This window comes from Methylobacterium oryzae (genome assembly GCF_021398735.1).
Lineage (GTDB): Bacteria > Pseudomonadota > Alphaproteobacteria > Rhizobiales > Beijerinckiaceae > Methylobacterium.
The window spans coordinates 3,142,174-3,257,516 of sequence record NZ_CP090349.1; the positions used below are offsets into that span (position 1 = coordinate 3,142,174).

Here is a 115,343-nt window from a genome sequence, read left to right on the forward strand (position 1 = left end):
CCGCCACGAAGTCCGGCCCCATGGCGGGGGTGATGACGAACAGGGCGTCGGGCTTGCGGTGGTCGGACGCCACCTTGGCGAGGAACTTGTTGTACGAGACCCCGGCCGAGGCGATGAGTCCGGTCCGTTCCAGGATCTCGGCCCGGATCGCCTTCGCCACGGCCGTCGCCGTCGGGAGGCCCAGGAGGTTCTCGGTGACGTCGAGATAGGCCTCGTCGAGGGCCACCGGCTCGATGATGGCCGTGTGCCGGGCGAAGACCGCCCGGATCTCCTCGGAGACCGCCCGGTAGACCTCGAAGCGCGGCTTCACGAACAGCAGGTCCGGGCACAGCCGCCGCGCGGTGGCCGACGGCATGGCGGAGCGGACACCGAATTTTCGGGCCTCGTAGCTCGCAGCGGCCACCACCCCGCGCTCCCGGGAGCCGCCGACCGCCAGCGGCCGGCCGCGCAGCGACGGGTCGTCGCGCTGCTCCACGGAGGCGTAGAACGCGTCCATGTCGATGTGGATGATCTTTCGGAGCGCGACCTCCGGATCCATCGCCGCCTCGGGTCCCGACCAAGTTCCTGATCTGTTCCGAAAGACCGCGCGGGGCGGGCGGGGTCAAGCCGCGCCGGACGCGGCGTCAACAGGAGTCCGCCCGGCGCCCGTCGCGAGCGCAGCGAAGCGAAGCGACGAGAGGGCAGCGCGACGTCCCCGAGCGCAGCGCATCCCTGGATTGCTTCGCTGCGCTCGCAAAGACGGGGTCTGCCGTCAGGCGACGCTGCCGTAGAGGTCGTAGGCCTCGGCCCGGTCGATCTTCACCGTGACGATGTCGCCGACCCGCACCGGGCGCCGGAACGCGGCGTGGACATTGCCGTCGATCTCCGGCGCGTCGGCCTTGGACCGGCCCCGTGCGACCCCGCCCTCGACGGAATCGACGATGATGGGCAGCCGCTTGCCGACCTTGGCCCGCTGCAGCCGGAGCGCGATGCCGTTCTGGGTCTCCATGAACCGGCGCTTGCGCTCGGCCTTCACCGCCGGGGGCACGAGGTCGCCCAGCGCGTTGGCGGTGGCGCCCGCCACCGGCTCGTACTCGAAGCAGCCGACCCGATCGAGCTTGGCCTCCTGCAGCCAGGCCAGCAGCTCCTCGAACTCGGCCTCGGTCTCGCCCGGGAAGCCGACGATGAAGGTCGAGCGGATCGCCAGCTCCGGGCAGATCTGCCGCCAGCTGCGGATCCGGTCGAGCTGGCGCTCCTGGTTGCCGGGGCGGCGCATGCGCTTGAGCACCGAGGGGCTCGCGTGCTGGAGCGGCATGTCGAGGTAGGGGAGCACCTTGCCCTCGGCCATCAGCGGGATGACCTCGTCCACGTGCGGGTAGGGGTAGACGTAGTGCAACCGCACCCAAGCGCCGAGCTCGCCGAGTTCCCGGGTCAGGTCGTAGAACTTCGCCCGGACCTGCCGGTCGCGCCACGGGCTCTCACTGTAGCGGATGTCGACGCCGTAGGCGCTGGTGTCCTGGCTGACGACCAGCAGCTCCTTCACGCCGGCCTTCACCAGCTTCTCGGCCTCGCGCAGCACGTCGGCGGCGGGGCGGCTGACGAGGTTCCCGCGCAAGCTCGGGATGATGCAGAAGCTGCAGCGGTTGCTGCACCCCTCCGAGATCTTCAGGTAGGCGTAGTGGCGCGGGGTGAGCTTGATCCCCTGCGGCGGCACGAGGTCGAGGAACGGGTCGTGGGCCGGCGGCACCGCCTCGTGGACGGCCGCCACCACCGACTCGTAGGCCTGGGGCCCGGTCACCGCCAGGAGGTCGGGGTACTTCTCGCGGATCTCCTCCGGCTGCGCGCCCATGCAGCCGGTGACGATGACGCGGCCGTTCTCCGCCATGGCCTCGCCGATGGCCGAGAGCGACTCCGCCTTGGCGGAATCGAGGAAGCCGCAGGTGTTGACGATCACCACGTCGGCGCCGTCGTGCCGCCGGGCCAGCTCGTAGCCCTCGGCGCGCAGATGGGTGAGGATCCGCTCGGAATCGACCAGCGCCTTCGGGCAGCCCAGCGAGACGAACGAGATTTTCGGGGCGGCGCCGGGAGCGGGGCCGCGGGGAGCGGGCGTGGCGGTCATGGCATTCGGGTCGGACAGTCCGGCGGGGCGATCGGCCGCCCGGCGCGCGGGACCAGGAATTCGGGGTCGCGCTCCTATACAGGCTCCCGCGCCTCCGCGCGAGGCCGGCCGCCGCAGGGGTGCCCGGCCCTGCGCGCGAGCCTGAGCCCGGGCGCGGATCCTATCGCTACGGCAGAGCTTTGCGGCCGGCTCCTCAGACCCCACATCAGGATTGGGCGGCGCGGCCCTGCGCCCCGGACACGGCCCGCCCGCGCGCGGCGGCGGGGCCTGCGTGGAACTGCCGCTTCCCCCGCGGCATCGCCTGTGCGACGGCAGCGGATGACGCACAGCCCGAGGATAACGGCCCCGAACCCGGTCATGTGGACCCGAGAGATCCCCTTCATCGATCCCGTCGCGGCGGCGGCCCGGCTGCGCGCCCTGCCCGGGCTCGCCTTCCTCGACAGCGCCATGCGGCACGACCCGCTGGGGCGGCACTCGATCGTGGCCGCCGACCCGTTCGCGCGGTTCCGCTACCGCGACGGGCGCGCGACCCTCGACGGGAGGCCGGTGGCGGGCGGCCCGATGGCCGCGCTCCGGGCCTGCCTCGAACCCTACCGGCTCGAGGCAGGCCCGGAGCCGTTCCCCGGCGGGGCGATCGGGTACCTCGCCTACGACCTCGGCGCGGCGCTGGAGCGGGTGGCGCCGCCCGCCCGGCGGGCGGGGCTCACCCACGACATCGCGCTGAACCTCTACGACACCGCGCTGGTCGTCGACCACGCCGCCGGCACGGGCCGGCTCGTCGCCACGGGTTTCCCCGAGACCGCGCCGGACGCGCGGCGGGCCCGCGCGGAGGCGCGGCTCGCCCGCTTCGCCGACCTGCTCGGCGGCGCGGAGCCGCCGGTCCCGGCCCCCGCCCGGACGGCCCAGCCGCTCGCGTGGCGCTCGAACTTCGACCGACAAAGCTATGAAGAAGCAGTCGAAAAGGTCCGCACCTACATCCGGGCCGGCGACATCTACCAGGCCAACATCGCCCAGCGCTTCGTCGCCGACCTGCCGGCCGGCTTCGACCCGTTCGCCCTCTACCGGCGGCTGCGCGAGACCAACCCGGCGACCTTCGGGGCCTACCTGGAACAGGAGGGCCTGACCGTCGCCTCGTCCTCGCCGGAGCGGTTCATCCGCCTCGACGGACGGCACGTGGAGACGCGCCCGATCAAGGGCACCGCCCGCCGCCTCGACGACCCGGCGGCCGACCGGGCGGCGGCCGAGGCGCTCCAGGCCAGCGTCAAGGAGCGGGCCGAGAACGTCATGATCGTCGACCTACTGCGCAACGACCTGTCGCGGGTCTGCCGGCCGGGCACCGTCGCCGTGCCGACCCTGTGCGGCCTGGAGACCTACGCCAACGTCCACCATCTGGTGTCGGTGGTGACCGGCGACCTCCGCGACGGGCTCGACGCCCTCGACCTCCTGGAAGGGACCTTCCCGGGCGGCTCGATCACGGGCGCGCCGAAGATCCGCGCCATGGACATCATCACCGAGATCGAGGGCGACGCGCGGGAACTCTACTGCGGCGCCATCGGCCGGATCGGCTTCGACGGGGCGCTCGACACGTCGATCGCGATCCGCACCGTGTTCATGGACGACCGGCAGGCGGTCCTGCAGGCCGGGGGCGGGGTGACGCTGCTGTCGGAGCCCGGCCCGGAATACGACGAGACCCTGGCCAAGGCCGCCCGCGTGTTCGAGGCCTTCGCATGATCCTCGTCCTCGACAATTACGACTCGTTCGTCTTCAACGTCGTCCGTTACCTGGAGGAGCTCGGCGAGACGGTCCGGGTCGTGCGCAACGACGCGCTGGACGTCCCCGGCATCCGGGCGCTGGAGCCGGAGGCCCTGGTGGTCTCGCCCGGGCCCTGCACCCCCGCGGAGGCCGGGATCTCCCTGCCGGCGATCCGCGACCTGTCGGGCGCGGTGCCGATCCTCGGCGTCTGCCTCGGCCATCAGGCGATCGGCGCGGCCTTCGGCGGCACGGTCGCGCGGGCACAGCGCCCCCTCCACGGGCAGATGACGCCGATCGCCCATACCGGCGAGCGCCTGTTTTCCGGAATCCCGGCGCCGATGCCGGTCGGGCGCTACCACTCGCTGGTCGTGAATCCCGGCCCCGACATGGAAAGATACCTCTCGGTCGACGCGGTCTCGCAGGAGGGGGAGGTGATGGCGCTGTCGCACCGGACCCACCCGACCTACGGCATCCAGTTCCACCCGGAATCGGTCCTGACCGAGGGCGGCCACGCCCTGTTCGCCAATTTCCTGGATCTCGCCCGCGCGTGGCGGGAGAGGCCGGAGGGGCGCCGCGATGCTGTGGCGTGACGGGGCGCTTCTGCCCGGAACCACGGCTCCGCTCGACCACACCGACCGCGGCCTGACGCTCGGCGACGGCCTGTTCGACACCGCACTGGCGCTCGGCGGCCGCGTCGCCTTCGAAGACGCCCATATCGCCCGGCTCGTGGCCTCCGCGGAGACGCTGGGGATCCCCGCCGAACCCGAGCGGATCCGTGCGGCCATGCGGGACCTCGCGGGTCAGGGGGAGCGGCTCGCGATCCGGACCACGCTGACGCGCGGCTCCGGCCCGCGCGGCCTGAGACCGCCGGACGCGCCGAACCCGACCCTGTTCGCCACCGCGGCCGCGAGCGCCAGGGCCGCGTCCTTCGCGCCCCTGCGCCTGTGGCCGACGGCCATCGCCCGCAACGACACCTCCCCCGCCGCCCGCCTGAAGACGCTGGGCTATCTCGACGCGGTGCTGGCCGCCCGCGAGGCCGCCGCCGCGGGGTTCGACGAGGCGCTGTTCCGCAACACCCGGGGCCGCGTCGCCTGCGCGGGCACCGGCAATCTCTTCGCCCTGTTCGGCGCCAATCTGGTGACGCCCCCGCTCGGGGACGGCGTGCTCGCCGGCATCGTGCGGGCGGAGGTGCTGGGTCTCGCCGCCGGATGCGGGCTGCGGGCCGAGGAACGGTCGCTCGGCCTGCCCGATCTCCTCGGCGCGGAGGCCGTGTTCCTGACCAACTCCCTGCGGCTCCTGGCCCCCGTGACGGCCATCGGCGACACGGCCTTCCCGAGCGCCGGCCCAGGCGCCGGCCATCCGGCGGTGACCCGCCTCGTGGCGGCCCTGCGCGCCCGCGTGGCGCAGGCCTGCGGCGTCACGGAGGACGCGGTCGCGTGACCGAGGCGTCAATCGAGACTTGGCGGCGCCGGCTGCGCTACGCGCTCGCGGCGATCTACGGGTTCATCGGCGTGGTCCACCTCGTGGCGACCGACGCGATGCTGCCGCTCATGCCCGACTGGGTGCCGCAGCCGCGGCTCGTCATCCTGGCGACCGGCCTGTGCGAGATCGCGGGCGCGGTCGGCCTCCTCACCGGGCGGTTCCGCCGGGCGGCCGCGCTCGGCCTCGCCCTCTACGCGGTCTGCGTCTACCCGGCGAACCTCAAGCACGCGTTCGAGCACGTCCACGTCGAGGGCATCCCGGATTCCTGGTGGTACCACGGGCCGCGGCTCGCGTTTCAGCCGGTCTTCGTCTGGGCGGCGCTCTGGGCCGGCGGCCTGATCGACTGGCCGTTCGGCGGCCGCTGCGGGTCCGGACAGGGCGCGACCGAGATCTCCGGTGATCCGGCACGGCCGCCGAAAGATCCGGATCCCGACGCGCCGGCAACCATCCGCGAACCTTGATCACAGGATCCCGGGATCCCCGGATCCCGGCAGGCTTTGATCCCAGGATCCTGGCCGATCGACCGGCCGGAAGCCGCCGCGCGGGCCGGAAGACCGGTCGGCCCGGCGGCGATACGGGCGGACGACATGCCGAAGCGCCGCGACCCGGGCCGATCGCCCCCGCCTCCGCCGGACGCGGTGCCGGAGACCGTGCCGGACCGCGACGCGGTGGAGCGCGCCCTGGAAACGGTCCTCGACCGCCTGCGCCCGAAGCCGGGCGGCGCGCCGCGGGGCAGCCGGAAGCCGCGCCCGGACGGGGCGGGCGGCTGAGCCCCGAAAGGTTCCTCCACAGGGCGAAGATATCGCCCGGATACGGCCGGCCGGACCGGAGTTCCCCGGAGGACGCCGCCGAACACGGCGCGTGGACCCCAGCGGAGACAGACCGAATGGCCAAGCAGAAGACGCTGCAGGACGCCTTCTACGAGACCTTGAAGGACGTCTACTACGCCGAGAAGCAGTCGGTGAAAGCCCTCAAGAAATCCGCCAAGGCGGCGGAGCACGACGAGCTGCGCCAAGCCTTCGAGACCCACGCCGAGGAGAGCGCCCAGCAGGTGGAGCGCCTGACGCAGGTCTTCGAGATCATCGGCAAGCCGACCCGGGCCAAGACCTGCGAGGCGATGCAGGGCATCGTCTCGGAGATGGAGGAGGACCTCGACGACTTCGCCGACAGCCCGGCCGCCGACGCGGTGCTGGCCGCCTGCGCCCAGGCGGTGGAGCACTACGAGATCGCCCGCTACGGCACCCTGAAGACCTGGGCGGCCCAGCTCGGCTACGCGGACGCCGCCCAGCTCCTGGACGAGACCCTGCAGGAGGAGAAGCGGACCGACGCGCTGCTCTCGAAGATCGCCGAGTCGATCAACGCCGCGGGCGAGCCCGGCGGGGCGGAGCCGGACGCGGAGCCGTCGAAGGGCCGGGGGAAGAAGGCCGCCTGACCGCGCACCGGCCGCGCGGGCGGGCCGGCGCCCCCGGGCGCCGGTTCGCCGCCGCCCCGCGGGGGCGTCAGTTCGCCGTCAGTTCGTCTTCTCGATGGCGCTCAGCGGCGTCCAGTAGCAGCGATCCTGCGTGTCCTTCAGGGCGAGGCAGCCGTAGCTCATCGTCCGGGACTCGAGCCGGACCTCCTCGCCGGGCTTGAACGACCGGCACTCGCCGCTGGCGAGGCTGCCCTGCAGCAGCTGGCCGAACCCGGACTCGTCGCCCGCCATGACCAGCTTGAACAGGCGGTCCGTGACCTCCTGGGTGTGGCACCCGAACCGCTCCTGGAGGATGGTCTCGGCCGCGGCCGGCCGGGACAGGGCGGCGGTGACGGCGAGGACGGCGAGGGCGGGCAGGGCGAAGCGCATGCGCGGAACATATCCGCGCGCCGCGACGTGTCGAGCCCTCGCCGCGCGGGGGCGCCGCGGAGGATCGCCGCGGGGATCGCCGCGGCGATCGCCGCGAAGGCAGCCGCGAAGGCAGCCGGCCCGGTCGGGCGGCGCGTCCGGGCGAGGGCCGATCCGCGCTACCCGGCGACGGGCCTGACCACGACGTCCTCGGCGTAGACGAGGGTTGCCATGACACCGGACCGGATCCGATCGAAGACCGCGTCGAGATCCCCCACGCTCTGCATCAGCACGGCGCACGAGAGGGCGACGATCTGCGGGGTGCACTCCGTCCCTTCGGCGAGGAACTCGCGGATCGCGTCGACGAGGGACGCGGTGGCGTCCGCCTCCGCGGAGACGTCGAGGACGTGCAGGCAATCCTGCCGCAGGGACACGAGATCGCCGTCCACGACCGAGACCCATTGCCGGTCGTGATCGTAGATGAGCCAGCGCACCGACCCCGCCGCCACGGGGGCCAGTCCCGCGAGGTAGCGCCGAGCGGCCGCGTCGTCGAACATGGCACGGGTTTAACGCCCGCCCGCCGGAACGCCAACGCGTCGGATCACCGTTTCGGAGCCCGACGGATCCGCCGCGACGAGCCGGCATCTCGGGCCGCGAGCGGGCAGGGCGGGGCGGCCTGACAGCGCCGCTACGCCTGTCCCGCCGCCTCGTCGCGCTTGGCCGCCTGCCACGCCGCCTCCATGGCGGCGAGGTCGGAGCGGCCGAGGGCGCCCCCGGACGCCGCGAGATGCCGCGCCATGGCGGCGAAGCGCCGCTCGAACTTGGCGGTGCCGTCGCGCAGGGCGGTCTCCGGGTCGATCCCGGCGTGCCGCGCGAGGTTCGCCACCGAGAACAGGAGGTCGCCGATCTCCTCGGACAGGGCCTCCGGGTCGCCCGCCGCCAGGGCCTCGGCGACCTCGTCGGTCTCCTCGCGGACCTTGTCGACGACCTGGGCGGCGTCGTCCCAGTCGAAGCCGTAGGCGGCCGCCCGCCGGGAGATCTTCTCCGCCCGGGCGAGGGCCGGCAGCGCCCGCGCGACGCCGCCGAGGGGGTCGGGCGCCGGGTCCGGCGCGAGCCCCGCGTCCCGCCGCTCCGCCTGCCGGGCCGCCCGCTCCTGCGCCTTGATCGCCGCCCACTGGGCCTCGACCGCCGCGGGGTCGCGCAGGGGCGAGCCGGCGGGCAGGGGCGCGCCGTCCGGGGTGAAGACGTGGGGGTGGCGCCGGACCAGCTTGTCGCCGATGGCGCGGGCCACGTCGTCGAACGCGAAGGCGCTCCGCTCCTCGGCCATGCGGGCGTGGAACACCACCTGGAGCAGCAGGTCGCCGAGCTCGTCGCGCAGGTCGCCGAGGTCCCCCCGCGCCACCGCGTCGGCGACCTCGTAGGCCTCCTCGATCGTGTAGGGCACGATGGTGGCGAAGCTCTGCGCCACGTCCCAGGGGCAGCCGGCGACGGGATCGCGCAGGGTCGCCATCAGGCGCAGGAGCCGGCCCAGGGGCGCCTCCGCGGCGGGATCGGCGTCCCGCCCCCCGCTCGCCCCGGACCGGCCCGCGTCGCGTGTCTCGCTCATGCGGACGGGGTTAGAGCATGGCGCGGCGCAGGGAAATGCGTCTCACGGATCGCCGGTCCTCAGCGTCGGTCCTCAGCGCCGGGCCTCAGCGCCGGGCCTCAGACCCGGCTCGGGTCGCGCTCGCGCACCTGCTCGGCCTGCAGGCCGTTCAGGTAGCCGGTGAGGCGGCCGCTGACCGCCGGGTCGGCGCACTGCACCCAGAGCGGCGCCGGGAGGGCGCGGACGGGCAGGCGCAGCAGGAAGGCCTCGGCCGAGAGGGCCGCCTCCCGCTCGGAGGCGGCGGCCAGGAGGCGCGCCCCCGCCTGCGTGCCGATCAGGATCGCGATCGTGCTCATGGCAGCTCTCCCGGCAGCTCGCTCGGCCGCGCTCTCGGCCTCTCCGGGCCGCGCCCGTGCGGGACAACGGCGCGCGGGCCGCGGGCGTTGCGCGGCGCGCCGATCCGCGCGGGTTCCGTCGGGGCCCTCAGCTCGTCGGCCGGACGCAGAGCGGCTCCCGGGCCAGCGCCAGGGTGAACGACCACAGGATCCGGCCGAAGGGAATCGGTCAGCACCGCCCCGGTCAGGAGCATGTTGGCGGCGGTCCGGCACAGGTCGCGGGCGCGGCGGATCGCCGCCTCCGCGTCGTCCGCCTCCAGGCGGTCGCTGGCGAAGGCGAGGCCGCAGCGGCCGTCCGCGTGCTCGAGGGTGCGTCGGAGGTGATAGGCCGGCATCGCTTGGACCACCGCGAGGCGAATCACCGGCCGCCCGCGGCGCGGGCGGGAGCCGGCTGGCCAAGCTAGCGGCCCGGCGCGGGCCCGCGACTGATCCAGATCAAGCCGACGCGCATCCGCTGCCGCCCGGTCACGTCCCGGTGTCGCAGGCTGTCGCAGGGTACGCCCGCCGCCGGCGGCCGCTGCGGGAGGTCCGCGCGAGGCCGTGCCGGGTCTTGTTCCAGCGCAGCGGCGCCCGGACCAGCTCGATCAGCGCCAGCCACGCGGCGAGGCTGACCAGCAGGAAGTAGACCGGCATCCACGGGACCGACCGGGCGAGGTCCCCCCAGCCGCGCCGGGCGCAGCCGACGAGGGCGGGCAGGACCAGGGCGGCGAGCCCCGTCCCGAACAGCGTGATGGCGAGCCCCGTGGAGAGGTTGTCCAGGAAGACGGGGGCGGCCGGGATGTCCCGGACCAGGAAGGACCACGCCGCCGCGGCGAGGCAGGCCGGGTAGGCGAGCGCCGAGACCACCGTCCCGGGGACCAGGGCGGCGGCGCAGAGCGTCTCCAGGCCGCCGAGCCTGCGGGCGTTGGCCAGCGGGTGCCGCCCGTGGGTGAGGCTCGTCTGGACCAGGCCCTTCAGCCAGCGGGTGCGCTGGCCGAGCCAGGGCCCGAGGCGGGCCGGCGCCTCCTCGAAGGTGGGGCTGGGAAGGTCGCCGACGGTGTAGCCCGCCAGCGCGAGGCGCAGGCCGAGATCCGCGTCTTCGGTGACGTTGTGGGCGTCCCAGCCGTGCAGAGCCCGCACCACGTCGGTGCGCAGGTGCATCGAGGTGCCGCCCAGCGGGACCGGCAGGCCGCAGCGGGCGAAGGCCGGGTTCAGCACGTCGAACAGCCCGGCATATTCGAGGGCGAAGGCACGGGCGAGGCGCGAATCGCCGGCATTGTCGATCACGAGCCGCCCCTGGAGGCAGGCGGTCCGCGCGGGCAGGCGCGCGAACAGGGCGGCCGCCAGCCGCAGTTGCCCGGGATCGGGCACGTCCTCGGCGTCGTAGACCGTGATCAGGGTGCCGCGAGCCAGCGGCAGCGCGGCGTTGAGCGCCCGCGGCTTGGTGCGCGGGCCGCCCGGCGGCACCGTGATCACCTCGAACCGGGCCGGGAGGGTGTCGCGGGGGAGGGCCGCGGCGGTCTCCGCGTCGTCCGCCTCGAGCAGCAGCTTGATGTCGAGCTTGGCGGCCGGATAGTCGAGGGCGGAGAGCGCCCTGAGCAGGTCCGGCACCACCGCCGCCTCGCGGTGGAGGGGGACGAGGATCGTGTAGACCGGCAGGTCGGCCTCGGCGAGGGGCACCACCGCCTCCGCGGCGACCGGAGCCGCGATGGCGAGGGCCGCGATCCGCAGGGTCGCCATGGCCAGGAACAGGACCTGCCCGGCCGTCATCACCGCGCGCGCCAGCGGGGCCGGCAGCGCCGCGCACAGGCAGAGCGCGGCGGTCCCGCCGAGGGCGAGGACCAGCAGCCAGCGGAAGGCCGGCTCGGGGGCGGCCGCCCACTCGGGGCCGTGCCGCCGCAGGTCGTGCGCCGCGTGATCCGCCACCTGCCCGGGCACGGACGCGAACACGGCCTCGCGCAGGCGGGTAGGGCTGGTGATCGCCGGCACGGCGGCGTGGCCAGCGGCGCGGCCGGCGGCGTCGAGGAGGTCCGCGATCGCCCGCCCGCGGGGCGCCAGGACCCAGGGCGCCACCGCGCCGGGCGCCAGCGGCGCGAGGCCGGCCACGAGGCTGTCGGGGAAGCGCAGGCCCAGGCCGAACGGGATCGGGCCGTCGAGGTAGGGGGCGCCGAGCGCCCGGGCCAGGGCCGCGTAGTAGGCCGATTCCGCGATCAGGCCGGCATTCATCAGCGCGGTCGCCGCGTCGGTCCCGGCCGCGGTCGCCGCGGCGGCGGCCCGGACCAGCAGCCGCGCGTCGACGCCCTCGTCCAGCAGGAAGGCGATCTCCGGCGGCAGGCCCTCCGGCCCCACGGGCGGGCGCTGGAACGACACGCCGCGCGCTCCCCCGGCGGCCCGAGGACGTGGTAGAGGAGGGGGGTGAGCCAGTCCCCGCCCCCGCGCTCCGACAGGAGCACCGCCCCGTCCCCGTCGTCAAGAGGCGATAGGACAACCATCCCATCCCGGATCGCGGCGGCCGCGGTCGCGGCGCTCCTCGCGGGGCCGGCCGCCGCCGCGGCGCCCCCGGCCGCGCCGGCCACGGGCGTCACCGCCACCCCCGCCGTCACGATCCCGGATTTCTGGAACCCGCGCAGCCGGGGCGAGCGCGTGGAGGCGCCGCAGACCGGCCGGGCGGTCCGCTTCCTCACGGACGACGAGTTCCCGCCGCTGCACTTCGCCGGCCCCGACGGCAACCCGACGGGCTTCGTGGTCGAGCTCGCCCGGGCGGTCTGCGAGAAGCTGACGATCACCTGCACGGTGCAGGCGCGCCGCTTCGACACCCTGCTCGACGCCCTCGACGGCAAGCAGGGCGACGTGGTCGCGGCCGCCATCCCGCTGACCGCGTCCCTGCGGTCGCGATTCCTGGCGACGCGGCCGTATTTCCGCTGGCCGGCGCGCTTCGCGGCCCGGGCCGACAAGGGCCTGCCGGTCCCCTCCGCGGCGGCGCTCGCCGGCCGCAGCGTCGGGGTCATCGCCGGCAGCGCCCACGCGGCCTACCTCAAGGCGTTCTTCCCGAAGGCCGTACCGAAGGACTTCACCGATCTCACGGCGGCCGAGAGCGCGCTCAAGCGCGGCGAGATCGACTACCTGTTCGCCGACGGCCTCAACCTCGCCCTGTTCGTCGGCGGCCAGGACGCGGAGAGTTGCTGCGCGCTCACCGGCGGCGACTACCTCGAGAACCGCTATTTCGGGGAGGGGATCGGCCTGATCACGCGCCAGGAGGACGCTGCCCTCTCCCGGGCGCTGGACGACGCGCTCCAGCGGGTCTGGGACGACGGCAAGTACACCGAGCTGTACCTGCGGTTCTTCCCCGTTAGCCCGTTCTGAGGGCTTTCGTCGCCACCAGGAATGGGGATCCTGCTGCCGGGCTTCGGTTGTCGGACGGCACGCGGACGGCACCGTGGCGGATCTGCTCGAGCAGGCGGTGGCGAAGGCGCGACCCGTCCCCGGACCTTCAGGACGAGAGCGCCCGGCTCATGCTGGCCTTCGCGGGGGACGAGGCCCCGGTTTACCGGTTCACCCCGGAGGAAGAGGCGGAGCTCGACGAATCCGGGGCCGCCGAGGCGCGCGGCGATCGCGCCACCGATGCGGAGATCCGCGCCATCTGGGCCAAGGTTCGGCGCCGAGAGCCTGTTCGACTCGGGACTTCCCCTCCTCGCCCTCATCCTGAGGTGCCGCGCAGCGGCCTCGAAGGAGAGCTCCAGCCAGCGCAGCGGTCACTGGAGGGCTCCTTCGAGGCCTCCGCTGCGCTGCGGCACCTCAGGATGAGGGCGAGATTCGGAGATCCGGGATTCGCGATTCGGCCTGGCACGCGCAGGAAGCCGAGCGGATCGGGCGTGCGTCTGCCAAGCCGAAACCGGCCCACGCTGTCATAGGCCGCACGCACAGGCCTCACGCGCGAGCCCGCGATGGAACCCCGCATTGCACCTCCGGGCGTTCCGCTCCGATGCGAACCGCTCTAGGGTGCGCGCTCCCCAACGCGTTCAGCCCTGAAGATCGTCTCCAACGACATGCCCGCCGCTCCCCCAGCCCTGACCCTCGACGCCGACGTGATCGAGGCCGCCGCCAACGCCGCCGCCTGGCCCTTCGAGGAGGCGCGCAAGCTCGTGGCGCGGCTGGAGAAATCCGGCAAGACCGAGGTGCTGTTCGAGACCGGCTACGGCCCGTCGGGCCTGCCGCATATCGGCACGTTCGGCGAGGTCGCCCGCACCTCCATGGTGCGCCACGCCTTCCGGGTGCTCACCCGCGACGCGGTGCCGACCCGGCTGATCGCCTTCTCGGACGACATGGACGGGCTGCGCAAGGTTCCCGACAACGTCCCGAACCGGGAGATGCTGGCCGCGCACCTCAACCAGCCGCTCACCCGCGTGCCGGACCCGTTCGGCACCCACGACAGCTTCGGCGCGCACAACAACGCCGAGTTGCGCCGCTTCCTCGACGCCTTCGGCTTCAGTTACGAGTTCCGCTCGGCGACCGAGTGCTACCGCGCGGGCGTGTTCGACGCGACGCTGCTGCGCGTGCTGGAGCGCTACGATTCCGTGATGGAGATCATGCTGCCGTCGCTGCGGGCCGAGCGCTCGGCGAGCTACTCGCCGTTCCTGCCGCTCCACCCGGTCACCGGCCACGTGATGCAGGTGCCGATCGACGAGGTGAGGGCGGAGAGCGGCACGATCGTGTGGCGCGATCCCGCCACGGGCGAGCGCTACGAGACTCCGGTGACCGGCGGCCACGCCAAGCTGCAATGGAAGCCCGACTGGGCGATGCGCTGGGTGGCGCTCGGCGTCGATTACGAGATGGCCGGCAAGGACCTGATCGATTCGGTCAAGCTCTCGGCCAAGATCGCCCGGGCGCTCGGCGGCGAGCCGCCGGAGGGCTTCAACTACGAGCTGTTCCTCGACGAGAAGGGCCAGAAGATCTCCAAGTCGAAGGGCAACGGCCTGACGATCGACGCGTGGCTCACCTACGGCACGCCGGAATCGCTCGCCCTGTTCATGTACAACAAGCCGCGCGAGGCCAAGCGCCTGTTCTTCGACGTGATCCCCCGGCACGTCGACGAGTATATCGGTTTCCTCGACCGCTACGCCGGCCAGGACGCGAAGCTGCGGCTGGGCAACCCGGTCTGGCACCTCCACGCCGGCAACCCGCCGGAGCCCGAGAAGGTCGAAGGCGCGAGCCTGACCCTCGCGATGCTGCTCAACCTCGCCGCGGTGGCCAACACCGAGGACCCGGCGGTGCTGTGGGGCTTCATCCGCCGCTACGCGCCGCAGACCGGGCCGGAGACCCATCCGGGCCTCGACCGGCTGGTGAAGCACGCCCTGAAGTTCTTCTCGGACTTCGTGCGGCCGGCCAAGACCTACCGGGCGCCGACGCCCGAGGAGCGGGCCGCCCTGGAGGACCTGTCGGAGACGCTCGGGGACCATGCCGGCTCGACCGACCCGGAGGCCCTGCAGGCGGCGGTCTACGAGGTCGGCCGGCGCCACTTCCCCGACACGTCCGGCAAGGCCAAGAGCCCGGACGGGCGGCCCGGCGTGTCGCAGGCGTGGTTCACGAGCCTCTACAACGTGCTGTTCGGCGAGGCGCGCGGACCCCGGTTCGGCTCCTTCGTGGCCCTCTACGGCGTCGACGAGACCCGGGGCCTGATCGCCTCGGCGCTGTCGGGGGCGCTGGTCGCCGAGCACGAAGCCTTCGCGGCCGGCAAGGCCGCCCCGGTCGCGTGAGGGCGCAATGATCGTCGACGATCTCGCCGCGCTGGAGGCGCTCTACAGCGCGCCCCTGGCACCCGCCTCGACGGTGAAGGTGGCGGCCGCGATCACGCCGGACTACGCGGCGCTGATCGCGGCCTCGCCCTTCGCGGTGCTGGCGACCGCCGGTCCCGAGGGGCTCGATTGCAGCCCGCGCGGGGACCGGCCGGGCTTCGTGCGGGTCGCCGACCCGCGCACGCTGATCCTGCCCGACCGGCGGGGCAACAACCGGATCGACTCGCTCCGCAACGTCGTGCGCGACCCGCGGGTAGCGCTGCTGTTCCTGATCCCGGGATCCGGCACGACGCTGCGGGTGAACGGCCGGGCGGTGATCTCGGCCGACCCGGACCTGCTCGCCTCGTTCCGGGTCGACGGCCACGCGCCGCGCACCGCCCTCGTGATCACCGTCGCGGAGGTGTACTTCCAGTGCGCCCGGGCGATCATCCGGGCCGGGCTGTGGGATCCGGAAGCCCGCGTCGACCCGGGAAGCCTGCCGACGCCGGGGGCGATCCTGGCGGCGCTGACCGCGGGCGAGGTCGGCGGCCAGCGCTACGACGCGGAATGGCCGGAGCGGGCGGCCAAGTCGATGTGGTGAGGGTGGCGTCCGCGACATCCCCGTCCTTGCGGGCGGAGCGGAGCGATCCGGTGTCGCGCCACCTTCGGGGATGTCGCGCCGCCCTGGGTCGCTTCGCTGCGCTCGCGATGACGGAGCGTCACCTCATCCCACCAGCGCGAGATCCCGCGTCTCGGTGTCGGGGATGACGTCGACCTCGACCTTGAGGCGCTGCTTGCCCGAGCCGCTGACGATGCCGTCGACCGGCGCCACGTCGCCGTAATCGCGGCCGCGGGCCACCACGATGTGGTCGTCCCGCACCGCGACGCCGTTGGTCGGGTCGAGGCCGAGCCAGCCGGTGCCGCACCAGACCGCCACCCAGGCGTGGCTCGCATCCGCCCCGCGCAGGCGCGGGCGGCCGGGTGGCGGCACCGTGCGCAGGTAGCCGCTGACATAGGCCGCGGGCAGGCCCATGCCGCGCAGGGCCGCGATCATCACGTGGGCGAAGTCCTGGCAGACCCCGGCCCGGAGCGCGAAGGAGTCGGCGAGCGGCGTCGAGACGGTGGTGGCCTTGGAATCGAAGCGGAAATCCCGGCCGATCCGCAGCATCAGGTCGTGGGCTGCCCCGTAGGCGCTGCGGCCCACGGCGAAGCTCGGGCGCGCGTAGTCGGTGATCGCGGGCAGCAGCGGCACCCGGCTGCTCGGGAACAGGAAATGCACCGGCGCCCGGCCGCCGAGGTCGCGCCCGGCGAGAACGGCGTCGCGGACCCGCTCCCAGGGCATCCCGGATTCGGGCGGCGGCGGGGCCGGGCGCTCGACCCGTACGGTGGAGAGCGCCTCGACGCTGAAGGTGGTGTGGGGCGTCTCCAGGGTGATCGCCACCGCGTCGATCCCGAGATAGTCGCGCCGCATCACCGCGCGGGCGGGGCTCGGGTCGATCGTGACCGCGCTCGCCAGCACGCTCTGGCCCTCGCAATCCTGCGGTTTGAGCCGCAGGGTGCAGCGGGCGAAGTGCACCGGCCGGCCGTAGCGGTAGGCGGTGCGGTGGCGCAGCGTGTAGATCATCCCGGCCACCGCCCATCGCGACGTCCGTCGCCTGCGGTCGCCGGCAAGCGCGAAGGCGCGCCGCAGCCCGTGCTGCGGATCGTCCTTGAGGCGGCAGCGTCAAGGACACACAGCATCAAGCCAGCCCCGTCAGCTTCTCGGGGCGCAGCGCGTTCGGCCCGGTGGGGAAATAGCGGGCCGCGATGCCGTCGGCGAGGCGCTCGAGGTCGGTCGCGAGCGCGGTCAGGCGCACGGCGTCGAAATCCGCGGCCTCGCCGCTGCGCAACTCCGCCAGGATCCGGGTCGCGAGGCGGCAATGGGGCTCGGGGATCCCGTCCGCGGCGAGCGCCGGCAGGTCGGCGAGGTGCCGGGTGATCGCCTCCGCCTGGAAGGCGATCGAGCGCGGGTTGTAGGGGTCGAGCAGCACCATGTCGCGCACGGGGTCGAGGGCCGCCCCCTGCAGGTAGCGCCGCCCGTAGCTGATCTGCGAATCGCACAGGGACAGCATCACCCCGAGGCAGCCGGGGGTCGCCTCGTCGTTGGCGAAGGCCAGCGCGAAGGCGCCGGTGTTGATCGCCCGCTCGATCCGCCGCCCGAGCTCGATGAAGTGCCAGCCCTCGGCGCGGCTCATGTTCTCGTGGGTGAGGCCGGCGAGCGCCGCGAGCTGGCTCAGGGCCCGCTCGGCCCGGCCCGCGAGCTGCGACTCGGTGAAGGCCCGCTCGGTGTTGAGGGACAGGAACTCGTTCAGGTCGGCGAGCACCCGCCACGCCTCGCCCGACAGGCGGGCGCGGAGCGCGGCGGCGTTGCGGCGGGCCGCGATGACGTGGGACCGGGCCGAGCCCGGCCGGTCGCGCCCGGCCAGCGCCTCCTGGGCGAGGCTGGCGGTCGGCAGGTCGGCGGCCGCGATGGCGCCCCACTCGTGCAGCAGCGCCCGGAGCGCCAGGGCCGCCGGCGTGTCGAGGGCGCCCGAGATGTCGGTCCCGACGGCGTCGCCGACGCTGCGCAGGTGGGCCAGCACCAGCCGGATCACCGCCTCGCCGCGCTCCAAGTAGCGGCCGAGCCAGAACAGGCCGTCGGCGGCCCGGGCGGGGAGGTGCCCGCCGACCCGCCGCACCCGCGGCGCCGCCTGCGTGCCGATCAGGGGCGCGGCGACCGGCTCCTCGGACAGGACCCAGACGTCGGCGGAGCGGATGCCGAGCCGCAGCTCGATCGGGTCGACGTCCTCGCGCTCCGAGACCCGGCAGAAGCCGCCGGGCATGACCTGCCAGCCGAGGGGCGTCCGCGCGGCGAAGACGCGGACCACGAAGGGGCGGGGCGTCAGGAACAGGCCGTCCGGGCCGCGCTCCCAGCCCGGCATCGTCGAGAGCGGCGCCGCCTCCTGGGCGACGTAGTCGAAGGGCCGGTCGCGCAGGGCCGCCACGACCCGCTCGCGCTCGGCTGCCAGGACCGGGCCCGCCAGGATCGCGTCGCGCCCCGCCCCGCGCTGGGGCGTGGCGGCCGGGCGCAGGGTCAGGCTGTCGAGGTTGGCCCGCGCGTGCGCCAGGCCCTCGAGGTCGCCGCACCACCACGTGCGCGGGTGGCCGAGCCGCAGGGGCTCGCCGAGGACGCGCCGGGCGATGCCGTCGAGATAGGGGGCGAGGGCAGCCGACTCGACGAGCCCCGCGCCCGGCATGTTGGCCATCACCAGGGAGCCGTTGCGCAGGGCGTCGAGGATGCCGGGCACGCCGAGGCGCGAGGCCGGGTTCAGCTCCAGGGGGTCGAGGAAGTCGGCGTCGATCCGCCGCCACAGGGCGTCGGCCCGCTTCAGGCCTGAGACGGTGCGCACGTGCAGGCGCCCGTCGCGCATGACGAGGTCGTCGCCCTCCACCAGCATCAGGCCGAGGTAGCGGGCGAGCGCCGCCTGCTCGACGTAGGTGCTGCTGTAGGGGCCGGAGGTCAGCAGGCAGATGCGCGGGTCGGCGCGCTCCGCCCCCAGCGCCAGCCCGTCGCGGAACGCCTGGAAGAAGGCCGGCAGGCGCTCGACGTGGAGGTCCTGGAAGAAGTCCGGGAAGGTCCGGGCCAGGACCATGCGGTTCTCCAGCGCCCAGCCGAGGCCCGAGGGCGCCTGGGTCCGGTCGGCGAGCACCTGCCAGCGCCCGTCCGGTCCCCGGCCGAGATCGGCCGCGTAGAGCTTGAGGTAGTGGCCGCCGGGGGGCGCGACCCCGTGGAGCGGGTGCAGGAACTCGGGCGTGCCGGCCACGATCGCGGCGGGGAGGAGCCCCTCGGCGACCAGCCGGCCCTCGCCGTAGGCGTCGGCGAGGATCGCCTCCATCAGCTCCGCGCGCTGGACGATGCCGGCGCTGAGCGCCGCCCATTCCGGCCCCTCGATCACCAGGGGCAGGCAGCCCAGCGGCCAGGGGTGCTCGCGCTGGTCGCCGGCGATGCGGAACGAGATGCCCGCGTCCCGGATGTGCCGCTCCGCCGCGACGAACCGGGCCATGATCTCCGGCTCGGTGAGGCCGCCGAGACGGTCGAGCAGGCGCGGCCACGCCCCGCGGGGCGCGCCGTCGGCGCCCAGGAACTCGTCCGGCCGGCCGGGGGCGGGGCGGTAGCCCGCGCTCCAGCGGGCGACGCGCTCGCGCGCGCCCTCCGGCCGCTCGGCCCGGCCGCGGCTGCCCGCGAGCGCCGCCTCCATCACGGATCCCGGGTCATCGCGGCTCGCGGATCCACGCAGCGTGGACGACGACGCGGCCGCAGAGCGGAGCGCGGGTCCCTCTCCCGCACGGGAGCGGGGGCGGGGGCGGGGGCGCGTCGCGCTCTGTCGACCGCGCCGGTGTCCGCCCCGGATGTCCGAACATCGCGGGTCATTGCGGGGCCGGCGTCCGCAGGTCGAGGGTCAGCGGGAACTCGGCGCTCGATTCCGGGCGGGGCATCTCCAGCCGGCCGGGCGTGTGGCCGTTCGGCTGGAACCGGGCGAGGCGCCGCCCCTCCGCCTCGTAGGCGTTGACCGGGTGGGTCTCGTAGTTGCGCCCGCCCGGATGGGCGACGTGGTAGCGGCAGCCGCCGAGGGAGCGGCCGCTCCAGGCGTCGAGGATGTCGAAGGTCAGCGGCGAGTGCGCGGGGATCGTCGGATGCAGGGAGGAGGCCGGCTGCCACGCCTTGAAGCGCAGGCCTGCCACGGCCTCGCCGCCGCGGCCGGTGGAGGTCATGGGCAGGCGGCGGCCGTTGCAGGCGATGACGTGCCGCTCGGGCACGAAGCCCTCGACCCTGACCTGCAGCCGCTCGACCGAGCTGTCCACGAAGCGCACGGTGCCCCCGCTGGTCCCTTCCTCGCCCATCACGTGCCAGGGCTCCAGCGCCTGGCGGAGTTCCATCCGGACCCCGCCCTGCTCGACCGTGCCGAAGACCGGGAACCGGAACAGGGCCTGCGCCTCGAAGGCGACCGGATCGAAATCGTACCCCGCCGCCCGGAGATCCTCCAGCACCGCGAGGAAGTCGGACCAGAGGAAATGCGGCAGCATGAACCGATCGTGGAGGTTCGTGCCCCAGCGGACACAGCCGCCGGTCTGCGGCTCGCGCCACAGCCACGCCACGAGGGCGCGGAGCAGGAGCTGCTGCGCGAGGCTCATCCGCGCGTCCGGCGGCATCTCGAAGGCGCGGAACTCCAGGAGGCCGAGGCGCCCGGTCGGCCCGTCCGGCGAGTAGAGCTTGTCGATGCAGATCTCGGCCCGGTGGGTGTTGCCGGTGACGTCGACGAGGATGTTGCGGAAGATCCGGTCGACGAGCCAGCGCGGGATGTTGGGCGCGTCCGGGGCCGGCACCTGGGCCAGCGCGATCTCCAGCTCGTAGAGCCCGTCGTGGCGGGCCTCGTCCATGCGCGGCGCCTGGCTCGTGGGCCCGATATAGAGGCCCGAGAACAGGTACGAGAGCGCGGGGTGGCGCTGCCAGTAGAGCACGAGGCTCTTGAGCAGGTCGGGCCGGCGCAGGAACGGGGAATCGTCCGGCGTGACGCCGCCCATGACCACGTGGTTGCCGCCGCCGGTGCCGGTGTGGCGCCCGTCGGTCATGAACTTTTCCGCGCCGAGCCGGGTCTGGCGGGCCTCGGCGTAGAGGTCGGTGGTGATGGCGACCGCCTCCCGCCACGAGGCGGCCGGGTGGACGTTCACCTCGATCACGCCGGGATCGGGCGTCACCTTGATGACGCCGATCCGCGGGTCGTAGGGCGGCTCGTAGCCCTCGAGGTGGATCGGCAGCTTCAGCGCGGCGGCGGCCGCCTCCAGGTGGCCCGCGAGTTCCAGATACTCGTCGGCGCGCTGCACCGGCGGCATGAACACCCGCACCACCCCGTCCCGGGGCTCGAACGACAGGGCCGTGCGCACCGCCACGCCGGTGATGCCGGAGCCGTTGACCACAGCGGCGCCGGGATGGCCCTCGGGGTGCCCGTCGGGGAGGGCGGCGCGGGGCTCCAGCGGGTCCTGCGGCTGGTAATAGGGATAGTGCTCCGGCGGCACGTAGGGCAGCGACGACAGCGGCAGGCGGAAGCCCACGGGCGAGTCCCCCGGCACCAGGAAGGCGGCGCCGCGCCGGAAGTCCCACGTCTCCGAGATCCAGACGCGGTCGGCCTCGCCGCCCTTGCCGGTGGGCAGGCTCGCCAGCGGCAGGACGTAGCCGGCCGCCTCCCCGAGGCCCCGCGCGTAGACCCGCCTGATCCGGGCGTCGAACTCCACCGAGCCCGACTTGGCGTCGGCCGGCGTGACGTTGACCGGCAGCGCCGCGGTCTTCCGCTCCCAGAGCTCCCCGTCCTCGAAGGCCGGGAAGACGTAGTCGGCGAGGCCGAGGCGGCGGGCCAGCGCGTCGGCGAGCGCCTCGGCCTGCGCGATGGTGGCGTGCCCCGCCTCCCCGGCGGCCACCTCCGGCGCGATCAGGTCCGGGTCGCGCCAGATCGGCTTGCCGTCCTTGCGCCAGTAGAGCGCGAAGGCCCAGCGGGGCAGGCTCTCGCCGGGATACCACTTGCCCTGACCGTAATGGAGCAGCCCCCCCGGGCCGAACCGGTCGCGCAGGCGCCGGATCAGTTGGTCGGCGAGCCCGCGCTTGGTCGGGCCGACGGCCGCGATGTTCCACTCGGGCGATTCGAAATCGTCCACCGACACGAAGGTCGGCTCGCCGCCCATGGTCAGCCGCACGTCCTGCGCGGCGAGGTCGGCGTCGACCCGCTCGCCCAGCGCGTCCATGGCGGCCCAGACGTCCTCCGAGAACGGCTTGGTGATCCGCGGCGTCTCGGCGACGCGGGTGATCGTCATCGCGAAGTCGAAGGTGGTCTCGGCCGGCTCCATCGCCCCCGAGATCGGCGCGGCGGAGTGGTAGTGCGGCGTCGCGGCGAGCGGGATGTGGCCCTCGCCGGTGAGCAGGCCCGAAGTCGCGTCCATGCCGACCCAGCCGGCGCCCGGCAGGTAGACCTCGGCCCAGGCGTGCAGGTCGGTGAAGTCCGCCGACGCGCCGGTCGGCCCGTCGACCGCGGTCGTGTCGGGCACGAGCTGGATCAGGTAGCCGGAGACGAACCGGGCGGCGAGGCCGATCCGGCGCAGCACCTGCACGAGCAGCCACGCCGAGTCGCGGCAGGAGCCGCTCTTCAGCCGCAGGGTCTCGGCGGGGGTCTGCACGCCCGGCTCCATGCGGACGCCGTAGGCAGTCTCCCGGGCGATCAGGCCGTTCAGCGCCACCAGGAACTGGACCGTGCTGGTCTCCTCCGGGAGACGGGCCAGCAGCGCCTCCATCTCGGGACAATCCGCGTCGACGGGCGTGAGATACGGGGCCAGCTCCCCGGCGAGGGCGGGGTCGTACGCGAAGGGCCGGACCTGAGCGTAGTCCTCCACGAAGAAGTCGAACGGGTTGATCACCGCCATGTCGGCCGTGAGGTCGACCTCGATCCTCAGCTCGTCGGTCTTCTCGGGGAAGACCAAGCGGGCGAGCCAGTTGCCGCTCGGATCCTGTTGCCAGTTCAGGAAGTGGTTGGCGGGCGTCACCGTGAGCGCGTAGGCCGGGACCTTGGTACGGGCGTGGGGGGCCGGGCGCAGGCGGATCACCTGGGGCCCCAGGCTGATCGGCCGGTCGTAGCGGTAATGCGTGACGTGGTGCAGGGCGGCTCTGATCGACACGATGGCTCCGTCGAAAGGATCGAACGCGGTCGCGCTGCCGGTCCCTGGCGCCGGCGCCCACCGCACGGTTATGCGACACGGATCGCGCAACAAGCAATTTCCGTGCGTCGCCCGGCCGTCCGGGCCGCTGGCAGGAACTTTGCCGCCCGGCCCCGCTTGACCGGCAGGTGGGCCGGCCGCCGGCCCGGGACCGCGCGATGAAGATCTTCCAGTGCCAGGCCTGCGACCAGCCGGTCACCTTCGAGGCGACCGCCTGCGAGAGCTGCGCGCGGCCGCTGGGCTACGCCTGCGCGGTCCACGAGGTCTCGGCGCTGGAGCCGCAGGGGCTCTCGGCCCACCCGCTGATGGGCGGCGCGCAGATCTTCCACGCCTACGCGGATCCCGGCCGGCGCTACCGGCTGTGCAACAACGCCCTCGCGCAGGCCTGCAACTGGCTGGTGCCGGAGGACAGCCCCGACATCTACTGCACCGCCTGCCGCCACAACCGCGTGGTGCCGGACCTGTCGCAGCCCTGGAACCTCGCCCGCTGGCGCCAGATCGAGGCGGCCAAGCACCGGCTGTTCTACTCGCTGCTGCGCCTGGAACTGCCGCTCGCCACCCGCGCCCAGTACACGGACGGGCTGGCCTTCGACTTCCTGGTCGACCCGTCCGAGAGCGTCTCCGGCGGGCCGCCGGTGCTGACGGGCCACATCAACGGCCTGATCACCATGAACATCGCCGAGGCCGACGACGTCGAGCGGGAGCGCCGCCGGATCCTGTTCGGCGAGCATTACCGCACGCTGCTCGGCCATTTCCGGCACGAGATCGGGCATTACTTCTGGTACCTGCTGGTGCTGAACAGCCCCGACTGGGACGCCTTCCGGGCGCTGTTCGGCGACGAGCGCCGCGACTACGTCCAGGCGCTGCAGGACCACTACGCGAGGGGCGCCCCCGCCGACTGGGACGAGGCCTACGTCTCGGCCTACGCCACGGCCCATCCGTGGGAGGATTTCGCCGAGACCTTCGCGCACTACCTGCACATCGTCGACACGGTGGAGACCGCCTCGACCTTCGAGCTGCACGTGCGCCCGCGCCTGCGCCAGCGGGGGCCTTCCGGGCCGCAGGCGCCGACCGTGATCGACTTCGACCCGTACAACACGGCCGACCTCGACCGGCTGATCGCCGCGTGGCTGCCGCTCACCTACGCGATCAACTCGCTGTCCCACAGCATGGGCCAGCCGGCGCTCTACCCGTTCAAGCTGACGCCCGCGGTGATCGCCAAGCTCGCCTTCGTGCACGAGCGGGTCTACGCCTCCCGCACCGGCACCCTGCCGGATGCCGGCGCGGCGGGCGCCGAGATGCTCCGCGCGGTGATCCTGGGCCTGCGCCAGAAGGTGGCGGCGCCGACGGCGTGAGGGTGTCGGTCGCGGCAGACACAACGTCTCTGCGAGCGTCTCCGCGAGCGGCGCGAGGCGATGACGGTCGGAGGGGCGCCTCACGCCCCCCCGTGCCGCTCCGCGAAGGCGCGGAACGCCGCGAGCGTCTCGGCGCTGACGTGGTGCTCGATCCCCTCCGCGTCCCGCCGCGCGGTCTCGGGGCTCACCCCCAGCGCGCACAGGAAGCGCTCGACGATGCGGTGGCGCTCCCGGGCCTGGGCGGCGAGCCGGCGGCCGGCCTCGGTCAGGAACACGCCGCGATAGGGCCGCTGCTGGACGAACCCGTCCTCGCACAGGCGCTTCAGCATCTTGGCGACGGTCGGCTGCGCCACGCCGAGCCGGGCCGCGATGTCCACCTGCCGCGCCTCGCCGCCGTCGCCGATCAGGTCGTCGATCAGCTCGACGTAATCCTCCACGAGTTCCGAGCGCCGGGCCTCGCGGGCCTGGCGGAAGCTCTCCACGTGGCGCTCGGGATCGACCAGCGCGGTCTCGGGCGAGCCCGGCTCGGACGGTTCCTGCATCGGCTCTCCCCCACCGCGGTCCGCGCGGGCCGCCCCGACCCCTGTCTAGCAAACACCGCCACCTCGAGGGGAGTCCCGCGGGGCCGATACCGGCGGCCGCTGCCAGCCCCTTGAATCCTGGCCGCGAACCCTGAATATAGCCTCCGCTATATCTTTGAGGAGAGGGTTCGAGCATGGTGGCGCCGAACGCCGCGACGGCCCCCGGGCGCGCCGCGCCCGGGGCGATGAGCCGGCGGACCGAGGGCGCCATCCGCGACGTCCTCGACGGCCGTCCCGGCGGCCGGGCCCGGTTCCTGCTGTTCGCCGGCCCCGCCGTGACGGCGTCGATCGCCTACATGGACCCGGGCAATTTCGCGACCAACATCCAGGCCGGCGCCCGCTACGGCTACGGCCTGCTCTGGGTGGTGCTGCTCGCGAACCTGACGGCGATGCTGTTCCAGGCCCTGTCGGCCAAGCTCGGCATCGTCACGGGCAAGAACCTCGCCGAGCACTGCCGGGACGCGACGACGCGGCCGGTGCGCCTCGCCCTGTGGGGCATCAGCGAGGTCGCCGCCATGGCGACCGACCTCGCGGAGTTCCTCGGCGGCGCGATCGGCCTGTCGCTGCTCACCGGCATGCCGCTCATGGCTGGCATGGCGATCACCGCGGTGGTCACCTACGCGATCCTGCTCCTGGAGCACGAGGGCTTCCGGCCGCTGGAGATCGCCATCGGCGCGATGGTCGGCACGATCGGCCTCTGCTACGCGGTCGAGCTCCTGATCGCGCCCGTGGCCTGGGGCGAGGCCGCCAAGGGCCTCGTCACCCCGCGGATCCCGGACGCGCAGGCGCTCACCATCGCGGTCGGGATCATCGGCGCCACCGTGATGCCGCACGCGCTGTTCCTGCATTCGGGCCTGACCCAGGGCCGGGGCAATCCCCGCACCGAGGCCGACCGGCGCCTGCTGGTCCGCTACTCGAACCGCGAGGTGGTGGTGGCGCTGCTGCTGGCGGGCCTCGTCAACATGGCGATGGTGATCATGGCGGCGGCGGCCTTCCACGTCGGCCACAGCGAGGTGGCGGAGATCGGCGAGGCCTACCGCACCCTGACGCCGCTCCTCGGGCCCGCCGCGGGGGCGGCCTTCCTGGTGTCGCTGCTCGCCTCCGGGATCTCCTCCTCGGTGGTGGGCACGCTCGCCGGGCAATTGGTGATGCAGGGCTTCACCGGCTGGCGCATCCCGCTCCTCGTCCGCCGGCTCGTGACCATGCTGCCGGCCTTCGCGGTGGTGGCGATCGGCGTCGACCCGACGCAGGCGCTGGTCCTGTCGCAGGTGGTGCTGTCACTCGCCCTGCCGGTGCCGATGGTGGCCCTGGTGGTGTTCACCCGGCGCCGCAGCGTGATGGGGCCCTTCGCCAACGGCCCGCTCACCCAGGCCGCCGCCGTGGCGGGGGCCGCCCTGGTGCTCGCCCTCAACATGGTGCTGCTGGCGGTCGCCTTCGGGGTGCCGGTGCCGGGACTGGAGTGAGAGCCCCGCCGGCAGATCCACCGGCAGCCCTGCCGACAGCCCCGCCGACGGCCCCGCTCAGGTCGCCCGCACCACCACCTCCACGAGGTTGGCGCCCCCCGAGCGGATCCCGGCCTCGATCGCCGGGGCGATGTCGGCCGCCCGGGTCACCCGCCGGGCGGGCACGCCCATCGAGGCGGCCAGCGCCGGGAAGTCGATCCGTGGGTCGGTGAGGTCCATGGCGATGAAGCGGTTGGCGCGCACCGAGGCGTAGTGCGCCTGGCCCTTCATGAAGGTCTTGAGGATGTTGTACTCGGCGTTGTTGATCACCACGAAGGTGACCGGCAGCTTTTCGTGCGCGGCGGTCCACAGGGCCTGCGGCGAGTATAGCGCGGCGCCGTCGCCCACGACACAAACGACAGGCGCACGATCAAGTCCCAAAGAGAAACCCACCGCGGCCGGCATACCCCAGCCGAGCACGCCGCCGCGCATCGCCGCGTACTGGTGCGCGGAGGGGCTGTCGAGGAAGGTGCGCAGGTGGGTGAGCGTCGCGGGCGCCTCGTCCACGATGGTGGTCTCGGCCCCGACCGCGCGAGCGACCTCCCGGGCGGCGACCAGCGGCGCGATCACCGGATCCTCGAAGGCCGCGTCGGCGGCGGCGGCGAGCTTCGCCCGGCGCTCGGCCCGGGCGGTCACCGCCCCGGCGCGCAGGCCCGCGAAGGCGTCGGCCCGGTCGGCGAGGCGGGGCGCGAGCAGCGGCAGCAGGGCGTCGAGGGAGGCGCGGATGTCGCCCACCGTCGACAGGCAGGTGGCGTAGGTGCGCCCGAGGTCGCGCACGTCCGCCGAGAGCTGGAACACCTGCACCCCCGGCGGCACCGCCGAGACCTCCGAGTAGAGCACAGTGATCAGCGACTTGCCGCCGAGCGCGAACACCGCGTCGTAGCGCCCGAGGATGTCGGCGATGGCGTCGGCCCGGGTCGGCAGGTTCCCGGCCCAGAGCGGGTGCGCGGTGGGGAAGGGGATGTGGGCCGGCCAGGACGAGCCGTAGACCGGCGCCGCCAGCAGGTCGGCGAGCGCCACCATCTGCGCCGAGGCGTCCGAGGCGTCGATCTCGTCGCCCGCGATCAGCGCGAGGCGGCCCGGCGCGATGGCGGCGAGCTTCTCCGCGAGGCGGTCGAGGGAGCCCGCCACGGCCCGCTGGTCGATGGTCGAGGTCTCGCCGGCCGGCACCGCCGACAGCGCCTCCATCACGTCCATGGGCAGGGACAGGAAGACCGGCCCGGAGGGGGCGGCCCCCGCGTCGTGGAAGGCCCGGCGCAGCAGGATCGGGATCTGGTCCGGGCTCGTCACCTCGCGGGCCCACTTCATCACCGGGTCGGCGATGGCGACGAGGTCGCCCATCAGCAGCGGGTCGGTCAGGGCGTGGCGGAGATCCTGCTGCCCGGCGGTGACCACCAGCGGCGTGCCGGAGACCTGGGAATTCACCAGCCCGCCCATGGCGTGGCCGAGGCCGCCCGCCGTGTGCAGGTTGAGGAAGGCGGGCCGGCGGGCGCCCTGCGCGTAGCCGTCCGCCATCGCCACGGCGGTCGCCTCCTGCAGGGCGAGGATGTAGGCGATGTCCGGCGCCTCGGTGAGCGCGTCGATGAGCGGCAACTCGGTGGTGCCGGGATTGCCGAAGATGTAGCGCACACCCTCCGAGCGCAGCACCTCCACCAGGAGGTCGGCGCCCCGGCGGCGGCCGGCGGTCTCCACGGTCTCGATCGGCATGCCCTGTCCTCTCCGACGGAATCAGCCGGAGGCTACCCCATGGGCGGACCGGGGCAATGCCGGCGCCGCCCCACGCCGCCCCGCGCCGGGCGGCGACCGATCGGCAACCGATCGGCAGGCATTTCGGCGTAGCCTCCGACCGGGACGCGCCCGCGCCCCCGGGCGCAGGCCTGCCGATCCACGCCACCGACCAGGACGAACATCATGCGGATCGCGGCGTCCCTCGCGCTCCTCGCCACCCTGGTGGCTCCCCCGACAGCCCTCCTGGGCCTCGCCGCGGACGCGCGGGCGCAGGGGCTCGAGCGCGGGGCCCAGGAGGGCGCCTCGCGCGGCGAGGAGATGGCGGGTCCCCTCGGGGCGATCGTCGGCGGCGCGATCGGTGCGGCCGTGGGCACCGCCAACGGCATCCTCGGCGTCGACCGGCGGGAGCGGTTCCGCATCTACGCCCGCGGCGAGCGCCGCCCCTCCATCGCGCTCGCGGGACCCGTGCGAGTCGGTACGGTGCTCCCGGAGGACGGCATCGTGTACTACGATGTCCCGCGGGAGTTCGCCCTGCCGGATTACAGCTACACGATCGTCAACGACCACCCGGTCCTCGTCGACCCGCGGTCGCGCCGGATCGTGGAGGTGATCGACTGACGGCCCGGGCGGCCGGCCGGGGATCCGGCGCGAGGGAGAGGGCGAGCCGATGCCGAGAAGGGTGGGGATCCGGGCGGTGCTCCCATCGGCGCTCCCGGTGACGGGCCTGGTGACGGGATGAGCGCGCGCGACGCCGCGGATGCCGGACGGCGGCACTGGTTCTACGACAGCCGGATCCTGGTCTGCACCTTCTGCCTGCTCGCGGTCATGGTCATCTTCTGGCAGGTGAGCCGGTTCGAGGGTTTCCAGCCGATCTTCACCTGCGCGCGCAATCAGGACGTCGATCGCGACCTGCTCTCCGTCGGGATGCGCGCCTGCATGGGCGACGCGCCCTCGCAGGCCGCCCAGGCGCGCTGCATGCACGTCGTCTACCTGCTGGCCTGCACGGACGAGCGGTGGCGCTGACGTCGCCGCGCGCGGGCCCGTCCGCGGCGGGGCGGGTTCCGCTCAGGCGCGCAGCTCCGCCACGAAGGCCCGGATGAACGGCGGCAACCCGTCGAGGTCGCGCAGGCACAGGGTCAGGTCGCGCCGCGCCCAGGCGTCGGCGAGGGGCACCACCGCGAGGGCGAGGCCCTGCGCGGCGCGGGCGGCGGCGCTCTCGGGCAGGATCGCCAGCCCGACCCGCGCCTCGACGAGACGGCAGACGGCGTCGAAGTCCCGGAGCTGGACCCGCAGGCGCATCGGACGCCCCTCGCGCACCGCCTGGGCGACGAGGAAGCGGCTGATGGCGCTGCGCCGGTCGAGGCCGACGAGGTCGTGGCCGAGCACCTCGGCGAACGGGATCGTCCCGCGCGCGGCCAGGGGATGGTCCCGGGCCGCCACCAGCACGAACCGGTCCTCCCGGAACGGGAAGGTCTGCAGCGAGCCGGTATCCACCGTGCCGGACAGGATGCCGAGATCGGCCGCCCCCTCGGCCACCAGCCCGACGATCTCCTCGGAGGTGCGCTCGTCGATCTCGACGCCGATCCCGGGGTGATCGGCCAGGAAGGCCGAGAGCGCCTCCGGCAGGAATTCGGTGAGCGCGTTGGTGTTGGCCAGCACCCGGATCTGCCCGAAGGCGCTCCCCGAGAAGGCCGCCATCTCCTCGCGCAGGCGCTCCACCCCGGCCAGGACCTCCCGGGCATGGACGAGGAGCGCGCGCCCGGCCGGGGTCGGGCTGACGCCCTGCCGGCCCCGGGTCAGCAGGGCGGCGCCGAGGGAGTCCTCCATCAGCCGGATCCGCGTCGAGGCGGCCGCCAGGGCGAGGTTCGCCCGCGCGGCCCCGTGGGTGATCGAGCCGGCCTCGACCACGTGCCGGAACAGGCCGAGATCGACGAGATCGAACCGCATCATCGCGAAGGCGCCTCCCGCCGCGCCGTCCGGCCGGCGCGTCCCGGGCCGCCCGGGACCCGTCCTGATCCGCGTCTCCGTCGGGGGGCTTGGCGACCGCGTCAACCCCGCCATCCCGGGGCCGCGCCGGGGCCGCGCCGGGGCCGCCGCGGCGATCCCGGTTACAGACACGCCGATCCTTCAGTCGCCCCGGAGCGGGCGAAGCCAACTCTCCGCGGGTCGATCGCCGCGGCCCCACCGGTCTCCGACAAACGAAGACCCGAATTCGCACCCGCCAAGGCTCCGAGTAAAGTAAATATCCTCAATATAGCCGAGAACGACGATTTACCGCCCGTTAATGCCGCATCCTTCAATGCTGCTCGACAGTCTTGCGAGGCGTCGCGGCGATGGTTCCTGTGTCGACATACCCGGTCCGGCGGCCGCCCCGGGATCGCCTGCGCCGGCCCGGGAGCCGCTGATGGACGCGCTCCTCGTCGACGACAGCGCCACCATGCGGATGCGGCTGCGCCTGCTGCTGGAGGCCAAGCCCGACGTGTCCGTCACCGATCACGGCGACCCGGTCGCCGCCATGGTCGAGGCGCGGACGCGGGCCTTCGACCTCGTCCTGGTCGACTGCCACATGCCCGACATCGACGGGATCGCCTTCATCCGGCAGATGCGGACCATCCCGCACTACGCCCAGGTGCCCATCGTGATGGTCACCAGCGACATCTCGGACGCGGTGCGGCTCGCCGCCCTGGAGGCCGGGGCGACCGATTTCCTCGACAAGTCCATGCAGGGCGTCGAGCTCACCGTCCGCCTGCGCAACCTGATCCGGCTCGCCCGGGCGGTGCGGCGGCTGGCCGAGCAGGCCGCTTGGCTCGACGGCGAGGTGGAGGCCGCCCTGCGCCACATGCGCGAGCGCGAGGAGGAGATCATCTTCCGGCTCGCCCTGGCGGTCGAGTACCGCGACAACGACACCGGCGATCACACGTGGCGGGTGGCCCGCTACAGCCAGATCGTGGCCGAGGGGCTCGGGCTGGCGCCGGAGATCTGCCGCAACCTCTACCTCGCGGCGCCGCTGCACGATGTCGGCAAGGTCGGCATCCCGGACGGCGTCCTGCTGAAGCCCGGCCGGCTCGACCGGGACGAGTTCGACCTCGTCAAGACGCACCCCGCGATCGGCCGGCGCATCCTGGGCGGGAGCGCCTCCGAGCTGATCCGGCTGGCCGCGGAGATCGCCGAGTTCCACCACGAGAAGTGGGACGGCGGCGGCTACCCGCACGGGCTCGCCGGCGCCGCCATTCCCCTCTCGGCCCGGATCGTCGCGGTGGCGGACGTGTTCGACGCCCTGACCACGGCGCGGCCCTACAAGGACGCGATGCCCTTCGAGGCGGCCCTGGACTGCATCCGCGCCGAGAGCGGCCGCCATTTCGACCCCGACTGCGTGGCGGCGTTCTGCGCGCGCTTCCCGGACATCCGCGTCGCCGGCGGGCGGACCCGGGCGGGCATGCGGCCGAGCGCCGGGCCGGTCACGGAACCCTGGGCCCGGGTCCCGACCCTCCTGCGCGAGGTCGCCCCCGCCGCGCCCGACCCGACGGGGTGGCGCGCCGACACCCTCGACAGGATCTTGGAGCCGTCATCGGCCCTGTCGGCGAACCCGGAGACGTTTGCGCCGTTGATCCCCGACCCGCACGGATCACGGACGGAGCCGGACCATGACCCCGACCTGGAAGACGCTGCCGGAGATCGCCCTGGCGCACGGGATCTCCCTGGAGGATGCCCAGCGCCTCGTGGACGGGGCGAACTGCCCGAAGGTCTTCCGCGCGGACGGCACCGTCTACCTCATCTGAGCCCGTCCCATCCGGGCGCGTCCCATGCGGGTGCATCCCATGCGGGCGCGCCCCGCGAGGCCGTCCCGGGCGGATGACGCGCGGCCCGGCGGGCCCTAACCTGCCGGCATGCGCATCGTCCACACGCCCGATTCGAGCCGGCACGATCCCGAGCGCTACATGCGCCGCGGCGCGCCGATCCCGCATCCCGAGCAGGCGGCCCGCTACGCGATCCTGCGGGACGCGGCCGTCCGGGGCGGACACGACCTCGCCGAGCCGGCCGATCACGGCCTCGACCCGATCCGGGCGGTGCACGATCCCGACTACGTGGCGTTCCTGGCCGAGGCCTGGGCGCGCCGGGACGCGATCCCCGGCATCGGCGACGAGATCCTGACCGGGGCCTTCGCCCGGCCGCAGATGCACCGGAAGCCCGCCGGCCTCCTCGGGCGCCTGGGCCTCTACACCGCCGACACCTCGACGCCGATCCGCGCCGGCACCTGGGCGGCGGTCTACGGATCGGCGCAGTGCGCGGTCGCGGCCGCCGACGCTGCGCTGGCGGCGGGGCACGCCTACGCCCTGTGCCGCCCGCCCGGCCACCACGCCTACGCGGATTCCGCCGGCGGCTTCTGCTTCCTCAACAACAGCGCCATCGCGGCCGAGCGGATGCGCGCCGCGACCGGCGGCCCGGTGGCGATCCTCGACATCGACGTCCATCACGGCAACGGCACGCAGGGGATCTTCTACGCCCGCGCCGACGTGCTGACCGTCTCGGTCCACGCCGACCCGTCCGACTACTTCCCGTTCTTCGCCGGCTACGCCGACGAGACCGGCGCCGGGGCGGGGGCGGGGTTCAACCGCAACCTGCCGCTGCCGCCGGGCTCGGGGGACGCGCCCTGGCTCGAGGCCGTCGAGGCGGGCCTCGCGGCGATCGCCGTGCACCGGCCCCGGGCGCTCGTGGTGGCGCTCGGCCTCGACGCCGCCGCGGACGACCCGATCGGCGCCCTCGCGGTCTCCCGGGGGGGCTTCGTCGGGGCGGCGGAGCGGATCGCCCGGGCCGGGCTGCCCACGGCGCTGGTCCAGGAGGGCGGCTACCTCTGCGCGGCCCTGCCGGACAACCTCGCGGCCTTCCTCGCCGGCTTCGACGCCGCGCGCTGAGCCGCGCGGCGCGGGCGCGATGTGAAGGCGTGATGCGATCGTGATCGCCGGGGCGCCGGACCGCCCCCCCGATATGGTCGACCCGATGCCACAACCGACCTATCAGGGCGGGGCGGGCGCCGCCGACGCGTCCCGGGCGGGAGGAGCGGGCGATGGACGCGGGCGACGTGGGCATGCGCGAGGCGGCCGGCGCCCCGTGGCACGCGGGTCTCACCCGGCGCCACTGGCGGATCCTGTGGGGCAGCTACCTCGGCTGGATCTTCGACGGCTACGAGGCGGTGGCCCTGGTCTACGCCCTGCGCCCGGCGCTGGCCTCGATCCTCACCCCCGAGCAGGCCCAGGCGCCGGCCTTCTACGTGGGCCTCGCCATCGGCATCACGCTGCTCGGCTGGGGGATCGGCGGCCTGATCGGCGGGATCGCGGCCGACTACATCGGCCGCAAGCGCATGATGATGGTGTCGATCCTGGGCTACGCGCTGTTCACGGGGCTCACCGCCTTCGCGGAGAGCTTCACGCAGCTCGCCGTCCTGCGCTTCATCACCGGGCTCGCCATCGGCTCGGAATGGTCCACCGGCATCGCCCTCGTGGCCGAGACCTGGCCGAACCGGGCCCGCCCGAAGGGCTGCGGCTTCCTGCAATCGGGCTTCGGCGGCGGCGCGGTGCTCGCCGCCATCGTGTGGGCCGTGCTCGCCGCCACCGAGCCCCTGGGCGCGGAATCCTGGCGGATCCTGTTCGCGCTGGGCGCGCTGCCGGCCTTCGTGTGCCTGTACCTGCGCCGGGCGCTGGAGGAATCCGAGCAGTGGATGCGGGCGCTCAAGGCGCAGCGCTGGGCGGCCACCGCCGAGGATGCGGAGGACGCGGACCGGGCCCCGCGGCGCGCGCGGCGCCCGTTCTCCCTGACGGAGATCTTCCGCGAGCCCGAGAGCCGGCGGCGGGTCCTCCTCGCCACGCTCCTGTCCTTCGCCACCACGGTGGGCTGGTGGGCGGTCTCGTCCTGGCTGCCGGCCTACACGGAGGGGCTCGCCAAGGCCGCGGGCGCGCCGGCCAATGTCTGGGGCCCGCGCATGGGCATCGTCTACAATATCGGGGCGATCACCGCCTATGTGATCTCGGGCTTCGTGGCCGACGCGATCGGGCGCCGCGCCTTCCTGCTCGTGACCTATGCCGGCTGCATCGCCACGTCGCTCGCCTGCTATCTCTGGACCGGCGGGCTCGCGCCATTCATGGCGCTCGCCTTCCTGAACGGGTTCTTCACCCTGGGCTTCGCCTTCTCGTGGATGGCGATCTACCTCGCGGAGCTGTTCACCCCGGCGGTCCGGGCGACGGCGTCGAGCGCGGTCTTCAACGGCGCGCGGCTGATCGCCTGGATCTTCCCGATCCTGGCCGGGCAGATCGTGACCGCCTTCGGGGGCGTCGCCGCGGCGGCGCTGACCCTGTCGAGCGTCTACGTGATCGGCCTCGTGGTGCCGTGGTTCATGCCGGAGACGCGGGGCCGGCCGCTGCCGGAATAGGTCGGTCCGGCCCCCGCTCGGTCGGAGCGGGGGGCCGGTCCTAGTCCTGGTCCTAGTCCTCGTCGTCCTCGTCCTGGTGCCGGCCCTTGAGCTTGGCGAAGACCGAATCGGCGTCGAGCCGCTCCTCGCGGCCGCCGTGATCGTCCTCGTGGTCCCGCTCGTCGGCGTCGCGGGCCGTGGAGACTTCGGTCGGCAGCAGCGAGGCGCCGGACTCGGCCGCCACCGCGGCCGGGCGGTCGGCCGCCGCGCGCTGGACCTCGAAATCGAGGTTGATCTGGGTGGTCAGGCCGAGGGTGACCGGGTCCATCGGCTGGAGCGAGCCCGAGTTCCAGTGGGTACGCTCGCGGATCTGCTGGATCGTCGACTTGGTGGTGCCCACGAGCCGGATGATCTGCGAATCCTTCAGCTCGGGGTGGTTGCGCAGCAGCCACAGGATGGCGTTCGGCCGGTCCTGGCGGCGGGAGAGGGGGGTGTAGCGCGGGCCCTTGGTGGTGCGCTTCACCTCCGGCAGCTTCACCTTCGAGACGGCGGGCTTGAGCTTGTAGTGCGGCGCCTTCTGGGCCTTCTCGATCTCGTCGCGAGTGAGCTGGCCGGTGGAGACCGGGTCGAGCCCCTTGATGCCGGCCGCAACCTCGCCGTCGGCGATGCCCTTCACCTCCAGCGGGTGCAGCTTGCAGAAATCGGCGATCTGCTCGAAGGCGAGCGAGGTGTTCTCGACCAGCCAGACGGCGGTCGCCTTCGGCATCAGCGGACCCTGGGACATGCTTCTCGTGCTCCGGCCTGGCGGGACGGGGGCCGGGCATCGGGCCGCGGGCTCCGGATGACCGATCCGGATGTCCCGTCTCACGCTGTCGAATGGGGATGACGCACTATAGGCCCGGGCGGGGAGGGGCGCAATCGCGGGCTCGAGGCGCCGACGCGGATTCTCCGGGTCCCGGGAATAATGGCTAAGCTCGTGCCGTGAGCCTGACCGACCCACCCGCGAAGGCCGCGCACGGCCGGTCGCGGCCGGGAGTGCAGAGGATGGTCATCTCTCTGGCATGGTCCAGAAAAGCGAATGGCGAGTGGAGATTGACGCTCCGCCTCGCCATTCCTCTCTGGCCTCGGCAACACCTGAAACGGTGAATGCCAGGGACCGGCGGTAGCCGCCGTCGGTCCCACTCCCGAGGATAACGCAGCCCTTGCGGCGCAACAACGTTCCGGTCCGCCCCTCAGCGCGGGCGCACCCCGTCGAGGAACAGCCGCACCGCCGCCTGCCGCCGCCGCTCCTGCGCCTCCGGGTCGGTGGCGATGCCGTAGAGGGTCGCCTGGGACGACCGGCCGAGGACGAGGCTGAGGAACAGGTCGGCCGCGATCTCCGGATCCGCCACGGCGATCCGCCCGCGCCGCGCGAAGGCGTCGAGCAGCTGCGCCACCGCGCGCACGCCGCGCAGCCAGCCCTCCTCGTGGGCGAGGCGGGCGAGCTCGGGAAACTGCAGCGCCTGGGCCACGAGGTTGCGCTTGAGCATCGCCGCGCCCGGCGACTGCCCGTGGGCCAGCAGGGTGCGGCTGAGATCCTCCAGGGCGGTCTCGACGTCGTCGCTCCCGCCCTGCGCGGCCTGGGCCTCGGCTGCGGCGGAGAGCGGCGCCAGCCACGCGGCGATCCGCTCGCGCAGGACCGCCTCGAACAGGGCCCGCTTGTCGCGGTAGCGCGCGTAGACCGTCGGCTTGCTCATCCCGGCGGCCTCGGCCACCGCGTCGATGGAGGTGGCGTCGAAGCCGCGCTCCAGGAACAGGGTCGTGGCGACGGCGATCAGGTGCGCCTCGCGCCGGGCCGCCTCCGCGCGGGTCGGCCGGCCGCCGCGCCGCGGTCCCGCCTCCACCCGCTCGATCTCCGTGACCGTCACCCCGCGATCCTCCTTGCTCACCACCGCCGTTCGTCCTATTAAAACGATACCGTACCGTATTGATTCTGGCCAGACCCGATGGACGCACGTCGCAGCGACAGCTTCAAGAGCGCCGACCCGGTCGCGGGTGCGCCGGTCACCGCCCCGACCACCGCGGCTGTCACGCCCCCGGTCTCCGCGCCGGTCCCGGCCACCGTCTCCGCACCGGCGCCGCGCCGCCGCCGCGCGCGGATCGTGCTGCCCCTCCTCGGCCTGCTCGCGCTGGGCGGGGTCGGGACCTACGGCTGGCACTGGTGGAGTGTCGGGCGCTTCCTCGAGGTGACCGACGACGCCTATCTCCAGTCCGACAAGGTCACGGTGGCGCCGCGCATCGCCGGCACCGTCGCGGCGGTGCTGGTCGGCGACAACCAGCCGGTGAAGGCCGGGGACGTCATCGCCCGCCTGGACGACCGGTCCTACCGGGTCCAGCTCAGGCAGGCCGAGGCCGAGGTCGAGAAGGACCGGGCGCAGATCCTGGGCGTCGCCTCGGCGATCGTCCAGCAGCGGGCGCAGGTCGCCTCGTCGCGGGCCGACCTCGCCAACGCTGAGGCCGCCCTCACCTTCGCGCAGCAGGAATACACCCGCTACCAGAACCTGCTGCAGACCGGGTCCGGCACGGTGCAGCGCCAGCAGCAGGCGGAGTCCGACCTGCGCCAGCGCCACGCCGCCCGCGACAAGGCCGCCGCCTCCCTGGACGCCGCGCAGAAGCAGATCGACAGCCTGCAGGCGCTCGAGGCCAGCACCCGCGCGAGCCTGGAGGGCGCGCAGGCCAAGGTCGAGGGGGTGAGGCTCGACCTGAGCTACACCACCATCGTGGCGCCGATCGACGGCGTGGCCGGCGACCGGGCGCTGCGGATCGGGCAGGTCGTCTCGGCCGGCACCGGGCTCCTGACCCTCGTGCCGATGGGCCGCGACATCTACCTCGTGGCGAACTTCAAGGAGACCCAGACCGGCCGCATGGTCGAGGGCCAGCGCGTCACCTTCACGGTCGACGCCTTCGGCGACCACGCGTTCCGGGGCCGGATCGAGAGCTTCTCCCCGGGCACCGGCTCGCAATTCGCGCTGCTGCCGCCGGAGAACGCCACCGGCAACTTCACCAAGGTGGTGCAGCGCGTGCCGGTGCGCGTCGCCCTCGACCCGTCGGATCCGCTCATCGCCCGCCTGCGCCCGGGCCTGTCGGTGGAGGCCACGGTCCACACCCAGGATCCGGTCGAGCCGGTGCGGCCCGCCCGGCCGAGGCCCGCTCCGGCCCTCGTCAGCGAGGCCCTGCCCCGATGAGTCCGGCCCCGACGAGCCCCGTGCCGGCCGTGGCCGTGCCCGAGGCGAAGGCGAGCGCCCGGGACTGGCTCGCCGTGTTCGGCGCGATCCTCGGCGCCTTCACGGCGATCCTCGACATCCAGATCACCAACGCGTCGCTCGCCGACATCCAGGGGGCGCTCGGCGCCTCCACCGAGGAGGGCAGCTGGATCTCCACCGCCTACCTGATGGCCGAGATCATCGTGATCCCGCTCACCGGCTGGCTGTCCTCGGTGATCGGCCTGCGCCGCTACCTCGCGGTGAACACCATGCTGTTCACCGCCTTCTCGCTGGCCTGCGCGCTGTCGACGACCTTGGGCCAGATGATCCTGTTCCGGGCCGGCCAGGGTTTTACCGGCGGCGTGCTGATCCCCACCGCCATCGTGATCGTGCGCACCCGGCTCTCGAAGGCGCAGCAGCCCATCGGCATCGCGCTGTTCGGGCTGACCGCGACCTTCGCGCCCGCGATCGGCCCGACGGTCGGCGGCTGGCTCACCGACAACCTGTCGTGGCACTACATCTTCTACCTGAACCTGATCTTCGGACCCGTGGCGGCGGCGATCCAGCTCGGCGCCTTCGACAGCGTGCCGGCGCGCTGGGGCGAGCTGCTCAAGGGCGACTGGATCGGCATCGGCCTGATGGCGATCGGCCTGCCGGCCCTGACCTACGTGCTGGAGGAGGGCCAGCGCAAGGACTGGTTCGGCTCGCAGGTCATCGTGAACATGTCGCTGCTGGCGGCGGCCGGCATCGCCGGCTTCATCGTCCGCGAGCTCACGACCGAGCGCCCGTTCATCAACCTGCGGGTCCTGGCCAACCGCTCGGTCGGCGGCGCCTGCGTGCTGATGACCGTGCTGGGCGCGGTCTCGTTCGGGTCGATCTACATCATCCCGGTCTACTGCGCGCAGATCCAGGGCTACAACGCCCAGCAGATCGGCTACGTGGTGATGTGGTCGGGCCTGCCGCAGCTCGTCCTCTTCCCGATGATGCCGCTGCTGATGCGGACCTTCGACGCCCGGGTGCTGGTGGTCACCGGCACGCTGTTCTTCATCGCGAGCTGCTGGATCAACGTCGGCCTGACCCACGATGTCGGCGCCGACCAGCTGATCCTGCCGCAGCTGATGCGGGCCGTCGGCCAGCCGCTCTTCACCATCCCGCTGTCACAGCTCTCCACCGTCGGCCTCGCCCCGCGCGACACCGCGGACGCCTCCGCCCTGTCGAACATGATGCGCAACCTCGGCGGCTCGATCGGCATCGCCATGCTGTCGACGATGATCGACCGGCGGGAGCACTTCCACTTCTCGATGCTGGCCGAGGCGATTACCGTCAACGCCACCCGCACCCAGGACCGGCTCGCGGCGCTCGCCGCCGGGATGCACACCCGCATCGCCGACCCGCTGGCCGCCAAGGGCGTCGCGCTGGGCCAGCTCGCCGCCCAGGTCCGCCGCGAGGCCTACGTGATGGCCTACGCGGACGGGTTCTGGCTGGTGGGCGTGAGCCTCGTGGCGAGCCTCGCCGTGGTGGCCATCCTCAAGAAGCCGCAGCACGCCGCTGGGCCCGTGGAGGCGCACTGAGCGGCCGGGGTCCTACCGCCCCGGCAGGTTGTGGACGATCGGGAAGAACGTGTCCTTCCAGTCCTTGGGCTCGGTCTTGATGGTCTTCATCGCGTAGAAGTGCCGGGCCTGGAGCATGATGCCGTAGGGCGTGGTGGAGAAGTTCGTCCCGGGCTCCTTCATGATCTCGACCAGGGTCTCGGGGGGCGTCTTCTCGTTGGTGGCCGCGACGTAGTCCTTGGCGGCCTTCAGCGGATCCCGGGCGATCTCGGCATTGGCCTCGTCGATGGCGGCCACGATGGCGGCGGCGAGCTTCGGGTTGCGGTTGTACCAGCCGGTCCGGGCGTAGAAGATCGCGTTGCTCACCGGCTCGCCGACCATCTCGTAGGAGTTGAGCACCTTGTGGATCGCCGGGTCCTGCAGCTCGCGCTGCTGGAACGGCGGCAGCGAGAAGTGGCTGTTGACCTCGTTGTGCGGGCTCGCCAGCGCCGCCACGGCGTCGGGATGGCCGAGCTGGACGGTGAGCGGGTCGAGCTTGGTGGCGTTCTCGGGCCCGAACGCCTTCTTGGCGGCGATCTGCAGCAGCACAGCCTGGGACGAGACCTTCACGGAGGGCAGGGCGATCTTGTCCTTGGACGAGAAGTCCTTGAGTTCCTTCACGTCCGGATTGCGGGTGAGCAGCATCATCGGCGTGGTGCCGACCCCGCACAGGCCCTTCACGTCGCCCTTGGTGCGGTCGTTGAGCAGCAGCATGTTGGTCGAGCCGCTGTCGACGATGTCGATGTTGCCCGAGAGCAGCGCGTCGTTGCCGGCGGCGCCGCTCGTCAGGTTGACCCACTCCACCGTGACGTCCCCGAGGCCCGCGGCCTTGGCGTGCTTCTCGATCAGCTTGTGCTGCTCGGCCAGCACCGCGGGCAGGTAGACGAAGCCCGGCTGCCGGCTGATCCGGACCTTGGCATCGTCGGCCCGGGCGGGGGTGGCGAGCGCCAGCCCGGCCAGCAGGAGGACCGATCCCGCCCGCAGGAGCCGACGCCGGCCCGGCAGCAGCGAGCCCGTCCGAGACGTACGCACCATGACGCTTCTCCCTGTGGCCCGGCGCGATCCTGAGCGGCGCCGGGCTTTCGTTGGACGGGGAGTGGACAGGCTCGGGCCGGCGCGCGCAAGGCCGTCTTCACGCTCCGCTAACGCAGAAGCTGCAAAATATCGCAGGTTGAAATCATCTTCTTGCAATCATCATCGCGGGGGCGTGGGTGAAGATCGGGCTCGGAGCGAAGCTCCACACCATCACAGCCACCGCGCTGGTCGGCATCGTCGCGGTCTCGGGCATCGGGCTCGTCAGCCTGAAATCCCAGGTCGAGCAGGACCGGATGGCCAAGACGCGGAACCTCACGGACGTCGCCTACGGGGTCGCGGCCTATTTCGAGGGCGAGGAGCGGGCCGGGCGCCTGTCCCGGGCGGACGCGCAAGGCGCCGCGATCCGGGCCCTCAAGGCCCTGCGCTACGACGACAAGGAGTACTTCTGGGTCAACGACATGCAGCCCCGCATGGTCGCCCACCCGATCAAGCCCGAACTGGAGGGCAAGGATCTCGCCGCCGTGCAGGATCCCACCGGCAAGCGCCTGTTCGTCGACTTCGTCGAGACGGTGAAGCGGCAGGGGCAGGGCTTCGTCGACTATTACTGGCCGAAGCCCGGCGCCGACGCCCCCGTGCCGAAGCTCTCCTACGTGCGCGGCTTCGCCCCCTGGGGCTGGGTGATCGGCACCGGCATCTACGCCGACGACACCGCGGCGATCCTGCGGGACGCGGCCTGGAAGGCGGCGGCCGGCATGCTCGTGGTGGTGGCGCTGATCGGCCTGCTCGCGGCGCTGATCGGCCGGCGGCTGACGCGGCCGCTGCGCGCGCTGAACGGCGCCATGCACCGCCTCGCGGCCGGCGAGACCGCCGTGCCGGTGCCGGCACGGGAGCGCCGGGACGAGATCGGCGCCATGGCGGGCGCCGTGCAGGTGTTCAAGGACGCGCTGATCGCCAAGGCCGAGACCGACGCCCGCGCCGCCGCCAGCGCCGACGGGGATGCCCGGCGGGCCGCCGCCCTCGACCGGCTGACCCGGTCCTTCGAGACCCGGGCCGGGACCCTGAGCCGCGGCCTCGCGACGGCGGCCGCCGACCTCGAGGCGACGGCGCGGACGCTGACCGTCACGGCCGCCCACACCACCGAGCGCACCGGCGCGGTGGCTGCGCAGGCGGCCGGCACCTCCGCCGACGTCCAGACCGCCGCGGCGGCCACCGAGGAGATGTCGGCCTCGGTCCAGGAGATCGCCGGGCAGGTGAACCGCGCCTCGGAGATCGCCGGGCAGGCCGCGATCAGCACCCGCCAGGGCGAGGCGACCGTGCGGGCGCTCGCCGCCGGCACCGAGAAGATCGGCGACGTGGTCGGCCTGATCGCCTCGATCGCCGGCCAGACCAACCTGCTGGCGCTCAACGCCACGATCGAGGCGGCCCGCGCGGGCGCGGCCGGGCGCGGCTTCGCGGTCGTCGCCTCCGAGGTGAAGGCGCTGGCCGAGCAGACCGCCAAGGCGACCGAGGAGATCTCCGGCCAGATCGGCCGGATCCAGGGCGAGACCCGGGACGCGGTCGCGGCGATCGGCGCGGTCGGCCGGACCATCGAGGAGATGCGCGGCATCGCGGTCGGGGTCGCGGCCGCCATGGAGGAGCAGAACGCCGCCATCCAGGAGATCGTCCGCGGCGTGGCGAGCGCCGCCACCGGGGCGCAGGGCGTGTCCGAGAACGTCGTCGACCTGCGCCGCGGCGCCGACGAGACCGGCAGCGCCTCCGAGCAGGTGCTGGCGGCCGCACGCGACCTCACCCGCGGCTCGGACGAGCTCGACCACGCCGTGAAGGCCTTCCTGGCGGAGGTCCAGGCTGCCTGAGGGCGCGGCCTGAGGGTGGCCTGAGGGGCGGGGCCCCCGCGGGCGGGCAGGGCGGCGCTCAGCCCGCGGAGAAGCCCCGGACCGCGGCCCGCACCAGCGCGTCGATCATCGGCCGCACGTCGCTGACCCCGAGGGGACCCAGGCTGCCGAGATCGGCGAGATAGGTCATGCCGTGGACGCTGGACCACAGCGCCCGCGCCATCACGGGGATCGCCGCCTCGCCGAGGCGGCCACCGTCGCGCAGCACCCCCTCCAGGATCCCGAACAGGGCCGCGATGTCGGCCTGCACCGAGTCCGGCGCCGCCACCGTGCGCCGCTCGAAGATCGCCGCCCAGGCGGCGTGGTGCTCGGCCGCGAAGGCGAGATACGCGTCGGCCAGGCACAGGAGCCGCGCCTCCGTCTCCCGCGACGGACAGGCCGCCAGCGCCCCCGCGAGGGTGTCCCGGAGCCGGCGCATGGTGACGGCGTTCGCCTCCAGGCGCAGCACTTCCAGGCTGTCGAACTGCGTGTAGACCGAGCCGACCGCCGTGCCGGCCCGCTCCGCGACGCCGCGGGCGGTCAGCGCCGCCGCGCCGCCGGCGTTCAGGATCGCCACCGCGGCCGCGATCAGGGCCTGGCGATCGGCCGCCCGATCGCCGGGCTCCTTCCGCGGCCGCCCCCTCACTTTTTTATGAACCTCGTTCATTTTATCCCTTGCGGCCCGGCACGTCCCGTGTTTACTTGTTTCATGAACGACGTTCAATCAAATCCGGACGCGGTCCGGCCCGTCGTTCCCGCGAGGTGAACCGTGATGAGGACCCTCTCCTTCCTGATGCGCGGCGTGATCGCCGACAACGCCCAGGCGATCCACGACGCCCATGCCGTGACGATCCTGCGCCAGCAGATCCGGGACGCCGCCGGCGCCCTGGCGACCGCCCGGCGGGAACTCGCCGTCGCCATGGCCTACCACGCCGCCGAGGCGCGCGCCCTCGATGCCATCGGCACCCGCATCGACACCCTGTCTGACGGGGCGCGGCGGGCGCTCAGCGACGGGCGCGAGGATCTCGGGACCGAGGCGGCGATCCACATCGCCGCCCTGGAGGACGAGCGGGCCGACCGCCGGGCCGCCGCCGAGCGCTTCGCCGCGGAGGTCGAGCGGCTGAAGGGCCTGGTCGCGCAGGGCGGCGAGCGCCTGCGGGACCTCGACCGCGGGCTCCAGACCGCCCGCACCACCGAGGCGCTGCGGCGGGCCGGACTGGAGGGCCGCCGGGTCACGACCCTGTCGGCGGGGGCGCTCGGGGAGGCCGAGCGGACGCTGGCGCGCCTGCGCGAGCGGCAGGCGGCCGAGGCGGACGTCGCCGCCGCGCTGACCGCGCTCGAGGCCGAGGCCGCGGGCGGAATCGAGGCCGACCTCGAGGCGGCGGGCTACGGCCGCCCCCGCACCGACCCGCGGGCCGTGCTCGACCGCCTCAGGGCCGGCGCCTGACCGGCGCCGCACCGCTTCCCCTTCGATCCTTCCTCAGGAGACCGCACCATGACACCGCAGATGCCCCATACCGGCGCCTGGAAGACCTTCACGCTGGTCAGCTTCGCCGTCGCCGCCGCCATGCTGACATTCGGCATCTTCTTCCTGCCCGCCGACATCTGGATCAAGGGCTACCTCGCTATGGCGTCGCTGTTCCTCACGGGCACGACCTTCACCCTGGCCAAGACCCTGCGCGACGAGCACGAGGCGAAGCGGCTGATCAACAAGATCGAGGACGCCGCCACGGAGCGCGTCCTGCGCGAGGTGGTGCCGGGCCGGCTCTGAGGCCCGGCAGGCCCGCGCCCCGACCCGGGCGGCGCGCGTCCGGGGTCGGGGAGGCGGCGCGCGGCGGAGCGCGGCACCTCCCCGGATCGCTCACGCCGCGGCGTCCAGGAACCCGGCCACGACCCGGGCGAATTCCGGGGTCCGCAGGTAGCCGTAGGATTTGTGCCGGTTCTCGGCGCCGTCCGGCCTCCGGTAGGCGTTGATCACCGGTACGTCCCGCACCCGCACCCCGGCGGCGTTCGGCGTGTAGAGGGCCGCGAGGTCGTCGCCCACCGTAGCGATGTCCTGGCGGTCCATCAGGTTGGTCCAGGCAGCGAGCGCCGCAGGCACCCGGAGATCGCCGTGCTCGTCGGCGAGCTTCAGCTTCAATTCGGCGAGCCCGAGGGGCGCGCCGAGGGTGACGAGGTCGCAGCGGGGCATCGGCGTCCCGTCCGCCTCGGCGGCGCGCAGCACGTCGTAGGCGATCAGGCCGCCCATCGAGTGCGCGGCGATCAGCACGGTGTCGGATGCGGCCGCCGCCAGGGCATCGCGCAGGCGCGCCCGCGCCGCCGCCCGGAAGTCCGCGTCCTCGTAGTAGCCCCAGAGGTCGTCGAGGCGGTATTCCAGGATCAGGTCGTCCACCGGCGTCAGCCCGGCGGCCTCCTGCAGGTGCGACAGGCCGCGGTAGATCCGGTCGGTGAGGGTCGGCTCGGCGCGCTCCGGCTCCCCCGCCGGGGAGGGGAACGGCCCGAGGCCGTGATCGGGGCGGTAGGGCTCGCGGTTGCGGTCGCCCGCGAGCGGCTGCGGGTAGCGCAGGTCGGCCCAGTAGACGAAGGTGAAGGGCAGGTCGGGCTCCGCGACCCGGAGCCCGAGATTGCGGTCGAGCCCCTCGCGGATCGCGGCGCGCCACCAGGCGGCCTTCTCGTCCCGGGGCGGCTTGTTGGCGAGCCCGTGGATGCCGATGATGTGCGCCCGACCCAGTGTCCGCTCCCAGACCGACGAGAGTGCCGGTCGGGCAAGATAGGGCCGCCCCGCGCGGACGGAACTGCGGCTTAGTTTCCGCGCGGCCCGCCGTCACGCCGCTGCCCTCCGCCGTCACCTGGCCGTCACCTGGCCGTCACCTGGCCGTCACCTCGCCGTCACCTCGCCGTCACACCCGCCGATACCCCATTGCCACGCGGCCGCTCCGCCATAGCTGCGCTGCGGGAACCGGATCGGGCCCGGGGCCTTCTCCCACGACAGATGATCCTGCCGCGCTTGCGTCCCGGTCGCGCGGCCAATGACGAGGACGGTGGCCCGATGCGGCGCGCCCACAGCATGGATTTCGGGGCCGAGATGGTCGGGGGCGGCGTCCGCTTCGCCCTCTGGGCGCCCACCGCCCGGAGCGTCGACCTCGTCGTCGACGGCGTCGACCACCCGCTGCCCGAATCCGGCGGCGGCTGGCGCCGCACGGCCCTGCCGGGGGTGAAGCCCGGCGCCCGCTACGGCTTCCGCGTCGACGGCGACCTCGTCGTGCCCGATCCCGCCTCCCGCTTCCAGCCGGACGACGTCTCGGGCCTCAGCGAGGTGATCGACCCGCGGAGCTTCGAGTGGTCCGACGCGGGCTGGACCGGGCGGCCCTTCGAGGAGGCGGTGATCTACGAGTGCCATGTCGGCACCGCGACGCCGGAGGGCACCTATGCCGGCCTGCAGGCCCGGCTGGCCGACCTCAAGGCGCTCGGCGTCACCGCCCTCGAGCTGCTGCCGCTCGCCGACTTCAAGGGCTCGCGCAACTGGGGCTACGACGGCGTCCAACCCTACGCGCCGGACGGCGCCTACGGTCGACCGGACGACCTCAAGCGCCTGATCGACGCCGCCCACGGGCTCGGCCTGATGGTCTATCTCGACGCGGTCTACAACCACTTCGGGCCGGCCGGGAACTACCTCCACGCCTATGCCGGGACGTTCTTCACCGAGCGCCACCAGACCCCCTGGGGCGCGGGCATCAACTTCGACGGCAAGGAGAGCGGCGCCACGGTGCGGCAGTTCTTCATCCAGAACGCCCTGTACTGGCTGGAGGAGTACCATTTCGACGGCCTGCGCTTCGACGCCGTCCACGCCATCCTCGACGATTCGCCCCGCCACTTCCTGGCCGAGCTCGGCGAGACGGTCCGGAGGATCTTCCCGAACCGGCAGATCCACCTGATGCTGGAGAACGAGGCCAACCAGGCCCGCTGGCTGGAGCGCGACGCCGCCGGGCGCCCGAAGATGCACGACGCCCAGTGGGCCGACGACCTGCACCATTGCTGGCACGTCCTGCTCACCGGCGAGGACGCCGGCTACTATAAAAGCTTTGCCGACAAACCGGTCGCCCACCTGGCCCGCTGCCTCGCCGAGGGCTTCGCCTACCAGGGCGAGCCCTTCCCGACGCTCGACAACCACCCGCGCGGCGAACCCTCCGGGCACCTGCCGCCCTCCGCCTTCGTGACCTTCCTGCAGAACCACGATCAGGTCGGCAACCGGGCGCTCGGCGAGCGGCTCAACCACCTCGCGGATCCCAAGAAACTCGACCTCGCCCGGGCCGGGCTCCTCCTGGCGCCGCAGATCCCGATGCTCTGGATGGGCGAGGAATGGTCGGCCTCCGCGCCGTTCCTGTTCTTCGTCGACTTCGCGCCCGACGCGGACCTGAACAAGGCGGTGCGCGACGGGCGCCGCCGGGAGTTCAAGAGCTTCGCGGCCTTCGCGGACGACACCTCCAAGATCCCGGACCCGACCGAGGCCGAGACCTTCGCGGCCTCGAAGCTCGACTGGTCCGAGCGGGAGCGCTCGCCCCACCGCGAGGTGCTGGCCGAGACGACGCGGCTCCTGGGGCTGCGCCGCGACGTGGTCGTGCCCCTGGCGAAGTCCGGCTACGACGGCGCCGCCGCCGCGATGCCGCGCCCGGACGTGGTCGACTGCACGTGGCGCTTCGGCGCCGGCACCCTGCGCTTCGTCGCCAATGTCGGGACCGAACCCTTCGCGCTGGATCCGGGCGGTGCCCGGCCGGTCTGGACCAACGCCCCGGACGGGGCCGGACGCGATCTCCCGTCCTGGACGGGCGTGTTCCTGACGGAGTCCCGCGCGTGAGCCGCCTCGAGACACTCGCCGACCTCGTCGGCGTCGCCCCCGGCTACACCGACGCCTTCGGCCAGCCCGTCGAGACGTCGCTGGAGGTGCGCCGCGGACTGCTGGCGGCCCTCGGCTTCGCGGTGGAGGACGAGGCGGCGATCGCCGCGAGCCTCGCGGAGGTCGAGCGCCTGCGCCACGGCCTGATCCCGCCGCTCCTGCCGGTGGAGGCCCGCCGGGCCGCCCGGGTGCCGGTGCGCCCGCCGGACGGCGCGCCCCACACCCTGGTCTGGCGCCTCGTCGACGAGCGCGGCACGGCCCGCGAGGGCCGGGCCAACCCGCAGGGCTCGGAGCCCGGCTTCGAGCTGCCGCCGCTGACGCCCGGCTATCACCGCCTCACCGTCCAGGCCGGGCAGACCCGCGCCGAGGCCTGGGTGATCGCCGCGCCCCAGCGCTGCTGGCGCCCGCGCCCCTACACGGAGGAGGGCGCCTCCGACTGGGGCATGGCCGCTCAGCTCTACGGCCTGCGCTCGGCCACCAATATCGGCATCGGCACCTACGCGGATGCCGGCGAGGCCGCCCGCGAGGCCGCCCTGCGTGGGGCGGCGTTCTTGGGGCTCAGCCCGGTCCACGCCCTGTTCGGCTCCGACCGCACCAAGATCTCGCCCTACTCGCCGTCCTCGCGGCTGTTCCTGGAGACCCTGTTCATCGCCCCGCGCAGCCTGCCGGGGCTCGCGGGCTCCCGGGCCGAGGCGCTGCTCGCCGAGCGCGCGGACGCGATCACGGCTTTGCGCGAGGCCGCCCTCGTCGACCACCAGGGCGTCCACGACGTGCTCGACCCGGTGCTCCGGGCGCTCTGGGCCGAGTCGCCGGCCCGGGCCGGCACCGACGCGGGCTTCGAGCAGTTCCGCCAGGAGGGCGGGGAGGATCTCGAAGCGCACGCCCTGTTCGAGGCGCTGTCCGAGCATTTCCGGGGGCAGGGGGCGCACTGGCTGGGCGACTGGCCGGAGGCGTATCGCCGCGCCGGCACGGAGGCGGTCCGAGCCTTCGCGGCGGAGAACGCGGACCTCGTCGGCTACCACGCGTGGCTGCAGTACCTCGCCGACCGGCAGCTCGCCGAGGCCTCCGCGGCGGCGCTCGGGGCCGGCATGCGGGTCGGGCTCTACCGCGACCTCGCGGTCGGCGCCGACCGGGGCGGCTCCGAGATCTGGTCGCATCCCGAGCGCTTCGCCGACAAGGTGTCGATCGGCGCGCCGCCGGACCTGCTCGCACCGAAGGGCCAGAACTGGGGCCTGCCGGCCTTCGATCCGCTGGCGATGGAGCGCGACGGGCTCGCGGCCTTCCGGGCCCTGGTCCAGGCCAACATGCGCCACGCCGGCGCGATCCGGATCGACCACGCCTTCCAGCTCGCCCGCCTGTTCCTGATCCCGCTGGGGGCGGGGGCCCAGGCCGGAGCCTACGTGGCCATGCCTTTCGAGCCGATGCTGGCGGTGCTGCGGCTGGAGAGCCACCGCAACAAGTGCCTCGTCATCGCGGAGGATCTCGGCACGGCGCCGGAAGGCTTCTCCGACGCGCTGATGCGGGCCGGGGTGCTGAGCTACCGGATCCTCGCCTTCGAGCGCGAGGCCGACGGACGCTTCAAGCCGCCCTCGGCCTACCCGCGGGACGCGCTCACCGCCATCACCACCCACGACCTGCCGACCTTCGTCGGCTGGTGGCGCGGGGTCGACACCGACACCCGCCAGTCGCTCGGCCTCTACGATCAGGAGCGGGCCGAGGTCGAGCGGGGCGAGCGCGTCGTCGAGCGCCGCCGCCTCGCCGAGGCGCTGGCGGCCGAGCAGCTGCTGCCCTCCGCCGAGCCGCCGGATTCCGCGCCCTTCGAGGCCGCCGCCCGCTACCTCGCCCGCGCGCCCGCGATGCTCACCGCCGTCCAGTACGAGGACGTGGTCTCGGAACTCGCCCAGGCCAACGTGCCCGGCTCGACCGAGGGCTACCCGAACTGGCGGCGCAAACTCGACCGGGATCTCGTGGACATCGCCGCCCCCGGCGGGCCGCTGGCGAAGCTCGCGGCGTCCCTCTCGGCCGAGGCGCGGGGCCCGCGCTCGGGCGCCGCGCGGCTCGCCGCGCCGCCGCCGCGCGCGACCTACCGGCTGCAGTTCCACAAGGACTTCACCTTCGCGGATGCGGGCCGGATCGTCCCCTACCTGCACCGGCTCGGGATCAGCCACGTCTACGCCTCGCCGCTCCAGAAGGCGCGGCCCGGCTCGACCCACGGCTACGACATCGTCGATCACGGCGCGATCAACCCGGAGCTCGGCGGCGAGGCGGGCTTCATCGCGCTCTCCGAGACGCTCCACGCCCACGGGATCAAGCTCCTGCTCGACATCGTCCCGAACCACATGGGCGTCGGCGGCTCCGACAATCCGTGGTGGCTCTCGGTGCTCGAATGGGGCTCCCTGTCGCCCTTCGCCGACGCCTTCGACATCGACTGGCAGCGGCTCGGAGCCGGGCGCAACCTCGTGATCCCATTCCTCGGCGACCGCTACGGCGAGGCCCTGGAGAAGGGCACGCTGGAGCTGAAGTTCGACCCCGAGACCGGCGCCTTCAGCGTCTGGCACTACGAGCACCAGCTGCCGATCCGCCCCTTGAGCTACCCGACCATCCTCAACCGGGTGATCGCCGCGATCGGGGCGGTGGACGACGACACCACCGCGGAACTGCTCGCCATCTCCGAGCGGCTGCGGGCGATGTCGATCGATACCGACGAGACCCGCCGCAAAGGCTTCCCCGAGGAGGCCGAGGGGCTGAAGCGCCGGCTCGCCGAGATCTACGGCGTGTCGCCGCTGATCCAAGAGGCCACCGCCAGCACGCTGGCGCTGCTCAACGGCTTCAAAGGTCGCCCGGACAGTTTCGGGCCGTTGCACCGGCTGCTGGAGGCGCAGGCCTACCGGCTGGCCCACTGGCGGGTGGCGTCGAGCGACATCAACTACCGCCGCTTCTTCGACGTGAACTCGCTCGCCGGCCTGCGGGTCGAGCTGTCCGACATCTTCCACCGCTCGCACGAGACCGTGTTCCGGCACGTCCGCGAGGGCCGGATCGACGGCCTGCGCATCGACCATATCGACGGCCTCGCCGACCCGCTGGGCTACGCAAGGGCGCTCCAGGCGGCTGTCGGACCGGGCTTCTACGTCGTCGTCGAGAAGATCCTGGAGCCGGGCGAGCGGCTGCGGCCCTGGCCGGTGGCCGGGACCACGGGCTACGACGTGCTCAACCAGCTCGACGGGATCCTGGTCGACAAGTCCCGGCGCGGAAAAATCGAGCGGCTCTACACCTGGGCCACGGGGTTCGACGAGCCCTACGGCTTCCAGCTCCGCGCCGCCAAGGCCGAGATCCTCGAGATCAGCTTCGCGAGCGAGCTGGAGGTGCTGACCACCGACCTCAAGGAGGTCGCCGACGCCGACCGGCGCACCCGCGACTTCACCGTCAACGCGCTGCGCCGGGCGCTGATCGAGATCATCGCGCGCTTCCCGACCTACCGGAGCTACCTGCCGTCGGATCTGGAGGAGGGCGAGGTCGAGCCCGAGGATGTCCGCCTGATCGAGGGCGCCGTCGCCAAGGCCAAGCGCTGGTCGAGCCTGCCGGACCGCTCGGTCCACGACTTCGCCGCCGACGTCCTGCTCGGTCGGGTCGAGACGGCGGGCCCCGGCCGGCCGGACCCGCGGGTGGTGCTGCGCTTCCGCCGCCGGTTCCAGCAGCTCACCGGCCCGGTCATGGCCAAGAGCCTGGAGGACACGCTGTTCTACCGCTACGCGTGCCTCCTGGGCCTCAACGAGGTCGGCGGCGATCCGGGCGAGTACGGGATCGACGCGGAGCACTTCCACGATCTGCAGATCGCCCGCGCCCGGGACTGGCCGAGCGCCATGATCACCACCGCGACCCACGACACCAAGCGGGGCGAGGATGCCCGCACGCGGCTGCTCGCCCTCTCGGAGATCCCCGAGGAATGGGCCAAGGCCTGGGACTTGTGGCAGCGGGTCGCCGGCCCGCACCTCGCCCGGATCGACGGCGAGCCGGCCCCGGACGCCAACGACCAGTGGATGTTCTTCCAGGCGATCCTGGGCGCCTGGCCGCTGGAGCTTCTGGAGCGGGACGAGGCCGGGGCGATCGCGGAGTTCCGCGACCGGCTGATCGCCTACGGCGAGAAGGCCATGCGGGAGGGCAAGCGCCGGTCGAGCTGGGTCAACGTCGACGAGGTCTACGAGGGCGCGGTCAAGCGGCTGTTCACGGCGCTGATCGCCCCCGGCTCGGAGTTCCTGAGCGCGCTCCGGCCATTCGCCCGGCGTCTCGCCCATCTCGGCATGCTGGCGAGCCTCGGCCGGACGGTCCTGAAATGCACCCTGCCGGGCCTGCCCGACACCTACCAGGGCACCGAGATCTGGGACTTCTCCTTCGTCGACCCCGACAACCGCCGCCCGGTGGACTACCCGGCGCTGGAACGGATGCTGGAGGAGGGCGGGGCGCCCGCCGACCTGCTGGGCCACTGGCTGGACGGGCGGGTCAAGCAGGCGACGCTCACGCGGCTCCTCGCCGAGCGGGCCGAGCGCCCGGACTTCTACGCCAGCGCCGCCTACGAGCCCGTCGCGGCCACCGGCGCCCGGGCCGACCACGTCATCGCCTACCGGCGGACCGACCCCGTCCAAGAGGGCGGCGACCTGTTCGTGGCGGTGCCGCGGCTGGTGGCGGGCTTCGTCGGGGAAGCCGTCTGGTCGGGCGAGGCCTTTGCCGGCACCCGGGTCGATCTCGGGGCGGGGACGCGCTGGCGGGACCTCGCCTCGGGGCGGGTGGTGGAGGGGGAGGGGGCCGATCTCGGCGCTCTCCTGCGCGACCTCCCCTACGCGGTGCTGCGGCGGGAACCGTGACCGCGCCGTCATCGCGAGCGGAGCGAGGCGACCCAGGGCAGCGCGACCTGGATCAGCGTGGCGCCGCTCGCAGAGACGGCGGCGGTCCGGGCGCGTCTTCCGGTGGCCCCTCCGCAGCCCTGTCACGCGACTCTGCTGAGACACGTCGGACCGGATCGCGCGGCACAGCCCGGGGGTTCGGGCGTTACGACACTGGGAACGGGAGCCGAGAGGCAGCATGAACGCACCGACCAAAGCCGCTGCGACGTCCGGGGCCGCGGCCGTCCTGCCGGCCGCGCTGGCCCCCCGGGCCGAGGGGCCACGGATCTACAACCTGTTCCCGCTCCTGGTCGGGCGCGTCTCGGACTGGACCGCCGAGCTGCCGCGGATCGCCGCCCTCGGCTTCGACTGGGTCTACCTCAACCCGTTCCACCAGACCGGCGGCTCGCGGAGCCTCTACGCGGTCGCCGATCCCGAGCGCCTGGACGAGCGGTTCCGCGACGCCGACGGCACGCCCGACGACGAGCAGATCCGCCGCTTCTGCACCGCCGCGCAGGCGCTGGGCCTGTCGGTCATGACCGACCTCGTGATCAACCACACCGCCGACAACGCCCGGCTCGCCACCGAGCGGCCCGACCTGTTCATGAAGGAGCCGGACGGCTCGATCATGCACCCGGCCGCCGTCGATCCGGACGACCCGTCGATCCGCACCGTCTGGGGCGATCTGGCCGAGCTCGACTACCACACGCCCTCCGCCCGGGACGAGCTGACCCGGATCTGGGGCGCCTACGTGGCCCATCTCCAGGGCCTCGGCGTGAAGGGCTTCCGGTGCGATGCCGCCTACAAGGTGCCGCCGGAGACCTGGCGCGCCCTGATCGGGCAGGCCAAGAGCCAAGACCCCGCCTGCCTGTTCGCCGCCGAGACCCTCGGCTGCACCTTCGAGGAGGCCCGGGCCACGGCCGGCGCCGGCTTCGACTACCTGTTCAACTCCTTCGCGTGGTGGGACCTGAAGAAGCCCTGGGCGCTCGAGCAGTACGAGCGCCTGCGGGTGCTGGCCCCCTCCATCGCCTTCCCCGAGAACCACGACATGAAGCGGCTCGCCGCCGAGATCGGCGGCGGCCCGGAGGCGGTGGCGGCGCATCTGCGCACCCGCTACGCCCTCGCGGCCTTCTTCTCGGCCGGCGTGCTCATGCCGATCGGCTACGAATGGGGCTACCGGCGGGCGCTGCACGTGGTCGAGACCACCCCGCGCGACCGCGAGAACGACACCGGCCTCGACATCTCCGCCTCGATCCGGGCGATCAACGCCCTGCGGGCGGAGCTGCCGGCCGCCAATGTCGAGGGCGCGCAGATCCGGATCTCGGCCCCCGACAGCGATCTGGTGGCGCTCGCCCGCTTCGACACCGGCCACCCGGCCTCGGCGCGGCACGGGTTGATCGTGCTCTACAACCCGACCGACCGGCCGGTGCCGGTCGAGGCCGGTGCGCTCGTCGCCCGCACCGGCGGGATGCTCGGCGCCTTCGTCGACCGGACCCCGGAGGCCGAGCCGATCGCGTTCCATCCCGGCAGCGCCATCGACCTGATGCCGGGCGAGTTGCGCATCCTCGCGGCCAGCGCCCAGGAGGTCGCCCGCCAGCCGGCGCGCGGCACCCCGGACGGGGAGGGAAGGGTGGTGATCGAGGCGGTCAGCCCCGAGATCGACGGCGGTCGCTCGGCGGTGAAGCGGATCGTCGGCGAGTCCCTGCGGGTCGAGGCCGACATCTTCTCCGACGGCCACGAGATCATCGACGCCGCGATCCTGTCGCGGGTCGCCGGCACCGAGGCGTCTGGAGGCGAGACTTGGCGCGAGGACCCGATGGTCTTCGTCGACAACGACCGCTGGGCCGGGCACTTCCCCCTGGAGCGGAACGCCCGCTACGAGTTCACCCTGATCGCGTGGCGCGACGCGTTCTCGTCCTGGGTGCGCGACACCCTGAAGAAGCGCGCCGCCGGCGTCGACGTGCGGCTCGAGACGATCGAGGGCGTGGCGCTCGTCGGGACCGCGGCCTCGCTCGCCCGGACCCGCGGCGGCCGCGACGCCGAGCGCCTCGCCGCGCTCGTGGCCGCGCTCGCCGCCGAGGAGACCGGCTCGGCCGCCCAGCTCGACCGGATCCTTCAGCCCGAGGCATCGAGCCTCGTGCGCCGCAACGCCGAGCGGGTGAACCTGACCCAATACCCCGTGACCCTGCCGGTGATCGCCGACCGCCTCGCGGCCCGGTTCTCCGCTTGGTACGAGATCTTCCCGCGCTCCCAGTCGATGGACGTGAACCGCCACGGCACCTTCGACGACGTCATCCGGCGCCTGCCCGAGATCCGCGAGCTCGGCTTCGACGTTCTCTACTTCACGCCGATCCATCCCGTGGGTCGGACCAACCGCAAGGGGAAGAACAACACCCTCAAGGCCGAGCCCGGCGATGTCGGCTCGGTCTACGCGGTCGGCGCGGAGGAGGGCGGCCACGAGGCCGTGCATCCCGACCTCGGCACGCTCGCGGATTTCGAGCGGCTGGTCGCGGCGAGCCACGCCTACGGCATGGAGATCGCCCTCGACTTCGCGATCCAGTGCTCGCCGGACCATCCCTGGATCAAGAACCACCCGGAATGGTTCGAGTGGCGCCCCGACGGCACCCTGAAATTCGCCGAGAACCCGCCGAAGAAGTACGAGGACATCTCGAACGTCCACTTCTACGGGGGCGCCCTGCCCTCGCTCTGGATCGAGCTGCGCGACATCCTGCTCGGCTGGTGCGCGCGCGGCGTGCGCATCTTCCGGGTCGACAACCCGCACACCAAGCCGATCCCGTTCTGGGAATGGGTGATCGGCGAGGTCAACGGCCGCTACCCGGACGCGATCTTCCTCGCAGAGGCCTTCACCCGGCCGAAGATGATGAAGAAGCTCGCCAAGGCCGGCTACCAGCAGAGCTACACCTACTTCACGTGGCGCAACACCAAGCAGGAGCTCACCGACTACGCCCTGGAGCTGGCCGGCGAGATGGGCGAGTACTACCGCCCCAACTTCTTCGCCAACACGCCCGACATCAATCCCCACTTCCTCCAGACCAGCGGGCGCGCGGGCTTCGTGATCCGCGGCACGCTCGCCGCGACCCTGTCGTCGGTCTACGGCATCTACAACGGCTTCGAGCTGTGCGAGGCCGCGCCGTACCCGGGCAAGGAGGAGTATCTCAACTCCGAGAAATACGAGCTCAAGGCCTGGGACTACGACCGGCCGGGCAACATCCGCGAGCACATCGTCAAGCTCAACAGGATCCGACGCGAGAACCCCGCCCTCTGGGACTTCCGCAACGTGACCTTCACGGGTGCCTGGAACGACAACATCATCGCCTACGCCAAGTCGACGCCGGAGCGCGACAACTGCGTCTTCACCATGGTCAACCTCGACCCGAAGAATCGCCAGGAATGCACCTACGAGGTGCCGCTCTGGCTGTTCGGCCTGCCCGACGACGGCGCCGTCGAGGTCGAGGACCTGCTCCAGGGCTACACGTTCGAGTTGCGCGGCAAGACCCACCGCATCGCCCTCGATCCGGCCGAGCGATCCTGCGTGATCTGGCGCCTCCGGGCGCCGCGGCGGGTTGCGGGCTGAGGCCGCGCGTGGCACTCGGCCATGGCCCTTGAATGCGGCGGCGGGAATTCCCGTCGCCGACCCTCGCACCCGCGCGGCGGCCCGCCGCCCGCGCCCCGGCCGGGTCCCCCGCCGGTCCCGTCAGACTCGACCGATGAGGCAGCGACGCGATGATCGATCGCAGCGACCCGCAATGGTACCGTGACGCCATCATCTACCAGATCCACGTCAAGTCGTTCTTCGACTCGAACAACGACGGGATCGGGGATTTCGAGGGCCTGACCCAGCGCCTCGACTACGTGCGCGATCTCGGCGTGACGGCGATCTGGCTGATGCCGTTCTATCCCTCGCCGCTGCGCGACGACGGCTACGACATCGCCGATTACCGGGACATCAACCCGTCCTACGGGACCATGGAGGACTTCAAGGCCTTCGTGGAGGCGGCGCACGAGCGCGGTCTGCGGGTCATCACCGAGCTCGTCATCAACCACACCTCGGACCAGCACCCTTGGTTCCAGGCCGCCCGCGAGGCCCCTCCCGGCTCGCCCGAGCGCGACTTCTACGTCTGGTCGGACACCGACGAGCCGTATAAGGACACGCGGATCATCTTCCTCGACACCGAGGCGTCGAACTGGACCTGGGACCCGGTCGCCAAGCAGTATTTCTGGCACCGGTTCTACAGTCACCAGCCGGATCTCAACTTCGACAACCCGAAGGTGCTGGAAGCGGTCATCGACGTGATGCGCTACTGGCTCGACATGGGCGTCGACGGCCTGCGGCTCGACGCGATCCCCTACCTGATCGAGCGCGACGGCACGAACTGCGAGAACCTCGCCGAGACCCACGACGTCATCAAGGCGATCCGCGCCGCGCTGGACGCGAGCTACCCCGACCGGATGCTGCTCGCCGAGGCCAACCAGTGGCCCGAGGAGACCGCGCAGTATTTCGGCGACGGCGACGAGTGCCACATGGCCTTCCACTTCCCGCTGATGCCGCGGATGTACATGGCGATCGCCCGGGAGGACCGGCACCCGATCACCGACATCATGCGCCAGACCCCGGAGATCCCGGAGGGCTGCCAGTGGGCGATCTTCCTGCGCAACCACGACGAGCTGACGCTCGAGATGGTCACGGCCGAGGAGCGTGACTATCTCTGGTCGTTCTACGCCGCCGAGCGGCGCGCCCGGATCAACCTCGGCATCCGCCGACGCCTCGCGCCGCTCCTCGAGAACGACCGGCGCAAGATCGAGCTGATGAAGTCCCTCGTCCTGTCGATGCCCGGCACGCCGGTGCTCTACTACGGCGACGAGGTCGGCATGGGCGACAACATCTACCTCGGCGACCGCGACGGCGTGCGCACGCCGATGCAGTGGTCGCCCGACCGGAACGGCGGCTTCTCGCGGGCGAACCCGCAGAAGCTGTTCCTGCCGGCGATCCAGGACCCGATCTACGGGTTCGACGCGATCAACGTCGAGGCGCAGACCCAGGCCCAGACGAGCCTGCTGAACTGGACGCGGCGCATGATCGCGATCCGCAACAACAGCGTCGCGTTGGGGCGCGGCACCATCCAGTTCCTGTACCCGTCGAACCGGAAGGTGCTCGCCTGGATCCGCGAGCACGAGGACGAGCGGATCCTGTGCGTGGCGAACCTGTCGCGCGCGCCGCAGGCGGTGCAGCTCGACCTGTCGGAGCTGCGCACCGCGGTGCCGATCGAGCTGACCGGCGGCACCGAGTTCCCGCCGATCGGCGACCTGCCCTACCTGCTGACCCTGCCGTCCTACGGCTTCTACTGGTTCTCCTTGAGCGCCGCCCGGTCGGGGGTGATCGGCCCGCAGCAGGAGCCGCCCGAGCTGTTCACCCTGGTGCTCACCGGCGGGATCGAGACCCTGATGAGCGGGCGCGAGCGCGTCGCCTTCGAGCGCACCGTGGTGCCGCCGTTCCTGACGAGCCGGCGCTGGTTCGGCGCCAAGGGCTCGCGGATCAAGGCCACGAAGGTCGTCGACTGCGCCGCCCTGAAGGACGTCGACGGCAGCGCGCGCTTCCTGCTGCCGCGGCTGCAGGTGCAGCTCGCCAGCGGCGAGACCCAGGAATACTTCGTGCCCGTGGGCGTCGAGGAGGGCCGCGAGGACGAGACCCTCATGCCCTTCGCGGTGGCGCGGGTGCGCCGGGGGCCGCGCACCGGCCTGCTCTACGGGGCGGCCGGCTCCAACGACTTCGCCGCCTGCCTGATCGACGACATGCGGCAGGCCCGCGAGATCCCCACGGAGACCGGGCGGCTCGTCTTCGCCGTCACCTCGGCCTTCGACCCGGACGTCACGGTCGACGTGGCCGACATCCGCCGGCTCTCGGGCGAGCAGAGCAACACCTCGATCGCCATCGGCTCGAAGATGATGCTCAAGCTGCTGCGCCGCCTGCAGCCGGGCCTGCATCCCGAGATCGAGGTCGGGCGCTTCCTCACCGAGAAGGCGGGTTTCTCGAATACACCCGCCCTGCTCGGCACCCTGGAGCATGTCGCCGAGGACGGCACCCGGACCGCCCTGGCGGTCCTGCAGAAGTTCGTGATGAACCAGGGCGACGCCTGGACCCTGATGCTGGAGGGCCTGCGCCGGGACTTCGAGACCGTGGTGCTCACGCCCGAGAGCGAGGCCGCGACCCCCGAGGAGGCGTTCCAGGCCCACCGGCCCTGGGCCGACCTGCTCGGCCGGCGCACCGCCGAGCTGCACGCGGCACTCGCCATCGAGACCGACGACCCGGCCTTCGCGGCCGAGCCGTTCACCGGGGACGACCTCGCCGTGCTGGCGCGCGACGCCCGCCACCAGGCCGAGCGCGCCTTCCGGGCGCTCAAGGGCCTCGCCGACCGCGGCCTCGACGCCGGCAAGCCGGCCTGCGCGGAGCTCGGCCAGCGCCGGGGCGAGGTCGAGGCGCTGATCGCCGCGCTCACCGAAGCGCCGGTCCGGGGCGCCCACAAGACCCGCATCCACGGCGACTACCATCTGGGCCAGGTGCTGGTCGCCGAGAACGACCTGATCATCGTCGACTTCGAGGGCGAGCCCTCGCGCCCGGCCGACGAGCGCCGGGCCAAGTCGATGCCCCTGCGGGACGTCGCCGGGCTGATGCGCTCCTTCGCGTACGGCGCCGAGACGGTGATCCGGGAGATCACCGCGCGGTTCGCCGATTCGGAGGAGCGGGCGCGGGACGCGGCGACCGCGTGGCGCGGCATGATCGAGGCGGCGTTCCTCGCCGGCTACGAGACCGCGGTCGAGGGCTCCCGGGCGGCGGTGACCGATTCGGAGAGCCGGACCCGGCTGCTGCGCCTCTGCCTGCTGACCAAGGCGCTCTACGAGGTCGACTACGAGGCCAACAACCGGCCGGACTGGATCGAAATCCCCGCCCGTGGGGTTCTCACCATTCTGGACACGGACGGACACGAGCCCGGAGCAACTGTATGACGGCGATCGACGAGACCTTCGCAACGCGGGTCGACCCGGAGGGGGCGACGGCGCGGTCCGCGGATGTCCCGGGCGCCGGCGCCACGCAGCCGCCGAGCGTCCACCCGGACGCGGTCGCCGCGCTGATGGCCGCCAACCACGGCGACCCCTTCGCGGTGCTCGGCCCCCACCGGGTCGGGCCGAAGGCCTGGGAGGTGCGCGCCGTGCTGCCCGAGGCGCGGGCCGCCACCCTGGTGATGGACGGCCGCACCGCGCCCTTCGAGAAGCGCCATCCGGACGGGTTCTGGGTCGCGAAGGCCGAGGGCGAGCACCGGCCCCTCTACGAGATCGAGGTCGAGTCCTGGGACGGGACGAAGCGCCGCCGCTACGACCCCTACGGCTTCGGCTCCTCGATCGAGCAGTACGACGTGGCGGCGCTCCGCGAGGTCGGCACCAACCTCGTCTACCGGATGCTCGGCGCCCAGTCGGGGCAGCTCGACGGCATCGACGGCTTCCGCTTCGCCGTCTGGGCGCCCAACGCCCGCAAGGTCAGCGTCGTCGGCGACTTCAACGACTGGGACGGGCGGCGCCACCCGATGCGCCTCTGGCAGGACGGCGGCATCTGGGAGCTGTTCGTGCCGGGCCTCAAGGCCGGCGTGCGCTACAAGTTCGAGATCCGCGGCCCCGACGGATCCCTGGTCCCGCTCAAGGCCGACCCAGTCGCCTTCGCGGCCCAGCACCCGCCGGAGACCGCCTCGGTCACCCACGGGTCGAGCGACTTCGACTGGCGCGATTCCGGCTGGATGAGCACCCGCGGCGCCAAGGACCCGCGCCACGCGGCGATCTCGGTCTACGAGGTCCATCTCGGCTCCTGGGCGCGGGTGCCCGAGGAGGGCAACCGCTACCTCACCTACAAGGAACTCGGCGACCGGCTGATCCCCTACGTCAAGGATCTGGGCTTCACCCATATCGAGATGCTGCCGATCACCGAGTTCCCGTTCGACGGGTCCTGGGGCTACCAGCCGGTCTCGCTGTTCGCGCCGACGAGCCGCTTCGGAAGCCCTGAGGACTTCGCCGCCTTCGTGGACGCGGCCCACGAGGCCGGCATCGGCGTGCTGCTCGACTGGGTGCCGGGCCACTTCCCGCTCGACGCCCACGGGCTCGGCCTGTTCGACGGCACCCACCTCTACGAGCACGCCGACCCGCGCCAGGGCTTCCACCAGGACTGGGGCACCTACATCTACAATTTCGGGCGGACCGAGGTCGCGACCTTCCTCGCCGCCAACGCCCGGTTCTGGCTGGAGCACTACCACCTCGACGGCCTGCGCGTGGATGCCGTCGCGTCGATGCTCTACCTCGACTACTCGCGCCGCCAGGGCGAGTGGATCCCGAACCGCTACGGCGGCAACGAGAACCTCGACGCCATCGACTTCCTGCGCAAGACCAACGAGGCGACCTACAGCCACGCCCCGGGGACGATCACGGTGGCGGAGGAATCCACCTCCTGGCCGGGCGTCTCGCACCCGACCTACACGGGCGGCCTGGGCTTCGGCTTCAAGTGGAACATGGGCTGGATGCACGACACCCTGCATTTCATGCAGGAGGATCCGATCCATCGCCGCTACCACCACCACAACCTGACCTTCGGGCTGCTCTACGCCTTCTCGGAGAATTTCATCCTGCCGCTCTCCCACGACGAGGTCGTGCACGGGAAGGGCTCGCTGCTCGGCAAGATGCCGGGCGACCGCTGGCAGAAATTCGCGAATCTCCGGGCCTATTACGGCTTCATGTGGGGGCATCCCGGCAAGAAGCTGCTGTTCATGGGCGGCGAGTTCGGCCAGGAGCGGGAGTGGAACCACGACAACAGCCTGGACTGGCACCTCCTGGACGATCCCCTGCACAAGGGCGTCCAGAGCGTGATCCGCGACCTGAACCGGCTCTACGTCTCGACCCCGGCCCTCTACGGCCGCGACGTCGAGCATACCGGCTTCCAGTGGCTGGTGGCGGACGACCAGGACAACAGCGTCATCGCCTGGGCCCGCAAGGGTGCCAAGCCCGGCGAGGTGGCGATCGTGGTGTCGAACTTCACGCCGGTGCCGCGCGAGGGCTACCGGATCGGCGTGCCGCAGGCAGGTTTCTATCGCGAGGCGTTCAACTCGGATGCCGGGGTCTACGGTGGGTCCAACCTGGGCAACCAGGGCGGCCGCCACACCGACGATCAGGCGAGCCACGGCCAGGGTCAGAGCCTGTCGCTGACCCTGCCGCCGCTCGCCACGATGATCTTCCTGCTGGAGGGGTGAGGGGCCGCGCGGCGGAACCCGGGATCCGGACCCGCCGGCGCGCCGCGTTCCGCGCCGACAGCGGGTCCGGATCCCGCCTCCGATGACCGCTCCGGGTCCGGGCTCGCCTGCGGAGCCCAGCGAGGCGGCGCGCCGGGAAGCGCCCGCCCCGCTGGCAGGGATGATCTGACCCGAACGGGCTCACCCGCCTCGCGGAGCGGAAGAGAAGAGAAGAGAGGGGCCGCGAGAAGTCCCTACGCCGCCCGCCAGCGCAGCCCGACGCTGTTGCCGATGGCCCGGCCGTAGAGCCCGGCGTAGTTGTCGGCGGCCTGGTCCCAGCCGAAGCGGGCCGCCATGGCCCGCCGCCGCATGGCGTTGAGCCGCTTCTTCTGGCCGAAGGCCTCCAGCGCCCGCCGCACCGCCGCCCCGAAGGACGCGGCCGAGGCCTCCCCGAAGGTGAAGCCCGTCACGCCGTCCTCGACCGTGTCGGCGAGGCCCCCGGTCCGCCGCACGATCGGCAGGGAGCCGAAGCGCTGCGCGTACATCTGGGCAAGGCCGCAGGGCTCGAAGCGCGAGGGCATCAGCAGGAAGTCGCTGCCGGCGAACATCCGCCGGGCCTGCGCCTCCTCGAAGCCGACATGCACGCCGACCGCGTCGGGATGGCGCTTGGCCAACCCCTGCAGCGCCTGCTCGAACCGGCCCTCGCCCTGGCCGATCACCACGAGCTGGCCGCCCCCGGCCACGATGGTCTCGGCCGCCTGCAGGCTCAGGTCGATGCCCTTCTGGTGCACGAGGCGCGACACGATGGCGAAGAGCGGCCCGCGGGAGACCGCGAGGCCGAATTGCTGGCGCACCGCCTCCGTGTTGGCGCGCTTGCCCTTCCAGTCGTCGATCTCGAACCGCGTGGCGAGGTGCGGGTCGGTTGTCGGGTCCCAGGTCTCGTCGATGCCGTTGAGGATGCCGGCGAGCCGGCCCTGGCCGGCGCGGGTGCGCAGCAGCCCGTCGAGGCCGCAGCCCAGCTCGGGCGTCTGGATCTCCCGGGCGTAGGTCTCGCTCACCGTGGTGACCTGCGAGGCGTAGAAGATGCCGGCCTTTAGGAAGGAGAGCTGTCCGTAGAACTCGGCGCCGTCGACCTGGAAGGCCGAGTCCGGCACGCCGAGCCGGGGCAGGGCGTCCCGGGGAAACAGGCCCTGGTAGGCGAGGTTGTGGATGGTCAGCACGCTCGGGACCCGCCGGCCGCGCCACGCGAGATAGGCCGGCGCCAGGGCCGCCTGCCAGTCGTTGAGGTGCAGGATGTCGGCCGCCCAGTCGGGATCGGCGCCGGTGGCGAGGTCCGCCGCCGCGAGGCTGAGGCGGGCGAAGCGCAGGTCGTTGTCGCCGAAATCGCCGTGCTGGTCGCCGTAGGGCGTGCCGTCGCGCTCGTAGAGGTCGGGGCTGAGCAGGACGTAGATCCGCAGGCCGTCGGCCGCCTCGACCAGGCCGAGGTCGCAGGCGGGAATGCCCGCGAAGCCCTCGAGGCGGGCGACGACCGGGATCTCCGGGAAGGCGGCCCGGACCTGCCGGTAGCCCGGGATCAGGACGCGGATGTCGTAGTGCGGGACCAGGGCCCGGGGCAGGGCGGCCGAGACCTCGCCGAGGCCGCCGGTCTTCACGAAATCCGCCATCTCGGGCGTCGCGTAGAGGATGCGGCGGCGCAGCGAGGCCGGCCGGGCCGGAACCGGTACGGGACCGACGCCGTTCCCCTCGCCGGACGACCACTCGGCGAAGGGACTACCACGGCGCGCATCGAGCATCAGCATTGATCCTGGCCGGGCGGAATGCCCCGGTCTGGCAGTCGACCGGGCAGGCACGGCTGTCACGATCTCAACCACGGCCAATGCTCCTTCGCCGCGACGGTTCCGTTGCGACGCACAAAATAGGCCACCGTGGTGATTAAGCGTCACTTACCTATGTGGCATCGCAGCGAGAAATCGCGCCGCCGCGGCGGATTTCGGCTTCTGGATACAGATCTTCGGCCCGGAACGACGGCGCCCGGCGTAACCGGACGGGTCCCGCACGTCCGTCTTCGCCCGATCGGCGGTGCCCGCTGAGCCCCTGATTCGGTCCCCGGTCTGACGGGTGCCGGAGCCGGGGCGGCCTCGCGTCACCCGGCGCGGCGCAGAATCACCCCCTCGGCGGGCTCCAGCGCGAGGGTGAGGCCGGCCGGCTCGCCCGCGCGCCCCGGACGGGTCGAGAGCAGCACGGTCCAGGCCCCCTCGGGGAGCGGCAGGTCCTGCGACGCCGCGCCGAAATTCAGGAGCACGCGCAGGACGTCCCCGTCGGCGAAGCGCTCGTAGGCGAACACCTCGGCGATCCCGAGCGGCACCTCGCGGTAGCCGCCCACGGCGAGCGCCGCGTGGTCGCGGCGCAGGGCGAGCAGCCGCCGGTGCAGGGTGAGCATCGAGCCCGGATCCGAGCGCTGGCTCTCGACGTTGCAGGCGGCCCAATCCGCCGCCAGCGGCAGCCAGGGTTCGGCCGTGGAGAAGCCGGCCTGGGGACTGTCGTCCCACTGCATCGGCGTGCGCTCCGGGTCGCGGCCGTGCCCGGGCTCGTTGTGCTCCCAGGGATCCCGGGCGCGGTCGGGCGGGATCGGCACGTGGCCGAGGCCGATCTCGTCGCCGTAGTAGAGGGTCGGCGTGCCCCGAAGGGTCAGCAGCAGCATCGCGGCGATGCGGGCCTGCGCCGGCCCGACCCGCGCGGCGATGCGCGGCTGGTCGTGGTTGCCCAGCACCCAGTTCGGCCAGCCGCCCTCGGGCAGGGCCGCCTCGTACTGCGCCACGAGGTCGGCCACCGCGTCGGCCCGCCACGGGGTCTGGATCAGCTGGAAATTGAACGGCAGGTCGGCCCCGGTCAGGTCCGGGCCGTAATAGGCGACCAGCCGCTCCACCGGCAGGTAGATCTCGCCGATCAGCACGCGCTCGCCGTACTGGCGCAGCACCGCCCGCATCCCGGCGATCACGTCGAAGATCTCGGGCCGGTCGGCGGAGTAGACCTGGGTGAAGCGGTTGATCTCGGGCGAGCCCGGCGCGTAGTCGGGATTGGCCGGGTTGTCGCGGAATCCCGCATCCTTCATCAGGTGCCAGATCACGTCGACCCGGAACCCGTCGACCCCGCGCTCCAGCCAGAAGCGGAGCACGTCGTGCATGGCCGCCCGCACCGCGGGGTTGCGCCAGTTCAGGTCCGGCTGCTCCGCCAGGAAGGCGTGGTAGTAGTACTGGCCGGTGGTCTCATCCAGCGTCCAGGCCGGGCCGCCGAAATTCGACAGCCAGTTGTTGGGCGGGCCGCCGCCAGGCGCCGGGTCGCGCCAGATGTACCAGTCCCGCTTCGGGCTCGCGCGCGACGACCGGCTCTCGGAGAACCAGGGATGCGCGATCGAGGAGTGGTTCGGCACGAAGTCGAGGATCACCTTCAGCCGGCGCCGATGGGCCTCGGCCACGAGGGCGTCGAAATCGGCCAGCGTGCCGAACAGCGGGTCGATCCCGCAGTAATCCGCCACGTCGTAGCCGAAATCGGCCATGGGCGAGGGGTAGACCGGCGAGATCCACACGGCGTCGACCCCTAGCCATGCGAGGTAGTCCAGCCGCGCCGTGATGCCGGGCAGGTCGCCGACTCCGTCGCCGTTCGTGTCCTGAAAGGAGCGCGGATAGACTTGGTAGACGGTCCCGCGCTTCCACCAGACGGTGTCGGTCATGCTGCGCCCCTCGCATCGGCGGCCCACGCTTAACCGCTGACCCGCGCGCTGGCGACCGGCGATGGATGCGCCGAGAGCGCGCGCCGCGCGCGAAACGCCCCGACGCGGCGTCGCCCAGGGAATGGCTGCGGCCCCCAAAACCTGTGCGCATGCCCCTTGTGCAGGGCGACGCCGCGCGGCTGTGCCTGGAATGTCACGCCGCCCTGCCATATCTCCTCCGGCGTGCCCGTGCGCTCCGCCGGAGCGGCGCTGCCACGACTTCGCCGGAAGCCGACCGCATCGTCGGACGCTTCGGGGCACGGATCGCCCGTCCGTTCATGCGGCGGCAATCCATCAAAAGAGATAATCCGCCCACGATACCCCCGGCGCTAGAATCCGGGGCGACGACTTTGGGGGACCCGCACGTGTTGAACGATGTTCTGACCCGGCCTGTGCCACAAGATGTCTCGCGCGACGAGCGCGCAACCGAGGCGCCCGCCCCGGCCGCCTGGACCGCCCCGGTGCTGTCCGGCAGCGGCGACGCGGTGGTGGACCTGCGCGAGGCGATCCGCGCCAAGCTCACCTTCACGCTCGGCCGCACGCCCGAGACCGCCCGCCCGCGCGACTGGTTCGCCGCGACGGCGCTGGCCCTGCGCGAGCGGATCGTGGCCGCCGCGCTGGCCTCCGAGCGGAGCGTGCCGAACAAGCGCGTCTACTACCTGTCGCTGGAATTCCTGATCGGCCGGCTGATGTCGGACGCGCTGAACAATCTCGGCCTCACCGAGACGACCCGCGGCGCGCTCCGGGAGCTCGGGATCGATCTCGACGCCGTGCAGGACGCTGAGCCCGACGCGGCGCTGGGCAATGGCGGCCTCGGGCGGCTCGCCGCCTGCTTCATGGAGAGCATGGCCAGCATCGGCATCCCGGCCATGGGCTACGGCATCCGCTACGACCACGGCCTGTTCCGCCAGTCCTTCGAGGACGGCTGGCAGCGCGAGGCGCCGGAGACCTGGCTGGCCGAGGGCAACCCCTGGGAATTCGCCCGGCCCGAGGCGACCTACGCGATCGGCTTCGGCGGCACCGTCACGCTGTCCTCGCCGGAGGAGGGCGTGATCCGGCGCCACTGGCAGCCGGCCGAGACCGTGCGGGCGGTGGCCCACGACGTGCCGGTGGTCGGCTGGCGCGGCCGCCACGTCAACGGCCTGCGCCTCTGGAAGGCCGAGGCCGGCGAGCCCGTCGACCTCGCCCGCTTCAACGGCGGCGACCATGTCGGCGCGGTCGCGGCGCGGATGCGCGCCGAGGCGATCTCGCGGGTGCTCTACCCGAGCGATTCCTCGGCCGAGGGCCAGGAGCTGCGCCTCCGCCAGGAATACTTCTTCACCGCGGCCTCGATCCAGGATCTCGTGGCCCGCCACGTGGCCGAGCGCGGCGACGTCCGGTCCCTGCCGGACCACGCGGCGATCCAGCTCAACGACACGCACCCGGCCATCGCGGTGCCGGAGCTGATGCGCGTCCTCCTCGACGTCTACGGCCTCTCCTGGGAGGACGCGTGGCACGTCACCACGCACACGCTGCACTACACGAACCACACCCTCCTGCCCGAGGCCCTGGAGACCTGGCCGGTGGAGCTGATGGAGCGGCTGCTGCCGCGCCACATGCAGATCATCTACCTGATCAACTGGATGCACTTGGAGGAGCAGGCCAAGCACGGCCGCCAGGGATCGGCGGATGCCGCCGCCTACCTCGCGTCGATCTCGCTGATCGACGAGTCGCACGGGCGGCGGGTCCGGATGGGGCACCTCGCCTTCCACGGCGCGCGCCGGGTCAACGGCGTCTCGGCCCTGCACACCGACCTGATGCGCTCGACGGTCTTCTCCGACCTGCACGCGCTGGATCCGGACAAAATCGTCAACAAGACCAACGGCATCACCTTCCGCCGCTGGTTCCACAACGCCAATCCCGGCCTCACCCGGCTCGCCGTGGAGACGGTGGGCGCCGGCGTGCTGGACAATCCCGAGTTGCTCCGGGGCCTCGAGGCCCATGCCGAGGACCCGGCCTTCGTGGCGCGCTACGCGGCCGTGCGCCGGGAGCGCAAGGAGGCCCTGGCGGCGATCATCGCCGAGCGCACCGGCATCGACGTCGATCCGGCCGCTTTGTTCGACATCCAGGTCAAGCGTATCCACGAGTACAAGCGCCAGCTCCTCAACGTGGTCGAGACCGTGGCGCTCTACCAGGCGATCAAGGCCGAGCCGCACCGGGACTGGACGCCCCGGGTGAAGATCTTCGCCGGCAAGGCGGCGCCGAGCTACGTCCAGGCCAAGCTGATCATCAAGCTCGCCTGCGACGTCGCCAAGGCGGTGAACGACGATCCCGAGGTCGCGGACCGGCTGAAGGTGGTGTTCCTGCCGAACTACTCGGTGAGCCTCGCAGAATCGATCATCCCGGCCGCCGACCTGTCCGAGCAGATCTCCACCGCCGGCATGGAGGCCTCGGGCACCGGCAACATGAAGTTCGCCCTCAACGGCGCGCTCACGGTGGGGACCCTCGACGGCGCCAACATCGAGATCCGCGACCATGTCGGGGCGGACAACATCTTCATCTTCGGCCTGGAGGCCGACGGCGTCCGCGCCCGGCAGGCCGAGCCGGACTACGCGGCCCGGGCGATCCAGGCCTCGCCGCGGCTGGCCGCCGCCCTCGACATGATCGCCTCGGGACGGTTCTCGCCGGAGGAGCCGGGCCGGTTCCGGCCGCTCACCGACGACCTGCGCCGGCGCGACCAGTACCTGCTCACCGCCGATTTCGACGATTACTGGCGGGTGCAGCGGTCGATCGACGCCGCGTGGCGCGATCCCCGCGGCTGGTGGGCGAAGGCGATCCGCAACACCGCCCGCATGGCGTGGTTCTCCTCCGATCGCGCCATGCGCGAGTACGCCGAGGAGATCTGGCGGGTCCGCCTGGGCTGAGTCGCCACCGGCCCGCTCCCGCGCGGGAGCGGGCCTGCCCCGCCCTCAGGCCGCGCGCACGCCGTCCAGGAACCGCTCCACCTCCGCCGCGAGCCCCTCGGACTGACGGGACAGGGCGGTGGCGGCCGTGAGCACGTGGTCGGCCGCGACCCCCGTCCGATCGGAGGCCTCGGCCACCCCGGCGATGGTGCCGGTGACCTCCGCGGCGCCCCGCGTCGCCTCGGCGACGGTGCGCACGATCTCCCGGGTCGCGGCGCCCTGCTCCTCCACGGCCGCGGCGATCGCGATCGCCACCCCGTTGATCTCGCGGATCCGGTCGATGATCGCGCCGATGGCGCCGACCGCGGATCCGGTCACGCCCTGGATCCGGCCGATCTGCGCGGCGATCCCGTCGGTCGCCCGCGCGGTCTTCTCGGCCAGGGCCTTCACCTCGCCCGCCACGACCGCGAAGCCGCGGCCGGCCTCGCCGGCCCGCGCCGCCTCGATGGTGGCGTTGAGGGCCAGCAGGTTGGTCTGCTCGGCGATGGACGCGATCAGCCGCACCACCTCGCCGATCTCGGAGGCCGCCTGCCGCAGCTCGGCCACGAGCCCGGCGGTCTGGTCGGCCTCGCCGACCGCCTGCTGGGCGAGCGCGGACGAGCCGCCCGCCTGACGGCCGATCGCCTGGATGGCGCTGCCGAGCCGCTCGGTCGCGGCCGCCACCGTGCCGATGTTGACCGCCGCCGCCTCGGCCGCCAGCGCCACCGCGCCGGACTGGCTGGCCGTCTCCTGGGCGGTCGCGGTCATCTGGTGGGCGGTGCCCTCGAGTTCGCCCGCGGCGGTCGAGACCCGGTCCACGATCCTGGCCACAGCCGCCTCGAAGGTCCGGGCGAGGCCCATCGTGGCCTCCTTGCGGGCCGCGGCCGCGGCGGCGTCCGCGCGCCGCCGGCCCTCGGCTTCCGCCTCGGCGTTGCGGATGATCAAGCTCCGGATCGCCTCGACCGCCCGGCCGACCGCTCCGATCTCGTCGCCGCGCCGCGCCTCCGGGATCGTGGCCGCGCCGTCGCCCTGCGCCACGCGCCGCAGCGCGGCGACAAGGCGGTGGAGCGGCCGCGTGACACCGACCACGACGATGGCCGCGGAGAGTCCCAGGGCGACGAGCAGGCCCGCCACCGTGGCGCCGATCAGGACCGACCGGGCCTGGTCGGCCCCCTGCTGCGTGGCGATCTTCGCCTCGCCGAGGCGGGCCGCCGCCGCCGCCTCGTACGCCTGGGCCGCCCGGTCGAACTGCGCCCGGACCTCCCGGCTGGCGACCACGCCGACCTGGATCGCCGCCGGCCGGTCATTCCGGAGCGCGAGGTAGTTGGAGCGGTCGAGCAGGTCGAAATAGTCCCGGGCGACGGTGCCGATCTGGCGCTGCAGCGCCGCGATCTCCGCGCGCCGCGAGCCCTGTTCCAGCGTCTCGATGCCGTCGGCCACGGCCTTGACGGAGGCGTCGTAGCGCTTGCGGAAGAGGGGGATGTCGCCTTTCGGCTCGCCGATGATGAGGTTGCGGTTCATGAGGGCCGCATCGACGAATTTTTCGCGGACACGTGAGAAGATCTCGAGCCTCGCGAAATAGTAATCCACCAAAAATCTATCTCTCTCCTCGATCGCCCTGAGTTCTCTGAGCGAGTACGCGGCAGAGGCGGCGCACACGATCACCATGAACAAGAGCGGCGCGGACATTTTTACATGCAGGTTCGCATCGCGCAGGATCCGCATTCCGTTCGATCTCCGCCGGCGTCACCGGCACAGCTTATCACACGCCACGAACAGGAAGCCACGATCGATCAGATCACTCTTCGCCCGCACGAGGACACGAACCGATACGGAGACTAAATTTATAAGTATAGAGATCGAGAAATTGAATGCCATAAAGGTGCGTTATTCAAACGCTCGTGCCTGCATGACTATGCCCGAACGGGGCCGGGGTCAGGCGCCTCGGACGAGCCCGAGCCGCAATCCGACGCGGCGCAGGCCGCGCCGCAGCCGGTGAAGCTGGCGCGCGGCGCGCGGGGCGAGGCCGAGTCTGCGCCGGCAGACGACGTGCGACACGCGCCCGATCCGCGGGCCCGGATCCGGCGCGCCCTTGCGCAAGGCGATGTCCGGGCGCTCCGCCGACTGCGCGATCGTCAGCGCGCGCGCCGCCGGGAGGGTCACGCTGCGGAACATCGCGCGCGTGTAGTAGGAGAACGCGTCGTAGGCGACGAGGGTCCGCGCCCGCCCGGTCGCCGGGTCCTCGACCGTCAGCGTGCCCGCCCGCGGCCCGTAGGTCACGAGGAGCCCGATCACGTCGCGGGGGCGCCCCAGGGGAACGGCGACGCGCGTGCCCTCCGGGATCTCCAGGAAGTCCAGCGGGATGCCGTTGCGGCGCAGGGCGAACCCGCAGGTCAGGCCGGGGAGGGCGCGCAGCGGCAGGGCCTCGAACCGGCCCGGCAGGGTCCGGAACCGGTCGATATAGGCCCGCCCCGGCGGCGGCGCGCGCAGGAAGCTGTAGACCAGGGTGCCGTAGAGGTCGGCGCCCGCCGGCGTGACGTGGGTCGCGTCCTTCAGCAGGTAGGTGATGTCGCCCGCGCCCGCGGCCGCCACCGGGGCGGCGATGTCGAGATAGGGGATCCCGTAGAGGGCGCGGTACTCCGCCAGCAGGCCGGCGACGGGCTCGGCCGCGTAGTCGACGCCGCCCTGGTGGAGGTTGAGGAAGGCGACAGGCAGGTCCCGCCGGGCGGTCGCCGCGAGGATGTCGTCGAGATAGGCCCGCATCGTCGCGCCGTCGAAGTAGCGGACGTTGCCGGTGAACAGCTCGAGGAGGACGCGGTCGCAGGGGAGCGCGTCGAGGATCTCGTCGATCAGGGCGGCGATGGAGGGCAGGGAATGGCCGCCCCAGCCGCTGCGGAGGAAGGTGACCGGGCGCCCCTCGGCCTCGGCCAGGGCGTTGGCCCGCTCGACGTAGCCCGGCAGCTCCGTGACGCTGTAGCCGAGGCAGAGGACGCGGATCATCGGGGCTCGGATCGGACTCAGGATCGGCCCCGTGCGGCCGCTCCGGCGCCGGTAGCAGCCGGGCGCCGCCGCGTCGAGGCGACGCCGGTCAGTCGATCACGATCGGGTAGCAGCGGGCGCCCACCGCGGCGGCGAGCACCTGCACGGCGCCGACCGTCGAGTGGTCGCCCGCCACGTGGACCACGTCGGTGGCGCGCAGGCTCGGCAGGTGGGCGCTGAGCGGGCCGGAGCGCACGTCCGGCGGCCGCTGGCGGCCGCGATCGGCGCAGAGCACGATCCGGCCGACGCCGGTGCGGCGCAGCCAGTCCAGGCTCTCGCGCATGTAGAGGTCCAGGGCGTCGCGGGCGCCGACGGCCAGGGCCATCTCGCGGGCGGGCTCGACGTAGCGGGCCGCCCGGGCGATCGCCCAGATCGCGCCGAAGCCGGCGCCGGCCGCCACCAGCACGAGCCGGCCGCCCCCGGGGCGGTACTGCCCCCGGCCGACGGGGCCCTTGAGACGCACCGGCTGGTCGAGGCGGAGCCCGTCGAGGGGATCGCCCTCGGGGTCGCGGGCGACGTGGAACACCACGTCGTTGATCTCGGTCGTGCCGTCGAGCCGCAGGGTCGGGGACAGCGTCCGCGTCGGCAGCCCCGCGAAGGTCACCAGTGCCTGGTGGCCGGGCTCGCCGGTCGGGCGCCGGGTCAGGGTCGCGACGATCTCGAGGATGCCGGGACTGAGCCGGCGGATCTCCGTGACCGTGCCCTTGCGAACGGCGACGGGCGGCGGCGGCGCCTCCTCCTGGCCCTGGATCGGGGCGCCGGGGAGGGCCGGGCGCAGGGCCTCGGCCCGGGCCCGGCGGGCCGGATGGCGGCGGCCGGACGGCGCCGCGCTGCCCTGTGCGATCCCCTGAGCGATCCCCTGGCCGGCGAGCAGGTTGCCGGACTGCGCCTGCAGCGGCGCGATCATGCCCTCGGCCAGCGCCGCCTCCAGCGGCGTGTCGCCGGTCGAGACGCGGACCGACCGACCGTTGACGACGAGCGAGCAGCGCGCCCCCATGGCTCTCCCCCGCATGCCCTGGTGACGGATCAGCGGGCGCGGATCAGGAGCGAGTCGACCAGGGCCGCCCAGCGCTCGCGGGTCGCGCGGACATCGTCGGTCGGGGCCGATTCGGTCAGGAGCTGGCGCTGCGCCCGCAGCGACTCGACCTCCTGCCGCTGGGCCCGGAGCACCGCCTTCATCACCTGCAACTCGGTCTCGAGGCGGACGATCGCGTCGGCCTCGGCCAGCGCCTCCGCGTCGTCCGCGGCCTCGTCGGCATAGGCGTCGGCGAACGCGTCGACGCGGCGCGGGTCGCGGAGGGGCATCCGGGTCCGGACCTGCTGCTCCAGCCGGACCGGCCGGGCCATCAGGCGACGCACGAGGTCCGAGCCGCCCGCCTGCTGGTAACGCCGTGCCGCCTCGGCCATCCGACCCATCCCCATCGCGGGCGCTGGAAGGCCCGCCTATCAACAGGAGCTTGATCGGACATGGTTAAGGCGGACTTAAACCGATCCGCAACTTTCGCCGGATCGGGTCCTGGGAGCAGCCCTCAGGCCGCTTCCGGGGCGGCCCCGACGATCTGGCGGGCCTGCAGCATGGTCATCGGCTCGCCGAAGGCCGGGCCGAGGGCGTACTCGCAGCCGAGACCGGCGAGCGCCTGGGCGTCGGCCTCGGACTCGCAGCCCTCCGCCACGATGGCGAGGTTCAGCTCGCTCGCCATGCGCACGATGGAGCGCAGGATCGCGGTCTGCCCGGTGCCGATCTGGCGCACGAAGGTCGCGTCGACCTTGATCGTGTCGAACGGGAAGCGCTGGAGATAGGAGAGGGCCGAGTAGCCGGTGCCGAAATCCGACAGGCACAGGCCGGCGCCGAGGTCGTGGATCCGCGCCAGCATCTGGGCGGCGTATTCCGGGTTCTCCATCACGAGGCTCTCGCTGAATTCCAGCTTGAGCGAGCCGGGCAGGGCCCCGGAGCGGGCCAGCACGGTCTTCACGTCGTGCAGGAGGTCGTGGCGCAGGAGCTGGCGTGAGGACAGGTTGCAGGCCGCGAAGATCGGCGGCTCGACCTCCAGGGAGCGCTGCCACGCCGCGAGCTCCAGGGCGGTGCGCTCCAGGGCGAAGATGCCCAGGTTGACCACGAAGCCGCTCTCCTCGGCGAGCGGCAGGAAGGTCGAGGCGGGGATGCGCCCGAGCTTCGGGTGGTCCCAGCGCAGCACGGTCTCGAACCCCGCCACGGTGCGGTCCTCGAGCCGCACCACCGGCAGGAACAGCACCCGCAGCTCGTTGCGCTCGATCGCCTTGCGCAGGTCGCTCTCCAGCATCAGCCGGTCCGAGCGGTCGGTGCGCATATGGGCGCGGAACACCTCGATCCGGTCGCCGCCGTTGCGCTTGGCCTGGATCATGGCGATCTCGGCGCTCTTGAACACCTCGTCGCGCTTCAGGTTGGCGCCGGCCTCGTAGAGGGCGAGGCCGATCGAGACGGTCAGGAAGATCTCGCGGTCGGCGTAGGTGATCGGCGTGGCGATCGCCCGGCGGATCATCTCGGCGAAGGCCAGGATCCGGTCCGGGTCGCGCTCGGAGAGGAGGATCACCGCGAACTCGTCGCCGGCCACCCGGGCCAGCGTGTCCTGCGGGCGCAGCAGGCGGCCGAGGCGGCGCGACAGGGTCAGCAGGATCGAGTCGCCCGCCGACAGGCCGATCGCGTCGTTGATGCCCTTGAACCGGTCGACGTCGAGGACGATCACGGTGGGCTTGAGGCGCTGGTCCTGGCCGGCGAAGGCCAGAGCCGCGTCGAGGCGGTCGCCGAACAATTCGCGGTTCGGCAGGCCGGTCAGGCTGTCGTGCACGGCGTCGTGGAGCAGGCGCTCCTCGGCGGTCTTGATCTCGGTGACGTCCGCGATGGTGCCGACCACCCGGATCACCTCGCCGTCGGCGCCGATCACCGGCCGCGCCTTCAACCGGTACCAGAAGAACGTGCCGGCCTCCGAGCGCAGGCGGAAATCGTGGACGATGCGGCCGCGCCGCTCCTCGATCACCGTGTCGAGGGCGGCCGAGTAGCGCTCCACGTCGAAGGGGTGGAGCGCGCCCAGCCAGTTGGTGGCCGGCCCCTCCAGGGTGCCGCGGGCGAGGCCGAGCTGGCCCTCGATCTCAGGGCCGACGAAGACCCGGTCGGCGGGCACGTCCCAATCGAACACCACGTCGCCGGCGCCGGTCAGCGCCAGCGCCCGCCGCTCCGTGTCGGAGACCAGGGTGTGGCTGAGGCCGCCGCCCGCGAAGGCGTGCTGGAGCACCGTGAAGCCGATCAGCATCACGATCAGCACGAGGCCGCCGATCAGGGCCGGCTGCACGAGGTCGCTGCCGATCTGGCCGGTGACCGCGAAGCCCGCCGCCGTCACCCAGACGACGAGCAGGAGCCAGGTCGGCACCAGCAGGATCGCCCGGTCGTAGCCGTTATGGGCGGCGAGGTAGACGATCAGCAGCAGGCCGATCCCGGCCACCGCGGCGATCGAGATTCGCGCCACGCCCGCCGCCACCGGCGGGTCGAACACCGCGAGCCCGACGAGGCCCGCCAGGAAGGCGAGCCAGAAGAACGCCACGTGGCTGTAGCGCACGTGCCAGCGGGCGAGGTTGAGATAGGCGAACAGGAAGACCAGCAGCGTCGCCCCGAGCACCGCCTCCGCGGAGGCTCGGTAGACCCGCTCGGCGAGCTCGGTGACCGGGAACACCCGCTGCAGGAAGCCGAAATCGATGCAGGCATAGGCCAGCACCGACCACGCGAGCGCGGCGGCGGCCGGGAAGATGATCGCGCCCTTGACCACGAACACGATGGTCAGGAACAGGGCCAGCAGGCCGCTGATCCCGATGATGATGCCCTTGTAAAGGGTCAGGCCGGCGGTCTTGCGGCGGTAGGCGTCCTGGTCCCAGAGGCGCAGCTGGGGGACGTTGGAGCCGCGCAGCTCGGCCACGTAAGTGACGGTGGCGCCGGGATCGAGCGTGATGGTGAACTGGTCGGCCTCCGGGTTCTCGTCCCGCTCGGGCCGGATGCCCTGGCTCGCCGTGATGGCGGCGATGCGCGAGCCGCCGAGATCGGGCCAGATCACCCCGGAATCGACCAGCCGGAAATGCGGGGCGACCAGGATGCGGTCGATCTGCTCGTCGGTGTCGTTGGTGAGCGCGAACACGATCCAGTCGGGCCGGGCGCCGGCGTCGCGCGCCTTCACGACGATGCGCCGGACGATGCCGTCCTTGCCGGGCGCCGTGGAGATCTGGATCAGGTCGCCGTCGGAGCGGTAGCGCTCGATCGCGGTGGTCAGGTCGATCACCGGCGCGTCGAGGGTGACGCGGACCGCCTCCACCGCCTGGGCGGGCGCGCTCGCGGCGAGCGTGAGCGCGAGGGCACCGACGAGACCGCCGACCAGGGTCAGGAGGAGGGCGAGGATGCGCAAGGGTGTCTTGACTTCCGGCCGTGCGAGCTTCGGCATCGGCCGCCCGGGCGGCCTCGATCGATAGGCGCGGACCTGACCTGGGGCAAGGTCGCCCCGGGGCCGGTCCACCGCCCGCGGATCGCGCCCCTTTGCGGCCAAATCAAGTTGGGCGGGGCGGGGTCCGGCCGTTGCGGGGGGTCTCCGCTCGCAAAGACGGTGGCGCGGCGACCGACCGAAGCTGCCCTACGCCCCCCGGAGCGCGCCCGCGATCCTGTCGAGGGCGGGCAGCTTGCGGATCGGGCCGATCGCCGCCAGCGTCGGCGTGCCCCGCAGCATCGCGGCCGCCGCGGCGCGGACGTCCTCGACCGTGACGGCATCGACCTTGTCGATCACCTCCCCGGCGGGAATCACCCGGCCCCAGGCCAGGATCTGGCGGGCGTTGCGCTCGATGCGCCCGCCCGGCGTCTCCAAGGCCGAGAGCAGCGAGACCTTCAGCTGCGCCTTGGCGCGGGCGATCTCGGTGGCGTCGAGGTCGCGGGCCGCCCGAGCGGTGGCCGCCAGGGTCACGTCGACGAGCTCGGGCAGGTCCGCCCCGGCGGTGCCGGCGCCGATTCCGAACAGGCCGCAATCGGAGAAGGGCCAGTGGAAGGCCTGGATCTCGTAGGCGAGGCCGCGGGTCTCGCGCACCTCCTGCCAGAGCCGCGAGGTCAGGCCGCCGCCCAGCACCTGCGCGAACATGTGGAGCGCGTAGTAGCGGTCGTCCCGGAAGGAGAGGCCCGGCAGGCCGATCACCACGTTGGCCTGCTCGAGCTTGCGCGGCATCCGCCGCTCGCCGCCGCCGTAGATTCCCGGCACCGAGGCGGGGGCGGTCTTGGCCGGCAGGGTCCCGAAATGGCGCTCGGCCGCCGCCACGATCGCCTCGTGGGTCACGGCCCCGGCGCCGGCCACGACGATGCGGTCCGGCGTGTATTCCCGGTCGAGATAGGCGCGGATCCCGGCCTCGTCGAAGCTCCGGATCGTCTCGGGCCGCCCGAGGATCGGCCGGCCGACCGGCTGGTCCGGGAAGGCCGCCTCCGTGAAGGCGTCGTAGACCACGTCGTCCGGCGTGTCTTCGACGGCGGCGTATTCCTGCAGGATGACGCCCTTCTCCCGGGCGAGCTCGCCCGCGTCGAACACCGAGTCGGTGAGGATGTCGCCGATCACGTCGAGGGCGAGGCCGGCATCCTCGCCGAGCACCCGGGCGGTGTAGCTGGTGCCCTCCGTGGAGGTGGCGGCGTTGATCTCGCCGCCGACATTCTCGATCTCTTCCGCGATCTTCTGCGCCGACCGGGTGCGGGTGCCCTTGAAGGCCATGTGCTCGATGAGGTGGGACAGGCCCGCCTCGTCGGCGCGCTCGTTGCGCGAGCCGGCGCCGACCCAGACGCCGAGGCTCGCGGTGGCGACCCCGGGCATCGGCTCGGTCACCACCGTGACGCCGTTCGGAAGCCGCGTGGTGCGCAGGGACGGCGAGGCGGCGTGGGTGGAGAAATGCTGGTTCATCGACGGCTCGTCGCGGAGGGGGCCGGATGCGGCGCGGGTCCCCGCTCCCGCACTGGAGAGGGGGCGCGTCGCGTGACGCGCGCCGGGCTCACGCACCCCTCGTGATGCGGGCGCGCTCGCGGATGAGCGCCTCCAGGGCGGCCTGGTCGTTGGCGACCCGGGTCAGGCGCTCGGGCCGGTCCATCAGGTCGGCGAGGTGCGGGGGCAGGGCGGGGCGCAGGCCGCCGGTCGCCCGGGCGACCGCGTCCGGGAACTTCGCGGGATGCGCGGTGGCGAGCGCCACCACGGGGGTCGCCGGGTCCCGCTCCAGGAGCCGCCGCCCGGCCCGGACGCCGATGGCGCTGTGGGGATCGAGCACCACGCCGGTGGCGGCCTGGGTCAGGGCGATCTCCGCCATGACGTCGGGCTCCGGCACCGCCACGGCGTCGAACTCCGCCCGCACCGTCGCCAGCACCTCGGGGCTCAGCGAGAACCCGCCGGACTGCTTCAGACCGGCCATCAGCCGCGACAGGGACGCGGCGTCGCGCCCCAGCGCCTCGAACAGCAGCCGCTCGAAGTTCGACGAGATCTGGATGTCCATGGAGGGCGAGGTGGTGGGGACCACGCCGCGCAGCTCGTAGGCGCCGTGCTCCAGGGTCCGCACCAGGATGTCGTTGGCGTTGGTGCCGATCATCAGCCGCTCGACCGGCAGGCCCATCTGCTTGGCGACCCAGCCGGCGAGCACGTCGCCGAAATTGCCGGTCGGCACCGCGAAGGAGACCGGGCGGTGGGGGGAGCCCAGCGCCACGGCGCTGGTGAAGTAGTAGACCGCCTGCGCCGCGACCCGGGCCCAGTTGATCGAGTTGACGCCGGACAGCCGCACCGCGTCGGCGAAATCGGCGTGCTGGAACAGGGCTTTGACGAGGTTCTGGCAATCGTCGAACGTGCCGTCGACGGCCAGCGCGTGGACGTTCTGCGCCGGCACCGAGGTCATCTGCCGCCGCTGCACCTCCGAGACCCGCCCGTGCGGGTAGAGGATGAACACGTCGACCCGGTCGAGGCCGCCGAAGGCCTCCACGGCGGCGGAGCCCGTGTCGCCCGAGGTCGCGCCCACGATGGTGGCGCGGGCGCCGCGCTCGGCCAGGACGTGGTCCATCAGCCGCCCGAGCAGCTGCATCGCCACGTCCTTGAAGGCGAGCGTCGGCCCGTGGAAGAGCTCCAGCAGGAACAGGTTGTCGTCGAGCTGGGTCAGCGGGCAGACCGCCGGGTGGCGGAACGTCGCGTAGGCCGCGTCGATCATCCGGTCGAGGTCCGGCCCGGCGACGTCGCCGTCGATCAGCGGGCGCAGCACCCTTTTGGCGGCCTCCGCGTAGGGCCGGCCCGCCAGGGCGGCGATCTCCGAACGGCCGATCTGCGGCCAGGTCTGCGGCACGTAGAGCCCACCGTCGCGGGCGAGGCCCGCCAGGAGCGCGTCCGAGAACGAGAGCGGCGCGGCCGCGCCGCGAGTCGAGACGTGGAGCACGGGGTCCTCCGAGGGAAGGCGCCCCCTCTACACGATGCCGGCGGACCTGTCGAAAGCCGAGCGCCGCCGCTCTGGCTGCCGGGCGCGCACGGGGCGGGGCCGGCGGTTTAACCGGGGCTGAACGGGCCGGTTCAGGGCCGGTTGCCCGGCCGCGTCCTAGAGCCGGACCGCCCCGCGGCCCCCGAGCCGCCGGGGCGGATCCCGTCTCGGAGAGAGCCGACATGACCCGAATCATCGCCCTCGCGGGCGTCGCGGCACTGCTGTCCGGCACCGTCGCCTTCGCGCAGGCCCCGCCGCCGCCGCCCGGCGGCCCGAGGCCCGGCCCCCAGGGCGGCGCGCCACCCCCGCCCCCCGGCGACCCGCGCCGCGGTCCCGGCCCGGACGGCCCCCCGCCGCCTCCGCCTCCGCCTCCGCCGTCGCGGGCCGCCCACATCGTGCTGGAGCGCGGCGACGCGCGGGTCGACGTGAAGTGCGCCGACGACGACACGACCAAGGCCTGCGCCGACGTCACCCTGCAGATGCTCGAGAAGCTCGGGACGTTCCGGCCCTGAGCTCGGCCTCCGCGCCCGCCGTGCCGGCGCCGGGCGCCCCTCGGGGGCGCGCTCTCCTGCGCGCTCTCCTGCGCGCGTCCTCAGGCGCGCGTGCCGGGCGCCTTGGTGAGGCGGCAGCCGGTGATGCGCCACTGCCCGTCCGCGTCGCGGGCGAGGCTGTACTCGGCCGTCCAGTCGACGCCGTACTCGTCCTGGATCGCCACAGACTGGACCACGCCCGCCGGGTCCGTGTCCCGCGCCTCGCCGAAGACGAAGCTGCGGTGGCGGTAGACCGGACGGTACTGGTTCCGGACCATGCCGATGAACAGGTCGGCATTCGGGAACAGGTCCCGGATCCCCGGCGCGGCCTGCTCATAGGCGGTCTGCGCGTCGTCGCGGCCGAGCGCCTGCTCCTGCTTGGCGATGACCGCCCGGGCCGCCGCGCGCCCCGCCTCGTCGGCTGCCACCGGCCCCGCGAGGCCGAGGACGAGGAGCAGGGCGGGCCACGCGCGCATCGCTGTCACTCCGGCAAGGTCCGGCAGGGTCGGACCGAGATCCGTCATCGTCACGGGAAGATGGTCTTCGCCACGCCCACGACAATGTTTGTGACCCTGCCGACAGTGATCGCCGCACCGTCACCGCACCGTGACCGATCATCGCGCCGCGCGGAAGCGCGGGCCGGCGGGAAGGCGCGGCCGGACGGGAAGCGCGCATGGGTTGGGCAGGCATCGCGCCCTGGTTGTGCAAGTCGCTGGAAAGATGGGCATTTTCGCGCCCGACGGGCGCCGCGGGTTTGACCCTCCGCCGCGGTTTTGCGAGCCTCCGGGCGCCGACTCGGTTCCGGGGGGAACCGACCGGGCGGAGCGCGGGACGACGATGCAGAGCCACGCGGACGACAGCGCCGATGCCCGTCCGGCACAGGCCATGAGCGTCGGGGTGTTCATCCCCATCGGCAACAACGGCTGGCTGTTGTCGGAGAATGCCCCGCAGTACCGCCCGAGCTTCGCGCTCAACAAGGCGATCACCCTGAAGGCGGAGGGCTACGGGCTCGACTTCGCCCTGTCGATGATCAAGCTCCGCGGCTTCGGCGGCAAGACCGAGTTCTGGGACCACAACCTCGAATCCTTCACCCTGATGGCGGGGCTCGCCGCCGTCACCACCCGGATCCGGCTGTTCGCCACCGCGGCGACCCTGTGCCTGCCGCCCGCCATCGTGGCCCGCATGGCCGCGACCATCGACTCGATCTCCGACGGGCGCTTCGGCCTGAACCTCGTCACCGGCTGGCAGAAGCCGGAATACGACCAGATGGGCCTGTGGCCGGGCGACGATTATTTTGCCAGGCGCTACGACTACCTGGCCGAGTACGCCCAGATCCTGCGCGACCTGTGGGAGACGGGCGCCAGCGACCGCAAGGGCACGTACTTCCAGATGAACGATTGCCGGCTGAGCCCCCGGCCGCAGGCGCCGGTGAAGATCATCTGCGCCGGTCAGAGCGGCGCCGGACTGGCCTTCACGGCCCAGTACGCCGACTACAATTTCTGTCTGGGCAAGGGGCTCAACACGCCGACCGCCTTCGCGCCCGTGGTGGAGACGCTCGCCGAGGCCAGCGCGCGGACCGGGCGGCGGGTGACCGCCTTCGCCCTGTTCATGATCATCGCCGACGAGACCGACGACGCCGCGATGGCGACCTGGGCGCACTACAGGGCGGGCGCGGATGCCGAGGCGATCGCGTGGCTCGGCGTCCAGGGCGCGGCCGACACCAAGTCCGGCAGCGACACCAACGTGCGCCAGCTCGCCGACCCGACCTCGGCGGTGAACCTCAACATGGGCACCCTGGTGGGCAGCTACGCCAGCGTGGCCGCAATGCTCGACGCCGTCATGACCATCGACGGCGTCGAGGGCGTGCTGCTCGTCTTCGACGATTTCCTCAAGGGCCTCGACGATTTCGGGACCCGGATCCAGCCCCTGATGCGGTCGCGCCGGCACGTGACGGCGGCGGCACTGCCCGAGGTCGCCTGATGGACCGCCCGATGGACCGCCCGATGGATTGCCAGATGGATCGCCCCGCCGGATTCCGCGACGCCCAGGGCCGGCACGGCGGCGTCGTCCTGCCGGCCCGCCCGGAGCCGATCGCCCTCGATCCCGCGACCACGGTCCTCATCGTGGTGGACGTCCAGAACGCCTACGCGAGCCCGGGCGGCTACCTCGACCGGGCCGGCTTCGACGTCTCGGGCACCGGCCCGGTGATCGCCCGGATCGCCCGGGCGGTGGCGGCGGCGCGATCCGCCGGCATCCCGGTCCTGTGGTTCCAGAACGGCTGGGACCCGGCCTATGTCGAGGCCGGCGGCCCGGGCTCGCCGAACTGGCACAAATCCAACGCCCTCAAGACGATGCGGCGGAATCCTGAAGCGAACGCGCAGCTGCTCGCCAAGGGATCCTGGGACTACGCGCTGGTGGACGCCCTGAGGCCGGAGCCCGGCGACATCGTGATGGGCAAGCCGCGCTACAGCGGCTTCTACAACACGCCCCTCGACAGCACCCTACGGGCCCGGGGCGTGACCACGCTGGTCTTCACCGGCATCGCCACCAACGTCTGCGTCGAGTCGACGCTGCGGGACGGGTTCCACCGGGAGTATTTCGGGATCGTGCTGGCCGACGCCACGCACCAGGCCGGGCCGGAGAGCCTGCAGCGCGCGGCGCTCGCCAACATCGAGACCTTCTTCGGCTGGGTCTCGGACGTCGCCGCCTTCGAGGCCGCCCTCGGGGCGTCCTCACACGCCGGGATCGATACATCCGGCGGTACATCCGGCGGCGATCTGGCCGGATAAGTGCATCGCGCGCCCGGCCGGTGACCGGCAGGGTGCGCGAAGACCGCCGCGACGCGGCCTCCCGCGCGGCCTGCCCGGCCCGGCCGACAGGTCGCGCGCGGGAGGCGCAGGGGAATGCCCAAGCAGGTCGTGATACCGCCGGGGACCGGCAAGCCGCTGGCCCCCTACGTGCCGGGCACCCTGGCCGACGGGATCCTGTACGTCTCGGGCACGCTGCCGCTCGATGCGGAGGCCAACGTGGTCCATGCCGGCGACGCGGCGGCCCAGACCCGCCACGTGCTGGAGACCGTCCGGGGCGTGGTCGAGGCCGCGGGCGGCACCATGGACGACGTCACCTTCAACCACGTCTTCCTGGCGGACTGGGCCGACTACGCGGCGATCAACGCCGTCTACGCCGAGTATTTCTCGGGCGAGAAGCCCGCGCGCTACTGCATCCAGTGCGGCCTCGTGAAGCCCGAGGCCCGCGTGGAGATCGCCGCGATCGCCCATATCGGCCGCTGATGAGCCCGCTCCCCCACGCGGTGGCCGGCCCGGCGGGCGGGCGGCCGGTGCTGCTCTCGCCGGGCCTCGGCGGCGCGGCGGGCTACTTCGCGCCGCAGATGGCGGCCCTGACCGCGCGGTTCCGGGTCGTCACCTACGACCACCGCGGCACCGGGCGCTCGCCCGGCCGGCTCGCGCCGGACCACGACGTCCCCGCCATGGCGCGGGACGCGCTCGGGGTGCTGGACGCGGCCGGGATCGACCGGGCCGACGTGGTCGGCCACGCGCTCGGCGGCCTGATCGCCCTCCAGATGGCGCTGGACGCCCCCGGGCGGGTCGGGCGCCTCGTCGTGATCAACGGCTGGGACGCGATGGACCCGGCCACGCGCCGCTGCTTCGCGGCCCGCCGGGCGATCCTGGCCGGGGGCGGGCCGGAGGCCTACGTGCGGGCCCAGGCGATCTTCCTGTACCCGGCCCCCTGGCTCTCCGCGGAGGCCGAGCGGGTCGAAGCCGACGCGGCGCAGGCCCTGGCGCATTTCCCCGGCGCCGAGACCGTGCTGACCCGCATCGCCGCCCTGGAGCGCTTCATCATCGCGGACCATCTCGGGGCGATCGGGCACGAGACCCTGGTCATGGCCGCCCGGGACGACGTGCTGGTGCCCTACACCCGGTCCGAGCGGCTGGCGGCGGCGCTGCCCAAGGCCCGGCTCGCCCTCGCCCCGGAGGGCGGCCACGCCCACAGCGTCACCCGGCCCGAGGCCTTCAACCGGGCGCTCCTGGAGTTCCTGGACCGGGACTGAGCGCCCGCTACGCCCGCAGCGCGATCATCGGCAGCACCACCGCGTCGAGGGCGGCGGCCAGCACCGGGAGCAGGGCCGGCCAGCGCAGGGCCGCCGCGGTGCCGATCCGCCCCCGGGCGAAGGCCAGGATCAGCATCGGCGCCAGCGGCAGCAGGTCCCGGGCCTGCATCCCCCCGAGGCCGCCCGCCGGGGCGAGGGCCTGCGGCAGCACCGCCAGCCAGAGGCCGAGCAGCGCGCAGCCCGAGAGCCACAGCCGCTCCGCGCGCGGGGGCAGGGGGCCGCGCCGCAGCGCGACGGGCGGCACCAGCAGCGCGGCGGCCCAGACCCCGGTGAGGAACCCGGGCAGCGGGACGGGCAGGGACACCAATCCGCCCCCCGCCGCGCCGGGGGGCGGAAGCCCGGGGCTCGCGGCCGGCAGCAGGGCCGGCAGGAAGGCCGGCAGGAGCGCCGGCAGCAGGGCGAGCGCGGCGAGCGGCAGCCGCTCCCGCCAGGCGCGGACGCGTCGCCCCGGGGGCGGGAACGGCACCAGCAGCATCCCCACGAGGGGCGCGCAGGCCGGCCGCGCCAGCACCACCAGGGCGATCGCCAGCGCCGCGCCGGCGCGGCGCGCCGATCCGTGCCGGCCCGTCATCGGCCGGGGGCTGAGCAGCGCGGCCGCGAGCGCCGCCAGCGCCAGGACGGGCCCGTCCGGTCCGGAGGCGGCCGCGAGCGAGGCCGGGAAGCACAGCAGCGCGAACAGCGCGGCCCGGCCCCGGGTCGCCAGGGCCAGGGCGGCGAGCCCCAGGCCCAGGAACGCCGCGATGCCGGCGAGCCGGCCGCAGACGGCGAGGGCGGACGGGGTCTCGCCGGGCAGGCCGATCCAGGCCAGCGCGAGGCAGGCCGGGAAGCCGAGGCCCAGGAAGGCAAGGGCCCAGAACCGGCCGCCCCCGGTGATCGGCAGGCTCACGGCCCCGTCCGGGTCGCGCGGGCGGCCGGCCCCTGCGCGGCGGGCGCGCGGACAGGGCGCGGCATCGCCGGCCCGCTCAAGCGGCGGGCCGCGCGCGCGCGGCCCGCAGGAGGTCCGGCACGAGCCCCGGCAGCGCCGCGGCCAGGAGGCCCGCCGCCCGCAGGACCTCCGCGGCCTCCCGGGGGGAGCGGCGGGCGAGGGCCAGGGCGAGACGCAGGGGCACCTGCGCGCCGAAGCTCGCCGCCGCCAGGCCGAGGGCCGTCGCGGCGCCGTGGTGCTTGCCGGCGTAGAGGATCTGGCTGCGCAGGAAGTAGAACAGCCGCCGCGCCCGCACCTGCCGGGTCGTGCCCTGGCCGACATGGCGGGCGACCGCCCCGGCCACGTGCCGCACCGCGAAGCCCGCCGCCCGGGCCCGTTCGCAGAGGTCGGCATCTTCCCAGTAGACGAAGAAGCGCGGGTCGAACCCGCCGAGGCTCCGGAACAGGTCGCGGCGGATCATCAGGAAGGCGCCCATCACCTGGTCGACGGCGCGGTCCTCCGCGTGGTCCCACTCCAGCAGGAAGTGCGGCCGCACGAGGCCGAGGCGGTCCAGCGCCAGGGCGCGGCCGAGGAGGCCCAGCGCCGAGGGCGCCCGGGCGCAGGAGCGCGCGGTCCGCCCGTCCGGGTCGACGAGCCGCGCGCCCACGATCCCGGTCCGCGGGTCGGCCGCCAGGGCGGCCAGGGCCACGCCGAGCGCGTCGGGCGCGACCTGCGTGTCAGGGTTCAGGAACAGGATCGCGGGGGCGTCGCCGGCGGCGGCGCCCTGGTCGCAGGCCCGGCCGAAGCCGAGATTCGCGGTGTTCTGGATCAGCCGGAGCGGGCGGGGCAGGGCGGGCAGGGTCTCGGTGGAGCCGTCCGTCGAGGCGTTGTCCACCACGGTGACCTGCACGGCCGCGGCGTCCCGCGCGGCCGCGAGGCTCGCGAGGCAGGCGCGCAGCAGGCCGCCGCCGTTCCAGTTGACGATCACGACGTCGAGGGCAGGGCGGTCGGTCACGGCATGTCCCGGGGCAGGTCCCGGGGCGGCCCGAGGCGCCCGAGGGCGCCGTCGCGCGCGGCCGCGAGGAGCCTGAGCAGCACGGCGGGCCGGAAGCCCGAATCCGCCCAGTACAGCCCGGCCTGGAGCGGCAGGTAGGCGGCCTGGGCGAGTTTCCAGCGCGGCGGCACGTGCGGCAGCCGCCACGCGTAGATCGCGTTGCGCAGGTAGGTCGCCATGCGGAACAGGGGCTGGCGCGGCATCGTGATCCCGAAGGCCCGGATCGTCCCGCCGCCCACGCGGTGCGGGATCGCGACGGCGTCGGCTCGGTAGCAGCCGTAGCCGAGGCTCCAGGCACGGAAGCACCATTCGAGCTCGACCCCGTCGATGAAGAAGTCGCCGCGGAACGGCCCGACCCGCGCGAAGGCGTCGAGGTCGACGAGCGAGCCCGAGGTCGCCAGGAACTGCACGGGAGCGAGGCCGTCGCGTGCCGGCGCGCCGGGACGGGGCGGGTAGGCCGGCGCCTTGTGGCCCGGTGCCGGCGCGGGCGCCGGGCCCACCACCGCCGCCGGGATCCCGGCCTCCCGCAGCCGGTCCCGCGCCGCCAGCAGCGCGACGGCGAGATCCGCGGGCGGCTCCGCGTCCTGGTCGAGGAGGAGGAGGGTCCCGCCCCCCGCGGCACGGGCGGCCGCCGCGATCCGGTTGAGCGCCTCGGCGATGCCGAGATTCGTGCCCGCCGACAGCAGGGTCACGCCGGCCCGGGCGAGCTGGTCGGCCGTCCCGGCCGGGAGGCCGCCATTGTCGAAGGCGATCACCGCGGCGTCGCCGGCCGAGGCCAGGGCCCGGACGCGCGCCACTTGGTCCGGCCGCGGCCGGAACAGGGTGATCCCGAGGACGAGGCTGCCGAGCCGCGGGTCGGGCACCGGCCGCGTCCCGGTGACGGGTCCGGTGATGGGTCCGGTGACGGGCGCGGGACGGCCCGTCACGCCCGCTCCACCGCGGCGGTCGCCGCCTCCAGGGCCGCCGTGATGGCGGCGGCCTGCTCGGCGCTGAGCGGGCCGCGGGCGAGCCGCATCTGCAGGGCGAGCTTCAGCCCCTCCTTGGCGCGCACGACCGAGGGCGGGGGACCGTCGCCCCGGGCGGCCTCGGCCTCCGCCATCCGGGCGAGGATCGCCTCGAGGGTCGAGCGGTTGCCGTCCAGGAAGGCCTGCCCCTCGGGCGTTATCGCGTGCAGCCGCTTGGTGCCCTCCCCGGGGGTCACCGTGACGTGGCCGAGTTCCTCCAGGAGGGTCAGCGTCGGGTAGACGGTCCCGGGGCTCGGGCTGTAGGCGCCGCCGACCCGCTCCTCGATCGCCTTGATGATCTCGTAGCCGTGGCGCGGCTTCTCGGCGATCAGGTGGAGGATGACGAGGCGCAGGTCGCCGTGGGCGAAGAAGCGCGCGAGGTCGCCGCGGCCGCCGCGGCCGAACATCCGGCGGTCGCCGGGACCGCGACCCGGGTGGCCGTGGGGCCCGTGCCGTCCGCGGGGGTCGGCGCCCATCGGCCCGCGATGGGCGCGGACGCGGAAGGCGTCGAAGGGATCGGCGTGCAGGCCGTCCGAGACATAGGGATGCATGGAGACGACTCGATTTCGATATGACGAATTTTCAGATATATCGAAATACGGTCGGCAGCAAGGCCCCTCCGCCGGTCCGCGGCATGACCCGCGGCATGGCCCGCGGCATGGCCCGCGGCGCGGACGCCGGCGGCGCCCCGCGGTTTACGGATTCGGCCGGTTCCGCTAGTGCGACTTGTGTCCGACAGGACGATCGCTCCCGCGCCGCCTCGCGCCTCCGACGCTGCCCGCCAGCTGCCGCCCATGACCCGATCAGAGCCCCGCGCCTCGACGGCGCCCGCCCGGCGGGCGGCCGATGGATCCCGCGCCCCGTGACGGCCCGCGGCGAACGCCCCTCCGCAGAGTCCTGAGATGCGCCGCGACTCCGACGGGACCGGCCGGATCTCGGCCCTGACGCGGATGCGACGCCGCCTCGGCCGGCTGCGCGACCCGCTGGCCACGCCGGCGGCGCTGCACCGACGCTGGGCGGGCGCGGCGACCGGCGCGGATCTCGAGGCGCGCCTGATCGCCGCCCTGGCCCCGCACTTTGACACGGCGTTCTACGCGAGTTGGTACGGGATCGCGGCCGACCCGGTGCGCGACTACCTCGTCCACGGCTGGCGCGCGGGCCGCGACCCGCGCCCCGACTTCGACTCCGCCGCCTACCTCGCCGCCCATCCCCACCTCGCCCGCGCCGGCATCAACCCGCTTCTGCACGCCCTGGCGCGCCGCCGCGCCGGGCGTGGCGGGGCCGGCGGGGAGGGGGAGGCGGCCGCCCTGCCGAAGCCCGACACGGCCGAGGCCCACCGCCTCGCCCGCCGCCTCGTCGACGGCGCCTTCTACCTCGCCGGCAACCCCGACCTCGCCGCCGCCGGCGTCGACCCGGTCGACCACTACATGGCCTCCGGCTGGCGCGAGGGCCGCGAGCCGGCGCCGCACTTCGACACCCTGGCCTACTGCCTCAGCCGCGGGATCACCTTCGCCACCCGGAACCCGCTGGTCCACTACGTCCTCCACGGCGGCCCCGCCCGGCCCGACCCGGAGGCCGCGCTCGCCCTGCGGGTCGAGACGCTCGCCCCCTACTTCGACGCCGCCCATTACCGGCAGCGCCTGCCCGGACCGCAGGCCGAGGCGCTGGCCGATGCCTCGGACGCGGCGCTGCTGCGCCACTACGTGGCGGAGGGCTGGCGGGCGCGGATCGGCCCGCGGCCGGACTTCGACCCGGCCGGCTACGTGCAGGCGCGGGCCGGCAGCCGGGCGGTCGCGGACGACCCGTTCTTCCGCTACGTGGCCGAGACCCGGCTGACGGGGGCCGAGCCGTTCGCGGGGCCGCACCGGCTGAACCTGCCGGCGGTGGACGCGGACTGGTACCGGGCGACCTACCCGGACGTGGGCGGGCGCGAGCCGTTCCTGCACTTCGCCGAGGCGGGCTGGCGGGAGCTGCGCGATCCCGGCCCGGGGCGCTCGACGCTGGCGGCGCTGCTGCGGGTCTGCGGGCTGCGGCCGGCGCGGGCGCCGGTCGAGGACACGGGCTGGCTCGGGGCGATCGGGCAGGAGACCCTCGAGCGGGACGCGTTCCTGGACCTGCAGGCGCGGCTGGTGGCGGGGCATTTCGACCACGGCTTCTACCGGGCGCGCTACGGGCTGTCGGAGGCGGAGGACGCGGTGCGCGACTACTGCGACACCGGCTGGCGCGCGGGCCGCAACCCCAGGCCCGACTTCGACGGGCAGGCCTACGCCGACGCGCATCCCGGGATGCGCGAGACGGGCCTCGCGCCCCTCGTCCACCGCCTCGCCACGGCGCTGATGCACGGCACCGACATCGCGGCCGGTGCCTTCCACCCCCGCTACGGCACGCCGGATTCGCGGGAGGCGGCGCTGGCCGACGAGGCCCGGACGGTCGCACCGTTCTTCGACGCCGCCTTCTACGCCAAGCGCAACCCCGACGCCGCCGACGCCCCGCTCGCCCACTTCGTCGCCTACGGGCAGCACGAGGGCCGGGACCCGAGCAAGGCCTTCTCGATCGCGTTCTACCGGGAGACCTACGGGCACCTGCTGGGTCCCGGGGAGTCGCCGTTCCTGCACTACGTGCGCACCGGCCGGGCCGCCGGGCTGATGGGCTGCCCCGAGGATCTCGGCACCTACCCGCCCATGGAGGCTCCGGCGGCCGACGAATGGGACCGCCTGCCCCGGGCCCTGCCCATCGCGCAGGCCCGCGTCGTCGTCATCGTCCCCGTCTACAAGGGCCGCGGCGAGACCCTGCGCGCCCTCCACGCCTGCCTGTCGGCGCCCCAGGCCACCCCCTTCACCCTGCTCGCCGTCAACGACCGCTCCCCCGACCCGCAGCTCACCGCGGACCTCGCCGCCCTCGCCGGCCGCGGCCTGTTCCACCTCGTCGAGAACGAGCGCAACCTCGGCTTCGTCCGCTCGGTCAACCGCGCCCTCGGCCTGCGCCAGGGCCGCGCCGTCGTCCTGCTCAACTCCGACGCTGAAGTCTTCGGCGACTGGCTCGACCGCCTCGTCGCCCACGCTGAGCCTGAGACAGGCCCCTCCGCCGAGCCGCGCCCGCCCGTGGGCAGCGTCACGCCCCTGTCCAACAACGCCACGATCTGCTCCTACCCGCGCTTCAACGCCAACAACACCATGCCGCTGGAGATCGCCCGGCCCGACCTCGACCGCGTGGCCGCGCAGGTCAATCGCGGCCGCGCCGTGCCCGTGCCCACCGGCGTCGGCTTCTGCATGTACATGACCGCCGCCGCCCTCGACGCCGTCGGCGACCTCGACGCCGAGGCCTTCGGCAAGGGCTACGGCGAGGAGAACGACTGGTGCCTGCGCGCCATCAAGGCCGGCTTCGTCAACCTGCTCGCCGAGGACGTGTTCGTCCACCACGCCGGCCAGATCTCGTTCGGGCTCGACGCGGGCGGCGAGTACGACCAGGGCCAGGCAGCGCTGCTCGCCAAGCACCCCGACTATCCGGCCCGGGTCGGGCAGTTCGTCCAGGCCGATCCCGGCCGGCGCGGGCGGGCGCGGCTCGACCGGGCGCGGCTGGCCCGGCACTTCGCCGGCCGGGCGCTGCTGTACGTGACGCACAGCTGGGGCGGGGGCATCCAGCGGCACATCGACGACATGGTCGCGCAGGCCCGGGCCGAGGGCCTGAGCGTGGTGCTGCTGCAGATCGACCGGACCCGCAACCTCGAGGTCCACGTCTCGTATCGCGGCCCCGAGTTCCTGTACCTGCCCAACCTCGACAGCCTGTACCTGCCGCGCGACGCGGCCGAGCTCGCGGAGTTCGTCGGGCAGCTGGCGCCGGTCCTGATCCACGTGCACTCGCTGGCGGGCTTGCGCTGGGCGGCGGCGCGGGCGCTGATGGCGGTGGTGGCGGGCGCGGGGCGGCCCTACGCGTGGACGCTGCACGACTACTCGCCGGTGTGCCACCGCAACCACCTGGTGCAGCCGGACGGGCGCTACTGCGGCCTGGCGCCGGTGGCGGAGTGCCGGTCGTGCCTGGCGGTGGACGCGGACGGGTTCGAGGAGCCGGATCCGGGCGAGCGGCGGGCGGCGTTCGGGGCGTTCCTGGCGGGCGCCGCGCGGGTGTTCGCGCCGTCCTCCGACACGGCGAGCCGGATCCGGACGGTGTACCCGGACCTCGCGGTCACGGTGCGGCCGCACGTCGAGCCGGAGCGGTCGGTGCGCTCGACCGCCCTCCAGCGGCCTGGCCGAATCCGCCGCGTCGCCGTGCTCGGCGCGATCAGCGCCACGAAGGGCGGCCTGTTCCTGCAGGCGCTCGCCACCGACGCGCGGGACCGCGACCTGCCGCTGCACTTCGCGATCGTGGGCTACTCGGACCCGGCCCTGGCGATCGGCCTGGAGCGCGTCGGGGTCGCCCAGACCGGGCGCTATTCCGGGGACCACGAGGCCCTGGACCTGGTCTGGCGGCTCTCGGCCGACCTCGTGCTGCTGCCGGCGATCTGGCCCGAGACCTACTCGTACGCGCTGACCCTGGCGCTGCGCACCGGCCTGCCGGTGGCGGCCTTCGACCTCGGCGCGCCGGCCGAGCGGCTGCGCGCCTACCCGAACGGGCACCTGCTCCCCGGCGCGCTGGCCACCGATCCGGCCGCCTTCAACGACCGCCTGCTCGCCATCGACGTCTCGGCCGCGGGCCGGCTCACCGTGCCGATCCGGGCCGCCACCTACGGCGACCTGATGGGCGACTATTACGGCTTGGACCCGGCGCCGGCCGGGACCGGGCACCCCAGCGACGAGGACGCCGCATGATCTCCGTCAACGAGGACATGAAGCAGGAGATGCTGCGCCGCGGCATCTCGGTGCTGCACCCGGCCCCGTTCGGCCTGCCGGAGGATTGCGTCTTCGAGCCGCCGTGCAGCATCAAGTGGATGGGCGTCGATTACTGCCTCACCATGGGGGCGTTCTCGTACGCGGTCAGCGGCTACTATTTCGGGGCCGACATCGCCCGCTACTGCTCGATCGGCGAGAGCGTCCAGGTCGGGCGCGGCAGCCACCCGGTCCAGTGCGGCTCGACCTCGCCGCTGTTCTACACGCACCACTCGGCCGTGTTCGACCGCATCGACCCGCGGGCGGAGGATTACGAGATCTCCGGCCCGTATCTCTGGCCCAAGCGCGTGCGCATCGGCAACGACGTCTATATCGGCCACGGCGCCTTCCTGATGCCCGACATCACGATCGGCGACGGGGCGGTGATCGGCGCCATGGCGGTGGTGACCAAGGACGTGCCGCCCTACGCGATCGTGGCCGGCAGCCCCGCCCGGATCGTGAAGATGCGCTTCCCGGACGCGCTGATCGAGCGCTACCTGAAGGTGCAATGGTGGCGCTACGCCTTCTGGGACCTGCGCCAGTGCTCGATCACCGACCCGGAGACGTTCATCGACGCCGTCGAGGAGCGGATCGCCGGGGGCATGCAGGAATACCGGCCGGAGCTGATCCCGATCCGGTCGCTGGTGCCGGGCGCCTGAGCCCAGGCACCTGAGGCCGGGCGCCCGCCGGGACGCGCCCCGCGCCGGGGCGTCCGGGGCGGCACGCTCAGCCCGCCAGCACCCGCGCCGCCGCGTCGCCGAGAGCCCGCACGCCGAGGGCGAGGTCGGCGTCGCTGGTATCCTCCGCCCAGTGGTGGCTGATGCCGCCGATCGAGGGCACGAACAGCATCGCGGCCGGCAGGATCCGGGCGACGTTCTGGGCGTCGTGCCCGGCCCCCGACGGCATCACCTGCCACCCGCCGGGGCAGACGCTCTCGGCCGCCTCCGAGAGGGCGCGCATCAGGGCCGGGTCGCAGGGGGCGGGGATCGCCTTGGCCAGGGCCGTCAGCGTGGCCGGGCAGCGCTCGCGCCGGTTCGAGTCCCGCACCAGCGCCTCCAGGCAGGCCTCCATCCGCTCCAGCACGGGCATCGCCACGTCGCGGAACTGGAAATACACCTCGGCCCGCCCCGGGATGATGCTGAAGCCGCCGGGATCCAGGGTGATCCGTCCCGTGGTCCAGGTGCTGCGCGGCCCGCAGACCTTCGGGAATTCCCGGTCGATCGCCGCGAGCAGCCGCACCGCCGAGAGACCCGCGTCCCGGCGCTCCGCCATGGTGGTGCCGCCCGCGTGGTCCTGGTTGCCGGCGAAGTCGATCCGGAACTGCCAGATCGCCACGATGCCGCTCACCACGCCGAGATGCAGGCCGGCGGATTCGAGCTGCGTGCCCTGCTCGATGTGCATCTCGAGGAAGCCGCGGTAGCGGTCCGGGTCGAGCCGCGTCCGGGGCAGGCCGGCGAGGCCGGCGCTCGCGAGCGCCGCGCGGAGCGGCGTGCCGTCGGTGCGGTTGCGGGCCTCGTCGATCTCGGCCTCGGTCAGGTCGCCGATCGCCGAGCGGCTGCCCAGGAAGCCCCCCGAGAAGTGCCCCTCCTCGTCCGCGAAGGCGACGACGTCGACGGGCAGCCCGGCGCGGGCCAGAGCGACCCCGGCCACGACGCCCAGCGCCCCGTCGAGCCAGCCGGCCTCGTTCTGCGTCTCGATGTGGCTGCCGACCAGCAGGTGCGGGCCCGGCCCGCGGTGGCGCCCGAGCACGTTGCCGATCCCGTCGATGGAGGCCTCCAGGCCGCAGGCCTCGAGCCGGGCCATCAGCCAGCGCCGGGATTCCATGTCGTCGGCCGAGAAGGTCGGCCGGTGGACGCCGGTGCGGAACCGGCCGATCTCGCGCAGTTCGTACAGGTCGGCCAGGAAGGCCCGGGTGTCGATCGCGGTCATGGTGAGCCCAGGCGATGAGGCCGAGTGTTGAGGCCAAGTGTTGAGGCCGAGTGAGGCGGCCACGTGGAGAGGCCTCCGGCGGTGCAAGCCCCGTGCGGCCCGCTATTCCGCCGCCGCAGGTCTCGAGGCCGCGCCCTGCGCGCCACCCCCCGCGCCCTCCAGCCAGGCGGCGAGATCGGCCCGGGCCCGGTCGGTGAGCGCGCGCTTCTTCAGCGCCGCCTTCTCGGGCCCGCGCAGGCGCCGGCCGGTCTCGTTGCGGGGGGCCCGCTCGAGCGGCGGGAACAGGCCGAAATTCACGTTCATCGGCTGGAACGAGCGCGGGGCGTTGGCCTCCCCGTCCGCCATCAGGTGGCCGCCGGTGATGTGGGCGATGAGCGCGCCGAGGGCCGTGCTCTGGGGCAGGGGGGCGAGGGGGGCGCCGGCCGCCTCCGCGACGGCGAAGCGGCCGGCCATCAGCCCGACCGCGGCGCTCTCGACGTAGCCCTCGCAGCCGGTGATCTGCCCGGCGAAGCGCAAGGTCGGACGGGCCCGCAGCCGGAGGGTGGCGTCGAGGAGGCGCGGGCTGTCGAGGTAGGTGTTGCGGTGCAGGCCGCCGAGGCGGGCGAACTCGGCCCGCTCCAGGCCGGGGATCATGCGGAAGACCCGCACCTGCTCGGCGTAGGTCAGCTTCGTCTGGAAGCCGACCATGTTGTACAGGGTGCCCAGCGCGTTGTCCTGGCGCAGCTGCACGATCGCGCAGGGCTTGACCAGCGGGTCGCGGGGATTGGTGAGCCCCACGGGCTTCATCGGCCCGTGGCGCAGCGTCTCGGGGCCGCGCTCGGCCATGACCTCGACGGGCAGGCAGCCGTCGAAATAGGGCGTGCCCTCCCACTGCTTGAACCCGATCTTCTCGCCCGCCACGAGGGCGGCCACGAAGGCGTCGTACTGCTCCCGGGTCATCGGGCAGTTGAGGTAGTCCGCGCCCGTGCCGCCGGGTCCCGGCTTGTCGTAGCGGGACTGGAACCACGCCACGTCCATGTCGATCGAGTCGCGGTGGACGATCGGCGCGATCGCGTCGAAGAAGGCCAGCGACTCGGCGCCGGTGAGCCCGCGGATGCCCTCGGCCAGCGCCGGCGCGGTGAGCGGGCCGGTGGCGACGATGCAGGGGCCCCATTCCTCCGGCGGCAGGCCCTCGACCTCCCCGCGGACGAGGGTGACGTTCGGGTGCTGCTCCAGGGCCCGGGTCACCGCGGCGGAGAAGCCCTCGCGGTCGACCGCCAGCGCCCCGCCCGCCGGCACCTGGTTGGCGTCGGCCGCCCGCATGATCAGCGAGCTCAAGGAGCGCATCTCCTGGTGCAGCAGCCCGACGGCGTTGCCCTCGGGGTCGTCCGACCGGAACGAGTTGGAGCAGACGAGCTCGGCCAGCCCGTCGGTGCGGTGCGCCTCGGTGCCGCGCACCGGGCGCATCTCGTGGATCACGGCGCGGTGCCCGGCTTCGGCCACCTGCCAGGCGGCCTCGGATCCGGCGAGGCCGCCGCCGACGATGTGGATGGTCTGTGTCATGTCCGAGAATAGCGAAGGACCGCCGTCCGGATCAACGGGCGGCGGTCCTTCGAGGCATTCGTCTCGGGCGCTGTGGCGCGGACGCGGGGATCAGACGCGGGCGACGCCGCGGATCTCGCTGCGGTTGATGCCGAGATCGGCAAGATCGCGGTCCGACAGGCGGGACAGCTGGGTGACGGTGTCGCGGTACCGGAGATAGGCGCGGACGCGGCTCAGGACGCTACGGGCGGCGGACATGGTGTGCTGTGACCTCTGCTCGGGCAGACGATGGCGCCCCATTGCGCATCGCTGCCTCTTGTTGGTGCAACGCACATATAATCGCGCCGCAGCGCAGCAGGAGTCGTAAGGTCAAGCACCAGACCTGCGAAAATCGCATAACCGGCTTAAGAAACCGGCAAGGTTTCTGGATGGTCATTCTTTGTGCGCATGCAGAGCGAAGAAGGGCCTTCCGCACGCGCGAAGGGCGCCCCGCCGGTCGGCGGGACGCCCTGCATGCCGTCTGACGAACTCGGACGGGGGCTCAGTAGAACGGGCGCGGCCCGTAGAAGCCGTAGGGCCGGTAGAAGGGCCGCGGCCGGTAGTAACCGCCGTACCCGCCGTAATAGACCGGGCGCCGCCAGTAGCCGTAGGGCCGGGGGCCCCAGTTCGGCCGGCAGATGCCCCACGGATTGGGATGGAAGCCGGGGCCGCAGCCCCCGGCCGCCTCGGCAGACCCCGCGAGCCCGAGGCCGCCGGCGATCGCGGCGGCCATCACGAGTGCCTTCGCGCGCGGTGCGCTCAGAATCGTCATGACTGGATCTCCTCAACGTTTCCGGCGGATCGGGAGCCGGTCGTTCGAGATTCGGTCCCGCCACCTGAACCGTCGCTGAGCCGTAGGTTGTGTCCGGTACAGGCCCGCGACGGCGCCGCGGCAACGCCGCTCGGAGCGCGAAGGTTGCACGCTCCGGGTCGCGGCCTCAGTGCAGCGAGGGCGTGCGCAGGAACCGCTCCCGATCCCCGGAGATGAGGGCGAGCTTCACGCCGCGCCCCTCCCGGCGGATCGTGAGGGGGACCCGCACCCCGGCCTCACCCAGGGCCCAGACGCTCCGGAACAGGGCGGCGAGGTCGGCCACCGGCTCGCCGGCCACCGCCTCGATCACGTCGCCGGCCTGGAGGCCGCCGGTCTCGGCCGGGCCGTTATCGGCGAGGCCCATCACGACGATGCCCTCCTCGCTCTCGGTGGCGTAGAGGCCGAGCCAGGGGCGGGGCGGCCGGTCGGCCCGCCCGCGCGTGGCGAGGTCCTCGAGGATCGGCGTCAGCAGATCGATGGGCACGACCATGTTGATCGGCCGCGCCGCGCCGCCGCCGCCCTGCTGCAGCTGCAGCGAGCCGATGCCCAGCAGGTCGCCCTGGGGGCCGATCAGCGCGGTCCCGCCCCAGTGCGGGTGCGCGGGGGCGGTGAACAGGGCCTCGTCGAGGACGTACTCCCAGTAGCCGGCGAATTCCTGCCGGGCCACGACCTCGACGGCAACGCAGCGCTGGCGCCCGCCCGCCCCGGCCAGCACGGCCCGGTCGCCGGTCTTCAGCCCGGCCGAGTGGCCGAGCGGGAGGGCCGGCACGCCGAGATCGCCGAGCGCCTGGACCAGGCCGAAGCCCGTGGCGGCGTCGAAGCCGAGGACGTGGCCGGGCACCGAGCGGCCGTCCCGGGTGGTGAGCCAGACGCTCTCGGCCTCGGTGACGAGGTAGCCGATGGTGAGCACCAGCCCGTCCTCGCGGATCACCACGCCGTTGCCGGCGCGCTCGGTGCCGAGCGTCTCGGCCGTGAACGCGCTGTCCGGGATCCGCGCCGACAGGGCCAGGACCGCGGAGAGCGCCCGGTCGAGGTCGTAGCCGTAATCCGCGGGCCTGGGCTGGGCCTGCGCGGGGATCTTCCACTCGCCCTGCGTCGCCATGACAATCCTTCGGCTCGTCCGCCTGCGCTCCGGTCGGCCCCGGAGCCGCGCCATCGGCACACCATAGGATGTCCGCGCCGCCCGCGTCACCCGCGGCCGGCTGCGACCCGTGGCACGGGCCCGCCCGGGGCGGCCGGGTGCGGCCCGCGGCGGCACCGGCACAAAGAAAAACCGCCCGGCGGAGCCGGGCGGCGCGCCGTCCCGGAGGACGGCCTGTCGGAGATCCGGGAGCCCCCGCCGCGCGGCGGCGGGGAGCCCGGTGTCTCGGAAGGATCTCAGTACTTGCGGACCAGCGGTGCCGGGACCGGCGCGGCGGCCGGGGTCGGCGAGTAGAGCGGCACGATGAACCGGATCCAGCCGTCGGTGGAGTAATCGCTGCGGCTGCGGCCGAACGCGTTGGTGGTCTGCAGGCCGGTCACGACGTCGCGGGCGACGTAGGCCTGGACGGTGAAGATCTTGAAGTCGTAGCCGATGAGGCCGCCGATGGCGAAGCGGCCGCGGTTGCCGGCCGCCGCGCTGGCCTGGCTGATGTCGAAGTTGTAGGTGCCGTAGGCGATCGGACCGATCTCGAAGTTGCCGAACTTCTTGGTCGCCGTGAGGTCGAAGTTCAGCGAGTCCGACAGGCGGATCGGGCCGATGGCGGCGCCGACCTGGCCGGGGAAGCGGCCGGGCGAGTCGTAGATGTTGGCGGTCAGGTTGGCAGTCAGGTTCCAGCCGTCACCCGTGTAGCTGCCGGCGACGCCGAAGCGGTAGGTGTTGGAGGAGAGCTGCGGCAGGACCGGGGTGGCCGTCGTGCCGTTCGCGGTGATGATCGAGCCGCGATCGCCGTTCAGGTCGTTCAGGTAGGCGCCGCCGAGCAAGCTGACGCCGAAGTTGTTGCCGAGGTCGAAGGCCCAGATGCCGCCGACGAAGGTGCCGACGTTGATCGAGATGTCCTTGTTTCGCACGCCCGCCGGGTTGCGGGTGAAGGCGAACACGGTCGGGGGCGCCACGAGCAGCTCGACGCGGCCGCCGAACGGCACGAACGGGGTCGACCAGACCAGGACCGGGATGTTGACGGCCGTGTCGGGATCGTTCCGGCCATCGGTGCGGCGATAGGTGAACGTGTTGATCGCGTAGAGACCCTCCGGCAGCGGCGCGCCGACGGCGAGGCCGACCTGCTCGCCCGGAACCGTCGTGGTCTGCGCCTGCGCGATCGTCGAGGTCATGCCGACCGTGAGCGCGACCGTGCCGGCCGCGAGCCAGTTCTTCATCATTTTCTCATTCCTTCCCAAGGTCATACGGCGTCCGTCCCGCATTCGGCACTTCCCTGCCGGTCTGCTCGCCTATCGCGGCTGCCGGCTTCGGACCTGCCGAGCGCCCCCACGGAGCCTGCCCGTCTCAACGTCTGCGACTATTCTACAGAGACCTGCGGAAAGACAGTGGAATGCTCGCCGAAACGCCACAACCGGCCGAACCGTTGCGCAAAAGCCGCATTTTTGCGGCGATGCAACACTGTCCACAGACCCTGCTCGGATCGCGGTTTCGGCAAAATATCGTTGAACGGTCAAGCTGTTGCCGGCCCGGGCCGCGGGAGAATCCGGCAAAGGCGGGAAGGTGATCGGGCAGGCCGCCGGTCCGGACGCGCGGGCCGGGATCCGGCTCCGAGCCGGTCGGCGGCGGGTCCGGAGCCGGATCCGGCCGCTCGAATCACCGTCCGCGGGCGCGGGGTCCGGCCGAGACCCGGCAGAAACTGCCGCGCCGGCCCGGGAGCGGGTGATCCGTCGCGTCGGACCCGCGCCCGCACTGCACGGGCGGGGGCGCGTCCGGCACGGTCGCCGGTGCGTGCGATGCCCGCCCCCGGAAGGTCCGCCCCCCTCCGCCGCCCCGCTACTCCGCGGCGCGACCGCGGCTCGCGGGTGAGGCGGGCCGCCGCTCCAGCACCTCGCGCAGGAACCGGCCGGTATGGCTGGCCTTGGCGCGGGCGATCTCTTCCGGCGTGCCCTGCGCCACCACCCGGCCGCCGCCGTCGCCGCCCTCGGGACCCATGTCGATCACCCAGTCGGCGGTCTTGATCACTTCGAGGTTGTGCTCGATCACCACCACGGTGTTGCCCTGGTCGACCAGCTCGTGGAGCACCTCCATGAGCTTGGCGACGTCGTGGAAGTGCAGGCCGGTGGTCGGCTCGTCGAGGATGTAGAGGGTGCGGCCGGTGGCGCGCTTCGACAGCTCCTTGGAGAGCTTCACGCGCTGCGCCTCGCCCCCCGACAGGGTGGTGGCCTGCTGGCCGACATGGACGTAGTGCAGGCCGACCCGCTTCAGGGTCTCGAGCTTGTCGCGGATCGCCGGCACCGCCTTGAACAGCTCGGCCGCCTCCTCGACGGTGGAGTCGAGCACGTCGGCGATGGACTTGCCCCGGTACTTCACCTCCAGGGTCTCGCGGTCGTAGCGCTTGCCCTTGCAGACGTCGCAGGTGACGTAGACGTCCGGCAGGAAGTGCATCTCGATCTTGATGACGCCGTCGCCCGAGCAGGCCTCGCAGCGCCCGCCCTTGACGTTGAACGAGAAGCGCCCGGGCTGGTAGCCCCGCGCCTTGGCCTCGGGGAGGCCCGCGAACCAGTCGCGGATCGGCGTGAAGGCGCCGATATAGGTGGCGGGGTTCGAGCGCGGCGTGCGCCCGATCGGCGACTGGTCGATGTCGATGACCTTGTCGAGGTGCTCCAGCCCCTCCAGCCGCCCGTAGGGGGCCGGGTGCTCCAGGGCGCCGTTCAGCTTCTTGGCGACGGCCTTGTAGAGGGTGTCGATCACCAGGGTGGACTTGCCGCCCCCCGAGACGCCGGTGATGCACGTGAAGGTGCCGAGCAGGATCTCGACGTCCACGTCCTTGAGATTGTTGCCCCGCGCGCCGAACAGGCCGAGCTTGCCCTTCCGGCCCTTGCGGCGGGCGGTCGGGGTGCGCACCGCCATCGCGCCGGTGAGATACTTGGCGGTGAGCGAGGCGGGGTTCGCCAGCACCTCCGCGGGGGTGCCCTGCGCGATGATCTCGCCGCCGTGGATGCCGGCGCCCGGGCCGACATCGACCACGTAATCGGCCTGCAGGATCGCGTCCTCGTCGTGCTCGACCACGATCACCGAGTTGCCGAGGTCGCGCAGGCGCTTGAGCGTGCCGAGCAGCCGCTCGTTGTCGCGCTGGTGCAGGCCGATCGAGGGCTCGTCCAGCACGTAGAGCACGCCGGTCAGGCCGGAGCCGATCTGCGAGGCGAGGCGGATGCGCTGGCTCTCGCCGCCCGAGAGCGAGCCGGAGCCGCGGGCGAGCGTCAGGTATTCCAGGCCGACATCCACCAGGAAGCTCAGCCGGTCGCGGATCTCTTTCAGGATCCGGACCGCGATCTCGTTCTGCTTCGCGGTCAGCTTCCCGGGCAGGTCCGAGAACCAGCGGTGCGCCTCGGAGACCGAGAGGGCGGTCACGTCGGCGATGTCCGCCATGGCGACCTTCACGGCCAGAGCCTCGGGCTTCAGCCGCTTGCCGCCGCAGGCGGCGCAGGGCGTCTCGCTCATGAAGCGCCCGATCTCCTCGCGCACGGCGTCCGAGTCGCTCTCCTTGTAGCGGCGCTCCAGGTTCGGGATCACGCCCTCGAAGGGCTTGTTGACCGTGTACTTGCGCAAGCCGTCGTCGTAGGCGAAGCGCACCGCCTGCTTGCCCGAGCCGTAGAGCACGATGGCGCGGGCCGTCTCCGACAGGCTCTGCCAGGGGACGCCCGTCTTGAAGCCGAAATGCTCGGCGAGCGCCTCGAGCGTCTGGCCGTAATAGGGCGAGGTCGACTTCGCCCAGGGGCCGACCGCGCCGCGCTTCAGGCTTAAGCCAGGGTCGGAGATCACCAGCTCGGGATCGATCCGCATCTCGTGGCCGATGCCGCTGCAGGTCGGGCAGGCGCCGAACGGGTTGTTGAACGAGAACAGCCGCGGCTCGATCTCCGCGATGGTGAAGCCCGAGACCGGGCAGGCGAAGCGCGACGAGAAGGTGACGGTCCGCGGCGCCTCGCCCTCGGGGGCGTCGGCGAACACGATCTCGGCGACGCCGTCGGCGAGTTCCAGCGCGGTCTCGAAGGACTCGGCCAGCCGCGAGCCGATATCGGCCCGGACCACGATCCGGTCCACCACCACGTCGATGTCGTGCTTGAACTTCTTGTCGAGCTTGGGCACATCGTCGATGGCGTAGTATTCGCCGTTCACGCGCAGCCGCTGGAAGCCTTTCTTCTGATATTCGGCGATCTCCTTGCGGTACTCGCCCTTCCGCCCGCGGACCACGGGCGCCAGCAGGTAGAGCCGGGTCTTCTCCGGCAGCTCCAGCACCCGGTCGACCATCTGCTGGACGGTCTGGCTCTCGATCGGCAGGCCGGTGGCCGGCGAGTAGGGGATGCCGACCCGCGCCCAGAGCAGGCGCATGTAGTCGTAGATCTCGGTCACCGTCCCCACGGTCGAGCGGGGGTTCTTCGAGGTGGTCTTCTGCTCGATCGAGATCGCCGGCGACAGCCCGTCGATCTGGTCGACGTCGGGCTTGGACATCATCTCCAGGAACTGGCGGGCATAGGCCGAGAGCGACTCGACGTAGCGGCGCTGCCCCTCCGCGTAGATCGTGTCGAAGGCGAGCGACGACTTGCCCGAGCCCGAGAGCCCGGTGAAGACCACGAGCTTGTCCCGCGGGATGGTCAGGTCGACGTTCTTGAGATTGTGCTCCCGGGCGCCGCGGATCGCGATGACCCGCCGGTCCTCGACGGGGGCCGGCGCGGCGTCGAACAGGGCCTCCAGCTTGGCGTCGATGGCGGCTTCGTTCCGCGCGCCGGGGGAGCTGGATTTCGCGCGAACCGGCTTGGACTCGGGCGCCTTGGACTGGGGCGCCTTGGCCGTCGCCGGGGCTTTCGGAGCCGTCTTGGAAGGCGCTTTGGCGGCAGCTTTCGGTGCGGCTTGGGCAGCACCGACGCGGCTTGCGGCACGACTTCCAGCTTGGGCTTTGGCCATGAGGGCGGCGGTCTTTCGAGGCGTCGACCGAGGCATCGACGAAATCGGACGGATTCGCGCGCGGGCCAGCCGCCGCTCCGGCTCATGTCGAGCCCGAGGGGGCCCGCGGCAAGATGCGGCCGGCGGGACGCAGGCCCGTCATGCGCCGCCCTTGCTAGAACGAAACGCGTACGTCGGCAACCGCTCGGTGAACGCGCGACCGTCTTCGCGAGCGCAGCGAAGCGATGACGCGGTGGAGCCAGCGGCCGCGATCGGAGTCCGGTGGCCCCAGCTTCGCCGTAGCTCGATTCGCCAAACCTTGGCCCACCTTCGGTGTTGCACCGCGGGCGCCGAGATCCACGTCGCCGTATCCCGCCCTCAGATCCACATCCCGACAGGTATCGATGCCAGCATGCGACGCGACCGATCCGGCCGCCCTCCGCGGTTCCGACGACCGCACGGCCACCCAGCAGCGCCTGTCCACGCGGCTGCTGTTCCTGATCGTGGGCATCGCCAACGCCACCTGGGCGCCCCTGGTGCCGCTGGTGAAGGACCGCGCCGGCCTCGACGCGGCGGGGCTCGGCCTGCTGCTCCTCACCTTCGGCGTCGGCTCGATCCTGGCGATGCCGAGCGCCGGGGCCGCGGCCGCGCGGCTCGGCTTCCGGCCGGTCCTGCTCGCCGGCACGCTCGCGATCGGCCTCGCCCTGCCGGTGCTGGCCGTGGGCTCCGGGCTCGTGCCGCTCACCGGGGCGCTGCTGCTGTTCGGGGCCGGGATGGGGGCGGTGGACTGCGTCATGAACCTGCAGGCCGTCGCGGTGGAGCGCGCCGCCGGGCGCCCGATGATGTCGGGCTTCCACGGCCTCTACAGCCTCGGCTGCATCCTGGGGGCGCTGCTGGCCAGCGTCCTGATGGGCACCGGCCTGGGCGCCGGCTGGAGCGTGCTGATCCTGGTCGCCGGCATCGTGGCCCTGTTCGCGGCCGCCTGGCCGGGCATCCTTCCGGCCGGCGGGACAGGGGGAAGCGGCGGGCCCGCCTTCGCGCTGCCCCGCGGCCCGGTGCTGGTACTGGGCCTGCTCTGCTTCGTGGTGTTCCTGACCGAGGGCTCGGCCCTCGACTGGAGCGCGGTGTTCCTGATCCAGCAGCGCGGGCTCGATCCGGCCTGGGCGGCGCTCGGCTACGCCTCCTTCTCGGTCACCATGACGGCCGGCCGGCTCGGCGGGGATGCGATCGTGGCCCGCCTCGGCCGGCGGCCCGTGGTGATCCTCGGCGGCCTGCTGGCGGCGGCCGGCCTCGCGCTCTCGGTCGTCATCCTGGCCTGGGAGGCGGCGCTCGCCGGCTACGCCCTGGTCGGGGCGGGCTGCGCCAACATCGTCCCGGTCCTGTTCACGGCGGCGGGGCGCCAGACCGCGATGCCCGCGCGCGTGGCGGTGCCGGCGGTGACGACGCTGGGCTATGCCGGGGTGCTGGCGGGGCCCGCGCTGATCGGCTTCGCCGCGCAGGCGCTCGGCCTGCCCGCGTCCCTGCTGATCGTGGCGGCGCTGCTCCTCGGCGTGGCGGCGGCCGGCCGGTCCCTGCGGGTGTGACCCCTCACGCCTCGGCGTTGCGCGCCATGAAGGTGGCGGGCGTCCCGTCCTCCGGGTTCACGAAGACGATGTCGGTCGGCGCCCGCCGGGGCGTGTCGATCGACAGGAACACCACCGGGTCCCCGGGCTCGAGCACCGGCATCGCGTGGACCGTGCCCTTCTCGAAGAACAGGAGCTGGCCCGGGCCGAACGCCGTCTCGGCGGCCGGATCGCCCAGCCAGACCCGGCCCCGGCCCGAGAGGCAGTAGAGGTACTCGTCGCAGGTGGCGTGATAGTGCGGCGGGGTCGGCCGGTAGATCCGGAACACCCGGGCGCTCGCCGCCTCCCGGTCGGTCAGGAAGGTGTCGACCAGGAGGGTCTCGGCGCTGTCGGGCAGACCCGCCGCCAGCGCCGTCACGTCGAAGAGGCCGGTCCCCGCCGCGTCCGCCATCACGTCCTCCTCAATCGGAAAACCCTTCGAGCACGATCTTCCCCCTGGCGCGCCCGCTCTCGACCAGCGCGTGGGCGCGCCGCAGGTTCGCGGCGTCGATCCGCCCGTAATGCTCCCCCAGGGTGGTGCGCAGGCGCCTGGAATCAACGAGGCGGGATATCTCGTCGAGGAGCGCCCCCTGGGCGGCGATGTCGGCGGTGGCGAACATCGAGCGGGTGAACATGAACTCCCAGTGCAGCGACAGGCTCTTGCGCTTGAGGAGCCCGACGTCGAGGCGCTCCGGATCGTCGATCAGGGCGAGGCGGCCCTGCGGGGCGATCAGCTCCACGATCGCGGCGAGGTGGGCGTCGGTGTTGGTCGTGGAGAAGACGAGACCCGGCGCGCCGATCCCCAGGGCCGCCACCTCCGCCGCCAGGGATCTGGAATGGTCGACCACGTGGTGGGCGCCGAGGTCGCGGCACCAGGCCGCCGTCTCAGGCCGCGACGCGGTGGCGATCACGGTGAGGTCGGTGAGTTCCCGGGCGAGCTGGATCGCCACCGAGCCGACGCCCCCCGCGCCGCCGACGATCAGGATCGCCGGGGCCGCGCCCGGCACCGGCTTGTCCACGTCGAGCCGGTCGAACAGGGTCTCCCAGGCGGTGATCGCGGTGAGCGGCAGGGCGGCGGCCTGCGCCCAGTCGAGGCTCTCCGGCTTGTGCCCGACGATGCGGGCATCGACGCAATGGTATTCGGCGTTCGTCCCCGGCCGGGTGAGGTCGCCCGCGTAGAACACCGCGTCGCCCGCGGCGAAACCCTGGACCTCCGCGCCGGCGGCGACGACGGTGCCGGCCGCGTCCCAGCCGAGCACCTTGGTGCCGCCTTCCTCCGGCTCGGCCCGCCGCCGGACCTTGGTGTCGACCGGGTTCACCGAGACCGCCTCGACCTTCACCAGCAGGTCGCGCGGGCCGGGCTCGGGCTGGGGCAGGTCGAGGTCGACCAGGGCCTCGGGATCGGTGATCGGCAGGGACTTGCGGTAGCCGACGGCGCGCATGGTGATCTCCTCGGAGTGTCGCCGCAGGAGATGCCGCCCGCCTTCACGGGCCGCAAGTACGCACATAAAACGCCACTAGTGCCGGAAATGATACCGTCGGAGACAGCCCATGCCCCGCACCCGCCGCCACACGGGCGCCTGCAGCCCCGGCTGCGCCGTCGAGGCGACGCTCCGGCTCATCGACGGCAAGTGGAAGGGCGTGATCCTCTACCACCTGCTGGAGGGGACCCTGCGCTTCAACGAGATCCGGCGGCGCCTCGCCAGCGTGACCCAGCGCATGCTCACCAACCAGCTGCGCGAAATGGAAGCCGACGGCCTGATCACCCGGACGGTCTACGCCGAGGTTCCTCCGAAGGTGGAATACAGCCTGACCGAGCGGGGGCGGTCCCTCGATCCGGTCATCCGCGCGCTGAAGACCTGGGGTGATCTGCACGCGGAATTGGCAGATACGACTCAAAACGCCGCCTGATTGGGCAAACCGGTGCCGAATATGGGCGCGACCACATAACCGGATCTTTATGACTTGGCCGGAAGGTGGCGCATCTCCCGCCGGACGGTTCCAGAACTTCCGATGCCGATCCTCGCCTCGCTCCGCGCCCGCATCCTGGCGGTGGCGCTCGCCCCGTGCCTCGCCTTCGCGGGGGCGGCGGGCCTCGCCGTGTCGGACCAGTGGGCGCGCCGCGCCGAGATGGGCCGGGTGGAGGGCCTGGTCGGCCTCGCCTCCCGGATCAGCGCCTTCGTGCACGAGGCCCAGCGGGAGCGCGGCGCCTCGAGCCTGTTCCTGGGCGCGAAGGGCGCGCAGTTCGGCCCGGAACTGGCGGCCCAGCGCGTGCGCACCGACGCGGCCCTCGCCGGGCTTCCCGAGGCCATGAAGGCCGCGACGGGCTTCGGGCCGGTCTTCCAGGCGCGCGGTGAGGGCTTCGCGCGGGCGCTGACCGGGCTGGCCGCGCAGCGCCGGGCGGTCGACGCCCTGACGGCGGCCCCGCCGCAGGCCGTGGCCTACTACACGGGCCTGATCGGGGAGGGGCTCGGCCTGGTGCGGGCCATGGGCGGCGCGATCGACGAGGCCGGCCTCGCCGCCCGGGCGAACGCCTACGCGGCCTTCCTGGCGCTGAAGGAGGCCGCCGGCCAGGAGCGGGCCGCCGCCTCGGCGGTCTTCGCCTCCGGCACCCTCGACCTCGCGGCCGCCCGCCGCCTCGCGACCCTCGCGGCCGACCAGGCGGCCTATGCCGGCCTGTTCCGGGCCGGCGCCGAAGCGGGGCAGGCGAGCCTGCTCGACGCCGCGGAGGCGACCGAGCCGTCCCGCGCGGTCGCCCGCCTGCGCGCGGGCGTGCAGGAGACGATGCCGGGGACGCCCCCGGCCTTCCGCGACGCGCCGGGGTGGTTCCGCCTCGCCTCGCAGCGGATCGACGCCCTCAAGGGCGTGGAGGATCGGCTCACCGCCGACCTGGTGGCGGCCGCGGGGGCGGCGCACGCCCGCGCCGAGCGGATGCTGGCCCTCTGGGCCGCCGGCGGGCTCGCCCTGTTCGCCCTCTCGGCCGGCCTCGCGGTCTGGCTCGGCACGGCCATCGCCCGGCCGCTCTCCCGGATGGCCGGGGTGCTGACCGCGATCGGCCGGGACGCGGGCACGGCCGACCTGACCATCCCGACCGGCGGGCCGCGCGAGGTCCGGGCGATCGCCGCGGCCGCCCTGGCGTTCCGCGACAGCGTCGCCGAGCGCCGGGCGGCCCGGGCCGCGCAGGAGCGGCTCGCCGCCGAGACCGCGGCGGCCCAGCGCGCGGCCGCCCTCGGCCTCGCCGACAGCTTCGAGCGCCAGGTCGGCGGGATCGTCGAGGCCGTCTCGGCGGCGGCGGCCCAGCTGGAGGCCTCCGCGCACGGGATGGCGCGGGCCGCCCAGGACACGACCGATCTGAGTCGGGCGGTGGCGGTGTCGGCCGATTCGGCCGCCCGCTCGGCCGACACGGTGGCGGCGGCCACCGAGGAGCTCACCGCCTCGGTCCGGGAGATCGGCGTGCAGGTCGGGTCCTCGGCGGACCTCGCGGCGAACGCCACGCGGAGCGCCGACGGCATGGCCGGAGAAGTCCACCGCCTCGCCCAGGCGGCCGGCAGCATCGGGGAGATCGTCGCGATCATCTCGCAGATCGCCGGCCAGACCAACCTGCTGGCGCTCAACGCCACCATCGAGGCGGCCCGCGCCGGGGAGGCCGGCCGCGGCTTCGCGGTGGTGGCCGCCGAGGTCAAGACGCTCGCGGAGCAGACCGCCAGGGCCACCGAGGAGATCGCCGGCAAGGTCGCGGAGATCACCGGATCGACCGAGGCCTCGGTCCGGTCGATCGGCGGCATCACGGCGGTGATCCGCGACCTCGCGCGGATCGGCGCCGAGATCGCCGCCATGGTCGAGCAGCAGGGCGCGGCCACCGCGGAGATCGCCCGGACCACCGCGCAGACCTCGCAGGACACACGCGGCGTCTCGGGCCACATGGCGGGTGTCGGCGCGGCGGCCGGCACGGCGAGCCAGGGCTCCGCCCAGGTGCTGCGGGCGGCGGCCGACCTGTCCCGGCAGGCGGGCGACCTGCGCGGCGCCGTCGAAGGCTTCCTGGCCCGGGTCCGCGCGGCCTGAAGAGAGGCTTCCGGCGGGTCGAGCCCCCTGGCGGTGTCGGGAACCGTCTCGGCGCCAGGCGGCCCGGGGAACCGATGACGGGCTTGCGGCCGCCACGACACGCCGCGCTCCCTGGGCGGCACGGCGATCCAGGGCTTCGAGGCCGAACGAGCCCACCGCCACGAAGGCCCCGCGCCGGCCGCGAGAGGGCACGGGGACGGTGCACGCCCGAAACCCCGGGGCTTCAGCGCGGGATCCGGGCCGGATCGCCTCCGGGTTTCCGGCCCCGTCGGGAATCAGTCGAGAATCAGTCGGGAATCGCGAAGCCGATCGACAGACACAGGGCCGCGACGGCCGTCAGGGCCATGGCGGCCTGACGGACCTGACGCCAGCGCGCGCTGCGCGCGCGCTCCTCCGGGCTGGCGCCGAGCTGGAGCTCGTCGTCGAAGCCCGTCACGAAGGATTCGAAGCTCGGGAAGGCGCGCCGCGCGAGCCAGATCCACACGCCGACGGCGATCAGGCCGAGGACCCAGCCGCCGTAGGTAAACGCATCGTCCAACATCCGGCGCAGCCCTCGAGACGACGCCCCCCTCGCGACTTATTCTACGGGAAGTTGCGAAGATTGCCTAGGCGGAAGAAGGGCTTCCGGTGGCGGTTCCGTGTTTCCGAACGTGTCTCGCCGGGACCGATCGGGTGCCGGTCCGGCCGCGTCCCCGTCGCGCGTCCGTCACGGCCCCGGCGGGTTCCTGTCGCTCCCCTGTCAGTCTCTCGCGCGGCCGAGGGCGTAGAGGGTGATAGCGGCGGCGTTCGAGACGTTGAGGCTGCGGATCGCGCCCGAGAAGGGGATCCGGGCCAGGACGTCGCAGCAGCCCCGGGTCCGCTCGCGCAGGCCCTTGCCCTCGGCACCCAGCACGATCACCAGCGGCCGCGCGATCGTCAGCGCGTCGAGGCTCTCGGGCGCGTCCGAATCGAGGCCGACCCGGGTGAAGCCGCGCTCGCCCAGGGCGATCAGGGCCTCGGCGAGGTTCCGGACGGTCACGAAGGGCACGTGCTCCAGGCCGCCGGAGGCGGATTTCGCCAGGACTCCAGTGGCGCCCGGCGCGTGGCGCGCCGTGGTGACGATCCCGGCGACCCCGAAGGCCGCGGCGGTGCGCACGATCGCCCCGACATTGTGCGGGTCCGTGATCTGGTCGAGCGCCAGCAGCAGCGCGTCGGCGGGCAGGTCGTCGAGGCCGGGCGCGGGCAGGGGCTCGGCCTCCAGGTACAGGCCCTGGTGGACGGCGTCCGGGCCGAGCAGGCGGCCGATGTCGCTCGGCCGCACCAGTTCCGGGGTGATCCGCACGGCGCCGCCGAACTCGGCCTCCAGGCGCGCGGCCGCGTTCTCGGTGGCGAGCAGCCGGTGCAGGCCGCGCTGGGCGTTGCCCAGGGCCTGCACCACGGGATGCCACCCGTAGAGCACGGTCGGCCCGTCGCCGCCCTCCTCCCACGGGCGGGACGCCCCGCCCGGGCGACCTCCGGACCGGGGGGCGGGGCGCCGGGGCCCGTGCGGGCGGGGCCGGGCGGGGCGTCCGCCGGGCGGCCGGGCGTCGTCGCGGCGATCCGTCATCGGGCCGCGATCGGCGAAGGGGCCCTGGGTCGGGCGAGGCTGGGTCGGGCGAGGCTGGGCCAGACGAATTCGGGCAAGGGGGGCATCGGCGCGCTCTTCTCTGAGGGCCCTGTCGGAAGGAGCCGAGAAACCGGGCGGCATCGCGCGCGTCAAGCCGGCATCACACCGGGAACTGCCGGCAGCCCTCGGGGATCCAGGGCCAGGACGATCGACGGAGCGCGCCGGCACGGCACCGGATTCCGTCGCCGACCCGTCAAGTCGGGACGGTCGCCCCGCGTAGGAATGTGGAAAACGAACTCATATTCCCTTTGTGACCTGTGCATGTGCGGGCGCGACACGGTCGTTCGTCAGAACGAACGGGCTGGTTCGCAGTAGGAAGATTATCTGGACGAATCTCTCAGAGAGTCAGTTCAGCAAGTTATATGGGGTGTCGAATTCCGCATCTGTGCCAAGGCCTTGGCCTGCATTCGCGCATTCGACTCTGCGCCGGCCCGCATCGGACTCTGCGTCGCGGCGTATCCGATTCTGCGCCCGGACGGCCGGTCGGCGTATCGGAATCTGCGCGGCGGCGTATCCGATTCGGCGCGAATCCGGGCCCGGAGCGGTGAATAACGGGGACGGACATCGAGCGGTCCCGCGTATCGGACTCTGCGTGGGATCGCCGGGAGAGGGGGTCCCGTATCGAACTCTGCGCGTGCCGGCCCGGGAGCCGGCCGTGAAGGGAGCAGTGTCGGCCCGCTTTCGGGCGTATCCCCGCGACCGGGGAAGCGTGGATAGCCGGGACAAGGCCGATCGGACGGGGGCCGCGGCGGGCGAATCGTGGCATGGCAGGATCGGGCCGTCCGTCCGCCTGGCGGATCGACGGCCCGTGTACCGCGGGCCGAGGGGCGATGAGCATCGAGGAGAAGATCGCCGGGATCCACGACTCGGACCTGCGGGCCGAGATCGAGGCGGCGCGCGGCGGCTTCCTGTTCGCGCAGATCGTCGAGCACGTCCTGCACCGTCAGCGCGAGCGCGACGCACAGGCCGCCCTCCTGGGGGAGGAGGAGAGCCGCCGGGCCGGGCTGTCCCGCGACCAGCGCCGCCGCGACGCGGTGCGCCTCGTGATCGAGAACGAGCCGGCCGTCCCGTCGAGCCTCCAGCACATCCACTCGGTCCTGGCGCTGTGCGGCCTGCCCTACCGGGACCCCGGGCCGGTGCGGGAATTCTCCCGCAGCTACGGCCGCAACTCGCTCAACCTGATCGCCGGCCGGATCAAGGACCCGGAGACCGGCGCCTTCGAGCCCCAGGGGCTGCCCTACGGCCCGAAGGCCCGGCTGGTCCTGCTGCACCTCTGCACCGAGGCCGTGCGCCAGCGCAGCCCCACCGTGAAGGTGGCCGAGACCCTGTCGGGCTTCATGCGGGAGATGGGCTTCGCGGTCACGGGGGGCGAGCGGGGCACCATCCGCCAGTTCAAGGAGCAGCTGAACCGGCTGGCCGCCTGCTCCATGCAGATCGGCCTCTGGGACGGGCGCGACAGCGCGACCACCCTCAACGTCCCGCCGTTCCGCAGCCTCGAACTGTGGCGCCCCCGCGCCGGGGAGGGGGACGACGAGGCCGGCCGCACGGTGCGCTTCGATCCCGAATTCTACGAGACCCTGATCCGGCACGCCCTGCCGGTGGACCTGCGGGCGGCCCGGGCCTTCTCGGGCTCGGCGCGCAAGCTCGACCTGCTGTTCTGGACCGGCTACCGCCTGCGGTCCCTGCAGCGGCCGCTCCGCCTGACCTGGGCCAACCTCCACGCGCAGTTCGGGGCCGAGAACGCCTCGATCCGCAGCTTCCGCCAGGCGTTCAAGGCCGATCTCGCGCATCTGCGCGAGGTGTTTCCGCGGCTGCCGCTGGTGCTCGACGACGGCGGGCTGACCCTGCACCCGGCCGATCCCAGCACGCTGCTCGTGCCGCCTCGCCCTGCGGCTAAGGGAATACGGAAACGCCTCAAGGAATAGAACAGGGATCGCTGCCTCTCATTCCCTCAGGGAATGGCTGCCTGACGGAATATGTGACGGTGGCTATTCCCTGAATGGCGCGGAATGAGATATGTGTTCCGTCCGCCTGGAAGGAACATCACGTGGCCCTGTCGGATTCCGAGATCGCGGCGCGGCTCGCCGCGCTGCGACGCCAGCGCGAGGCGCTCGATCGGGAGATCGCCGATCTCGTCCTCTACCAGGAGCTCGGCCGCCGGTTGGCGGCCGGTGGAGCGGACGCGCGGCCGGACCCGGCCCCGAAGCCCGAACCGCCGGCAGGGCCACGCCGAGACCCGGCCGACGAGCCGCCGCGGGGGCGGGACGTACGGGACGTCCTAGAGGCCCGGTCCGGATCGCTTGCCGACGCGGCGGGCGCGGCCCCCGGGCACTGGGGCGCGCGGGCCGGTCCGGCGGCGCGGTCCGCGGGGGCGCCCGGTCCCGTCGGCGCCGCCGGACCGATCCCGCCGGCGATCGCCTTCACGGAGGACGCAGCCGGCGCCCGCCGCTACGGCCGGGCCGTGGTGCAGGCGGCCTGCGCGGCGATCGCGCGGGCGGGCCGGCCGCTGCACGCGGCCGAGATCCTGGAGGTGCTCGCCGGGCAGGGCTTCACCCTTCCCGGCCGGGATCCGGTGGCGGCCCTGAACACGCGCCTGTGGAAGCGGTCCGGGCCGGGCGGCCCCCTGAACCGGGTCGCCGAGGCCACCTACGCCCTGGCATCCATCCCGGGATCCGCCCCGGCATGGCCGGGGCCGGAGCCCGCCTGAGGGGCGCCGGTCACGAAGACGTGAGGCCGGACCCCGCCGGCTCCCCCATATTGGGGGGGCGCCGCGACGGGCGATCTGCTTGGCTGCGCGCCGGCAGACGGCGTCCCGGCCGGGGAGGACGTGCATGGACAGGATCGGCCGTGATCGGATGATCGGGCGGGCGCGATGACCGCGGCGCTCGCCGCGCCGGCCACGCAGGTCTGCGCCTTCATGCTCGGCTGCGCGCTGATCCACGTCGCCCGCGCCCACGCCGATCTGATCACGCGGCTCCTCGCCGTCACGGCGGTCGGCGCGGCCGTGCTGGTGCTTCTCGTCGCGTCCCTCGACTACGCGCCGGAAGGCGGAATCTTCGACGAGGTCACCGTCTACGCGGCCTCCTGATCCGGCCGCCCGATCCGGCCGCTTGGCCCATCAGGGGCCGCTCAGTTGACCAGGCAGAAGCCCTGACCGGTGCCGATCCGGCGCTCCTGCGCGCACCAGGGCTTGGACGCGCCGGGGCCGGTCGCCGGGACCTTCAGGCTGGCGGTCGTCTGCGCGGGGTCGGCGGCGGTGCCGCGGAGGGTGAGGCCGCCGAGGGGCACCCGGCCGGGCGCGGGCCGGAGCGCGACCGGATCGGGGCCGGCCTCCGCTCGCGATCCCGGCGCGACCGCGCCGTCCGGTGCCGGGAGCGCGGGGCTCGCCGCCACCGGCTGCACCGGGTCAGGCGGGCTCAGGGTCGCGAGGCCGGGCATGTCCTGCGCCGCCGCGGCGCCGCACAGGACCAGGCAGGCGGCCGAGGCCGCGAGGAACCTGATCATCGACGAAGCTCCTGACGAGAACCATTCCGCCGGCCGGTCCCGCGGGCCGGACCTGCCGTGAGGCTGAGTCTGGCCTCCCGCTCGTTAAAGGGGCGCGAAGATTCAGGATTAACCGGTTTTGAAGATCGCCGTCTCCCCGGAGGCGGACAGCCTTGACGGCCCGCGCGGCGGGCCGCCGTCGTCCGGGAATGGAGGCCCGGCGACCGGGTGCGGACGCGGCGCGGAGCCGCTCCCGATCGCGCCGGGAACGGCTCCGCGCCGTCGTTTCGGGCCGTCGGTTCGGGCCGTGTCGCCGCGAACCGCCCCGGGTGGGCGGCGCGCCCTCCGCCCGACGGGTCTCGCCGCCGGCGGAGGGCGCCAGGGTCCTCAGTGCGCCGGGGCCGCCACCGCGGCGGCGAGCCGGTCGTGCGGGACACCCGACCCGCCCACCACCGCGATCCGGCTGCCGCCGGCGCTGCGCCGGCTCGCCCAGTCGCCGATCATCTCCAGGCAGGTGTGGTCGATGGCCGCGAGGTTGTCGGTGGCGAGGCGGACCTCGCCGCCCGCGGGGGTCCGCTCCAGGGCCGCCGTGAGGCTCGGCAGCTGCAGGAAGGTCGCCGCTCCCGACAGGCGCAGCTCCGGCACGCCGGGCACTTCGGGGGCCGCCGCGTGCTCGATCCGGAGCCGTCCCTTGCGCAGGCTCGGCAGGGCCTGGATCAGGCTCAGGGCGAGGCCGGTGAGCACCCCGGTGAGCAGGTCCACCGCCACCACGGTGGCCATCGTGGCGAGCCAGATCGCCGCGGTCAGCCAGCCGTAGCGGGCCTGCAGGTGCAGGGCGTGGGCCGGGCTCGCCAGCCGCCAGCCGGTGACCACCAGGATGCCGGCGAGGCTCGCGGTCGGCACCAGGGCCAGCAGCCAGGGCAGCACCAGCAGGAACGCCAGGATCCAGGTCCCGTGCATCACCGTGGCGGCGCGGCTGACGGCGCCCGCCTGCACGTTGGCCGAGGAGCGCACGATCACCCCGGTCATCGGCAGCGCGCCGGCGAGCCCGCAGATCAGGTTGCCGATGCCCTGCGCGCCGAGTTCCCGGTTGAACTGGGTGCGGGGACCGTCGTGCATCCGGTCGACGGCGGCCGCCGAGAGCAGGCTCTCGGCGCTGGCGATCACCGCGATCACCAGGGCCATGACCAGGATCTCGGCCTCGGCGAGGCGCGCCCAGGATTCGGCCGCCGGCAGGGCGAGGCCGGAGAACAGGGCCTCCGGCACCGCCACGCGCTTGACGGCGAGATCCCCGAATCCCGCCACGAGGCTGCCCGCCAGCACGCCGACGAGCGCCCCGGGCAGGAGCCGGAGCCGCGCCGGGCGCAGCCGCTCCCAGGCGATCATCGCCGCGATGGTGATCCCGCCGACGATCACGGCCCCGGTGCGGTCGCCCGTGCCGCTGACGAAGTTGAAGAACGCGGCCGGGATCGCCACGAGGTTGTCGAGGCCGCTCGCCCGGGGGAGGGCGTCGGTCAGGACGTGGATCTGGGCCAGCACGATCAGGATCCCGATGCCGGCCAGCATGCCGTGCACCACGGCCGGCGAGATCGCCCGGAACCAGCCGCCGACCCGCAGGGCGCCGGCGACGAGCTGGACGAGGCCCGCCACCACCAGGACGGGACCCAGGGCGTCGAGACCGTGCGCCTGCACGAACCCGTAGACGATCACGGCGAGCCCGGCGGCGGGCCCGCTGACCTGGAGCGGCGAGCCGGCGAGGAGGCCGACCACGATGCCGCCGACGATGCCGGTGATGAGGCCGCGCTCCGGCGGCACGCCGGACGCGATGGCGATGCCCATGCACAGGGGCAGCGCCACCAGGAAGACCACCACGGAGGCGGGCAGGTCCCGGGCGAGGCTCGCCCGGACGGCGCCGTCCGGGGCGAGGGCGCTCTGCAGGCTCGTGGTCAGGCGGCCGGGGGCGCGCATGGTCAGGCCGCCTGCAGGCGGCTGCTGGCGGAGGAATCCTGCGCCACGGGCATGTCGGCCCCGGCGATCGGCCGGAATTGCCCGCTCGCGCCGTCGTAGGCCAGGAGGGCACCGGTCTCGATCTCGAAGAACCAGCCGTGCAGCCGCAGGGATCCCTTGGCCAGGGCGGCGGCGACGCTCGGATGGGTGCGCAGATTGGCGAGCTGGACCACCACGTTCTCCAGGGCCAGGGCGTGGTGGCGGGCCTGGGCGTCCATCCCCTCGGGATAGGCCTCGCAGACGATCCGCTCGGCGGCCTCGGCGTGGCGCAACCAGGCCGCGACGCTGGGCATCCGCTTGAGCAGGTCCCGGTTCATCAGCCCCTTCATGGCGCCGCAATCCGAGTGGCCGCAGACCACGATGTCGCGCACGCCGAGGGCCACCACGGCGTACTCGATTGCCGAGGAGACGCCGCCGACCACGTCGGAGGCCGGGGGCACGATGTTGCCGGCGTTGCGGCAGACGAACAGGTCTCCGGGTCCCGCCTGGGTGATGTGCTCGGGCGAGACCCGGGAATCCGCGCAGGCGATGATCAGCGCGCTCGGGTGCTGACCGTCGCGCACCAGCTGCTGGTACATCTGCCGCTGGCCGGGGAAGACGCTGCCCTGGAAGCTGGCGATGCCCTGGATGAGGTTGTTCATGAAGGGTCCCTGAGGCCGGGAGAACCGGAAGGCGAGAGCGGGGAAGGGCGATGCGCCGGAGCGCGCAGCGGTGTTCGGTCGGCTCCGCCCGGCCGGAGGGGCCGGGCGGCGGGTCTCGGTGTCGGGTGACGTGTCGGGTGTCGCGTCGGAGGCCCGGCCTCCGACGTCTCAGCGACGGACCCGGCGGCGCTCCGCGGTTCCGGAGGCCCAGTGCGGGTCGACGACCTGGCCGCGCGCCACGGTGGCCCCAGCCCTGTCGTGAACCATCGGCGCCCCGAGGAGCTGCCCGGACCCGGAGCGCTGCGAGTGCAGCGAGCGCGGGTCGTGGTGCGGGTCGTTGATGTAGGAGCTCATGTGGCCGCCGCCGGCAGCCTGCCGGCTCCCGCCGCCGCCTTCGCCCGCCTGCGCCGCCAGGGGCGCTCCGAGGATTCCGACCACGAGGCCGAGGGCGAGGCCGAAGGCGGGACCGGCCGCGTGGCCGCGAACCGGGAGATGTCGGGACTGGGTGCGGGACTGGATCATGACGTTTCCTCGCTGTTCGACTTGTGGCGAGGGACACCGCATCCCTGCCGATAAGTCGACCCTAGTCTACATTTTCGGAATAGCGTGTGCGCATCGGCACATTGTATCGACGAAAGCTTTAATCCGTGGCGTAAGTACTATCGTGTGCGTCCGCGCACGTCTTTGTCCATCTTGAGAGAGCGGCCGGGATTAAGGACAGATCTGGCGCCGACGGCGCGGAGCGTGTCCTTCCGGCGCGTGTCCTTCCGGCGCGTGTCCTTCCGGCGCGTGTCCGCGGCGCGCAGGGCCGCGCGG

88 protein-coding genes (1 of these 88 running past the window's edge) are annotated in these 115,343 nt (G+C 73.2%); 40 read left to right on the plus strand and 48 right to left on the minus strand.

Annotated features, from left to right (window positions below; translation table 11 throughout):
* Positions 1-538: the start of a DNA polymerase IV gene (dinB, locus tag LXM90_RS15075; RefSeq protein ID WP_020093293.1), read on the minus strand. It extends 545 nt beyond the left edge of the window; the window shows 538 of its 1,083 coding nt (coding positions 1-538); the start codon lies at positions 536-538; its stop codon lies beyond the left edge, outside the window.
* 213 nt (positions 539-751) lie between these two features.
* Positions 752-2,098 (minus strand): 30S ribosomal protein S12 methylthiotransferase RimO, encoded by a 1,347-nt coding sequence (gene rimO / locus LXM90_RS15080; protein ID WP_020093294.1) that lies wholly within the window; start codon positions 2,096-2,098, stop codon positions 752-754.
* A gap of 357 nt (positions 2,099-2,455) precedes the next feature.
* Between rimO and pabB the strand changes: the two genes are divergently transcribed.
* The 6 genes from pabB (at position 2,456) to LXM90_RS15110 (ending at position 6,764) form a co-directional block, all read left to right on the plus strand.
* Positions 2,456-3,829, plus strand: a complete 1,374-nt coding sequence (pabB, locus tag LXM90_RS15085) for an aminodeoxychorismate synthase component I (protein WP_020093295.1) — start codon at positions 2,456-2,458, stop codon at positions 3,827-3,829.
* Positions 3,826-4,440 carry an anthranilate synthase component II gene (locus LXM90_RS15090; RefSeq protein ID WP_020093296.1) on the plus strand — a complete coding sequence of 205 codons (615 nt, stop codon included), beginning with the start codon at positions 3,826-3,828 and terminating at the stop codon, positions 4,438-4,440. The genes pabB and LXM90_RS15090 overlap by 4 nt, the downstream gene beginning before the upstream one ends.
* Positions 4,427-5,290 carry an aminotransferase class IV gene (locus LXM90_RS15095; protein ID WP_020093297.1) on the plus strand — a complete coding sequence of 288 codons (864 nt, stop codon included), beginning with the start codon at positions 4,427-4,429 and terminating at the stop codon, positions 5,288-5,290. The genes LXM90_RS15090 and LXM90_RS15095 overlap by 14 nt, the downstream gene beginning before the upstream one ends.
* Positions 5,291-5,322: 32 nt before the next feature.
* Positions 5,323-5,793, plus strand: coding sequence for a DoxX family protein (locus tag LXM90_RS15100; protein ID WP_419149866.1), 471 nt, complete (start codon positions 5,323-5,325; stop codon positions 5,791-5,793).
* 126 nt (positions 5,794-5,919) lie between these two features.
* Complete coding sequence (locus LXM90_RS15105; RefSeq protein ID WP_026604943.1) at positions 5,920-6,102, plus strand: hypothetical protein; 183 nt, start codon at positions 5,920-5,922, stop codon at positions 6,100-6,102.
* 116 nt (positions 6,103-6,218) lie between these two features.
* On the plus strand, positions 6,219-6,764 hold the full coding sequence (locus tag LXM90_RS15110; RefSeq protein WP_020093300.1) for a ferritin-like domain-containing protein: 546 nt from the start codon (positions 6,219-6,221) through the stop codon (positions 6,762-6,764).
* A gap of 78 nt (positions 6,765-6,842) precedes the next feature.
* Here LXM90_RS15110 and LXM90_RS15115 read toward each other — a convergent pair whose 3' ends face one another.
* The 6 genes from LXM90_RS15115 to LXM90_RS15140 form a co-directional block, all read right to left on the minus strand.
* Complete coding sequence (locus LXM90_RS15115) at positions 6,843-7,172, minus strand: hypothetical protein (RefSeq protein WP_020093301.1); 330 nt, start codon at positions 7,170-7,172, stop codon at positions 6,843-6,845.
* A gap of 158 nt (positions 7,173-7,330) precedes the next feature.
* Entirely contained in the window at positions 7,331-7,708 is a 378-nt protein-coding gene (locus LXM90_RS15120) for a hypothetical protein (RefSeq protein WP_020093302.1), read from the minus strand.
* 131 nt (positions 7,709-7,839) lie between these two features.
* Positions 7,840-8,757: a nucleoside triphosphate pyrophosphohydrolase gene (gene mazG, locus LXM90_RS15125; RefSeq protein ID WP_020093303.1), complete on the minus strand. Its 918-nt coding sequence runs from the start codon at positions 8,755-8,757 to the stop codon at positions 7,840-7,842.
* Positions 8,758-8,855: 98 nt separating this feature from the next.
* Positions 8,856-9,092 (minus strand): hypothetical protein, encoded by a 237-nt coding sequence (locus LXM90_RS15130; protein ID WP_020093304.1) that lies wholly within the window; start codon positions 9,090-9,092, stop codon positions 8,856-8,858.
* Positions 9,089-9,466 carry a hypothetical protein gene (locus LXM90_RS15135; protein WP_020093305.1) on the minus strand — a complete coding sequence of 126 codons (378 nt, stop codon included), beginning with the start codon at positions 9,464-9,466 and terminating at the stop codon, positions 9,089-9,091. Before LXM90_RS15135 ends, LXM90_RS15130 begins: the two co-directional genes overlap by 4 nt.
* Before the next feature lie 130 nt (positions 9,467-9,596).
* Complete coding sequence (locus LXM90_RS15140) at positions 9,597-11,480, minus strand: glycosyltransferase family 2 protein (protein ID WP_020093306.1); 1,884 nt, start codon at positions 11,478-11,480, stop codon at positions 9,597-9,599.
* A gap of 45 nt (positions 11,481-11,525) precedes the next feature.
* Between LXM90_RS15140 and LXM90_RS15145 the strand changes: the two genes are divergently transcribed.
* The 3 genes from LXM90_RS15145 (at position 11,526) to LXM90_RS15160 (ending at position 15,482) form a co-directional block, all read left to right on the plus strand.
* Positions 11,526-12,473: a transporter substrate-binding domain-containing protein gene (locus LXM90_RS15145; protein ID WP_026604945.1), complete on the plus strand. Its 948-nt coding sequence runs from the start codon at positions 11,526-11,528 to the stop codon at positions 12,471-12,473.
* A gap of 683 nt (positions 12,474-13,156) precedes the next feature.
* Entirely contained in the window at positions 13,157-14,863 is a 1,707-nt protein-coding gene (locus LXM90_RS15155; protein WP_020093308.1) for a lysine--tRNA ligase, read from the plus strand.
* A gap of 7 nt (positions 14,864-14,870) precedes the next feature.
* Positions 14,871-15,482, plus strand: a complete 612-nt coding sequence (locus LXM90_RS15160) for a pyridoxamine 5'-phosphate oxidase family protein (protein ID WP_020093309.1) — start codon at positions 14,871-14,873, stop codon at positions 15,480-15,482.
* A gap of 123 nt (positions 15,483-15,605) precedes the next feature.
* Here the strand turns inward: LXM90_RS15160 and LXM90_RS15165 are convergent, their stop codons facing one another.
* The 3 genes from LXM90_RS15165 to LXM90_RS15175 form a co-directional block, all read right to left on the minus strand.
* Positions 15,606-16,505, minus strand: coding sequence for a transglutaminase family protein (locus tag LXM90_RS15165; protein ID WP_020093310.1), 900 nt, complete (start codon positions 16,503-16,505; stop codon positions 15,606-15,608).
* A 115-nt stretch (positions 16,506-16,620) separates the two neighbouring features.
* Entirely contained in the window at positions 16,621-19,158 is a 2,538-nt protein-coding gene (locus tag LXM90_RS15170) for a circularly permuted type 2 ATP-grasp protein (RefSeq protein WP_020093311.1), read from the minus strand.
* Positions 19,159-19,327: 169 nt separating this feature from the next.
* Positions 19,328-22,618: a DUF2126 domain-containing protein gene (locus LXM90_RS15175; protein WP_026604946.1), complete on the minus strand. Its 3,291-nt coding sequence runs from the start codon at positions 22,616-22,618 to the stop codon at positions 19,328-19,330.
* Positions 22,619-22,815: 197 nt separating this feature from the next.
* Here LXM90_RS15175 and LXM90_RS15180 point away from each other — a divergent pair, with 197 nt between their 5' ends.
* Positions 22,816-24,012 (plus strand): zinc-binding metallopeptidase family protein, encoded by a 1,197-nt coding sequence (locus LXM90_RS15180; protein WP_026604947.1) that lies wholly within the window; start codon positions 22,816-22,818, stop codon positions 24,010-24,012.
* A gap of 80 nt (positions 24,013-24,092) precedes the next feature.
* Here the strand turns inward: LXM90_RS15180 and mntR are convergent, their stop codons facing one another.
* Positions 24,093-24,554, minus strand: a complete 462-nt coding sequence (gene mntR / locus LXM90_RS15185; protein ID WP_020093314.1) for a manganese-binding transcriptional regulator MntR — start codon at positions 24,552-24,554, stop codon at positions 24,093-24,095.
* 173 nt (positions 24,555-24,727) lie between these two features.
* Between mntR and LXM90_RS15190 the strand changes: the two genes are divergently transcribed.
* Complete coding sequence (locus LXM90_RS15190; protein WP_020093315.1) at positions 24,728-26,056, plus strand: Nramp family divalent metal transporter; 1,329 nt, start codon at positions 24,728-24,730, stop codon at positions 26,054-26,056.
* 57 nt (positions 26,057-26,113) lie between these two features.
* On the opposite strand, the gene LXM90_RS15195 is transcribed toward LXM90_RS15190, so the two are convergent.
* On the minus strand, positions 26,114-27,802 hold the full coding sequence (locus LXM90_RS15195; RefSeq protein WP_020093316.1) for a thiamine pyrophosphate-binding protein: 1,689 nt from the start codon (positions 27,800-27,802) through the stop codon (positions 26,114-26,116).
* 204 nt (positions 27,803-28,006) lie between these two features.
* On the opposite strand from LXM90_RS15195, the gene LXM90_RS15200 reads away from it, so the two are divergent.
* Together LXM90_RS15200 and LXM90_RS15205 are read left to right on the plus strand one after the other, a co-directional pair.
* The gene (locus LXM90_RS15200; RefSeq protein ID WP_020093317.1) at positions 28,007-28,441 is read left to right on the plus strand and encodes a DUF1236 domain-containing protein; all 435 of its coding nucleotides are present in this window, start codon (positions 28,007-28,009) and stop codon (positions 28,439-28,441) included.
* A gap of 117 nt (positions 28,442-28,558) precedes the next feature.
* Positions 28,559-28,846: a hypothetical protein gene (locus tag LXM90_RS15205; protein WP_020093318.1), complete on the plus strand. Its 288-nt coding sequence runs from the start codon at positions 28,559-28,561 to the stop codon at positions 28,844-28,846.
* A gap of 42 nt (positions 28,847-28,888) precedes the next feature.
* Here the strand turns inward: LXM90_RS15205 and LXM90_RS15210 are convergent, their stop codons facing one another.
* The gene (locus tag LXM90_RS15210) at positions 28,889-29,773 is read right to left on the minus strand and encodes a LysR substrate-binding domain-containing protein (protein WP_020093319.1); all 885 of its coding nucleotides are present in this window, start codon (positions 29,771-29,773) and stop codon (positions 28,889-28,891) included.
* A 454-nt stretch (positions 29,774-30,227) separates the two neighbouring features.
* Between LXM90_RS15210 and LXM90_RS15215 the strand changes: the two genes are divergently transcribed.
* The 3 genes from LXM90_RS15215 to LXM90_RS15225 all read left to right on the plus strand — a co-directional run bounded on the left by LXM90_RS15215 (position 30,228) and on the right by LXM90_RS15225 (position 34,247).
* A complete protein-coding gene (locus tag LXM90_RS15215) occupies positions 30,228-31,679 on the plus strand; it encodes an HD domain-containing phosphohydrolase (RefSeq protein WP_020093320.1) in 1,452 nt (483 codons plus the stop codon).
* 31 nt (positions 31,680-31,710) lie between these two features.
* Positions 31,711-32,736 (plus strand): histone deacetylase family protein, encoded by a 1,026-nt coding sequence (locus LXM90_RS15220; RefSeq protein WP_020093321.1) that lies wholly within the window; start codon positions 31,711-31,713, stop codon positions 32,734-32,736.
* 152 nt (positions 32,737-32,888) lie between these two features.
* Positions 32,889-34,247 carry an MFS transporter gene (locus LXM90_RS15225; protein ID WP_020093322.1) on the plus strand — a complete coding sequence of 453 codons (1,359 nt, stop codon included), beginning with the start codon at positions 32,889-32,891 and terminating at the stop codon, positions 34,245-34,247.
* A 52-nt stretch (positions 34,248-34,299) separates the two neighbouring features.
* Here LXM90_RS15225 and LXM90_RS15230 read toward each other — a convergent pair whose 3' ends face one another.
* Both LXM90_RS15230 and LXM90_RS15235 read right to left on the minus strand, forming a co-directional pair.
* Positions 34,300-35,010, minus strand: coding sequence for a DUF1013 domain-containing protein (locus LXM90_RS15230; RefSeq protein ID WP_020093323.1), 711 nt, complete (start codon positions 35,008-35,010; stop codon positions 34,300-34,302).
* A 448-nt stretch (positions 35,011-35,458) separates the two neighbouring features.
* On the minus strand, positions 35,459-36,133 hold the full coding sequence (locus LXM90_RS15235; RefSeq protein ID WP_051123750.1) for a TetR/AcrR family transcriptional regulator: 675 nt from the start codon (positions 36,131-36,133) through the stop codon (positions 35,459-35,461).
* 78 nt (positions 36,134-36,211) lie between these two features.
* On the opposite strand from LXM90_RS15235, the gene LXM90_RS15240 reads away from it, so the two are divergent.
* A complete protein-coding gene (locus LXM90_RS15240) occupies positions 36,212-37,450 on the plus strand; it encodes an HlyD family secretion protein (protein ID WP_020093325.1) in 1,239 nt (412 codons plus the stop codon).
* A complete protein-coding gene (locus tag LXM90_RS15245) occupies positions 37,447-39,039 on the plus strand; it encodes a DHA2 family efflux MFS transporter permease subunit (RefSeq protein WP_051123747.1) in 1,593 nt (530 codons plus the stop codon). The genes LXM90_RS15240 and LXM90_RS15245 overlap by 4 nt, the downstream gene beginning before the upstream one ends.
* Before the next feature lie 12 nt (positions 39,040-39,051).
* Here the strand turns inward: LXM90_RS15245 and LXM90_RS15250 are convergent, their stop codons facing one another.
* Positions 39,052-40,092 carry an ABC transporter substrate-binding protein gene (locus LXM90_RS15250; protein WP_020093327.1) on the minus strand — a complete coding sequence of 347 codons (1,041 nt, stop codon included), beginning with the start codon at positions 40,090-40,092 and terminating at the stop codon, positions 39,052-39,054.
* Positions 40,093-40,268: 176 nt separating this feature from the next.
* Between LXM90_RS15250 and LXM90_RS15255 the strand changes: the two genes are divergently transcribed.
* Complete coding sequence (locus LXM90_RS15255) at positions 40,269-41,945, plus strand: cache domain-containing protein (protein WP_020093328.1); 1,677 nt, start codon at positions 40,269-40,271, stop codon at positions 41,943-41,945.
* A 58-nt stretch (positions 41,946-42,003) separates the two neighbouring features.
* Here the strand turns inward: LXM90_RS15255 and LXM90_RS15260 are convergent, their stop codons facing one another.
* Complete coding sequence (locus tag LXM90_RS15260) at positions 42,004-42,630, minus strand: TetR/AcrR family transcriptional regulator (RefSeq protein WP_026604950.1); 627 nt, start codon at positions 42,628-42,630, stop codon at positions 42,004-42,006.
* A gap of 105 nt (positions 42,631-42,735) precedes the next feature.
* On the opposite strand from LXM90_RS15260, the gene LXM90_RS15265 reads away from it, so the two are divergent.
* On the plus strand, positions 42,736-43,410 hold the full coding sequence (locus LXM90_RS15265; RefSeq protein ID WP_020093330.1) for a PspA/IM30 family protein: 675 nt from the start codon (positions 42,736-42,738) through the stop codon (positions 43,408-43,410).
* 48 nt (positions 43,411-43,458) lie between these two features.
* Entirely contained in the window at positions 43,459-43,734 is a 276-nt protein-coding gene (locus tag LXM90_RS15270; RefSeq protein ID WP_020093331.1) for a YiaA/YiaB family inner membrane protein, read from the plus strand.
* 90 nt (positions 43,735-43,824) lie between these two features.
* Here the strand turns inward: LXM90_RS15270 and LXM90_RS15275 are convergent, their stop codons facing one another.
* A complete protein-coding gene (locus tag LXM90_RS15275; RefSeq protein ID WP_026604952.1) occupies positions 43,825-44,694 on the minus strand; it encodes a hypothetical protein in 870 nt (289 codons plus the stop codon).
* 318 nt (positions 44,695-45,012) lie between these two features.
* Here LXM90_RS15275 and treZ point away from each other — a divergent pair, with 318 nt between their 5' ends.
* The 5 genes from treZ (at position 45,013) to glgB (ending at position 61,036) form a co-directional block, all read left to right on the plus strand.
* Positions 45,013-46,818, plus strand: a complete 1,806-nt coding sequence (treZ, locus tag LXM90_RS15280) for a malto-oligosyltrehalose trehalohydrolase (RefSeq protein WP_026604953.1) — start codon at positions 45,013-45,015, stop codon at positions 46,816-46,818.
* On the plus strand, positions 46,815-51,716 hold the full coding sequence (locus LXM90_RS15285; RefSeq protein ID WP_205833578.1) for a malto-oligosyltrehalose synthase: 4,902 nt from the start codon (positions 46,815-46,817) through the stop codon (positions 51,714-51,716). Before treZ ends, LXM90_RS15285 begins: the two co-directional genes overlap by 4 nt.
* A gap of 217 nt (positions 51,717-51,933) precedes the next feature.
* Positions 51,934-55,329 (plus strand): maltotransferase domain-containing protein, encoded by a 3,396-nt coding sequence (locus LXM90_RS15290; protein ID WP_234080758.1) that lies wholly within the window; start codon positions 51,934-51,936, stop codon positions 55,327-55,329.
* Positions 55,330-55,478: 149 nt separating this feature from the next.
* Positions 55,479-58,757, plus strand: coding sequence for a maltose alpha-D-glucosyltransferase (gene treS, locus LXM90_RS15295; RefSeq protein WP_020093336.1), 3,279 nt, complete (start codon positions 55,479-55,481; stop codon positions 58,755-58,757).
* A complete protein-coding gene (gene glgB / locus LXM90_RS15300; protein ID WP_020093337.1) occupies positions 58,754-61,036 on the plus strand; it encodes a 1,4-alpha-glucan branching protein GlgB in 2,283 nt (760 codons plus the stop codon). Before treS ends, glgB begins: the two co-directional genes overlap by 4 nt.
* A 233-nt stretch (positions 61,037-61,269) precedes the next feature.
* Here the strand turns inward: glgB and glgA are convergent, their stop codons facing one another.
* Together glgA and LXM90_RS15310 are read right to left on the minus strand one after the other, a co-directional pair.
* Entirely contained in the window at positions 61,270-62,808 is a 1,539-nt protein-coding gene (gene glgA, locus LXM90_RS15305) for a glycogen synthase GlgA (protein WP_026604954.1), read from the minus strand.
* A 350-nt stretch (positions 62,809-63,158) separates the two neighbouring features.
* Complete coding sequence (locus tag LXM90_RS15310; protein WP_020093339.1) at positions 63,159-64,745, minus strand: alpha-amylase family glycosyl hydrolase; 1,587 nt, start codon at positions 64,743-64,745, stop codon at positions 63,159-63,161.
* A gap of 404 nt (positions 64,746-65,149) precedes the next feature.
* Here LXM90_RS15310 and LXM90_RS15315 point away from each other — a divergent pair, with 404 nt between their 5' ends.
* Positions 65,150-67,687, plus strand: coding sequence for a glycogen/starch/alpha-glucan phosphorylase (locus LXM90_RS15315; RefSeq protein WP_026604955.1), 2,538 nt, complete (start codon positions 65,150-65,152; stop codon positions 67,685-67,687).
* A gap of 45 nt (positions 67,688-67,732) precedes the next feature.
* Here the strand turns inward: LXM90_RS15315 and LXM90_RS15320 are convergent, their stop codons facing one another.
* From LXM90_RS15320 to thrC, 7 genes are all read right to left on the minus strand, one after another.
* Positions 67,733-69,295 carry a methyl-accepting chemotaxis protein gene (locus tag LXM90_RS15320; protein WP_020093341.1) on the minus strand — a complete coding sequence of 521 codons (1,563 nt, stop codon included), beginning with the start codon at positions 69,293-69,295 and terminating at the stop codon, positions 67,733-67,735.
* A 345-nt stretch (positions 69,296-69,640) separates the two neighbouring features.
* Positions 69,641-70,705 (minus strand): SGNH/GDSL hydrolase family protein, encoded by a 1,065-nt coding sequence (locus LXM90_RS15325; RefSeq protein WP_020093342.1) that lies wholly within the window; start codon positions 70,703-70,705, stop codon positions 69,641-69,643.
* An 88-nt stretch (positions 70,706-70,793) separates the two neighbouring features.
* Positions 70,794-71,741, minus strand: a complete 948-nt coding sequence (locus LXM90_RS15330; protein WP_020093343.1) for a hypothetical protein — start codon at positions 71,739-71,741, stop codon at positions 70,794-70,796.
* A 29-nt stretch (positions 71,742-71,770) separates the two neighbouring features.
* Positions 71,771-72,151 (minus strand): hypothetical protein, encoded by a 381-nt coding sequence (locus LXM90_RS15335; RefSeq protein ID WP_020093344.1) that lies wholly within the window; start codon positions 72,149-72,151, stop codon positions 71,771-71,773.
* A 122-nt stretch (positions 72,152-72,273) separates the two neighbouring features.
* The gene (locus LXM90_RS15340; protein WP_020093345.1) at positions 72,274-75,204 is read right to left on the minus strand and encodes an EAL domain-containing protein; all 2,931 of its coding nucleotides are present in this window, start codon (positions 75,202-75,204) and stop codon (positions 72,274-72,276) included.
* 186 nt (positions 75,205-75,390) lie between these two features.
* On the minus strand, positions 75,391-76,686 hold the full coding sequence (locus tag LXM90_RS15345) for a M16 family metallopeptidase (RefSeq protein WP_234080759.1): 1,296 nt from the start codon (positions 76,684-76,686) through the stop codon (positions 75,391-75,393).
* Positions 76,687-76,774: 88 nt separating this feature from the next.
* The gene (gene thrC, locus LXM90_RS15350; protein ID WP_103985036.1) at positions 76,775-78,187 is read right to left on the minus strand and encodes a threonine synthase; all 1,413 of its coding nucleotides are present in this window, start codon (positions 78,185-78,187) and stop codon (positions 76,775-76,777) included.
* Between the two features lie 221 nt (positions 78,188-78,408).
* Between thrC and LXM90_RS15355 the strand changes: the two genes are divergently transcribed.
* Positions 78,409-78,738 carry a hypothetical protein gene (locus LXM90_RS15355; RefSeq protein WP_103985037.1) on the plus strand — a complete coding sequence of 110 codons (330 nt, stop codon included), beginning with the start codon at positions 78,409-78,411 and terminating at the stop codon, positions 78,736-78,738.
* Between the two features lie 80 nt (positions 78,739-78,818).
* Here LXM90_RS15355 and LXM90_RS15360 read toward each other — a convergent pair whose 3' ends face one another.
* Positions 78,819-79,232 carry a DUF4864 domain-containing protein gene (locus LXM90_RS15360; protein ID WP_103985038.1) on the minus strand — a complete coding sequence of 138 codons (414 nt, stop codon included), beginning with the start codon at positions 79,230-79,232 and terminating at the stop codon, positions 78,819-78,821.
* A 409-nt stretch (positions 79,233-79,641) separates the two neighbouring features.
* On the opposite strand from LXM90_RS15360, the gene rutA reads away from it, so the two are divergent.
* The 4 genes from rutA to rutD all read left to right on the plus strand — a co-directional run bounded on the left by rutA (position 79,642) and on the right by rutD (position 82,825).
* On the plus strand, positions 79,642-80,736 hold the full coding sequence (gene rutA / locus LXM90_RS15365; protein WP_234083004.1) for a pyrimidine utilization protein A: 1,095 nt from the start codon (positions 79,642-79,644) through the stop codon (positions 80,734-80,736).
* A gap of 11 nt (positions 80,737-80,747) precedes the next feature.
* Positions 80,748-81,545, plus strand: a complete 798-nt coding sequence (gene rutB / locus LXM90_RS15370; RefSeq protein WP_419149867.1) for a pyrimidine utilization protein B — start codon at positions 80,748-80,750, stop codon at positions 81,543-81,545.
* 114 nt (positions 81,546-81,659) lie between these two features.
* Positions 81,660-82,046: a pyrimidine utilization protein C gene (gene rutC / locus LXM90_RS15375; RefSeq protein WP_234080761.1), complete on the plus strand. Its 387-nt coding sequence runs from the start codon at positions 81,660-81,662 to the stop codon at positions 82,044-82,046.
* Positions 82,046-82,825 (plus strand): pyrimidine utilization protein D, encoded by a 780-nt coding sequence (rutD, locus tag LXM90_RS15380; RefSeq protein ID WP_103985040.1) that lies wholly within the window; start codon positions 82,046-82,048, stop codon positions 82,823-82,825. The genes rutC and rutD overlap by 1 nt, the downstream gene beginning before the upstream one ends.
* A gap of 7 nt (positions 82,826-82,832) precedes the next feature.
* On the opposite strand, the gene LXM90_RS15385 is transcribed toward rutD, so the two are convergent.
* The 4 genes from LXM90_RS15385 to LXM90_RS15400 all read right to left on the minus strand — a co-directional run bounded on the left by LXM90_RS15385 (position 82,833) and on the right by LXM90_RS15400 (position 86,398).
* Complete coding sequence (locus LXM90_RS15385; RefSeq protein WP_103985041.1) at positions 82,833-83,771, minus strand: DUF2142 domain-containing protein; 939 nt, start codon at positions 83,769-83,771, stop codon at positions 82,833-82,835.
* Between the two features lie 76 nt (positions 83,772-83,847).
* Entirely contained in the window at positions 83,848-84,804 is a 957-nt protein-coding gene (locus LXM90_RS15390) for a glycosyltransferase family 2 protein (RefSeq protein ID WP_020093355.1), read from the minus strand.
* On the minus strand, positions 84,801-85,769 hold the full coding sequence (locus LXM90_RS15395; protein ID WP_181049157.1) for a glycosyltransferase family 2 protein: 969 nt from the start codon (positions 85,767-85,769) through the stop codon (positions 84,801-84,803). Before LXM90_RS15395 ends, LXM90_RS15390 begins: the two co-directional genes overlap by 4 nt.
* Positions 85,766-86,398 carry a PadR family transcriptional regulator gene (locus LXM90_RS15400; protein ID WP_103985042.1) on the minus strand — a complete coding sequence of 211 codons (633 nt, stop codon included), beginning with the start codon at positions 86,396-86,398 and terminating at the stop codon, positions 85,766-85,768. Before LXM90_RS15400 ends, LXM90_RS15395 begins: the two co-directional genes overlap by 4 nt.
* Before the next feature lie 351 nt (positions 86,399-86,749).
* On the opposite strand from LXM90_RS15400, the gene LXM90_RS15405 reads away from it, so the two are divergent.
* Both LXM90_RS15405 and LXM90_RS32035 read left to right on the plus strand, forming a co-directional pair.
* Positions 86,750-90,652, plus strand: a complete 3,903-nt coding sequence (locus LXM90_RS15405; RefSeq protein ID WP_234080762.1) for a glycosyltransferase — start codon at positions 86,750-86,752, stop codon at positions 90,650-90,652.
* Complete coding sequence (locus LXM90_RS32035; RefSeq protein ID WP_042671319.1) at positions 90,649-91,368, plus strand: CatB-related O-acetyltransferase; 720 nt, start codon at positions 90,649-90,651, stop codon at positions 91,366-91,368. The genes LXM90_RS15405 and LXM90_RS32035 overlap by 4 nt, the downstream gene beginning before the upstream one ends.
* A 67-nt stretch (positions 91,369-91,435) precedes the next feature.
* Here LXM90_RS32035 and LXM90_RS15415 read toward each other — a convergent pair whose 3' ends face one another.
* From LXM90_RS15415 to uvrA, 7 genes are all read right to left on the minus strand, one after another.
* Positions 91,436-92,638: a Zn-dependent hydrolase gene (locus tag LXM90_RS15415; RefSeq protein ID WP_091677322.1), complete on the minus strand. Its 1,203-nt coding sequence runs from the start codon at positions 92,636-92,638 to the stop codon at positions 91,436-91,438.
* 102 nt (positions 92,639-92,740) lie between these two features.
* The gene (gene trmFO, locus LXM90_RS15420) at positions 92,741-94,180 is read right to left on the minus strand and encodes a methylenetetrahydrofolate--tRNA-(uracil(54)-C(5))-methyltransferase (FADH(2)-oxidizing) TrmFO (RefSeq protein WP_042671323.1); all 1,440 of its coding nucleotides are present in this window, start codon (positions 94,178-94,180) and stop codon (positions 92,741-92,743) included.
* Between the two features lie 90 nt (positions 94,181-94,270).
* A complete protein-coding gene (locus LXM90_RS15425; RefSeq protein ID WP_020095497.1) occupies positions 94,271-94,417 on the minus strand; it encodes a DUF1127 domain-containing protein in 147 nt (48 codons plus the stop codon).
* A 283-nt stretch (positions 94,418-94,700) separates the two neighbouring features.
* Positions 94,701-94,970: a GCG_CRPN prefix-to-repeats domain-containing protein gene (locus LXM90_RS15430; protein ID WP_020095498.1), complete on the minus strand. Its 270-nt coding sequence runs from the start codon at positions 94,968-94,970 to the stop codon at positions 94,701-94,703.
* A 166-nt stretch (positions 94,971-95,136) separates the two neighbouring features.
* Complete coding sequence (locus tag LXM90_RS15435; RefSeq protein WP_042671325.1) at positions 95,137-96,111, minus strand: S1C family serine protease; 975 nt, start codon at positions 96,109-96,111, stop codon at positions 95,137-95,139.
* A 275-nt stretch (positions 96,112-96,386) separates the two neighbouring features.
* Positions 96,387-97,367, minus strand: coding sequence for a transporter (locus tag LXM90_RS15440; protein WP_042671328.1), 981 nt, complete (start codon positions 97,365-97,367; stop codon positions 96,387-96,389).
* Positions 97,368-97,980: 613 nt separating this feature from the next.
* A complete protein-coding gene (uvrA, locus tag LXM90_RS15445; protein ID WP_234080763.1) occupies positions 97,981-101,109 on the minus strand; it encodes an excinuclease ABC subunit UvrA in 3,129 nt (1,042 codons plus the stop codon).
* 383 nt (positions 101,110-101,492) lie between these two features.
* Between uvrA and LXM90_RS15450 the strand changes: the two genes are divergently transcribed.
* The gene (locus LXM90_RS15450; RefSeq protein WP_020095502.1) at positions 101,493-102,671 is read left to right on the plus strand and encodes an MFS transporter; all 1,179 of its coding nucleotides are present in this window, start codon (positions 101,493-101,495) and stop codon (positions 102,669-102,671) included.
* Between the two features lie 4 nt (positions 102,672-102,675).
* On the opposite strand, the gene LXM90_RS15455 is transcribed toward LXM90_RS15450, so the two are convergent.
* Both LXM90_RS15455 and LXM90_RS15460 read right to left on the minus strand, forming a co-directional pair.
* On the minus strand, positions 102,676-103,101 hold the full coding sequence (locus tag LXM90_RS15455) for a cupin domain-containing protein (RefSeq protein ID WP_234080764.1): 426 nt from the start codon (positions 103,099-103,101) through the stop codon (positions 102,676-102,678).
* A gap of 10 nt (positions 103,102-103,111) precedes the next feature.
* Positions 103,112-104,131: a zinc-binding alcohol dehydrogenase family protein gene (locus LXM90_RS15460; protein ID WP_020095504.1), complete on the minus strand. Its 1,020-nt coding sequence runs from the start codon at positions 104,129-104,131 to the stop codon at positions 103,112-103,114.
* 109 nt (positions 104,132-104,240) lie between these two features.
* Here LXM90_RS15460 and LXM90_RS15465 point away from each other — a divergent pair, with 109 nt between their 5' ends.
* Both LXM90_RS15465 and LXM90_RS15470 read left to right on the plus strand, forming a co-directional pair.
* Positions 104,241-104,600, plus strand: coding sequence for a winged helix-turn-helix transcriptional regulator (locus LXM90_RS15465; protein ID WP_020095505.1), 360 nt, complete (start codon positions 104,241-104,243; stop codon positions 104,598-104,600).
* A gap of 102 nt (positions 104,601-104,702) precedes the next feature.
* Positions 104,703-106,751: a methyl-accepting chemotaxis protein gene (locus LXM90_RS15470; protein WP_020095506.1), complete on the plus strand. Its 2,049-nt coding sequence runs from the start codon at positions 104,703-104,705 to the stop codon at positions 106,749-106,751.
* 286 nt (positions 106,752-107,037) lie between these two features.
* Here LXM90_RS15470 and LXM90_RS15475 read toward each other — a convergent pair whose 3' ends face one another.
* Both LXM90_RS15475 and LXM90_RS15480 read right to left on the minus strand, forming a co-directional pair.
* Positions 107,038-107,292 (minus strand): hypothetical protein, encoded by a 255-nt coding sequence (locus LXM90_RS15475; protein WP_026605300.1) that lies wholly within the window; start codon positions 107,290-107,292, stop codon positions 107,038-107,040.
* A gap of 198 nt (positions 107,293-107,490) precedes the next feature.
* Positions 107,491-108,336 (minus strand): TrmH family RNA methyltransferase, encoded by an 846-nt coding sequence (locus tag LXM90_RS15480; RefSeq protein WP_083916122.1) that lies wholly within the window; start codon positions 108,334-108,336, stop codon positions 107,491-107,493.
* 890 nt (positions 108,337-109,226) lie between these two features.
* Between LXM90_RS15480 and LXM90_RS15485 the strand changes: the two genes are divergently transcribed.
* From LXM90_RS15485 to LXM90_RS15495, 3 genes are all read left to right on the plus strand, one after another.
* Complete coding sequence (locus LXM90_RS15485; RefSeq protein WP_020095509.1) at positions 109,227-110,321, plus strand: replication protein RepA; 1,095 nt, start codon at positions 109,227-109,229, stop codon at positions 110,319-110,321.
* 122 nt (positions 110,322-110,443) lie between these two features.
* Complete coding sequence (locus LXM90_RS15490; RefSeq protein WP_020095510.1) at positions 110,444-111,103, plus strand: hypothetical protein; 660 nt, start codon at positions 110,444-110,446, stop codon at positions 111,101-111,103.
* Between the two features lie 165 nt (positions 111,104-111,268).
* The gene (locus LXM90_RS15495; RefSeq protein WP_020095511.1) at positions 111,269-111,484 is read left to right on the plus strand and encodes a hypothetical protein; all 216 of its coding nucleotides are present in this window, start codon (positions 111,269-111,271) and stop codon (positions 111,482-111,484) included.
* 41 nt (positions 111,485-111,525) lie between these two features.
* Here LXM90_RS15495 and LXM90_RS15500 read toward each other — a convergent pair whose 3' ends face one another.
* From LXM90_RS15500 to LXM90_RS15515, 4 genes are all read right to left on the minus strand, one after another.
* Positions 111,526-111,900 carry a hypothetical protein gene (locus LXM90_RS15500; protein WP_026605302.1) on the minus strand — a complete coding sequence of 125 codons (375 nt, stop codon included), beginning with the start codon at positions 111,898-111,900 and terminating at the stop codon, positions 111,526-111,528.
* A gap of 366 nt (positions 111,901-112,266) precedes the next feature.
* The gene (locus LXM90_RS15505) at positions 112,267-113,847 is read right to left on the minus strand and encodes a SulP family inorganic anion transporter (protein ID WP_020095512.1); all 1,581 of its coding nucleotides are present in this window, start codon (positions 113,845-113,847) and stop codon (positions 112,267-112,269) included.
* 2 nt (positions 113,848-113,849) lie between these two features.
* Positions 113,850-114,527 (minus strand): carbonic anhydrase, encoded by a 678-nt coding sequence (locus LXM90_RS15510; RefSeq protein ID WP_020095513.1) that lies wholly within the window; start codon positions 114,525-114,527, stop codon positions 113,850-113,852.
* Positions 114,528-114,695: 168 nt separating this feature from the next.
* Positions 114,696-115,049, minus strand: a complete 354-nt coding sequence (locus LXM90_RS15515; RefSeq protein ID WP_020095514.1) for a hypothetical protein — start codon at positions 115,047-115,049, stop codon at positions 114,696-114,698.
* Positions 115,050-115,343: the final 294 nt, after the last annotated feature.

What these genes read in the sequence shown, in the direction of transcription:
- rimO (WP_020093294.1), bottom strand. Translation starts at nt 2,098, where the DNA reads ATGACCGCCACGCCCGCTCCCCGCGGCCCCGCTCCCGGCGCCGCCCCG.
- pabB (WP_020093295.1), top strand. Translation starts at nt 2,456, where the DNA reads ATGTGGACCCGAGAGATCCCCTTCATCGATCCCGTCGCGGCGGCGGCC.
- LXM90_RS15090 (WP_020093296.1), top strand. Translation starts at nt 3,826, where the DNA reads ATGATCCTCGTCCTCGACAATTACGACTCGTTCGTCTTCAACGTCGTC.
- LXM90_RS15095 (WP_020093297.1), top strand. Translation starts at nt 4,427, where the DNA reads ATGCTGTGGCGTGACGGGGCGCTTCTGCCCGGAACCACGGCTCCGCTC.
- LXM90_RS15105 (WP_026604943.1), top strand. Translation starts at nt 5,920, where the DNA reads ATGCCGAAGCGCCGCGACCCGGGCCGATCGCCCCCGCCTCCGCCGGAC.
- LXM90_RS15110 (WP_020093300.1), top strand. Translation starts at nt 6,219, where the DNA reads ATGGCCAAGCAGAAGACGCTGCAGGACGCCTTCTACGAGACCTTGAAG.
- LXM90_RS15115 (WP_020093301.1), bottom strand. Translation starts at nt 7,172, where the DNA reads ATGCGCTTCGCCCTGCCCGCCCTCGCCGTCCTCGCCGTCACCGCCGCC.
- LXM90_RS15120 (WP_020093302.1), bottom strand. Translation starts at nt 7,708, where the DNA reads ATGTTCGACGACGCGGCCGCTCGGCGCTACCTCGCGGGACTGGCCCCC.
- mazG (WP_020093303.1), bottom strand. Translation starts at nt 8,757, where the DNA reads ATGAGCGAGACACGCGACGCGGGCCGGTCCGGGGCGAGCGGGGGGCGG.
- LXM90_RS15130 (WP_020093304.1), bottom strand. Translation starts at nt 9,092, where the DNA reads ATGAGCACGATCGCGATCCTGATCGGCACGCAGGCGGGGGCGCGCCTC.
- LXM90_RS15135 (WP_020093305.1), bottom strand. Translation starts at nt 9,466, where the DNA reads ATGCCGGCCTATCACCTCCGACGCACCCTCGAGCACGCGGACGGCCGC.
- LXM90_RS15155 (WP_020093308.1), top strand. Translation starts at nt 13,157, where the DNA reads ATGCCCGCCGCTCCCCCAGCCCTGACCCTCGACGCCGACGTGATCGAG.
- LXM90_RS15160 (WP_020093309.1), top strand. Translation starts at nt 14,871, where the DNA reads ATGATCGTCGACGATCTCGCCGCGCTGGAGGCGCTCTACAGCGCGCCC.
- LXM90_RS15165 (WP_020093310.1), bottom strand. Translation starts at nt 16,505, where the DNA reads ATGATCTACACGCTGCGCCACCGCACCGCCTACCGCTACGGCCGGCCG.
- LXM90_RS15170 (WP_020093311.1), bottom strand. Translation starts at nt 19,158, where the DNA reads ATGGAGGCGGCGCTCGCGGGCAGCCGCGGCCGGGCCGAGCGGCCGGAG.
- LXM90_RS15180 (WP_026604947.1), top strand. Translation starts at nt 22,816, where the DNA reads ATGAAGATCTTCCAGTGCCAGGCCTGCGACCAGCCGGTCACCTTCGAG.
- mntR (WP_020093314.1), bottom strand. Translation starts at nt 24,554, where the DNA reads ATGCAGGAACCGTCCGAGCCGGGCTCGCCCGAGACCGCGCTGGTCGAT.
- LXM90_RS15190 (WP_020093315.1), top strand. Translation starts at nt 24,728, where the DNA reads ATGGTGGCGCCGAACGCCGCGACGGCCCCCGGGCGCGCCGCGCCCGGG.
- LXM90_RS15195 (WP_020093316.1), bottom strand. Translation starts at nt 27,802, where the DNA reads ATGCCGATCGAGACCGTGGAGACCGCCGGCCGCCGCCGGGGCGCCGAC.
- LXM90_RS15200 (WP_020093317.1), top strand. Translation starts at nt 28,007, where the DNA reads ATGCGGATCGCGGCGTCCCTCGCGCTCCTCGCCACCCTGGTGGCTCCC.
- LXM90_RS15205 (WP_020093318.1), top strand. Translation starts at nt 28,559, where the DNA reads ATGAGCGCGCGCGACGCCGCGGATGCCGGACGGCGGCACTGGTTCTAC.
- LXM90_RS15210 (WP_020093319.1), bottom strand. Translation starts at nt 29,773, where the DNA reads ATGATGCGGTTCGATCTCGTCGATCTCGGCCTGTTCCGGCACGTGGTC.
- LXM90_RS15215 (WP_020093320.1), top strand. Translation starts at nt 30,228, where the DNA reads ATGGACGCGCTCCTCGTCGACGACAGCGCCACCATGCGGATGCGGCTG.
- LXM90_RS15220 (WP_020093321.1), top strand. Translation starts at nt 31,711, where the DNA reads ATGCGCATCGTCCACACGCCCGATTCGAGCCGGCACGATCCCGAGCGC.
- LXM90_RS15225 (WP_020093322.1), top strand. Translation starts at nt 32,889, where the DNA reads ATGGACGCGGGCGACGTGGGCATGCGCGAGGCGGCCGGCGCCCCGTGG.
- LXM90_RS15230 (WP_020093323.1), bottom strand. Translation starts at nt 35,010, where the DNA reads ATGTCCCAGGGTCCGCTGATGCCGAAGGCGACCGCCGTCTGGCTGGTC.
- LXM90_RS15240 (WP_020093325.1), top strand. Translation starts at nt 36,212, where the DNA reads ATGGACGCACGTCGCAGCGACAGCTTCAAGAGCGCCGACCCGGTCGCG.
- LXM90_RS15245 (WP_051123747.1), top strand. Translation starts at nt 37,447, where the DNA reads ATGAGTCCGGCCCCGACGAGCCCCGTGCCGGCCGTGGCCGTGCCCGAG.
- LXM90_RS15250 (WP_020093327.1), bottom strand. Translation starts at nt 40,092, where the DNA reads ATGGTGCGTACGTCTCGGACGGGCTCGCTGCTGCCGGGCCGGCGTCGG.
- LXM90_RS15260 (WP_026604950.1), bottom strand. Translation starts at nt 42,630, where the DNA reads ATGAACGAGGTTCATAAAAAAGTGAGGGGGCGGCCGCGGAAGGAGCCC.
- LXM90_RS15265 (WP_020093330.1), top strand. Translation starts at nt 42,736, where the DNA reads ATGAGGACCCTCTCCTTCCTGATGCGCGGCGTGATCGCCGACAACGCC.
- LXM90_RS15270 (WP_020093331.1), top strand. Translation starts at nt 43,459, where the DNA reads ATGACACCGCAGATGCCCCATACCGGCGCCTGGAAGACCTTCACGCTG.
- treZ (WP_026604953.1), top strand. Translation starts at nt 45,013, where the DNA reads ATGCGGCGCGCCCACAGCATGGATTTCGGGGCCGAGATGGTCGGGGGC.
- LXM90_RS15290 (WP_234080758.1), top strand. Translation starts at nt 51,934, where the DNA reads ATGAACGCACCGACCAAAGCCGCTGCGACGTCCGGGGCCGCGGCCGTC.
- treS (WP_020093336.1), top strand. Translation starts at nt 55,479, where the DNA reads ATGATCGATCGCAGCGACCCGCAATGGTACCGTGACGCCATCATCTAC.
- glgB (WP_020093337.1), top strand. Translation starts at nt 58,754, where the DNA reads ATGACGGCGATCGACGAGACCTTCGCAACGCGGGTCGACCCGGAGGGG.
- glgA (WP_026604954.1), bottom strand. Translation starts at nt 62,808, where the DNA reads ATGCTCGATGCGCGCCGTGGTAGTCCCTTCGCCGAGTGGTCGTCCGGC.
- LXM90_RS15310 (WP_020093339.1), bottom strand. Translation starts at nt 64,745, where the DNA reads ATGACCGACACCGTCTGGTGGAAGCGCGGGACCGTCTACCAAGTCTAT.
- LXM90_RS15325 (WP_020093342.1), bottom strand. Translation starts at nt 70,705, where the DNA reads ATGATCCGCGTCCTCTGCCTCGGCTACAGCGTCACGGAGCTGCCGGGC.
- LXM90_RS15330 (WP_020093343.1), bottom strand. Translation starts at nt 71,741, where the DNA reads ATGGGGGCGCGCTGCTCGCTCGTCGTCAACGGTCGGTCGGTCCGCGTC.
- LXM90_RS15335 (WP_020093344.1), bottom strand. Translation starts at nt 72,151, where the DNA reads ATGGCCGAGGCGGCACGGCGTTACCAGCAGGCGGGCGGCTCGGACCTC.
- LXM90_RS15340 (WP_020093345.1), bottom strand. Translation starts at nt 75,204, where the DNA reads ATGCCGAAGCTCGCACGGCCGGAAGTCAAGACACCCTTGCGCATCCTC.
- LXM90_RS15345 (WP_234080759.1), bottom strand. Translation starts at nt 76,686, where the DNA reads ATGAACCAGCATTTCTCCACCCACGCCGCCTCGCCGTCCCTGCGCACC.
- LXM90_RS15355 (WP_103985037.1), top strand. Translation starts at nt 78,409, where the DNA reads ATGACCCGAATCATCGCCCTCGCGGGCGTCGCGGCACTGCTGTCCGGC.
- LXM90_RS15360 (WP_103985038.1), bottom strand. Translation starts at nt 79,232, where the DNA reads ATGCGCGCGTGGCCCGCCCTGCTCCTCGTCCTCGGCCTCGCGGGGCCG.
- rutA (WP_234083004.1), top strand. Translation starts at nt 79,642, where the DNA reads ATGAGCGTCGGGGTGTTCATCCCCATCGGCAACAACGGCTGGCTGTTG.
- rutB (WP_419149867.1), top strand. Translation starts at nt 80,748, where the DNA reads ATGGACCGCCCGATGGATTGCCAGATGGATCGCCCCGCCGGATTCCGC.
- rutC (WP_234080761.1), top strand. Translation starts at nt 81,660, where the DNA reads ATGCCCAAGCAGGTCGTGATACCGCCGGGGACCGGCAAGCCGCTGGCC.
- rutD (WP_103985040.1), top strand. Translation starts at nt 82,046, where the DNA reads ATGAGCCCGCTCCCCCACGCGGTGGCCGGCCCGGCGGGCGGGCGGCCG.
- LXM90_RS15400 (WP_103985042.1), bottom strand. Translation starts at nt 86,398, where the DNA reads ATGCATCCCTATGTCTCGGACGGCCTGCACGCCGATCCCTTCGACGCC.
- LXM90_RS15405 (WP_234080762.1), top strand. Translation starts at nt 86,750, where the DNA reads ATGCGCCGCGACTCCGACGGGACCGGCCGGATCTCGGCCCTGACGCGG.
- LXM90_RS32035 (WP_042671319.1), top strand. Translation starts at nt 90,649, where the DNA reads ATGATCTCCGTCAACGAGGACATGAAGCAGGAGATGCTGCGCCGCGGC.
- LXM90_RS15415 (WP_091677322.1), bottom strand. Translation starts at nt 92,638, where the DNA reads ATGACCGCGATCGACACCCGGGCCTTCCTGGCCGACCTGTACGAACTG.
- trmFO (WP_042671323.1), bottom strand. Translation starts at nt 94,180, where the DNA reads ATGACACAGACCATCCACATCGTCGGCGGCGGCCTCGCCGGATCCGAG.
- LXM90_RS15425 (WP_020095497.1), bottom strand. Translation starts at nt 94,417, where the DNA reads ATGTCCGCCGCCCGTAGCGTCCTGAGCCGCGTCCGCGCCTATCTCCGG.
- LXM90_RS15430 (WP_020095498.1), bottom strand. Translation starts at nt 94,970, where the DNA reads ATGACGATTCTGAGCGCACCGCGCGCGAAGGCACTCGTGATGGCCGCC.
- LXM90_RS15435 (WP_042671325.1), bottom strand. Translation starts at nt 96,111, where the DNA reads ATGGCGACGCAGGGCGAGTGGAAGATCCCCGCGCAGGCCCAGCCCAGG.
- LXM90_RS15440 (WP_042671328.1), bottom strand. Translation starts at nt 97,367, where the DNA reads ATGATGAAGAACTGGCTCGCGGCCGGCACGGTCGCGCTCACGGTCGGC.
- uvrA (WP_234080763.1), bottom strand. Translation starts at nt 101,109, where the DNA reads ATGGCCAAAGCCCAAGCTGGAAGTCGTGCCGCAAGCCGCGTCGGTGCT.
- LXM90_RS15450 (WP_020095502.1), top strand. Translation starts at nt 101,493, where the DNA reads ATGCCAGCATGCGACGCGACCGATCCGGCCGCCCTCCGCGGTTCCGAC.
- LXM90_RS15455 (WP_234080764.1), bottom strand. Translation starts at nt 103,101, where the DNA reads ATGGCGGACGCGGCGGGGACCGGCCTCTTCGACGTGACGGCGCTGGCG.
- LXM90_RS15460 (WP_020095504.1), bottom strand. Translation starts at nt 104,131, where the DNA reads ATGCGCGCCGTCGGCTACCGCAAGTCCCTGCCGATCACCGATCCCGAG.
- LXM90_RS15465 (WP_020095505.1), top strand. Translation starts at nt 104,241, where the DNA reads ATGCCCCGCACCCGCCGCCACACGGGCGCCTGCAGCCCCGGCTGCGCC.
- LXM90_RS15470 (WP_020095506.1), top strand. Translation starts at nt 104,703, where the DNA reads ATGCCGATCCTCGCCTCGCTCCGCGCCCGCATCCTGGCGGTGGCGCTC.
- LXM90_RS15475 (WP_026605300.1), bottom strand. Translation starts at nt 107,292, where the DNA reads ATGTTGGACGATGCGTTTACCTACGGCGGCTGGGTCCTCGGCCTGATC.
- LXM90_RS15480 (WP_083916122.1), bottom strand. Translation starts at nt 108,336, where the DNA reads ATGACGGATCGCCGCGACGACGCCCGGCCGCCCGGCGGACGCCCCGCC.
- LXM90_RS15485 (WP_020095509.1), top strand. Translation starts at nt 109,227, where the DNA reads ATGAGCATCGAGGAGAAGATCGCCGGGATCCACGACTCGGACCTGCGG.
- LXM90_RS15495 (WP_020095511.1), top strand. Translation starts at nt 111,269, where the DNA reads ATGACCGCGGCGCTCGCCGCGCCGGCCACGCAGGTCTGCGCCTTCATG.
- LXM90_RS15500 (WP_026605302.1), bottom strand. Translation starts at nt 111,900, where the DNA reads ATGATCAGGTTCCTCGCGGCCTCGGCCGCCTGCCTGGTCCTGTGCGGC.
- LXM90_RS15505 (WP_020095512.1), bottom strand. Translation starts at nt 113,847, where the DNA reads ATGCGCGCCCCCGGCCGCCTGACCACGAGCCTGCAGAGCGCCCTCGCC.
- LXM90_RS15510 (WP_020095513.1), bottom strand. Translation starts at nt 114,527, where the DNA reads ATGAACAACCTCATCCAGGGCATCGCCAGCTTCCAGGGCAGCGTCTTC.
- LXM90_RS15515 (WP_020095514.1), bottom strand. Translation starts at nt 115,049, where the DNA reads ATGATCCAGTCCCGCACCCAGTCCCGACATCTCCCGGTTCGCGGCCAC.